General features: G+C 43.4%; 95 protein-coding genes, 1 pseudogene and 1 riboswitch (2 of these 97 cut by a window edge). Of the genes and pseudogenes, 59 read left to right on the forward strand and 37 right to left on the reverse strand.

The window, feature by feature from the left end; genetic code table 11:
- Both AC04NP_RS00210 and AC04NP_RS00215 read right to left on the reverse strand, forming a co-directional pair.
- On the reverse strand, positions 1 to 407 hold the 5' portion of the coding sequence (locus AC04NP_RS00210; protein ID WP_482857280.1) for a mechanosensitive ion channel domain-containing protein. 346 nt of this gene lie to the left of the window's left edge; 407 of the gene's 753 nt are visible here — the first part of the coding sequence; it begins with the start codon at positions 405 to 407; its stop codon lies beyond the left edge, outside the window.
- A 9-nt stretch (positions 408 to 416) separates the two neighbouring features.
- Positions 417 to 5,579, reverse strand: coding sequence for an APC family permease (locus tag AC04NP_RS00215; RefSeq protein ID WP_482857281.1), 5,163 nt, complete (start codon positions 5,577 to 5,579; stop codon positions 417 to 419).
- Positions 5,580 to 6,000: 421 nt separating this feature from the next.
- Between AC04NP_RS00215 and AC04NP_RS00220 the strand changes: the two genes are divergently transcribed.
- The 9 genes from AC04NP_RS00220 (at position 6,001) to AC04NP_RS00260 (ending at position 13,455) form a co-directional block, all read left to right on the forward strand.
- Entirely contained in the window at positions 6,001 to 7,014 is a 1,014-nt protein-coding gene (locus tag AC04NP_RS00220) for a zinc-binding alcohol dehydrogenase family protein (RefSeq protein WP_482857282.1), read from the forward strand.
- 32 nt (positions 7,015 to 7,046) lie between these two features.
- A complete protein-coding gene (locus tag AC04NP_RS00225; protein WP_482857283.1) occupies positions 7,047 to 7,877 on the forward strand; it encodes an amidohydrolase family protein in 831 nt (276 codons plus the stop codon).
- Positions 7,878 to 7,893: 16 nt separating this feature from the next.
- On the forward strand, positions 7,894 to 8,691 hold the full coding sequence (locus AC04NP_RS00230) for an SDR family oxidoreductase (protein WP_482857284.1): 798 nt from the start codon (positions 7,894 to 7,896) through the stop codon (positions 8,689 to 8,691).
- A gap of 40 nt (positions 8,692 to 8,731) precedes the next feature.
- Complete coding sequence (gene fucP, locus AC04NP_RS00235; protein ID WP_482857285.1) at positions 8,732 to 10,021, forward strand: L-fucose:H+ symporter permease; 1,290 nt, start codon at positions 8,732 to 8,734, stop codon at positions 10,019 to 10,021.
- Between the two features lie 14 nt (positions 10,022 to 10,035).
- Positions 10,036 to 10,377, forward strand: a complete 342-nt coding sequence (locus AC04NP_RS00240) for an L-rhamnose mutarotase (RefSeq protein WP_482857286.1) — start codon at positions 10,036 to 10,038, stop codon at positions 10,375 to 10,377.
- A 181-nt stretch (positions 10,378 to 10,558) separates the two neighbouring features.
- The gene (locus AC04NP_RS00245; protein WP_482857287.1) at positions 10,559 to 10,723 is read left to right on the forward strand and encodes a hypothetical protein; all 165 of its coding nucleotides are present in this window, start codon (positions 10,559 to 10,561) and stop codon (positions 10,721 to 10,723) included.
- A 79-nt stretch (positions 10,724 to 10,802) separates the two neighbouring features.
- Entirely contained in the window at positions 10,803 to 12,356 is a 1,554-nt protein-coding gene (locus AC04NP_RS00250; protein ID WP_482857288.1) for a sulfatase family protein, read from the forward strand.
- Positions 12,357 to 12,496: 140 nt separating this feature from the next.
- A complete protein-coding gene (locus tag AC04NP_RS00255; protein WP_482857289.1) occupies positions 12,497 to 13,072 on the forward strand; it encodes a cation:proton antiporter domain-containing protein in 576 nt (191 codons plus the stop codon).
- A gap of 128 nt (positions 13,073 to 13,200) precedes the next feature.
- The gene (locus AC04NP_RS00260; protein ID WP_482857290.1) at positions 13,201 to 13,455 is read left to right on the forward strand and encodes a glutaredoxin family protein; all 255 of its coding nucleotides are present in this window, start codon (positions 13,201 to 13,203) and stop codon (positions 13,453 to 13,455) included.
- A 331-nt stretch (positions 13,456 to 13,786) separates the two neighbouring features.
- Here the strand turns inward: AC04NP_RS00260 and AC04NP_RS00265 are convergent, their stop codons facing one another.
- A complete protein-coding gene (locus tag AC04NP_RS00265; RefSeq protein WP_482857291.1) occupies positions 13,787 to 15,019 on the reverse strand; it encodes a Gfo/Idh/MocA family protein in 1,233 nt (410 codons plus the stop codon).
- A 335-nt stretch (positions 15,020 to 15,354) separates the two neighbouring features.
- Positions 15,355 to 15,633 (reverse strand): hypothetical protein, encoded by a 279-nt coding sequence (locus tag AC04NP_RS00270; RefSeq protein WP_482857292.1) that lies wholly within the window; start codon positions 15,631 to 15,633, stop codon positions 15,355 to 15,357.
- A 427-nt stretch (positions 15,634 to 16,060) separates the two neighbouring features.
- Between AC04NP_RS00270 and AC04NP_RS00275 the strand changes: the two genes are divergently transcribed.
- Positions 16,061 to 16,441: a hypothetical protein gene (locus tag AC04NP_RS00275; protein WP_482857293.1), complete on the forward strand. Its 381-nt coding sequence runs from the start codon at positions 16,061 to 16,063 to the stop codon at positions 16,439 to 16,441.
- Between the two features lie 548 nt (positions 16,442 to 16,989).
- On the opposite strand, the gene AC04NP_RS00280 is transcribed toward AC04NP_RS00275, so the two are convergent.
- From AC04NP_RS00280 to AC04NP_RS00310, 7 genes are all read right to left on the reverse strand, one after another.
- On the reverse strand, positions 16,990 to 18,114 hold the full coding sequence (locus AC04NP_RS00280; RefSeq protein ID WP_482857294.1) for an AEC family transporter: 1,125 nt from the start codon (positions 18,112 to 18,114) through the stop codon (positions 16,990 to 16,992).
- A 49-nt stretch (positions 18,115 to 18,163) separates the two neighbouring features.
- On the reverse strand, positions 18,164 to 19,357 hold the full coding sequence (locus AC04NP_RS00285) for a pyridoxal phosphate-dependent aminotransferase (protein ID WP_482857295.1): 1,194 nt from the start codon (positions 19,355 to 19,357) through the stop codon (positions 18,164 to 18,166).
- A gap of 95 nt (positions 19,358 to 19,452) precedes the next feature.
- Positions 19,453 to 19,884 (reverse strand): hypothetical protein, encoded by a 432-nt coding sequence (locus tag AC04NP_RS00290; RefSeq protein WP_482857296.1) that lies wholly within the window; start codon positions 19,882 to 19,884, stop codon positions 19,453 to 19,455.
- A 29-nt stretch (positions 19,885 to 19,913) separates the two neighbouring features.
- Positions 19,914 to 21,404, reverse strand: coding sequence for a SusD/RagB family nutrient-binding outer membrane lipoprotein (locus tag AC04NP_RS00295; protein ID WP_482857297.1), 1,491 nt, complete (start codon positions 21,402 to 21,404; stop codon positions 19,914 to 19,916).
- An 18-nt stretch (positions 21,405 to 21,422) separates the two neighbouring features.
- Positions 21,423 to 24,641 carry a SusC/RagA family TonB-linked outer membrane protein gene (locus AC04NP_RS00300; RefSeq protein WP_482857298.1) on the reverse strand — a complete coding sequence of 1,073 codons (3,219 nt, stop codon included), beginning with the start codon at positions 24,639 to 24,641 and terminating at the stop codon, positions 21,423 to 21,425.
- A gap of 305 nt (positions 24,642 to 24,946) precedes the next feature.
- Positions 24,947 to 25,168, reverse strand: a complete 222-nt coding sequence (locus tag AC04NP_RS00305; RefSeq protein WP_482857299.1) for a hypothetical protein — start codon at positions 25,166 to 25,168, stop codon at positions 24,947 to 24,949.
- A 64-nt stretch (positions 25,169 to 25,232) separates the two neighbouring features.
- On the reverse strand, positions 25,233 to 25,391 hold the full coding sequence (locus tag AC04NP_RS00310) for a hypothetical protein (protein WP_482857300.1): 159 nt from the start codon (positions 25,389 to 25,391) through the stop codon (positions 25,233 to 25,235).
- 134 nt (positions 25,392 to 25,525) lie between these two features.
- Between AC04NP_RS00310 and AC04NP_RS00315 the strand changes: the two genes are divergently transcribed.
- The 4 genes from AC04NP_RS00315 to AC04NP_RS00330 all read left to right on the forward strand — a co-directional run bounded on the left by AC04NP_RS00315 (position 25,526) and on the right by AC04NP_RS00330 (position 32,734).
- Entirely contained in the window at positions 25,526 to 26,134 is a 609-nt protein-coding gene (locus AC04NP_RS00315) for an RNA polymerase sigma factor (RefSeq protein ID WP_482857301.1), read from the forward strand.
- A gap of 202 nt (positions 26,135 to 26,336) precedes the next feature.
- On the forward strand, positions 26,337 to 27,383 hold the full coding sequence (locus AC04NP_RS00320; protein ID WP_482857302.1) for a FecR family protein: 1,047 nt from the start codon (positions 26,337 to 26,339) through the stop codon (positions 27,381 to 27,383).
- Between the two features lie 204 nt (positions 27,384 to 27,587).
- Entirely contained in the window at positions 27,588 to 31,010 is a 3,423-nt protein-coding gene (locus AC04NP_RS00325; RefSeq protein ID WP_482857303.1) for a SusC/RagA family TonB-linked outer membrane protein, read from the forward strand.
- 47 nt (positions 31,011 to 31,057) lie between these two features.
- Positions 31,058 to 32,734 carry a RagB/SusD family nutrient uptake outer membrane protein gene (locus AC04NP_RS00330; RefSeq protein WP_482857304.1) on the forward strand — a complete coding sequence of 559 codons (1,677 nt, stop codon included), beginning with the start codon at positions 31,058 to 31,060 and terminating at the stop codon, positions 32,732 to 32,734.
- A 118-nt stretch (positions 32,735 to 32,852) separates the two neighbouring features.
- Here the strand turns inward: AC04NP_RS00330 and AC04NP_RS00335 are convergent, their stop codons facing one another.
- From AC04NP_RS00335 to AC04NP_RS00345, 3 genes are all read right to left on the reverse strand, one after another.
- Positions 32,853 to 33,242: a hypothetical protein gene (locus AC04NP_RS00335; protein ID WP_482857305.1), complete on the reverse strand. Its 390-nt coding sequence runs from the start codon at positions 33,240 to 33,242 to the stop codon at positions 32,853 to 32,855.
- Positions 33,239 to 33,547, reverse strand: a complete 309-nt coding sequence (locus tag AC04NP_RS00340) for a DUF3817 domain-containing protein (RefSeq protein WP_482857306.1) — start codon at positions 33,545 to 33,547, stop codon at positions 33,239 to 33,241. The genes AC04NP_RS00335 and AC04NP_RS00340 overlap by 4 nt, the downstream gene beginning before the upstream one ends.
- Before the next feature lie 89 nt (positions 33,548 to 33,636).
- On the reverse strand, positions 33,637 to 33,879 hold the full coding sequence (locus tag AC04NP_RS00345) for a hypothetical protein (protein ID WP_482857307.1): 243 nt from the start codon (positions 33,877 to 33,879) through the stop codon (positions 33,637 to 33,639).
- A 277-nt stretch (positions 33,880 to 34,156) separates the two neighbouring features.
- On the opposite strand from AC04NP_RS00345, the gene AC04NP_RS00350 reads away from it, so the two are divergent.
- From AC04NP_RS00350 to AC04NP_RS00375, 6 genes are all read left to right on the forward strand, one after another.
- Positions 34,157 to 36,895: a family 78 glycoside hydrolase catalytic domain gene (locus tag AC04NP_RS00350; protein ID WP_482857308.1), complete on the forward strand. Its 2,739-nt coding sequence runs from the start codon at positions 34,157 to 34,159 to the stop codon at positions 36,893 to 36,895.
- A 144-nt stretch (positions 36,896 to 37,039) separates the two neighbouring features.
- A complete protein-coding gene (locus AC04NP_RS00355; protein WP_482857309.1) occupies positions 37,040 to 37,738 on the forward strand; it encodes an SDR family NAD(P)-dependent oxidoreductase in 699 nt (232 codons plus the stop codon).
- Positions 37,739 to 37,773: 35 nt separating this feature from the next.
- Positions 37,774 to 37,947: a hypothetical protein gene (locus AC04NP_RS00360; RefSeq protein ID WP_482857310.1), complete on the forward strand. Its 174-nt coding sequence runs from the start codon at positions 37,774 to 37,776 to the stop codon at positions 37,945 to 37,947.
- Positions 37,948 to 37,951: 4 nt separating this feature from the next.
- Positions 37,952 to 38,596, forward strand: a complete 645-nt coding sequence (locus AC04NP_RS00365; protein ID WP_482857311.1) for a flavin reductase family protein — start codon at positions 37,952 to 37,954, stop codon at positions 38,594 to 38,596.
- A complete protein-coding gene (locus tag AC04NP_RS00370) occupies positions 38,597 to 38,725 on the forward strand; it encodes a DUF2256 domain-containing protein (protein ID WP_482857312.1) in 129 nt (42 codons plus the stop codon).
- 7 nt (positions 38,726 to 38,732) lie between these two features.
- Positions 38,733 to 40,250 carry a cryptochrome/photolyase family protein gene (locus AC04NP_RS00375; protein ID WP_482857313.1) on the forward strand — a complete coding sequence of 506 codons (1,518 nt, stop codon included), beginning with the start codon at positions 38,733 to 38,735 and terminating at the stop codon, positions 40,248 to 40,250.
- 147 nt (positions 40,251 to 40,397) lie between these two features.
- Here the strand turns inward: AC04NP_RS00375 and AC04NP_RS00380 are convergent, their stop codons facing one another.
- Positions 40,398 to 40,685: a hypothetical protein gene (locus AC04NP_RS00380; protein ID WP_482857314.1), complete on the reverse strand. Its 288-nt coding sequence runs from the start codon at positions 40,683 to 40,685 to the stop codon at positions 40,398 to 40,400.
- A 289-nt stretch (positions 40,686 to 40,974) separates the two neighbouring features.
- Here AC04NP_RS00380 and AC04NP_RS00385 point away from each other — a divergent pair, with 289 nt between their 5' ends.
- From AC04NP_RS00385 to AC04NP_RS00400, 4 genes are all read left to right on the forward strand, one after another.
- Positions 40,975 to 41,229 (forward strand): hypothetical protein, encoded by a 255-nt coding sequence (locus AC04NP_RS00385; protein WP_482857315.1) that lies wholly within the window; start codon positions 40,975 to 40,977, stop codon positions 41,227 to 41,229.
- Between the two features lie 10 nt (positions 41,230 to 41,239).
- Complete coding sequence (locus AC04NP_RS00390; protein WP_482857316.1) at positions 41,240 to 41,911, forward strand: NAD-dependent epimerase/dehydratase family protein; 672 nt, start codon at positions 41,240 to 41,242, stop codon at positions 41,909 to 41,911.
- 239 nt (positions 41,912 to 42,150) lie between these two features.
- Complete coding sequence (locus AC04NP_RS00395; RefSeq protein WP_482857317.1) at positions 42,151 to 42,528, forward strand: NHL domain-containing protein; 378 nt, start codon at positions 42,151 to 42,153, stop codon at positions 42,526 to 42,528.
- On the forward strand, positions 42,444 to 43,286 hold the full coding sequence (locus AC04NP_RS00400) for an Ig-like domain-containing protein (protein WP_482857318.1): 843 nt from the start codon (positions 42,444 to 42,446) through the stop codon (positions 43,284 to 43,286). Before AC04NP_RS00395 ends, AC04NP_RS00400 begins: the two co-directional genes overlap by 85 nt.
- Positions 43,287 to 43,347: 61 nt before the next feature.
- Here AC04NP_RS00400 and AC04NP_RS00405 read toward each other — a convergent pair whose 3' ends face one another.
- Complete coding sequence (locus AC04NP_RS00405) at positions 43,348 to 45,951, reverse strand: ABC transporter permease (RefSeq protein WP_482857319.1); 2,604 nt, start codon at positions 45,949 to 45,951, stop codon at positions 43,348 to 43,350.
- 2 nt (positions 45,952 to 45,953) lie between these two features.
- A complete protein-coding gene (locus tag AC04NP_RS00410) occupies positions 45,954 to 46,283 on the reverse strand; it encodes a PadR family transcriptional regulator (protein ID WP_482857320.1) in 330 nt (109 codons plus the stop codon).
- Positions 46,284 to 46,574: 291 nt separating this feature from the next.
- On the opposite strand from AC04NP_RS00410, the gene AC04NP_RS00415 reads away from it, so the two are divergent.
- From AC04NP_RS00415 to AC04NP_RS00430, 4 genes are all read left to right on the forward strand, one after another.
- On the forward strand, positions 46,575 to 47,237 hold the full coding sequence (locus tag AC04NP_RS00415) for a porin family protein (RefSeq protein ID WP_482857321.1): 663 nt from the start codon (positions 46,575 to 46,577) through the stop codon (positions 47,235 to 47,237).
- A gap of 647 nt (positions 47,238 to 47,884) precedes the next feature.
- Entirely contained in the window at positions 47,885 to 48,565 is a 681-nt protein-coding gene (locus AC04NP_RS00420) for a hypothetical protein (protein ID WP_482857322.1), read from the forward strand.
- Positions 48,566 to 48,677: 112 nt separating this feature from the next.
- Complete coding sequence (locus AC04NP_RS00425) at positions 48,678 to 50,024, forward strand: DNA recombination protein RmuC (RefSeq protein WP_482857323.1); 1,347 nt, start codon at positions 48,678 to 48,680, stop codon at positions 50,022 to 50,024.
- Positions 50,025 to 50,050: 26 nt separating this feature from the next.
- Entirely contained in the window at positions 50,051 to 50,278 is a 228-nt protein-coding gene (locus AC04NP_RS00430; protein WP_482857324.1) for a hypothetical protein, read from the forward strand.
- A gap of 26 nt (positions 50,279 to 50,304) precedes the next feature.
- Here AC04NP_RS00430 and nagA read toward each other — a convergent pair whose 3' ends face one another.
- Complete coding sequence (gene nagA, locus AC04NP_RS00435; protein WP_482857325.1) at positions 50,305 to 51,492, reverse strand: N-acetylglucosamine-6-phosphate deacetylase; 1,188 nt, start codon at positions 51,490 to 51,492, stop codon at positions 50,305 to 50,307.
- Between the two features lie 235 nt (positions 51,493 to 51,727).
- The gene (locus AC04NP_RS00440) at positions 51,728 to 52,480 is read right to left on the reverse strand and encodes a glucosamine-6-phosphate deaminase (RefSeq protein ID WP_482857326.1); all 753 of its coding nucleotides are present in this window, start codon (positions 52,478 to 52,480) and stop codon (positions 51,728 to 51,730) included.
- A 358-nt stretch (positions 52,481 to 52,838) separates the two neighbouring features.
- Between AC04NP_RS00440 and AC04NP_RS00445 the strand changes: the two genes are divergently transcribed.
- Both AC04NP_RS00445 and AC04NP_RS00450 read left to right on the forward strand, forming a co-directional pair.
- Positions 52,839 to 53,237, forward strand: a complete 399-nt coding sequence (locus AC04NP_RS00445) for a PIN domain-containing protein (RefSeq protein WP_482857327.1) — start codon at positions 52,839 to 52,841, stop codon at positions 53,235 to 53,237.
- A 193-nt stretch (positions 53,238 to 53,430) separates the two neighbouring features.
- Entirely contained in the window at positions 53,431 to 53,580 is a 150-nt protein-coding gene (locus AC04NP_RS00450) for a hypothetical protein (RefSeq protein ID WP_482857328.1), read from the forward strand.
- A gap of 7 nt (positions 53,581 to 53,587) precedes the next feature.
- Here AC04NP_RS00450 and AC04NP_RS00455 read toward each other — a convergent pair whose 3' ends face one another.
- The 3 genes from AC04NP_RS00455 to AC04NP_RS00465 are packed head-to-tail and all read right to left on the reverse strand — an operon-like array spanning position 53,588 to position 58,344.
- On the reverse strand, positions 53,588 to 54,937 hold the full coding sequence (locus tag AC04NP_RS00455; RefSeq protein ID WP_482857329.1) for an FGGY-family carbohydrate kinase: 1,350 nt from the start codon (positions 54,935 to 54,937) through the stop codon (positions 53,588 to 53,590).
- A gap of 3 nt (positions 54,938 to 54,940) precedes the next feature.
- Complete coding sequence (locus tag AC04NP_RS00460) at positions 54,941 to 56,224, reverse strand: sugar isomerase (protein ID WP_482857330.1); 1,284 nt, start codon at positions 56,222 to 56,224, stop codon at positions 54,941 to 54,943.
- Between the two features lie 11 nt (positions 56,225 to 56,235).
- A complete protein-coding gene (locus AC04NP_RS00465) occupies positions 56,236 to 58,344 on the reverse strand; it encodes a bifunctional aldolase/short-chain dehydrogenase (protein ID WP_482857331.1) in 2,109 nt (702 codons plus the stop codon).
- Between the two features lie 251 nt (positions 58,345 to 58,595).
- Here AC04NP_RS00465 and AC04NP_RS00470 point away from each other — a divergent pair, with 251 nt between their 5' ends.
- From AC04NP_RS00470 to AC04NP_RS00510, 9 genes and pseudogenes are all read left to right on the forward strand, one after another.
- Entirely contained in the window at positions 58,596 to 59,642 is a 1,047-nt protein-coding gene (locus AC04NP_RS00470) for a GntR family transcriptional regulator (protein WP_482857332.1), read from the forward strand.
- Complete coding sequence (locus AC04NP_RS00475) at positions 59,608 to 60,465, forward strand: sulfatase-like hydrolase/transferase (protein ID WP_482857333.1); 858 nt, start codon at positions 59,608 to 59,610, stop codon at positions 60,463 to 60,465. Before AC04NP_RS00470 ends, AC04NP_RS00475 begins: the two co-directional genes overlap by 35 nt.
- Before the next feature lie 27 nt (positions 60,466 to 60,492).
- A complete protein-coding gene (locus AC04NP_RS00480; protein WP_482857334.1) occupies positions 60,493 to 61,929 on the forward strand; it encodes a purine-cytosine permease family protein in 1,437 nt (478 codons plus the stop codon).
- Positions 61,926 to 62,120, forward strand: a complete 195-nt coding sequence (locus AC04NP_RS00485) for a hypothetical protein (RefSeq protein ID WP_482857335.1) — start codon at positions 61,926 to 61,928, stop codon at positions 62,118 to 62,120. Before AC04NP_RS00480 ends, AC04NP_RS00485 begins: the two co-directional genes overlap by 4 nt.
- A 476-nt stretch (positions 62,121 to 62,596) precedes the next feature.
- Positions 62,597 to 64,211: pseudogene (gene pckA / locus AC04NP_RS00490) on the forward strand (phosphoenolpyruvate carboxykinase (ATP)).
- Positions 64,212 to 64,710: 499 nt separating this feature from the next.
- Positions 64,711 to 65,019 carry a hypothetical protein gene (locus AC04NP_RS00495; protein WP_482857336.1) on the forward strand — a complete coding sequence of 103 codons (309 nt, stop codon included), beginning with the start codon at positions 64,711 to 64,713 and terminating at the stop codon, positions 65,017 to 65,019.
- Positions 65,020 to 65,031: 12 nt separating this feature from the next.
- On the forward strand, positions 65,032 to 65,823 hold the full coding sequence (locus AC04NP_RS00500) for a hypothetical protein (protein ID WP_482857337.1): 792 nt from the start codon (positions 65,032 to 65,034) through the stop codon (positions 65,821 to 65,823).
- Positions 65,824 to 66,152: 329 nt separating this feature from the next.
- Positions 66,153 to 66,425, forward strand: coding sequence for a hypothetical protein (locus tag AC04NP_RS00505; RefSeq protein ID WP_482857338.1), 273 nt, complete (start codon positions 66,153 to 66,155; stop codon positions 66,423 to 66,425).
- Positions 66,425 to 67,195 (forward strand): SDR family NAD(P)-dependent oxidoreductase, encoded by a 771-nt coding sequence (locus AC04NP_RS00510; RefSeq protein ID WP_482857339.1) that lies wholly within the window; start codon positions 66,425 to 66,427, stop codon positions 67,193 to 67,195. Before AC04NP_RS00505 ends, AC04NP_RS00510 begins: the two co-directional genes overlap by 1 nt.
- A 160-nt stretch (positions 67,196 to 67,355) precedes the next feature.
- Here AC04NP_RS00510 and feoB read toward each other — a convergent pair whose 3' ends face one another.
- The 3 genes from feoB to AC04NP_RS00525 form a co-directional block, all read right to left on the reverse strand.
- Positions 67,356 to 69,425, reverse strand: coding sequence for a ferrous iron transport protein B (gene feoB / locus AC04NP_RS00515; RefSeq protein ID WP_482857340.1), 2,070 nt, complete (start codon positions 69,423 to 69,425; stop codon positions 67,356 to 67,358).
- 18 nt (positions 69,426 to 69,443) lie between these two features.
- Positions 69,444 to 69,701, reverse strand: a complete 258-nt coding sequence (locus AC04NP_RS00520) for a FeoA family protein (protein WP_482857341.1) — start codon at positions 69,699 to 69,701, stop codon at positions 69,444 to 69,446.
- A 312-nt stretch (positions 69,702 to 70,013) separates the two neighbouring features.
- Positions 70,014 to 72,329, reverse strand: coding sequence for a GH92 family glycosyl hydrolase (locus AC04NP_RS00525; protein WP_482857342.1), 2,316 nt, complete (start codon positions 72,327 to 72,329; stop codon positions 70,014 to 70,016).
- Positions 72,330 to 72,429: 100 nt separating this feature from the next.
- Between AC04NP_RS00525 and AC04NP_RS00530 the strand changes: the two genes are divergently transcribed.
- The 3 genes from AC04NP_RS00530 (at position 72,430) to AC04NP_RS00540 (ending at position 73,578) form a co-directional block, all read left to right on the forward strand.
- Entirely contained in the window at positions 72,430 to 72,792 is a 363-nt protein-coding gene (locus tag AC04NP_RS00530; protein WP_482857343.1) for a hypothetical protein, read from the forward strand.
- Between the two features lie 158 nt (positions 72,793 to 72,950).
- Positions 72,951 to 73,439: a hypothetical protein gene (locus AC04NP_RS00535; RefSeq protein WP_482857344.1), complete on the forward strand. Its 489-nt coding sequence runs from the start codon at positions 72,951 to 72,953 to the stop codon at positions 73,437 to 73,439.
- Positions 73,414 to 73,578, forward strand: a complete 165-nt coding sequence (locus AC04NP_RS00540) for a hypothetical protein (protein ID WP_482857345.1) — start codon at positions 73,414 to 73,416, stop codon at positions 73,576 to 73,578. Before AC04NP_RS00535 ends, AC04NP_RS00540 begins: the two co-directional genes overlap by 26 nt.
- A 205-nt stretch (positions 73,579 to 73,783) precedes the next feature.
- On the opposite strand, the gene AC04NP_RS00545 is transcribed toward AC04NP_RS00540, so the two are convergent.
- Positions 73,784 to 74,068: a two-component regulator propeller domain-containing protein gene (locus AC04NP_RS00545; protein ID WP_482857346.1), complete on the reverse strand. Its 285-nt coding sequence runs from the start codon at positions 74,066 to 74,068 to the stop codon at positions 73,784 to 73,786.
- Positions 74,069 to 74,349: 281 nt separating this feature from the next.
- Between AC04NP_RS00545 and AC04NP_RS00550 the strand changes: the two genes are divergently transcribed.
- The 8 genes from AC04NP_RS00550 to AC04NP_RS00585 all read left to right on the forward strand — a co-directional run bounded on the left by AC04NP_RS00550 (position 74,350) and on the right by AC04NP_RS00585 (position 85,092).
- Positions 74,350 to 74,517: a hypothetical protein gene (locus AC04NP_RS00550; protein ID WP_482857347.1), complete on the forward strand. Its 168-nt coding sequence runs from the start codon at positions 74,350 to 74,352 to the stop codon at positions 74,515 to 74,517.
- A 706-nt stretch (positions 74,518 to 75,223) separates the two neighbouring features.
- On the forward strand, positions 75,224 to 75,493 hold the full coding sequence (locus AC04NP_RS00555) for a hypothetical protein (protein WP_482857348.1): 270 nt from the start codon (positions 75,224 to 75,226) through the stop codon (positions 75,491 to 75,493).
- Positions 75,490 to 76,467, forward strand: a complete 978-nt coding sequence (locus AC04NP_RS00560; RefSeq protein ID WP_482857349.1) for a hypothetical protein — start codon at positions 75,490 to 75,492, stop codon at positions 76,465 to 76,467. The genes AC04NP_RS00555 and AC04NP_RS00560 overlap by 4 nt, the downstream gene beginning before the upstream one ends.
- Complete coding sequence (locus AC04NP_RS00565; protein WP_482857350.1) at positions 76,455 to 77,141, forward strand: ABC transporter ATP-binding protein; 687 nt, start codon at positions 76,455 to 76,457, stop codon at positions 77,139 to 77,141. Before AC04NP_RS00560 ends, AC04NP_RS00565 begins: the two co-directional genes overlap by 13 nt.
- Before the next feature lie 285 nt (positions 77,142 to 77,426).
- A complete protein-coding gene (locus AC04NP_RS00570; protein ID WP_482857351.1) occupies positions 77,427 to 79,541 on the forward strand; it encodes a sialate O-acetylesterase in 2,115 nt (704 codons plus the stop codon).
- 45 nt (positions 79,542 to 79,586) lie between these two features.
- A complete protein-coding gene (locus tag AC04NP_RS00575; protein WP_482857352.1) occupies positions 79,587 to 81,002 on the forward strand; it encodes an alpha-L-fucosidase in 1,416 nt (471 codons plus the stop codon).
- Between the two features lie 120 nt (positions 81,003 to 81,122).
- A riboswitch (cobalamin riboswitch) is annotated at positions 81,123 to 81,335 on the forward strand.
- Positions 81,336 to 81,607: 272 nt separating this feature from the next.
- Positions 81,608 to 82,345, forward strand: coding sequence for a hypothetical protein (locus AC04NP_RS00580; protein ID WP_482857353.1), 738 nt, complete (start codon positions 81,608 to 81,610; stop codon positions 82,343 to 82,345).
- A 197-nt stretch (positions 82,346 to 82,542) separates the two neighbouring features.
- Entirely contained in the window at positions 82,543 to 85,092 is a 2,550-nt protein-coding gene (locus AC04NP_RS00585; RefSeq protein WP_482857354.1) for an Ig-like domain-containing protein, read from the forward strand.
- Here AC04NP_RS00585 and AC04NP_RS00590 read toward each other — a convergent pair.
- Positions 85,071 to 86,096: a DUF697 domain-containing protein gene (locus AC04NP_RS00590; RefSeq protein WP_482857355.1), complete on the reverse strand. Its 1,026-nt coding sequence runs from the start codon at positions 86,094 to 86,096 to the stop codon at positions 85,071 to 85,073. The two genes, AC04NP_RS00585 and AC04NP_RS00590, sit on opposite strands and share 22 nt — an antisense overlap.
- Before the next feature lie 157 nt (positions 86,097 to 86,253).
- On the reverse strand, positions 86,254 to 86,532 hold the full coding sequence (locus tag AC04NP_RS00595; protein WP_482857356.1) for a hypothetical protein: 279 nt from the start codon (positions 86,530 to 86,532) through the stop codon (positions 86,254 to 86,256).
- Between the two features lie 292 nt (positions 86,533 to 86,824).
- On the opposite strand from AC04NP_RS00595, the gene AC04NP_RS00600 reads away from it, so the two are divergent.
- Entirely contained in the window at positions 86,825 to 88,543 is a 1,719-nt protein-coding gene (locus AC04NP_RS00600) for an acyl-CoA dehydrogenase family protein (RefSeq protein ID WP_482857357.1), read from the forward strand.
- Positions 88,544 to 88,571: 28 nt separating this feature from the next.
- Here AC04NP_RS00600 and AC04NP_RS00605 read toward each other — a convergent pair whose 3' ends face one another.
- The gene (locus AC04NP_RS00605; protein ID WP_482857358.1) at positions 88,572 to 92,705 is read right to left on the reverse strand and encodes a tetratricopeptide repeat protein; all 4,134 of its coding nucleotides are present in this window, start codon (positions 92,703 to 92,705) and stop codon (positions 88,572 to 88,574) included.
- 203 nt (positions 92,706 to 92,908) lie between these two features.
- Between AC04NP_RS00605 and AC04NP_RS00610 the strand changes: the two genes are divergently transcribed.
- Positions 92,909 to 93,373 (forward strand): hypothetical protein, encoded by a 465-nt coding sequence (locus AC04NP_RS00610; RefSeq protein ID WP_482857359.1) that lies wholly within the window; start codon positions 92,909 to 92,911, stop codon positions 93,371 to 93,373.
- 50 nt (positions 93,374 to 93,423) lie between these two features.
- On the opposite strand, the gene lpdA is transcribed toward AC04NP_RS00610, so the two are convergent.
- Positions 93,424 to 94,818 carry a dihydrolipoyl dehydrogenase gene (gene lpdA, locus AC04NP_RS00615; protein WP_482857360.1) on the reverse strand — a complete coding sequence of 465 codons (1,395 nt, stop codon included), beginning with the start codon at positions 94,816 to 94,818 and terminating at the stop codon, positions 93,424 to 93,426.
- 678 nt (positions 94,819 to 95,496) lie between these two features.
- On the opposite strand from lpdA, the gene AC04NP_RS00620 reads away from it, so the two are divergent.
- Positions 95,497 to 96,867, forward strand: a complete 1,371-nt coding sequence (locus AC04NP_RS00620; protein ID WP_482857361.1) for a sigma-54-dependent transcriptional regulator — start codon at positions 95,497 to 95,499, stop codon at positions 96,865 to 96,867.
- Between the two features lie 109 nt (positions 96,868 to 96,976).
- On the opposite strand, the gene AC04NP_RS00625 is transcribed toward AC04NP_RS00620, so the two are convergent.
- A complete protein-coding gene (locus tag AC04NP_RS00625; protein ID WP_482857362.1) occupies positions 96,977 to 99,634 on the reverse strand; it encodes an ATP-binding protein in 2,658 nt (885 codons plus the stop codon).
- On the reverse strand, positions 99,631 to 100,803 hold the full coding sequence (locus AC04NP_RS00630) for a hypothetical protein (protein WP_482857363.1): 1,173 nt from the start codon (positions 100,801 to 100,803) through the stop codon (positions 99,631 to 99,633). Before AC04NP_RS00630 ends, AC04NP_RS00625 begins: the two co-directional genes overlap by 4 nt.
- A 101-nt stretch (positions 100,804 to 100,904) precedes the next feature.
- Here AC04NP_RS00630 and fabG point away from each other — a divergent pair, with 101 nt between their 5' ends.
- Positions 100,905 to 101,651 (forward strand): 3-oxoacyl-[acyl-carrier-protein] reductase, encoded by a 747-nt coding sequence (gene fabG, locus AC04NP_RS00635; RefSeq protein ID WP_482857364.1) that lies wholly within the window; start codon positions 100,905 to 100,907, stop codon positions 101,649 to 101,651.
- A gap of 76 nt (positions 101,652 to 101,727) precedes the next feature.
- Here the strand turns inward: fabG and AC04NP_RS00640 are convergent, their stop codons facing one another.
- From AC04NP_RS00640 to AC04NP_RS00650, 3 genes are all read right to left on the reverse strand, one after another.
- The gene (locus AC04NP_RS00640) at positions 101,728 to 102,801 is read right to left on the reverse strand and encodes a sensor histidine kinase (RefSeq protein WP_482857365.1); all 1,074 of its coding nucleotides are present in this window, start codon (positions 102,799 to 102,801) and stop codon (positions 101,728 to 101,730) included.
- 267 nt (positions 102,802 to 103,068) lie between these two features.
- On the reverse strand, positions 103,069 to 103,272 hold the full coding sequence (locus tag AC04NP_RS00645) for a LytTR family transcriptional regulator DNA-binding domain-containing protein (protein ID WP_482857366.1): 204 nt from the start codon (positions 103,270 to 103,272) through the stop codon (positions 103,069 to 103,071).
- Positions 103,273 to 103,311: 39 nt separating this feature from the next.
- Positions 103,312 to 104,439 (reverse strand): sensor histidine kinase, encoded by a 1,128-nt coding sequence (locus AC04NP_RS00650; protein ID WP_482857367.1) that lies wholly within the window; start codon positions 104,437 to 104,439, stop codon positions 103,312 to 103,314.
- A gap of 240 nt (positions 104,440 to 104,679) precedes the next feature.
- Here AC04NP_RS00650 and AC04NP_RS00655 point away from each other — a divergent pair, with 240 nt between their 5' ends.
- Both AC04NP_RS00655 and AC04NP_RS00660 read left to right on the forward strand, forming a co-directional pair.
- The gene (locus AC04NP_RS00655; protein WP_482857368.1) at positions 104,680 to 104,862 is read left to right on the forward strand and encodes a hypothetical protein; all 183 of its coding nucleotides are present in this window, start codon (positions 104,680 to 104,682) and stop codon (positions 104,860 to 104,862) included.
- 56 nt (positions 104,863 to 104,918) lie between these two features.
- A complete protein-coding gene (locus AC04NP_RS00660; RefSeq protein ID WP_482857369.1) occupies positions 104,919 to 105,311 on the forward strand; it encodes a MotA/TolQ/ExbB proton channel family protein in 393 nt (130 codons plus the stop codon).
- Between the two features lie 31 nt (positions 105,312 to 105,342).
- Here the strand turns inward: AC04NP_RS00660 and AC04NP_RS00665 are convergent, their stop codons facing one another.
- Entirely contained in the window at positions 105,343 to 105,981 is a 639-nt protein-coding gene (locus AC04NP_RS00665; RefSeq protein WP_482857370.1) for a MarC family protein, read from the reverse strand.
- A gap of 194 nt (positions 105,982 to 106,175) precedes the next feature.
- The gene (locus AC04NP_RS00670) at positions 106,176 to 111,449 is read right to left on the reverse strand and encodes a PKD domain-containing protein (protein ID WP_482857371.1); all 5,274 of its coding nucleotides are present in this window, start codon (positions 111,447 to 111,449) and stop codon (positions 106,176 to 106,178) included.
- Positions 111,450 to 111,649: 200 nt separating this feature from the next.
- Here AC04NP_RS00670 and AC04NP_RS00675 point away from each other — a divergent pair, with 200 nt between their 5' ends.
- The 3 genes from AC04NP_RS00675 to AC04NP_RS00685 all read left to right on the forward strand — a co-directional run.
- Positions 111,650 to 112,684 (forward strand): PorP/SprF family type IX secretion system membrane protein, encoded by a 1,035-nt coding sequence (locus AC04NP_RS00675; protein ID WP_482857372.1) that lies wholly within the window; start codon positions 111,650 to 111,652, stop codon positions 112,682 to 112,684.
- A gap of 179 nt (positions 112,685 to 112,863) precedes the next feature.
- Complete coding sequence (locus AC04NP_RS00680) at positions 112,864 to 114,114, forward strand: M48 family metallopeptidase (protein WP_482857373.1); 1,251 nt, start codon at positions 112,864 to 112,866, stop codon at positions 114,112 to 114,114.
- A gap of 131 nt (positions 114,115 to 114,245) precedes the next feature.
- A protein-coding gene (locus AC04NP_RS00685) for an OmpA family protein (protein ID WP_482857374.1) crosses the window boundary here: on the forward strand, positions 114,246 to 115,343 show its start. Its footprint extends 1,212 nt past the window's final position; 1,098 of the gene's 2,310 nt are visible here — the first part of the coding sequence; its start codon is at positions 114,246 to 114,248; its stop codon lies off the right edge, out of view.

A 115,343-nucleotide genomic window follows, 5' to 3' on the forward strand; every position in this document is an offset into this window, starting at 1 on the left:
TCCAGTTCGAACGTCCGGTATCCTAGTTTGACAATTTTGCCATCTATATCCCGGACTTTTATCCACTCATTCAGGTTAAAAGAATTATCGAGCCTTAAAATAATACCCGCAAAAATGTCCTTCATGGCCACCCATGAAATGATAATTAATAACGCCGCACACAACGTCAAAAGAAAGATAGCCCGCCAGGTAGGGTTGTTTAAAAAATAAATGACAACCCAGGAGGCGAAAATAAGCCACACCACGATTTCAATGATGGGCAGAAACTTTTCCAGTTTGGATTTCAGGAATCGTCTCCGCCAGAACCTTCTGTAAAACAGCTTTACTGTCGTAAAAAAAGTCAGTATAACCACTGCCGGTAAAACCAGATGTGTGAATATGTTAATCAGAAAATTAAACTCTTTCATACCGCGGGTTTATAGAATATGATCCTCTTTCAGCGCCTCCCTCAAATGTGGCAAGACGTAACGGTTAATGTTCAACAGTGCGTTTGACTCCTCCACAAGACCAGCCCGTTTTAATAAATTGATATCACTTTGCACTTTTTTCTCATCCATTTTGATAATTCCTTTAAGTCTTTCGGCAGAAAGGTATTTATGCAGTAAAATCTGGGCTAAAATGATGGTTTTGTCTTCATCCAACTCATTAAGGCAGTCCACTGAAGGGTTTTTGAGCAATTTCATCATGATTTCACCATCCTCGGCGATCCCGTCTATGCTGGTAATCCAAGTTTGCAGCGCCGCGCCGATATTCCCTTTCGATACATCAAATATCTGGCTGAACAGCCTGGCCATTTCCAGATTACCCAGCTTTTCTTCCGAAACATCAGACAAGCTGAACTTCAGGCGGCTCGAACGGTGTCTTTTTAAGACAATTTCCTTTATCTGTTCTGTATTGTAAGGCTCAATTTTAATGACTTTGATAAAAGTATCCCCAAATGCGTTCAGTTTGTGGATGAATTCAAAGCAATCGGTATTCATGTTAAATACGAACAGGCATTTGGTGCTGTAAATACTCACTATCTCCATGATCCTTTCGATTACTCCGTACCCGCGGTCACTGCGCTCCCACCATAACTCAATATCATTAAAAAGGATGATCGTATCTTTTTTGATCCTTTCAAAAATCGTGTTGAAGTCTCCGTAGTACTTCATGCTTTTTTTAATAGCCTGGTCAAAAGCCCTGGTGCTTATCGAACCTTCATAGGGAGGGTCCACGATGTATATATTTTCAGGTTCAAAGTATTCCTGGGCCATCATTCTCGATAGCAGGCTTTTTCCCGATCCAGGTGATCCTGTAATCAATATTCCTCCCGAGCGGACAGACCGGTAGAGATTGATGGCTTCACGCATCGCCTGTCTGTCACTTTTTCGGAGAAAGCACAACTCATTGTCAATCATTGCTCCGTGTAAAAAGAGCTGATTGTAGTACAATGGCAGTTTTTCCATCAATTCCTTTTTGGGAGACACCTGGTTGACCAGCTTTAAGAAGTCCTCCGTAGCAACCTTTTTATCCTTTTCATCCTGTATCTTCTTTGCAGCCAGTATGCCTTCCGATTTGCGATAATACAGATGGGTGGCTACATCCTGTAGTTTGTTTTTCAATGATTTGCGGAAGCTGGCAAATTTGCCGATGGCCTGTTGCTTTTTTTGCTCCCTCAAAATGTAGTTGAGGTCGAGGGCAGACTTAATCACCGCATAGCCGTCAAGTTTGCTGAGGATTAACTTTCTGGTTTCCTCGATGTCCTGTTTGTATTTTTCTATGGCCTTTCCGAGGTCTTGTTCCTGTACCTTTAATCTTTCCGCTTCTTCTGCGATGGTGTCGATAAACTCATTTTTTCTTTGGTCGTTTTGATCTGACCGTGCCTCATTTTTATAATTCTCAACAGTAAATTCCACCGCCCTTGAAACATCTGATGCTACATGAGTCGTCTTTTCCACCACCATTTGCAATCTGTCGGTTTTTACGGCCAACGGCTTAATCAGATTTTCCGATATGATGTATTCAACCGTTTTTACGGGTGAAATTGAAACAACGTCGACTTCTTCCATGCTGCCATTCATCAGGCCCTTGGGGTCAGCGATGGTATATTCGTCAGGCAGATCGTGGAGTCCTCCCTTTAAACTGTCCTGGAATTTGTCAAAGTTTTCCTTATAATAAAATGCGTTCCCTTCCTCCAGTTCCACCAGTTCCTTGGTTACTTTGGAGTTGGCTATATCGGTTTTAATTTTCTCAAACTGCCGCAGCTTAAGCTTGATATTTTGGGAAATGGAGTTAGCCACATCATTATCCCGGGGTTTGAAGTGGTCGATCCGGTGTAAAAGTTCATTCTGAAAAGACAGCAACTTCATATCCAGAATCGTGTTGGCCATAGCCATCTGCAGATTCTGAATAGCGGTGCCGATTGTGTCTTTCAGTGTCTCCGTCATTAACCTTAAAGACTTTTTAGATTTCAACTCGGATTTTAAAACATGGTTGATTCTCAGCCCCTGCAGTTCATAAATGGTTTTTTGTACCGCACTTGTATTACTGACAAAAAGAGCCACCTTGCTTTTGTGCACTTCGGCTTTTAACCGCTCCTCTATTTCCTTCAGTTTTTCATTCCAGGGGGCTCCCTGATGCTTTAGTTGATCCTCTGGGCCAGGTTCGGTGACTTTCTCGCCAACTTGTTTTACCAATTCGGAAAAGGCATTCCGCAAGTCATGGTTGAATTGAATACCCAGGCGGTTTAAAGTGATGAGATGATCAATAAGACTTTCTTTAACTTTTTGAAGGATCACCCATGAAGCGATCCGGTGGTTATTCAGTTTGAATTTGAGCGGTTTTTTGGAGATTTTAGATTTTAACCGCTGCGGCCATGGAAAAGCCTTCAGGTCTTTAAGTGCCTCTTCCCTGTCAAATAGTACAATGGTTTTTGGGGAAGCGGTTTTGAGAAAGTCATTGTATTTTTCATCAATTTTGTCAGCGCTGTTTACCAGTAAATGGACTTTTGATTCCAGGTTGTTATCAAGGTGTTTGTTAAGAATTTCATCCATCAGCGTAAAAAAACGGCTGTTTAAAGCCATTTTGGTTTTTACATTTCCTCCGGCTTTGGAGGGAGGGTGTTGCTGGTTTTTCTCATTGTCAAAATGCTCTCTGAACCTGCTTTTCATTTGAGCCAGTAGACGGAAGTATTTTGAAGTAAGCGGAGCGATTACATCCCGGTAGCATGTGCTGATTATTTCACTGCAAGTGCTGTTCAGATTTTCAAAAAAGGCTGCAGCCTCTTTTTGTTCCGGAAGTTCGATACGGCGTTGTGCCAACAAGGCATCTTCCATTCTTAATTGCCTGTCATCCAATGTTATATCTTGCCGGGAAGTTCTGGCCCTAAGATCAATATCGATTTCCTGGAAATGTGATGAAGCCTTGTAGAGAATGACAGTGCCTATCTCCTTACAAAGGACATCGGTTTCCTTGAAAAACTTCAGGCTATCCTCATCGTTCATAGGTGGAAGATCCAGGTAAATCAGGTCCGCCCTGGCAGATGATGATTGAATGATTTCATTCAACGGCCTCACATCCGTGCCAATGTCAACGAGATTAATTTCCGCGTTGACCTTGAGATCTTCCATGACCTGATCCATGCGAAATTGAATTTTGGCATGGTCGGCTAAATACAAATCAGCATAGATAAACAGGCGGATTCCGGCCTTGTACCAATCGTCGGTGGTTAGCAGGAAACGGTTAACTGTAAGTGGAAAAGCGATATTGTTGCCGGTGCCGTTCCACCATACATCTATCATAGCCCTTTCACCGAATCCGGCCTGCTTATCGTAGTCCATGATGAGCAGGTTGTAATCCAATTGGATGAATTTATCCAGCAGTGCCGCAAATTTTTCCGGTTTGGGAGAGTACCTGGCCCAGCCCATTAGAATAGTGTTGGGTTCTATTCCTGAGAATCCATAGGTCTCGGCAATGCTTTCGATCCCCAGATATAAATCCTGGCACTGATAGCGCCGGCTAAATAAGCCTTTGGTGCTTTCGGTTGGCTCCAAAATCTGTTCGGGTTTGGAAAATTGAAGCTTCAACCCGGGGTTTTCTATCAGGTCGAAATTCGAGAGCAGGCCCAGCCTTCCGACAATTTTCCTCCCGTATTCTATCAGTTGTGGTCTTTTTTCGGTTCCGCCGCTAAACAATAGAATATTGGGCCTCCAGCTTCTTTTATCGATGGCTTTTTGATTTACCCTGAACAGGGCCGTTCGAATTACCTCTGACCAAACCCCCTGCCAAACATCACCATATCCTAAGTTGATTTGCCTTCGGGTTAATAACAGAAAGATAAGTCCCATGGCAATGAAAGAAGCCACCATAGACACCAGGTCAAGTTTGAACATGATCGAAAAGGTGGCCACTGCCCCGATGATACTGATCAGTTTGGGGATTTTGAAGGTAGGCCTGAAATTGGAGCCAGACCAGCTTTCAAGGGTAGAAGAAAGGTTTATGAAGCCATAGGCTGTCAGGTAAAACATGGAAACAATCGGGGCTATCAGATCCAGTTGTCCGATTAATATACCTGCTTCTGCGATGAAAAATGTCAGTATCAGTGCATTTCTCGGTTCGTTGGATTTACCTGCACCGGTGGCAAAAGGTTTTGGTGTTACCTTGTCGATGGACATGGCTTGTAAAATACGTGGCCCGCCCAGTATGCCTCCCAGTGCCGAAGATAATGTAGCGCCCCAGATACCTGCCAGTACCAGTGGAGAACCATAGGCCGCAAAAAGAGAGATTTTTGAAAGTATATTGTAATCCTCTCGAAGCGCGGCAGAATCGACATTGAGCGATAAAAAAATGGCCAGTAAAATATAGACGACAAGTCCCACCCCTATAGACAGCATGGTACCGACAGGTATTGATTTTTTTGGATTTTTTAAGTCCCCGGACATGGCCACCCCAGCGGTGAATCCGGTAACAGCCGGGAAGAATATGGCAAAAATTGTCTCTAATGATGCCGAGCCTTTACTTGGGAAAAGTTTGGTGGTATTTGCAGCATAGCCATGATCGAGGAAAAAACCTCCTGCAAATATAGATACCAGGGACAGGCCGATAGCAGCCAAAATATAGAATTGTGTTTTTATGGCCAGCGATGTACTGATCAGGGCAATGGTTGTGATGACCAAGAGTGTGATCGATCCTGTAATCCGTAAATTCCGGATTTGTTCGGCTTGCGATGTATCGACCCCGGTCACCCCGATAAAGCTGTTGAAACTCTCACTGAAACCCACTACATACATGGCGATACTAAGCGCCGTGGCCACATACAGGGCCACGCCAATTGAACCTCCTATCGGTAACCCGAGGCTTCGGGATAGCATGTAATATACACCACCGGCTTTTACCTTTTGGTCGGTAGCCACCGATGAAACCGAAAGGCCGGTGCAAACCGATACCACATGCGCTAATAGAATGATCAGGATAGTACCCACCAGTCCGGCTTCGCCCACAACCCAGCCTAACCTCAAATACATGATTACACCCAGGATTGTCAGGATCGAAGGCACAAATACACCACCAAAAGTCCCGAATTTCTGTGCTTTGGCCATAGATGTGTCAAAAAGATCTTGTTACAAACTTAATAATATTCGTCAGGCAATAAACCATTTGTTGCAATAAATTACCTGTCTGTTTCAGTGCTTTTCGTATGAACGTACCAATTTAGCATTGTTTGCCACCATACCGGTGAGAATTGCGGCCATTTTAAAACATTTTCCCTCTCCCCACCCCAATCTTCGTGTCTTGGTGCCTTCGTGGTGAAAAATGGTTAACCACGAAGGCACCAAGACACGGAGAGGCACAAAGAGGTGGGAAGGTGTTAAGGGGGAAGCTTGAAATTCGGTGAAAATTTTATGGATCAATTTAGCCCTATGGCAAAAGAGATTTTGACACATGTTTTTTATGTTATAAATTGGAGACCGGTATAATAAAAGTATTAGTTGTTGTAAAGGAATTGAATAAAAGATGGCAATGAAATATATCGTATGTGAAAAACCCGGCAAGTTTGCATTACTGGAAAAGGATGAACCGGATACAAAAGCCGGTGAGGTGTTGGTTAAAATCAAAAAAGTAGGTATATGCGGCACCGACTTGCATGCTTATGCCGGCAACCAGGCTTTTTTTAGCTATCCCAGGATTTTAGGTCATGAACTCGCGGCTGAAGTGTTGGAGGTGGGTGATGACAACCATGGAATTGCCGTAGGCGATAAGGTGGTAATTATGCCTTACGTTAGTTGTGGTAAATGCGTGGCATGCCGCCAGGGAAAAACCAACTGTTGCTCATGTATCCAGGTGCTGGGTGTTCATACGGATGGAGGGATGCAGGAGATAGTTTCATTACCGGCTGATATTCTGATTCCGGCACCGGCTTTAACGTTGGAGCAAATGGCCATTGTGGAGCCTTTGTCCATCGGGGATCACGCCATCCGGCGGGCCCAACTGCGGCCTGGCGAAACCATCGTGGTGATAGGCTGTGGCCCCATAGGGCTGGGCATTATGAAGCTGGGGCAACTGGCAGGGGCCTGTGTAATTGCTGTCGATGTCAATGACCAGCGTTTGGAATATGCCAAAGCAAGGATTGGTGTGGATATAACAGTCAACGCCTCGGAAGACGCCGTGGCAACGGTAGAGGAGCTGACAAACGGCGACTTCGCCACTGCGGTTTTCGATGCCACGGGACATAAAGGGGCTTTGGAGTCCGGGATTGACTATATGGCACATGGAGGCAGATATGTGTTGGTGGGTTTATCGAAAGCCGACCTGGTATTCAATCACCCTACTATTCATGCTAAGGAAACCACCCTGATGTGCAGCCGCAATGCCACCATGCAAGATTTCAAACACGTCATCAGCGTCCTGGAAACCGGTGGATTTCCCGTCGATTCATTTGTGACCCACCGGGTTCAGTATACCGAAATGATAGACAGGTTCGATAGCTGGGTCGACCCGGGAACCGGTGTTATTAAGGCCATGGTGGATTTTTAGAACGTACTTTTCAAACTATAAAAACTAATCCAATGATTATAGACGCTCACCAACATTTTTGGCAATATGACCCTGAAAGACATGGGTGGATCGATGATAACATGTCGGTGCTTAAACGGGATTTCCTGCCCATTCATTTACAGGAAGTGTTTAAAGCCAATAATGTTGAAGGATGTGTTGCCGTGCAAGCCGATCAATCTGAAGCGGAAACAGAATTTTTACTTGATCTGTCCCGTGAAAACCCTTTTATCAAAGCGGTGGTTGGCTGGGTCGATTTAAGAAGTGAGCAGCTCGAAGACAAGCTGACCTACTTCAGGGAATTTTCAAAGCTGGCGGGATTCCGGCATGTGGTTCAAAGTGAACCGGACAACAATTTTATGTTGAGAGAAGATTTTAAAAGAGGTATAAGCCTGCTTTTAAAACACGGATTTACCTATGATATCTTGATTTTTCCAACCCAGATGGAGGCGGCAGAGCAAATAGTAGCCACTTTTCCGGATCAGAAATTTGTGATTGACCACCTGGCAAAACCCTACATAAAGAAAGGTCGACTGGAACCCTGGGAAAGCACCATGAAAGTCATCGCCCAAAATGACAATGTTTATTGCAAAATCTCTGGTATGGTCACTGAAGCCGATTGGCAAAACTGGCAATATGATGATTTTGTTCCCTATATGGATGTGGTGATGGAAGCCTTCGGACCGGATAGGATCATGTTTGGTTCAGACTGGCCCGTGTGCTTGCTTGCCGGAAGTTATGCCAGGGTAAAAGCTATTGTGGAAAGATATATCGGGGAGCTGTCGGAGGCTGAAAGGCAGAAAATCATAGGGGGTACGGCCATGAAATTTTATAATATAAAATAATTATCAACTCAAGATTATGAATTTAGCATTACAGGATAAAATAGTGGTAATATCAGGGGCGGCAGGAATAAAAGGAAGCATAGGTGAGACCATGCTGCAGGCACTTTCGGAAGAAGGCGCCATTCCGGCTGTAGTTGACCGGAATGACCGGGGCTATGGATACGTCGAGGAACTTCAATCCCGGGGCATAGATGCCTTATTTGTTAAAACCGACGTAAAAGATCCGGGTCAGATAAAGCATGCATCAGAAGAGATTGTTAAAAAATATGGCCGTATCGATGTATTAATCAATAATGTAGGAGTCAATGATGGCGTGGGGCTGGACGGCTCTTACGAGGACTTTATGGATTCACTAAAGCTTAATCTCGTAAGTTATTTTTTACTTGCCAAATATACCTTGCCCAAATTAATTGAGTCAAAAGGTAATATTTTAAATGTCGGTTCCAAGGTGGCCTGCACCGGACAGGGTGGCACCTCCGCATATGCAGCAGCCAAGGGTGGCGTATTAGCATTAACCCGGGAATGGGCCGTAGATTTAATCAATCATCCGGTGAGGGTAAACGCCATCATTATTGCCGAAAGCTGGACACCGGCCTATGAAAACTGGTTGAAAACGCTTGATAACCCTGATGAAAAACTAAGAAGCATCGTAGAAAAAATCCCGCTGGAAAAGAGAATGACCACACCGCGGGAAATTGCTGACATGACATTGTTTTTAATATCCGGCAGGGCCTCCCACATTACCGGTCAACAGCTATTTGTAGATGGTGGGTATGTGCATTTGGACCGTGCCCTGCTTCCCGGCGATGCCTGATGATGAATAATTTCCGCACTGTCAAACTTAATATTTTTATATGAAAAAGATACCCGTAGTTTCCTCCCAGGTTGTAGTACCGTTTGTGCTGATTACCATTTGTTTTGCCCTTTGGGGTTTTGCCAATGATATTACCAATCCAATGGTAAAGGCATTTTCAAAGATATTTTTGATGAGTAATTTTCAGGGTTCACTGGTACAATTTGCTTTTTATGGGGGGTATTTCGCCATGGCCATTCCAGCCGCCATATTTATTAAGAAGTACTCTTACAAATCGGGAATATTGGTCGGCCTGGCACTTTATGCTTTAGGTGGGTTGCTGTTCATCCCGGCCAGTATGGTAGGTGAGTTTACACCTTTTCTGTTTGCCTATTTCATTTTAACCTGTGGACTTTCTTTTTTAGAAACCGGTGCCAACCCTTACATATTGTCGATGGGCGACGAAGAAACATCAACGCAGCGTCTGAATCTGGCCCAGGCTTTTAACCCTATCGGTTCCTTAACCGGTATGCTGGTGGCTGGTCAATTCATTCTGGCCAGGCTTGATCCACAGGATTATGAAGCCAGACAGACCCTGTCACCCGAGCAATTCGAAGCCGTAAAAATGGCTGACCTGGCAGTGATAAGAGCACCCTATGTGGGTATAGGCGTGGTCATTGCGGTATTGTTTCTTATTATTTTCCTGGTCAAGATGCCTAAAAACCAGGATGCCAATACAAAACTGGATGTCGGCGGCACTTTTAAACGCCTGCTGTCTTCGCTGAAATACCGGGAAGGTGTAGTGGCCCAGGCATTTTATGTAGGTGCACAGATCATGTGCTGGACATTCATTATCCATTATGGTACTGAAGTTTTTACCGCCAGGGGTATGACTGAAAAAGCCGCCGAAGGATTGTCGCTGAATTACAATATCGCCGCAATGGTGATTTTTGTCACAAGCAGATTTATTTGTACTTTTTTGTTAAGATTCATCAGACCTGGGGTACTCCTGATGAATTTTGCCATTGCCGGTATCATGCTCCTGATGGGGGTAATTTTCGTAGGTGGTCTGCCTGGGATTTATTGCCTGGTAGGGGTGTCGGCATGTATGTCACTCATGTTTCCCACTATCTATGGCATCGCACTCAAGGGACTCGGTGATGATGCAAAACTGGGAGCAGCCGGTTTGATAATGGCTATATTAGGAGGCTCGCTGATGCCGCCGTTGCAAGGTTATCTGATAGATGTCTGGACCGTACCCGCATCATTTGTCTTGCCGGTAATCTGCTTTATTGTCATTGCAACGTATGGATACCGCGTTTATAAAATTCATCATGCCCGTGTAACCTGAAAAATATTGTTACAATGAATACAAAAAGACATTGTTTGGCACTTGATCTGAAAAATGATCCGGACCTTATTGAAGCCTACAAAAAGTACCACGCCCCCGGAAATGTCTGGCCGGAGATAACTAAAAGTATTAAAGACGCCGGTATTGTGGATATGGAGATTTACCTTACGGAAAACAGACTGTTCATGATGATGGAAGTGGATGAGACTTTCGACCCTGAAAAGAAGGCGCGCATGGATGCCGCTAACCCCAAGGTGCAGGAATGGGAGGATCTAATGATGACATTTCAGCAGGCATTGCCCTGGGCCCCGGAAGGCCGGAAGTGGGTGACTATGGAAAGGATTTTTAAGTTATAATACATTAAGTGAATTTAGCGCAGGTGAACGGAATAGCACCATAGGTGTCTACCGGTTCAGGTTAAGCCGCTATCCTCCTGAAAGCGGCCTGGCCACGGATGCCTCTGGCCTACGGGTTGAAGCGAATGAATTTAAGAATGGATTTTCTCCGGGAAAGGTACTGAAAATTAAAAATGCGACTATGGAGATGGGTGACAGGGTATTTACCGGATCTGTTGATAGGGCAAGACCATTCGCTGTAATCGATGCTGAATTAACCACCGGGTCAATAAATATGAAAACCTGGTTTGAACGGGAAGGTGGCAGTAGAATCCCGGCTTATTATAGTTTGCTTGAAAAAATGTAGTAAGCCATAGATATTGAGTCATATTTTTTCCTTAATTTGGTTTCAAACCGTAAAAAAAATACATTGCAAAGTGAGCCCATTGATTTCAATCTTAACACGGTATTATACATCCACAAGCATGTGGTTTTTGATGGCCGTTTTTGTGGGTTGCTCCGGTCCCGGGAGTAACCGCGAAAACCATACGAACGCGAGTCGGCCAAATATCCTGTTCATTTTTACCGATGACCAAACCTACACGGCGGTACATGCCCTGGGTAACTCAGAAATTCAAACCCCAAACCTGGACAGACTGGTACAAGGCGGCACCACCTTCACACACGCTTATAACATGGGGGCATGGAACGGAGCAGTTTGTGTTGCCTCCCGTGCGATGCTCATATCAGGCCGTTCGGTATGGCGTGCCAATGAATTCAAGAAGCACTGGATCAACGGTGATTCGCTTGACCGCACCTGGGGACAACTCATGGCGCAAAAAGAATACGATACCTATATGACTGGCAAATGGCATGTGGATGCAGCAGCGGGGGCCGTGTTTCAAAAGGTAAGAAACATCAGGCCCGGGATGCCCGGAGATGCCTGGAATCGCCGTAACAGGGTCAAAAAAATTGAAAACATCACCGGCGCTAAGACCCCAAATATTATGCCTGTTGGTTATAACAGGCCTGTAGATGAGAACGATAGCTCCTGGTCTCCTTCGAATCCGCGCTTTGGCGGCTTTTGGGAAGGTGGAAAACATTGGAGTGAGGTATTGAAAGATGATGCCATTGATTTCATCAATCAGGCCAAAACCAGTGAAAATCCGTTTTTTATGTATCTGGCGTTTAACGCACCCCATGACCCCCGCCAATCACCTGAAGCGTTTATTAAAAAGTATCCGCTGGATAAAATTTCACTACCTGAAAGCTGGATGCCCGAATATCCATGGCAGCAAAGTATGGGTAACGGCCCGACTTTACGCGATGAGGCACTGGCTCCCTTTCCCCGCACTCCCTATGCAACTAAAAAACATATACAGGAGTACTACGCCATTATCACTCACCTGGATCAGCAAATCGGCCTCATACTCGATGCCCTGGAAGCCAGCGGAAAGATGGACAATACCTACATCTTTTTTACCGCCGATCATGGATTGGCCATGGGGCGCCATGGACTTTTGGGTAAACAGAACCTTTACGATCACAGCATACGTGTCCCACTCGTGATGACAGGCCCGGATATTCCCAAAGGTAAAAAGCTGGACGCCGATGTTTATCTGCAGGATATAATGGCCACCAGCCTCGAGTTGGCTGGTGTGAAAAAGCCGGGGTATGTTGAATTTAACAGTTTCCTGGGCCTGGCTAAAGGTTTGTCTGACAAAAGCCATTATAAAGCCATCTATGGAGGATATATTGATCTCCAACGCATGATCCGGAAAGATGGGTATAAACTGGTACTTTACCCACGTGCCAAAAAGCAGTTGTTGTTTGATTTGAACAATGACCCGGATGAAATGCAGAATCTTGCAGATAATCCCGATTACCGAAGTAAAGTAGAGGAATTGTTTAATTCCCTGATTGAGCTGCAAAAACAAATGAACGATACCCTGGACTTAAAGTCATATTATGCCTCAATCGGCCAGGCCGGCGATTATTGATAATCACCAACCCTTGCTGCCATACCACCATGAACTGACACAAGCGGACCCGGCCCATTCACCACTTAAGTTAAGAATGTGCCTGTATTTTCATTTTATAGACGAAAACCTCTGTGTCTCTTTGTGTCTTAGTGCCTTTGATGCTGTTAACTCCCATTCTGGCCGGTGAAGGGGGCAATCCTGCTTATAACCTTCTTATCCTGGCAGGCAAGCTGGTACTGATGGGCGCTCTGTCTTATGTGTTGGCCCGTTTTATCATACTACGGTTTTTAAATCAGGTCAAAAAAATCCAAAGCCAGGAAGTATTTTTAATCGCTACCATATTCATTGTTGCCGGGGTGGCACTACTTACGTCAAGTCTGGGCCTTTCACTGGCCCTGGGGGCATTCATAGCCGGGCTTATTATTGCAGAAACCGATTACAACAGGCTGGCCATTTCATGTTTTCTCCCATTCAGGTATGTATTTATGAGCTTCTTCTTCATCTCTATGGGCATGTTGCTGGATTACAGGGTTTTTATCACGGATTTTCACTGGATTCTATTCTGGTTCTTTTTCACCATGCTAGTGAAGGCTTCGGCCGGGATCATTGCCGCCAGGACACTCAAGTTATCGTGGAAAACTTCCCTGGCAACCGGATTTTCAATAGCACAGATTGGGGAGTTTTCATTTGTTTTGGCACAAAGTGGTATGAAGTACCAGTTGATAAGCGATTAGAATTATCAAATCTTTTTGGCGGTTTCTATTCTTTTGATGAGCGTTACCCCTTTTATAGTCATCAATGCGGAAAAGATACAGCCACTTTTTATGAACCTGCGTTTAAAAAGAAAAAAGAAGATAGCCTGATGGATAAACCCGTAATCAAACTGTATGGCACCGGCTGGTGCCCAAAATCTGCAAATTTAAGGAATTACCTGCAATCCAAGTGGATTGATTTTGAAGATTACAATGTCGAAACCGGTGAAAAAGCCGCCGGGGAGGTAAAGAAGCTTTACGACGGACAACTTAAATTTCCAACCCTGATATTAGGCGCCGACCGCCTAAAGAACCCCTCGATCCCCGAATTAAATGCCTTGCTGAAGAAATATAATCTCCTTTGAGATAATACCTTACCCACCTTTTTATGCTGTCCTTTGGAACCTGTGTTATTATCTGGTCAATACCACCATTCGCGTTTTGTTTCTCCATGAACGATATGTGTTTTGATAGAACGGTTTGGCGCCGATTTTTTGTTTTTCTATGAACGATATGTGTTTTGATGGCATGATTTGCTACCCATGTTTTGCCCCTCTGGGGCATAGGGGGTTATACCAGGGCTGGTCTTCACCTTAAATTACTCCTTGCGCCCATTGTGTTCATGCAAATCGATAAGTTCCTGCAAGGGCACCTTCCCCAAGGATAACCGCTTACACTTCACACCCACACCCAATCTTACACTCCCCTGTCTTTCCAGTAGATTACCTGGCCGCTATCCATGGCTTCGATGCCCATGTGTACGGCTATGGCTGCGTTTTTGCCGGTTTCTTCGTTTGAAAAAGGTTTTTTATTTTCTTTTACGTATTTCTCAAAATCATTGAGGGCGTGGGCGGTAGGGGCCAGGCCTCCGTCGTCAAAATATATGGGAACCGGTTTTCCCTGTGTCCAGTTTTTGATTGTGGCCCCGGAAACCCCGTCGACAATGCCCTTTTCTGTTCCTTTATTATTTTTCATGGCCACGGCTTCGGCATAAAGCCAGGCCTCATCGCGACCAATCACTATGGTTCCCTGATCTCCCATGATAGTGATCTTATAGCCGTCAAAAGCGTTACTAAGTACTGAAGTAAAATTGGCCTTGATGCCATCGGGATATTCGTAAATCAGGTTAACATTATCATAAGTTTCCCTTCCATCCTGCCAGTAGTCGACCCCTCCGAATCCGGTAACTTTGACAGGTACACTATCTGTCATCCAGTTTACAATATCGATTTGATGCGAACATAGTTCTGCGGTCAGCCCTTTTGAAAACTCCCTGTACATTCTCCAGTTGATAGTTTTTTCATTTTTAGGATTGTCAACCGGTCTTCTCCAGTCATTGTTGCGGTGATATTGGCATCTGAAATATTTGACCTTGCCAAGACGACCATTGGTCAAAAGTTCTCTCACTTTATGATACATGGGCGTACTACGGTACTGGTGCCCGACCTGAAAAATGCCCTTGTAATCTTTTATCTTGTTCCTGATGGCTTTTGTTTGTTCATAATCGTAAGCCATGGTTTTTTCACAAAATATATGTTTTCCATTTTCGGCAGCAGCCATGACCATTTCATGGTGCAGTGACAAGGGACTCGAGATAATAACGGCGTCTACGGATTTATTGTTCAACAGTTTTTTGTAGTTACTGTAGCCCTTGGCATCTTTGTCTGCGAGGCTCAAACACTTTTCAAGCCTGTCCGGTAAAATGTCACAACAAGCGATTAACTTGTAACCCGGCATGTTTTGCAATACCGAAGCAAGTCCTGTACCGCGTTGACCGGTACCTATTATGCCGATATTGATGGTATCATTGGCACTTACTTTTTTTGCAAAAGCGAGACTAGCAAGAGAACCTGATGCACTTGCTGTCACAATCATTCCGCTTTGCTTTAAGAACTGTCTTCTTCCTGGTTTTTTGTTGAAATTTTTCATGTGTTACATATTAAGGCCTTCGGAGCATGCCGCAAAACTGTTCAATCACAGCAGACATTTACATCAGGATCTATCATATTGCAGTTGTGATACAATTCATTTCGTCCCGGGAAATAATCAATAACTTTTCCTTCTAAATTAGTCAATGAAATTCAATATTTCAAGATACAGGGCCAACTAACCAGGGTACCACCCTATTGCTAAATGACTGGACCTGTGTTGTTTTTGGGGATACTCCCATCACACCAACAGAAAAACATTTCAACCGGTTTTTAACTTTAACTTAGCCAAAGAAGATGTGAAAAGGTGGTTCGGAACGTATTGCTAAACACAAATCAGTTCCGGGAAATACGTTGCCGGAGAACCCTGACATATCTCCTGCGTTTAGGCGCAAGATATTTGTGTACAGCGCCTTTTAAAATAAACTTGCATTCGAAAGGGTAAATGTTTACTTTGACAGAAAAACCTTTCTCCACTTGCCGTATTTTGGTATATCTGATTCCGTTTGCCCTGGCAAATTTGCTGATATCAATGCCAAGCCTTGATATTTGACTTGCGGTCAAAGACAAATTCATTTCCTCTATCAACTGAAGTAGGGTGAAATTTGAATACATATTTTTTTGAGTTTAAAAGTTGTTTGTCATTGAAGGAAAAAATCAAAGCCTTCATTTTTTGCCATAAAAACAATTGAATCGCAACGGGGGATAGTTGCTTTGAATAGATGTAGGTAATTTTTTGCTTGACTTAAAGCCATTATTGCCAATGGATGAATTGCCCGGTTAAAGTGAACCTAAATCACTCGATAGTTATTCCACAGGTGATTAAATTCTTAAAAACCTAGCTAATTCCGGATTTTTCATAGTTCTTTGTTTTCCTCATTTAGTTATTAATTTAGACATAAACCCGGTGACCTGATTTAATTCAGTTAAGTTTTGTTAAGCAAATATTGCTTAAAAATTTCTCATATACTAGTAAATATTACAAAATATTTACAATTATAACAGTAAAATTTTGCAAAAATATGTGTTTTATTTTGCAAGTATGAGTTCAAAAACTGAAATTGTCAGGCAAAGAATAGAAGAAAGCAAGATTCCCTATGTAAGGGTTGCAGAAAAAATCGGTGTACCGGTTCGTACGCTTTACTGGAAGTTTGACCACGATAAACTGAATTGGGATATTATCCTTAAGATTGGCAAAGCGATTTTTCACGACTTCAGAAAGGATTTTCCGGAACTAAAGAAGCTGATGCAGGAACCTGTTGGCCCATACAACAGCCAAAAAACCAAAGAAGAATATGCGATGGAAATGGATGAACTAAAAGACGAGTTGCTGAAAGCCTACCGGATGATCAACGACTTAAGGGCCGAAAACAAAAGACTGTCCGACCGGCTTTTGCCCGGATCTACCAACAATGGAGAGTAAGCTTTCTCCGGAGTGCTTCAAAATGGTAAAACTTAAATCATGGGTAAGACAATAAAAGTGGCCTTGCCATAGCTCAAAACCTTGATCATCTTGCCTTTGTGCCTCTCATCATATCATTAAAGTGCTGTTATTTTCCGGGGATGGGAGCAACGCTGTTGGGAAACTACTATATAATTAATTCATAAATTATTGAATATCGAATATTTATGAATTAATTATTTTTATTAGATGTTTGGTCAATTGTCTGATCTTGGTGAACTTTGTGGTTCACCATTGTTCACCACGGAGGCGCAAAGACACCAAGAGACACGAAGGGTTTTGTCGAAAATGTTGTGCAACAGCCTTAGACACTTGCGTTATCAGGGCTTGTTTTTTAAGATGTTTTGGGCGTCATAGTAATTGGAAAAGCAGATTACTTACATAGCTGATATTGCTGTTGTCGTAGTCAGAGAGTAGTCATAGTATGACTCAAAGTCATACTATGACTGGTAACAATTTATATTCAAACATAGTACCCGGGTTTCAGTACCCGGAAAATTGTATGTTATTTAAGCAGAGACTTTTTCCTGGTCTGAAATTGAACCCACTCTTTGTTTTGAAAATTGCCTGATCAATAAAGGGGCGGCGGCAAGCAGGAAAAAACCGGAGCCTGTTAACACTAAATTCGATGGCGTGGCGAAGAAACCTCCCATGGAAAATATCATGAGAATCAGAATAGATGAAAAGGGAAGGGAACAGGCCAACACAGCCAAAGAAAGCTCAAGGTCAAATGTCTTTTTACTATCCTGGGTGGCATTTCTCTCTTCCAGGTTGTTGACCGCCGACATATGAGCGAATGGCCAGAAACTCGTGGCACTTTGTGGAAACACAACAATCAAAAGAATCATTGCCGGTGATTTAACCGCCAGCAATGACAACAAGATAGCACTTAGAAAAAAAGCTGCTCCTGCCCGCCAGGCCAGGAGTGAGCATATAAGCCGGAAGTCCTGCCATTTGATTTTCACCGCCAGGCCAATAAAAATCAATACCAGGGGCGTCATGATAGCGCTTACTTTCAGGATAGAATCCTGGAAAAAACCAGGTAGGGATTGCATATTCATATTAAAACTCAGCAGCAGCAGTGCTGTGATGATGACCATGTTCACCGGCTCTTTTACCAGGGAAAGTAACAGGCCCCTTATCTTACTGCCCCGGTTTACTCCCGGCTGGCTGCTCTGGCGTCGATAGTACCACCTCATCGCCCAAAGATATAACACGATTAACACAAATACCTTGTTACCCACATCAGCCAGTGCAGCCCATGCCAGGGGCTCATCTCCCAGGTAGGTGATGATGAAAGGAAAACAAGAGAGACCCGGAGCCAGGGAAGGAAGTAACATCATGAGCGTTCTCAAACCGGGAGAGTCTCTTTTAACACCGAAAACCGGCAGAATATAACGCGAGGCCGCGAGCATTATGAGGTTGAATCCTAACGCCAGCACAGGTAAAAACAGTAAGGCGGGCTCAACATCTATTTTAAGTAAAGCAACAAAGATCATAGCAGGCAGTGCTACACTCAGGATCAGTGTTTTGATTCCATCAATTTTTTCCCGGGCATTGATTTTCCGCCTCAATGTGAAACCTAATAAAATTAATAATAACAACGCCAGTGTCTTTTGTAAAGCTAATCCCATAGAAAAAGGATATTTAAATTATGTTTTTAATGCTTAATGATTGAAACTGTTACCCTACGATAGCTTCAAAAGCCCGGGCAAATATTTTCATTTCTTTCATGGTACCCATACTGACCCGGCACCAAGTTTTATCCCAGAACTGAAAGACCCTCACAGCCACTTTTTTTTCATATATTTTTTCCAGGAATTTGTCGCCTTCCATAGGGATGGGAAAGATAATGAAATTGGTTTCTGCCGGCATGTAATCGTACCCTTTGCTTTCCAGCAGCTCGAAAGTATACGATCTGGCCTCCCTGATCATGGCTTTACATTTATCCTGAAATTCAACATCATCCAGACTAGCCGAAGCTGCATGAATGGAAGGCCCCGTAATACCCATGCCACCTCTCGTAATAGCCTTAATCTTCTCCAGTATCTCTTCTTTGGCCACAATGTATCCGATTCTTAAACCAGCCATGCCATGGATTTTGGAGAAAGTCCTTGAGACAATAACATTTTTACCCTTTGCTACCAGCGGTGCCATGCTGCTTTTTAGTCCTCCTTCGGCTAACTCCATGTAGGCCTCATCAATGAAAACAGGCACCTTTTCGGATACGCGTGAACAGAAATCATACAAGGCTTTACGGTCTGTAATGGTGCCGGTGGGGTTATTGGGATTGGTGATGTACACCAGTTTGGTATTAGTATCTATAGCGGCTTCCATTTTCAGGAGATCGTGCTGGTAGTTGTCAGTAAGCCTGACTGCCTTCCAGTCAGCCCCGATGGATTTGGATACATTGACGAGTGACATATAGGAAGGGTCACCGGAAACTATGTTGCCGCCTTTCATATACAGCACCATCGCCGTTTTTTCCAGCAAGTCTGAAGAACCCGGTCCCATCATGATATTTTCCGGCTTAACTCCTTCTTTATCAGAGATTTTATCTATCAGCTCATACAAATGATTCCAGGAATAATGATTGCCTTTAAAAGTCGCTTTTTGAAAAGCCTCGATCGCTTTGGGGGATGGGCCATAGGGGTTTTCATTCCAGCACAGCCGTGCTTTCAACGTATCGGGGTCGGGGAACTTCGGGGGCTGGTACTCACCAAGAAAGGGGCTCAGTTCTAGTAATTTACCTTCACTGGCGGTACCCCGGGCAGCCCGGGAGGTTGCTTCGGCAGGCAATGCGGCACCGACAGCCAGGGCTCCGGTACTTAAAACACTGGTTTTCAACCAGCTTCTTCTGTTTATTTTAGATAACATGGCAACTAAGATTTTAAGTGGTCGTTTTGTTTTTCATTTTTTTAAAAGGTGGAAAAATGACTAACACTTTTCCGTTTTCACAATCAGCCGGGCCATCATTCCAGCCCGACATTATGGAAAATTCGAAATGATGTTTCGCTGTATTCGCCTACCCATTCGAGCCTGACAACGGAACCTGCCCCACCGATATCATCCCACGATTTTTCAAATTGGATTTGCCCTTCCGCATCGGTTACAAAATCCCCGATTTTCGTCGAGCCATTAATAAACACACGAATGTCGAGCCCTGAAATCGCCATTGAGTCAATGCCGATATTATGGTCGAGTATGCCGCTTTTATCCAGTTCATAAAATGTAGCGGTAACAGCTACAGATTCGGTGGCTTTAAAGTTTTGTCCTTCAAATGTGGCCAGTACAGGTGAAGCTAAAATATCGAATTCGGTATCTTCGGTTTCTTCACAGGCCGGGAGATAAGTAAGGAGCAGCAGCCATAAGCATGTTTTAGCCAGGGTCAATATGTATTTCATGATTTTTTCAGTTTAAAATGGTTTTACAATTACTCTGCCCACCATAGTTCGGTAGTTTTATTATCAGCCCCACCGTTAATGGACACGCCCGCCAGTACGTTGGTACCGTTCAGCGAATATTCCGAATTCGGGTATTCAAGCCTTGCAGGCACCTGACCACCATTTTCAAAAATGGTGTTTGGACCCGGAGGGGTTAGTACCGGAAACCCGGTTCTTCTGAACTCTGTCCATGCTTCCACTCCCTGGGCAAAAAGGGCTTTCCATTTTTCAAGCATGATCGTAGGCTTGTCAGCATTTAAAGCGTCGATGTAGCCATCCGGGCTGGTGAGACCGTATTGGTCAAATGAAGCCGTGACAGCCAGATCCAAATATTCCTTCGCAGAAAGCCCACCGGTGTAATCACCGTCCAGCACGGCTTCAGCCAGGATAAACAACAACTCACTGTAGCTCATAATAACAACAGGCGCGGTTTCTTGTAGAAAAAAGTTACCCGGCCGGGAAGCACCGTTGATGAAGACACTTGCATCAGCTTCAGGCAATCCATTAATGGCTCCGGTATACAACCCTGCCATTTCACCTCCGGTGGCGGGGTTGGCGTATACGGTAATACGCGGATCAATAGGGTGGCCGGCACCGTCTGTCATAGCAAAGATCAATGTTTGGCTAATGGACCAGTCCTCCCTGCCGCTAAAGACCATAATTTCATGCCATGGATTATTGCTGGGCCTTGCCTCATGAACCAGGGCTGCATGTTCATCATTGCTCTCAAAAATGGGATAGGCGGTGGTATTACCTAAAATCTCTGAAAAAATCGCCGCCGACTCAGCCGGTTTTTTAGCTGCCTGGCGATTTGCCAGCCTCAACCTGAGGGAATTGGCAAGTTTTTTCCATTTTAAGATATCCCCCTGGTAAAGAACATCGCCGCTTATGTCTGGTCCATTGGGATCCAGCAAATCAGATGCGGTCTTCAAAGAAGCCAGCAAACCGGTATAAATTAATTCCTGGCTGTCATAGACCGGCGTAATAATCTTAGTATCCAGGGCTTCAGTATAGGGTACTGCCCCCCAGGTATCGGTAACAACAGAAAATATCCATGCCTTGATGATCATGCCGATGGCCACGTAGTTTTGGTTTTCATTCAAGCCGCCTTCTTCACCAGCTATGTCAATGATTTGCTGGGCGTTGATCAGGGACTCGTTGAAAAAACCCTTCCAATTCGCATTCATCAGATCGGCCACGGTAAAGTAGGTATCGCCTTCGTTCGTGTATTGGTTTCTGGCAAAATATTGCACCCATAACATACCTCCGTCTAATCCCAGCCTCTGCAAGCGGGTGGTATGTCCGTGCACCCGTTTTACACTTTCGCGCAAAACATTAGGCAGCAATACGGAAGGGTTGACAACTTCGGGGTCATTCGGGTTGGTATTTATCGCTTCAAAATCATCGGTACATCCGCTAAAGCAGCATGTAATGATTACCAACACACACGCAATTACATATTTATAATTCAGAAATTTCATGGTCTTTTCAGTTAACGGTCAAAAGGTTAGGTTTACATTAAAGCCAAGGCTCCGGGTGCTTGGAATGCCGCGATAAAGCAAACCGCCCTGCAAGTTTCCGCCCCTTACGTTTACCTCGGGATCCATTTGCGGATGGTTTTTCCATAACATGGCAACATTAATACCTACAAATGATACATGGGCAGATTTGATAAATCCATTAGCAAAATTTGAGAGCAGTGAAGCAGGCAGGGCGTATGAGACCCTGAGCTCACGCAGTTTGATGTAGCTGGCATCATAGATGGCACTTTCATTGACTGACCTTACACTGAGGTAACGTGTTACTGATTTTGTAGGAAGCACCACGTCGTTGGGCACGTAATTAGGGCTTTCTTCAGTACCGATATTTTTTACGCCCTGGCCAATCACCCCTTCCTCGCGTCCGATAGCTGTAATAGGGTAGATACCGGTCTGCATGCCTGTACTGGTACTTTCATCGGCAATATCGCCACCCATTTTCATGTCCACCAACGCACTTAAAGTGATGCCTTTGAAGGAAAATGAATTTTGTATGCCGCCAATCCAGTCCGGGGCCACATTGCCAATAATCTGCAGTTCATCAGCCAATTCGGGAACACCATCTTTGAAAATAAGCTGACCATCGGGGGCACGTTTGTAGGCAGTTCCGAAAAAGGTGCCGTAAGGCTGCCCCCTTCTCGCTTCAAGGCTCAGCCCCCGGCGGCTTTGCAATACGATGGTCTCCAGGCCGTCAACCAATTCAACGACCTCGTTGCGGTTTCTGGCGAAGTTAACCGTGACATCCCAGGTAAAACTGTTTGATAATTCCACCGGCCGGGCGGTGAGCAGCATCTCGATACCTTTGTTGACAATCTTGCCGGCATTGATGATTTTTTCATTGAAGCCGGTTGCCTTCGATATTTCAACAGGGATAATCTGGTCGGTAGTGGTTTGGTCATAATAGGTCACATCTAAACCGATTTTACCACCGAGCAACCTGATATCTGCCCCTAACTCAATGCCTGTTGTGGTTTCATTTCTGAGATTTGCATTGGCAATAATGTCGTCAATGCCGAAAGCAGGGACATCACCGTTCCATGGATCCTGAGCCTTAAATACCTGTGCCAACTGAAAAGGTGTTGCCGCATTGCCAACCTGGGCCCAGCTTGCACGTAATTTCATAAAACTCAATACGGGACTCCGGATATCCAGTGCATCGGTCAGCACGGTGCTGAGTGAAAATGAAGGATAAAAGTAAGAGTTGTTATCTGAAGGTAACGTGCTGGCCCAATCATTCCTGCCGGTCACATCGAGAAAGACAAAATCTTTGTATCCAATCCTCACTGAGCCAAAAAGGCTGTTAAACTCACTTTCTTCAAGGTAACTGCGGTCGGTATTAGGAATGGCATTGTTAGATGTGTTGTAAATGCCGTTGATGGTTACTTCATTAACCTGGGTAAAGTTTTGTTTGAAGTAATTGGTCCGGTGTACGCCTCCCAGTTGGGCAGACAGGTCAAAGTTACCGAATGAATTCCCGAGGGTCAGGATAAAATCCGTATTGGTTTCCTGTTTCCTTAGCACTTCTTCAGAAAAGGCTTCATTTCTGGATACAAAATTTTTGGTGCGTGCATCCTGGAAAATGTCCAGGCGGGTGTCTGTCCACAGATCAGTGCCCGTTCTGATCATCAGACTGATATGGCTGTTGAATTCATAGGTGAGGGCGATGTTACCCAAAAACCGGTCTTTGTCCTGCGAGTTGGTAAGAAAATCCTGTTCGTGAAACCTGTTTCTTGCGAAAGTATGCTGCCAGTTGGCGTAACCAAACTGGTCGCCGTCCCTGGTGATGTGTACATCTGCATAATCCTTCCAGTTTTTCAGTAATCCCCAGTCATCGTGCCTGTGATGCCAGGTATATACATCCCACAAAATGGGTGACTGGCGGTTGTCCGATCCGGATTTGATGTAGGAGCTACTCGCTTTTACATTGAGTTTATCCGTAAAGTTATAGTTCAGGTTTAAGTTGAAATTATCGCGTCTAAAATCGTTGTTATAATAGATTCCTTGCTGATCCAGCCTGCCGATCGATACCCTGAAACTTCCTTTTTCATTAGAAGAAGAGATAGCAATATTATTGGTCATTGACTGGCCGGTTTCCCAGTAATTACTCCACATATCCTCAACGGGTACAAGAGGAACGGTTTGGTTTCCTGACCACCAGGTTCTGACTAATCTTCCGTCCATGGGCGCACCCCAGCTTTCGTCTACGCCTGCCGTTCCCTGGGGCTTGCCCTGGAAATTGGGGTATGCGGTATAAAAATCATCCAGCCCGTCAGGCTGCACGTTACTATTCCTGCCGTCGGCGTACCAGGTCACGTAACCGTTACCTCCTCCGTAAATATTTTGAAATTCAGGTTTTATAAATGGCTTTTCAAAAGTATAGTTACTGTTGACTTCCACCCTGATACCCTCTGAACCGGATCCGTCCTTTGTTGTAATTAAGATCACGCCGTTGGCCGCACGTGAACCATATAAGGCGGCTGCACTAGGCCCTTTGAGGACGGTTATAGATTTGATATTATCAGGGCTGATTTCAGAAATTCCGCCCCCGTATGTGTTATTATCACCCGCGTTAAAATCACTGCCATCAAAATCTATTGAACTGAAAGGGTCCAGTGAATTTTCCATAGGAACACCATCTATCACGTAGAGCGGTTGGTTGGAATTTGAAATGGAAGTCATGCCACGGATCGTTACATTCGAGCCTCCACCCACACCGGCCCCGGGAGAGATTTGAATGCCGGCAATTTTTCCGGACAAGCTGTTGACCACGTTGGCCTGGCGTGCCTCGGCTAATTCCTTGTTGTCCAAATCCTGCACGGAATAGCCTAATGCCTTTTTTGACCTTTTAATACCGAATGCTGTGACCACAATCTCTGACAATTGTCTTGTATCGGGAAGCATCCCCAGGTTAATCACCGCTTGTTCGCCCACCACTATTTCCTGCATCGCAAAGCCGATAGAGGTGTAAATCAATGTCGCGCCTTCGGGAACCACAATGGAGTATCGACCATTGATATCTGTGACTGTTCCCGAAGATGTACCTTTGATCAGGATATTTACCCCGGGCAATTCCACACCATCCTCCTCTGAAATTACCTTACCGGTCACTGTTCGCTCCTGCGCCAAACCGTCGGTAATAACCCAAATAAGCATGGTCAAAGTGAGTAATCGTTTTATCATAGCTTCTTGTTTTAGGGTTTTGAAATCGTTTCAATGTTAAAAAATTTTTATTTTGAAAACAAAATATAATTTTGAGAAAATATATTAAAAATGATTAAAATTTGGATTTTAATTAAAAAATAAAAACTATATTCTAATAAATTAGGAAAATGAAAAATTCAAGAAAATTTTTTCAAAATAATTGTAAAATTTTGAATGCAATTTTTTCCGGTTTTACCCCGTAGTTAGTGGGGTATTGCCTGTGCCCGTAGTCCGGTAGATGCCACACCCAGCCCTTCCCTCTTACCCTGCACCAAATTCACCGGTTACACAAAAAGCATGATGACGGTTGATAGCAGCCCGTATAAAATAGCAAAAACGAAACACTGATCGACCGATTCATCATTGAACCGGTAATGTCGTGCAGCTTTTACGCGACTGGTAAGGTATTGGAAAAACATGAAATTTTGACTGCCGCCAAAACTGCCGATTTCGAAAAGCTTTGTCCGGAGGACGTGGTAGAGGTATTTTTGTGATCCGACACTCATGATGATCTTTATTTGGCGTATGAAATCTCTCCATTGAATTATGAGTTGCCTATGATCATCCCTACTATCGATGGAAAATTTCCGGGTTGGCGGCCCTGGCAGGAAACCAACTAGTTGCTTCAAAAATCCAAAGACACCAGGAGACACCGAGAATTTTGTCCAAAACGTTCTGCAACAGCCATGTCTTACCGGTGCTTATACCTTTGTGGGTTATTACTTGCATTGCTTACATGTTTTAGCTACCTTTTGTTATTTATTGCGGCATGCGGAATTCAGATTTAACATACTCTTAATCCTTTTCCTCTTTTATAGTCATGTATATTCCCTAAATTTCACCGGTCATTAGTCTATTCCAAAATGCAGAAAAGTCAGGTTGAAAATGAGGAGAAATTAAAGGATCTTATCACCAAAGGTTGTCATAAATCCTTTGAGTCATTGTTTCATCAATACAAGGATTTTCTGTTTCATTACGCTTTCAGGGTTTTAAGAAGTAAGGAAGTAGCCGATGACATGGTGCAAAAAACATTTATTAAGCTTTGGCAGGGAAAATCCCACATTTCAACTATCGATTCCCTGAAAGGGTATTTGTTTACCATTGTTAGAAATCTGATTCTTGATCATTTGAAAAAGGTCTCGCGTGAACAGATTTTGAAGGATGATTTGAAGTTAAGGATACAGATTAGCCATATGAAACCCGAAGCAGATTTGATTTATTCGGATTTAGAAGCCATTGCGCACCGGGCCATTGAGTCGCTTCCTACCCAGCGAAAATTAATTTTTAAATTGAACAGGGAAAACGGGTTTAGTTATCACGAAATAGCTTCGCAACTGGATATTTCAGAAAACACTGTCAAAGTCAGTATTTATAAATCCTTAAATCACATCAGACATTACCTCTCTACCCATACTGACCTGTCTTTTGGTATAATCCTGTGGATGGAGGTCTTTTTTCTATTTGGAAAGTAAGCGGATTTTTCAACAATTTAATTGTCTTATTTTGAGCATCTGCACCGCCGGAAAGCGTTATTCCCGATGGAATTTCCAAACCAACAGGCACTTTTTTCCACTGCCGGTTTTGACACTGCAAAAAAAAAAATCCGGGCTGACAAAAAAAAATGATGAAAGGAGTAATACTATTTCGGCTTAGAAAAGTCTTACAAATAGAATCATGGAAAACGAGTTTAACGATAAGACCTATTATGAGCTACTCTTAACCAAGTATCTGAATGATCAGTGTACTGAATCAGAACTCAAAATCATATCAGAACTTTTGACAGGGGCTGAAAACCGGGCAATTCTTCCCGAACTGCTTCATCGTGCTTCCCTCAAGTTTCATTCCGGGTTCAAGATGAAAAAAGATCATGGTGATGAGCTTTGGAAGCACGTATCGCATGAAATCCGCGTGTGGGACCGCCGGAGCACCAGGAATAATCTGTTGTTTTCAATCATCCGGATTGCTGCTTCGCTGGTGCTGATTCTGGGTGTAGCTTACCTTGTGCACATGTATTTTTTTACTGGTCCGGAGGTTATATATGTAAACAAAACCACTGTCAGGGGACAACGTTTGACCTTTCAGCTCAGTGATGGCTCCAAAGTAAAACTAAATGCTCAAAGCACGATTATTTTCCCTGAAAAGTTCGATGAAAACACCAGGAAAATTCAGTTGTCGGGCGAGGCCTTTTTTGAGGTTAAAAGGGATCCCAACCGCCCATTTATTGTTAGTAGCGGCCATGTAAACACCGAAGTACTGGGTACGGCTTTTAACATAAATGCTTTTCCGGGAGAAGACATTGTAGTCACGGTTGCCACAGGTAAGGTACATGTTTCTACCGGAATGAGTTCTCCACCGATTGGTAATAGTTCTGATCGTCAGAATCTTAAAGAAGTAATTCTTACCACGGGGCAGCAGGTTATTTATCATATTTCTAATAAACATTTGGCCCGGAGAGAAGTAGAGCCGGATAACTATATGGGCTGGAAAGACGGAAAATTAAGATTTGAGGAAACGCCATTGGGTGAGGTTGCGGAAATACTTCAGCGATGGTACGATGTCGATATTCAATTTGATAATGAGCAGTTGGTATCCTGTACGGTGACCAGTACTTTTAAAAGCGAAAGTATTGAAGATGTGCTGGAAGAATTGAAATTCATTTTTAAACTGAACTATACTACGGACGACCGGAACATAGTGATTTCCGGAAAGGGTTGTGAATAGAACTGTGCTAAATCAAATATGCTAAAACCAGAAACATGATTAAAACAAAGATCTTATCATCACCGTAGCCTGCCGGTTACTTTATTTCTTACAAGGTAGGAAATAAAAGGTCCGGACCCTGTTGGAGCAGGCACCGGACCAAGCAAATACTTAACCCGGAAGGCGATCCGGGATCAGATTTTAATTAAAAATCATTTCAAAATTATGAAATTATTATTACTAAAACTATTGATGTTCGCATCAAAGCAAGCATTGTATGCCTTTATCATCCAGGTGCTGGCTATTCAGTTCCTGATGGCAGATGTTTCCCATAGTCAAAAGCTCAAAGAGATTCCGGTTCAAATAGAACTTGACAACGTTACGCTGAAAGAGGCTTTTGAAATGATTGAATCCAAAACCGGATTCACATTCAGTTACAATTCACAAATTACCAAATCCAATCAAAAGTTTACACTTGAAGGGCATGCTGACAACATGTATGAGCTACTTGAAAAAATAGCCCTGAAAGCCAGGTTAAGATTCCGGAGGATCAATCAAAAAATATTGGTCTCAAAAGATCGAAGACAGAAGAAGCCAGGTCAAAAAGTGAAAGTGGTGGAGGAGATCACAGTAACTGGTAAAGTTACGGACAGCTCGACTGGTGAGCCCCTGCCGGGAGCAACTATCCAGGTCAAAGGCACCAATGTCGGTACAATTACCGATTCCGAAGGCGTTTACAGTATTTCATTCCCTGAGGGCTTTCAGACCTTGATTTTTTCTTTTGTTGGATACGAAAGTCAGGAAGTGGAAATAGGCGATCAAAGGGTTATTGACATTCAACTGTCTACTGATTTAACTGCCTTGAGTGAGATTGTGGTGGTTGGCTACTCTAGTCAGAAAGTAGCCGATTTAACCGGTTCGGTAGCGGTGGTGGATGTTGATCAGGTCAGAGGCCTTCCTGTCAACGGGGTTGAACAGGCCATTCAGGGCCGCGTACCCGGCGTGCAGGTTACCAATGATGGCGCGCCGGGCGGTGGCGTCTCTATCAGGGTCCGGGGTTATGGAACGATAGGCAATAATGATCCGCTGTACATCATTGATGGGGTTCCCTCCAAGTCCGGAATCAATCAGATTAACCTCAATGATGTGGAGTCGATTCAGGTGCTGAAAGATGCCGCTGCCACCGCTATTTACGGGGCCAGGGCAGCCAACGGAGTCATCGTTGTAACTACGAGGAAAGGCCGGAGCGGCGTAAACAGCATAACATTCGATGCTTATGTCGGCACTCAGGTGGCATCTGATCTTCCGGAATTGTTGGATGCACAGCAGTATGGGGATGTTCTGTGGGAAGCACAAAGAAATGCGGGTATCACCCCCACTAATCTGGTATATGGCAGTGGGCCCAACCCTGTTATTCCTGAATTTATTGACTCAGACCAAATCATCCCTTCTGGTAACACGGATTGGTTCGATGAGTTATTTGAACCCGGAACCATACAGTTTTACAACCTGGGCATTCAAAACGGAGGTAATGACCGTCAAAGCTTTATATCAGCATCTTACCTGAATCAGGAAGGTGTCATACGATATACCGGGTTCGAAAGATTTAACATTCGGATTAACAATGAGTTCAAGATAAATGAAAGAATAACTGTGGGCGAAAATCTCTCAGTATCTATTTCCGAACAGGTGAGTGTAGGCAATAACCGGGCTATTGGCGGTACAGTGATGGAAGCCTATCTGCAACCGGCCATTGTACCCGTCAGAGATATCAATGGAGACTTTGCAGGGCCTGTGAACGGTTTGGGTGATTCCGGAAATCCGGTTATGGATGCTTTTAACAACCGCGACAATGACCGGAGGACTACCAAGATTTTTGGAAACATTTATGCCGAAGTAAACCTTTTACAGAATCTGTCCCTTAGAACAAATTTTGGTATTGATTACAATACCTTCAATTTAAAAAACTTCAATCCCGCATTTGAAACCGGAATTTTGATCAACCCATTAAGCAGCCTCAGGCAAACCAATACCACAGATATCAACTGGGTTTGGAACAACGTGCTTAAATATCAGCGGGATTTAGGTAATCATAACCTGACCGCCCTGGTTGGTACGGAGGCCATTCGCAATACTTTTGAGGAGTTTCAGGCATTCAGGGATGATTTTTTGATCGACGACCCGGATTTCCGGTATTTGAACAGTGGGCAGGGTCAACAAACCAACAATGGTTTCGGCACGCGATGGTCACTTTTTTCGGTTTTTGCCAGGGTGGATTACGCTTTCCAGGATAAATACTTATTTTCAGCTTCGGTTCGGAGAGATGGTTCTTCCAGGTTCAGCAGTAATAACCGGTACGGCACCTTTCCGGCTTTTTCCGTGGGTTACCGCATCAGTGAGGAATCGTTTTTTACGAAAAATCCCGTGCTGAACGATTTGAAATTACGGTTTTCCTGGGGCCAGTCAGGTAATCAGGAAATTGGTGATTTCGCTTCTTTTACCACCTTCGCGACAAGAACTAACAATACCAATTATGATATCGATGGCACTAACAACAGTGTGGTTCCCGGCTTTTCACTCGATCAGATCGGTAATCCGGATGTAAAATGGGAAACAACTACCCAAACCAACATCGGTTTTGATGCCGGCCTGTTTGATAACAGCTTACGGCTTACCTTTGACTACTTCATCAAAAATACAGCCGATATTCTGGTGCAAAAACCAACTTTAGGTGTGGAAGGACAGGCTGAAGCTCCTTTTATCAATGCAGGTGAAATGGAAAATAAGGGAGTGGAAATTGCCCTGAACTATTACAGCAGGGAATACGGGGATTTTTCCTTCGAGGTAGCCGGTAACATTACCATTACAGATAATGAGGTAATCTCTCTTTCGGATGAGGTAGAATTTTTGACCGGTAGCGTATCAAACAATTCCACCCGTGGTTTAACTATTTCGAGAACTACTGCCGGTCTGCCGATTGCACAATTGTATGGTCACGTGGTTGAAGGAGTTTTTCAAAACCAACAGGAAGTCGATGCCCATCCTGACCAGGTTGGCGCTGCGCCGGGAAGGCTTAAATACCAGGATATCAACAACGACGGCGTGATTAATGATGAAGACAGGCAGGTGATAGGCAATCCCCATCCGGATTTTATCTATGGGCTGAACCTTCTTGCCAAATATAAGCAGTTCGACATCTCCCTGTTTTTTCAGGGCATTCAGGGTGCAGACCTGTACAACTTTGCCAGGTATCACACAGATTTCTTTTTTGACCCTTTCAACAAACATTCGAGGATTTTAAATGCATGGTCACCTGAGAATACGGATTCCAGTATCCCACAGGTTTCTACGGTGAACTCCAACGATGAGCTCCGCCCTTCCACCTACTTTGTGGAAGATGGCTCTTATTTGCGACTTAAAAACCTCCAGATCGGTTATAATGTTCCCCTGAAAACTTCATTTATGGAAAGTTTGAGGGTCTATGTGCAGGCACAAAACCTGTTGACCATTACCAGCTATGAAGGAATTGATCCCGAGGTCAGCCTGGAAAGCTTTTCAAGCCCGAACAGAAATCTGGACCTTGGCGTTGACCGGGGGATCTATCCAAATTCAAGAACATTCCTGGTGGGTGTCAATGTTCGGTTTTGAACGAAAAATGATAATGTAAAATACCAACAAAGAAAAAAAAATCAGATATGAAAACCATATATAAGCTAATAGCTTTCATAGTGATCATAACCTTTGGTGCCTGTGATGAGTTTTTGGAAGAATTACCACAGGGGTCCTTGTCAGAAGAACAACTGGTGAATAGTGAAGAAGGTGTCGAAGCCCTGGTTATTGCCGCCTACAGCACGCTGAACGGACAGATTGACAATGCTTCGAATGCTTTTAATTCTCCTGCTACAAACTGGAGTTTTGGTGATGTGGTAGCGGACGATGCCTACAAAGGCGGTGGCGGCGTCGGTGACCAGAACAACATCCATTTAATGGAAATATTTTCAACTAATGCCGGCATTATTGACCTGGAAAGAAAGTGGTTGGCCAGTTATGAAGGCGTATCCAGAACAAACGCCGCTATACGTGCGATAAGGGATTTCGAAGGTTGGGAGCAAAGCCAGAAAGATTTAAGAGTGGCTGAAATGAGATTATTAAGGGGACATTTTTACTTTGACCTTAAAAAAATATATAACCTCATACCTTTCATCGATGAAAGCCTTATTACCTCAGAAGAAATAAGGTCAGTGTCAAACAGAGAACTGACCTCAGATGAGCTTTGGGCCAAGATTGAGGAAGATTTTATTTTTGCCAGAAATACACTGCCCGATGTCCAGGAACAAGTAGGCAGGGCTACCAAAGGTTCGGCCAATGCTTACCTGGCGAAAACCTATATTTTTCAGGAAAAATGGGAGGCAGCCATAGATGCTGCCGATCTCGTAATTAACAGTCCGGCCGGCTACGGGTTGTTGACTAATTTCCTGAATGTTTTTGAGCCGGAGTTTAACAACAGTGAAGAGTCGGTTTTTGCCGTTCAATACTCAATTAATGACGGCGCCAGGAACAATGGATACAACGGGTCTATCGGCGACCGGTTGATTAATCCGGGAGGCCCGTTTTTCGCCATCAGAGGTTTTCTGCGCCCGACGCAAAACCTGATCAATGCTTACAAAACCGATGCTAACGGGTTGCCGTTGTTCGATACCTTTAATAACGCGGATCTTACCGACACTGACCCGGTGGATCCCAGGTTGGACCACACGGTCGGCAGGCCCGGCATACCCTATCTGGAGTTACCGGAGGTTTATGATGCCTCATGGGCCCGGGATCCGGACGTATATGGCCCCTACAGCCCTAAAAAGCGCGTGGTGCCTTTTACCAAGCCCGAATTTACCTTAACCATATGGCCTTTCAGCCATGCGATGAATTACATGGTCATCAGGTTTGCAGATGTATTGCTATGGAAAGCTGAAGCCTTGATTGAAACAGAGGGCTTAGAAGAAGCCAGAGCCATCATCAATCAGGTTCGACGCAGGGCCCGTGATGGTGAAATGGTGATGAAGCTGGATGGATCGGGCCCGGCTGCCAATTATTTTATGGATGAATACACAACGATGTGGACGGACGTGGACCTTGCCAGAACTGCCCTCCGTTTTGAAAGAAGATTGGAATTTGCTCACGAAGGCCATAGATTTTTTGATCTGGTCAGGTGGGATGTTGCCGAAGAGGTTATGAATGCCTACATAGCGGTTGAGAAATCCAAACGAACCTATTTATCAGAGGCACAATTTCAGTCCGGGAAACATGAATATTTCCCAATCCCCAGAAATCAAATTGATTTAAGTGGCGGGTTGCTGGAGCAAAATCCCGGGTATTGAGTGTCACCCGTAATGAAAATAGGTATTTGTAAGTGATATTACCCTTTTCCCCAAAGTCATAGTATGACTGCCAGTCATACTATGACTTGACTTGGCATGGCACCTTTTAGCTTTAATCTTAAAAATCTATCTTACAATCCAACAATTCATATTGCTTGTCAAAAAGTAAGAGAACGTATTTCTGATAGGTCCTGCACGCTAACAATAGTTCAAATGCATTTTCCTTTTCCAGGCTTAAAGAAAGCCAGGTCAATTCCCTCTTTTCCCAGCATAGGTTTTCTCTATGCATGATCAGATGGGCAGAAAGTTTTCGGACGCAAAGCGAATCGACTAAAGTTCGGTTTTTCGCCACCCAGGACACTATGCGTGAAAACCTTTGAGGCAATAATGGCAGGTCCAAGCCAAGATAACGGGGAGCAAACAGGTTTACCCATTCCCGGTCGACAAGCACCTGGGTTTCGTACCATTCATAATCCTGGTTGTAACAAAAATCCCGTTTACATATCATCCTTTTTCATTAGGTAAAAAGAGTTTTTTATCGGCCCAGAAGGTGCCGAACGGAATGATTGAAGCCAGCAGTGCCAGCGTCGTTTTTTTTAGATTCCAGCCTTCATCTATTTTGATTTGGATAACAGCATAAACATACATGATGAAGAAGAGACCATGGATTAAGCCTATGATCTTATTTGGCTGTGGGTAATCAAAGGTATATTTTAAAGGCATAGTAACAAAAAGCAGCAACAGGAAAGATGTACCTTCCACATAAGCCATTAAACGTAGTCTGCCCAATTGTGTTTTTAACAAGCTTAACATCAGATTTTAACAATTTAAAAGTTTCTTAAAACCGGCCTGAACCAGGGAATTGCCAGTAGCATCAAAATTAATGCTAACGTAAAATATATTTATATATTTTTGAACTTTCCCGGATCGCTTTTTGCCCTTTTGGAAATTGAGCTTCCAATGGTCATAACAAGTATGGCGATGGACATCATTACAAGATGATAAATTCCAAAAAACCAAATCTGATGATTACCTCCGGAGCCATGGGTCATAAAATGCCGGGTTACCGGGCTCAGTACAAAGTATAACGTCAAACCAATCAAAAGCTGCGTATGGCTAATGGCACCGGCAACCATTCTGATCATGCCTTTCGACGCCGGAGAAGCACAACCGGGCCCCTTGCCCTATCCGATAACCTTAAAGGTGAGAGGAGGCGATGATTCCATAATCCCGGATCCAAGGATGGTACCATAAAATAATTGTCAATTTTCAATTGTCAACTATCATGGCCAATTCCGCTTATTTGTTTGCTTTAGCCTTAAAATACAGATACAGGATAGTACAGGATATAGTATTTTGAAAATTTTGCTTTTTTTATCGTGGTTACCGATTCGTTAATTTTTTTAGTTTATAATTGAAAGCATGATGGTCAGAATTATCCAAATCACTTTGCTGTTTACACTTTGGGCCTTTATTGACGCAAAATGTCAGATTACCATTAAAAAGTTGTTGACAGAAAATAGGGAAAACCCTGTAGGACTGGATATCGGTGAACCACGGTTTACGTGGATTATGTCATCCGATAAAAGAAATGTTAGTCAGTCCGCCTATCAGATCAGGGTGGGCCTTTCAGAGGCCCGGCTTAAAAAGGGAAGTGATTTGTTTTGGGACTCAGGGGTTATAAAATCAGATCAGTCTGTTCATGTGCCATTCAAAGGTGATGAGTTGCGGTCCGGGACACGCTATTACTGGCAGGTGAAGGTTTGGGATCATCGAGGAAAGCCTTCAAAGTGGAGTTCTACAGGTTTCTGGCAAATGGGACTTTTGGCGCCGGCCAGTGAATTCAGCGCCAAATGGATTTCTCCGGGCTTTGAGGAAGATACCATTAACAGGCCTAGCCCGATGTTCAGAAAGGAATTTACCCTGGACCCCGGGCAGATCGAGCATGCCACCGTTTATGTGACTGCCCACGGTTTATATGAAGCTGAACTAAATGGAAAACGGATAGGAGATGAATACCTCACCCCTGGCTGGACCAGTTATAATAAGCGATTACAATATCAGGTTTATGATGTAACCGATATGCTCGACAACGGAACAAATGCGGTGGGTGTAACCCTGGGTAGCGGATGGTACAGGGGGTTTTTGGTTTGGGGGGATAAAAAAAACCATTATGGTGATGATATTGCCCTTTTGTTTCAGATTAACATTCAATACACCGATGGAACCGAAAAAACCATTATATCCGATAACACATGGAAAACATCCACAGGACCAATCCTTTCGTCTGAAATCTATCACGGGGAGACCTATGACTCGCGCAAGGAAATGACAGGCTGGTCATCTCCGGGTTTTAACGACAGCGGATGGAAGCCAGCCAAAGAGCAGAATTTTTCGAAAACAGTACTCCTGTCTACCTACAACGAATCCATCAAAAAACAGGAAGTATTACAACCTCAGAAAATTTTCACCACACCAGAAGGAGACCTTGTGGTGGATTTCGGGCAAAACCTCGTGGGATGGGTTCAGCTAAAGGTAAGTGGCCAATCAGGCGATAAGATTGAACTGTATCATGCCGAGGTACTGGACAAGGAAGGCAACTTTTACACTGAAAACCTTCGTCAGGCCAAACAAAAAAATACCTTTATTTTAAATGGAAAACCTGATCAGGTGTTAGAACCCCATTTCACTTTTCAGGGGTTCAGATATGTGAAGGTAAATGGTTTTCCCGGTGAATTAAAACCGGAACATTTAAAGGCGATCGTGCTGCATTCCGATATGAAACTTACCGGTGAGTTTGTCACTTCCAATACCCTGCTGAATCAGTTACAGCATAATATCCTGTGGGGACAGAAAGGCAACTTTCTGGATGTACCTACTGATTGTCCCCAGCGTGATGAAAGGTTGGGTTGGACCGGTGATGCACAGGCATTTTTCAGGACCGCCGCCTTTAACAAGAATGTGAACAACTTTTTTGCCAAATGGATGAAAGATGTGGCCGCTGATCAATTTCAAAACGGGTCCGTACCCTTTGTCGTTCCCAACGTTCTGGGACCGACGGCAGGAGGTAGTGCCGGATGGGCAGATGCCGCGACCATCATTCCCTGGGAGCTTTATCTGCTGTATGGTGACAAAAGAATTCTTGCAGAACAATACCCCAGCATGAAAGCCTGGTTGGAATATATCAAAAGCCAGAGTCAGGACAACCTCTGGAAATCAGGTTTTCATTTTGGTGACTGGCTTTTTTACCGCCCTGACGACGATAATGACGGAAGAGCCGCTATCACCGATAAATATTTTATTACCCAGTGTTTTTACGCTTATTCAACACAGCTATTAATTAATGCTGCCACGGTTTTAGGGAAGGAAGACGAAGTTAAATCTTATACGACATTACTCGGAAAAATCAAAGATGCCTTTAACCGGGAATTTGTAACCGGTTCAGGCAGATTGGTCTCAGGCACACAAACAGCCTATGTTTTAGCTTTGCACTTTGACCTTTTACCGGAAAACCTGCGCAGTCAGGCAGTTGAAAGACTGGTTGAAAATATTAAGCGCTATAAGAATCATTTGACCACGGGTTTTTTAGGAACACCTTACCTTTGCCATGTGTTAAGCAGGTTTGGGAAAAATGATGTTGCCTATGATTTGCTCATGCAGGAGACCTATCCTTCCTGGCTGTATCCGGTAAAAATGGGGGCGACTACGGTGTGGGAAAGATGGAATGGCATCAAACCGGACAGCACTTTTGAAACACCATCTATGAACTCATTTAACCATTATGCTTATGGGGCTATCGGCGATTGGATGTACCGGAATATTGCAGGAATAAACACCGCATCGGATGGCCCGGGATATAAAAGGATTGTCATAAAATCCATTCCGGGAGGAGGACTCACCAGCGCAGGAGGAAAACTCAAAACCTATTATGGAACAATTAGCTCAGATTGGAAAATAGATGAAGGAAAGTATATTCAGGAAATTTCCATCCCCGTCAATACTATCGCCGACATCTATTTGCCTGCCGATTCACCGGAAAGGGTGAAAGAGGGTAAAAAGCCTCTTAAGTCAATAAAAGACATTGAGAGGGTGGGTGTAGAGGATGATTATATACATATACGGGTAGGGTCTGGAAAGTATATTTTTTTGGTGAACAAGTAAAAAACAAGCAGGGCATGCCCGGATGTTTGTACTGAGCGGCAGGGGGCTGGTGTGGCGGCAAAAGACCAGAGGGATATCGTTTAAATCCTTTCCTGTAAAAACCACAAAAGCTAAACAATTTTATCCCGGCTATGTTAAATCATCATGAAGAATTATTTTGTGATTGGCGCCTCATCCGGAATAGGCAGGGAACTGGTGGAAATACTTGCTGATTCCGGCCATAAAATTTATGCTACCTACTGCCATCACCCCACTCAAAGTGATAACCGGTACTTACAGTACCACTACCTGAATGTGGAGGATGAAAAATTCGATCCCGACTACTTGCCAGACGAGCTCGATGGCCTGGTTTATTGTCCGGGCAGCATAAATCTGAAACCATTTGCCAGAATTAAACCCGAAGAATTCACAGAAGATTTTAACCTGCAAGTGAGGGGTGCTATTAGAGTCGTTCAGGCGGTTTTACCCCGGTTAAAGGCCAGCGAAGCTGCTTCGGTGGTATTTTTCTCTACAGTAGCAGTGCAGTCCGGTTTTAACTTCCACACACAGGTATCGGCTTCAAAAGGAGCCTTGGAAGGCCTCACAAGGGCTTTGGCTGCTGAAATGGCGCCCACCATCAGGTTCAACTGTATTGCTCCTTCTCTAACTGATACGCCATTGGCATCAAAACTGCTGGGCAATGAAGAGAAGAAGAAAGCCAATGCAGCGCGTCATCCCCTGAAAAAAATTGGCAACCCTGCTGACATCGCTGAAATGGCTGCATTTCTCTTGTCTGAAAAATCCGGATGGATCACAGGGCAAATATTTCATGTGGATGGTGGAATTTCCAGCTTAAGGATATAGTCCGGGTTAAAAAGTTAAGGTTTGAAATGACTGCCATGGAACAGGCATTTTACGGGATCGGCATTGGCAAGGATTATCCTGCCCCGCTGGTAAACCTGGTGGAAAGTGGAAAAAGGGCCAGGCAAAAAATCCGGGGACACCGGGGACATGATTTGGTGAAAAAAGAGAAAGCGAGAATACTAACTACACATACAAGGAGAAAAAGTTAAGATTATGCATTTGACAGACGCAGACATTCAAAAACTCGACCGCATTCAGCGCCTGAACATCATTAATTCGGTGACAGGCATTAAGCCGGCCAACCTTATTGGCACCATTTCCAATGCAGACGAGCCCAACCTGGCTATTTTCAGTTCGGTAGTACACCTGGGCAGTAATCCTCCACTGATTGGCTTTATGTTGCGGCCTCAGCAGGAAGTACGCAGGCATACTTTTGAAAACATTATGGAAAACGGTTTTTACACCATTAACCATGTACACAGCTCCTTTATTCAAAAAGCGCATTATACCTCCGCGAAATTTGAGAAAAATGTGTCGGAATTTGAAGTCTGTCAGCTCCATGAAGAATATTTCCAGGATTTTAAAGCGCCTTTTGTCAAAGAAAGCAGGCTAAAACTAGGCATGGAGCTCGTTCAACATATGCCCATTCCCTTAAATGGCACATCATTGATCATCGGCAAAATTAAACATGCCATTTTCCCTGATCACACCATGGATACAGACGGGCATATTGACTTAATGAAAATGGATGATGTAGGAATCTCAGGGCTGAACAGTTATTACGCCTTAAACAAAATAGCGCAATTTCCCTATGCCCGGCCCGGTGATCTGCCAGAATTTCCCCAAAATAGTGATTAAGTGAAAAAGTCAAATTTGCCTTCCAAAATCTGTCCGGTTTGCCACCGTCCTTTTTCCTGGAGAAAAAAATGGGAAAACGCATGGCCCCATGTGAAATATTGCAGCGAAAAGTGCCGTAGGAATAAATAAAAAATTTATGCTGGCCGTTAATCTTATTTTTCCTCATCAGCTATTTGCCGAAAGCCCCATGATTGAAAATGGGTATCCTGTTTATCTGGTAGAAGAGTTTTTGTTTTTCAGGCAATATGCTTTTCATCGACAAAAGATAGCCTTTCACCGGGCATCCATGAAAGGCTACGAGCGCTATTTGCTGTCAAAAAGCATAAAAGTTCATTATATCGAGGCCATGGATCAACGCGCCGATGTGCGTCGTCTCATCAATGCATTAGGCAAAGAAAACATTAAAACCATCCATTACATCGATCCCACCGATGACTGGCTTGGCAAAAGAATACGAACCAGTGCCGGCAAAGTGCAGATTGAAATCGTCAGGTATGAATCACCCATGTTCTTAAACGCTCAGGAAGCGTTGCAGCATTTTTTCAAACCGGAGAAAAAGAAATTCTTTCAGACCGAGTTCTACATTATGCAGCGCAAAAAAAGAAACCTATTGATTGATGAAAACGAAGCGCCTTTAGGTGGAAAATGGAGTTTCGATGCTGAAAACCGTAAAAAATATCCCAAAAACAAAATCCCGCCTGCTGTCGAATATCCGGCTGTCGATCCTTTTTACAGCGAAGCCAAAAAGTATGTAGACCGTTACTTTTCCCAAAACCCCGGTGAGTTAACCGGCAACCCGCTTTACCCCACCAATCATGCAGCCGCAGATCAGTGGTTTGAGTCCTTCCTGCATACCCGTTTTGCAGAATTTGGCCCCTACGAAGATGCCCTGGTGGCTGACCAAAGCATACTGCATCACAGCGTGCTTACCCCCATGCTCAATACAGGGTTGATTACACCTAAACAAATCTTGGATGCCACGCTGGGGTTTATTACGGAACATGAAATTCCTTTGAATTCTGCCGAGGGGTTTATAAGACAGATCGTTGGCTGGCGGGAGTTTATACGTGGTATATATGAGTGTAAAGGGGCCGAAGAACGGACAAAAAACTTCTGGAGATTTAGAAGGAAAATACCTGACACTTTTTATGACGGTACCACAGGGATTGATCCTGTCGATATAACCATTAAAAAAGTGCTGTCCACAGGCTATTGCCATCACATCGAGCGGCTGATGGTGCTGGGTAATTTTATGTTGTTGTGCGAATTTAATCCCGATGAGGTTTACCGGTGGTTCATGGAGTTATTTATCGATGCTTATGACTGGGTGATGGTGCCCAATGTCTATGGTATGAGCCAGTTTGCAGACGGAGGTTTAATGGCCACCAAACCCTATATCAGCGGAAGTAACTACCTGATGAAGATGAGCAATTACAAAAAGGGAGCATGGCAGAATATCTGGGATGCTTTATTCTGGAGGTTCATGCACGTTCATCGAGATTTTTTCACAAAAAACCCAAGGCTCGGTATGCTGGTAAGAACCTTTGACAAGATGCCGGAAGATAAGCAAAAACGGATGATTGATACGGCGAATGATTATTTGAGAAGTTTGGGGGGGGTATTAAATTTGGATAAAAACTTCTTGAAGAATTAGAAGTCTTGGAACCTATTGTGATAAAAAAAGTTTTCAAGACGTATTAAAATGACTTCGGAAAAAATCTAAATCTGCCCTATCTTTAAAGGAAATAACCAAGGAAATAGGGAAAGCAAGGAGGGCACAATAGACAACCCTCCACTAGCCTCAAAGCTCTTTTAAAATCTTTTCAAAATTTTCTAATAAGATTTTTAAATCAAAAAGAGCAGATTTCTCCACTTCATCAATAGGTATATCCGAATGATAAAGTGCTAAATCATGGATTAATTTCAAAGACTTTGATAGCTCTGTGATCCCATGAAACATGATGAAGTCTAGAAATTCCGCCTGGGCGGGCCATAGTGACTTGTTTATTTTCGATACTTTTCGCGTATCATTCGTTGCGCTTGCCGGAAAAATATCCAGGCAGGGATTTTGACCATGCGGAGTTTGCATAATTGAAATGATTAAGTGAATAAAAATAGGAGAGGTCACTGCAAACTCCACCAAAGCAGTGCTTTGAATAGGTCTCGGGACTTTCACCCGTATGCCCCTCCAATATTTTGCTTTTAAACCAATTAAATGTTAATTGCACCATGATAGTTTTAGTAGAGTTTGCACCATAAATGTAAGACTTTAAATCTAAGGAAGGAAAAGCTGTCAGAGATTTTTTTGGAACTGGATTGAGTGATAACAAGTGCGTTGTGTTTCTTAATGTTTTAAGAAAGCCGTGAATAAAGGTAAGATGAACAAAACAGACAGACTTTTGAACCAAGAAGGCAAGCTGGTACTTGCTCTGAGACCCAAAGCAAGCATGGAAAAGTACCCGTTTGTAAAGTACGGGTTTGATATGTTCACCAAAAATGACCTCACCGGTTTGTTGTCGGAAAATCGATTCAGCGTAATGAATTATTGGGAGAAAGAAGAACCGGAACAGGACATTGCCGGAAAGAAAATGAAGGTAAAGACACTCATTGTATCCGCTAAAAAGCAACCGTAACATCTGGAAAATGCGTATAAAAGCAATAATTACCGGATCAACAGGCATGATTGGCAAAGGCCTGCTGCTGGAATGCCTGGAAAGCCCTGACGTCGAATCAGTGCTGGTGATCAACCGGCAGCCAGTGGGACTTCGGCATGAAAAACTAACCGAGGTCATCCACCAGGATTTTTTTGACCTCGCAACTTTGAAAGAACAATTGACCGGATTTAATACCTGCTACTTTTGCCTTGGCATTTCGGCCGCCGGACTTTCGGAAGATAAATACCACAGGATAACTTATCGATTAACAGTGAATTTCGCAGAGACCGTTTTGGCGCTAAATCCCGACATTATTTTTTGCTATGTATCAGGGGCAGGTACTGACAGTTCGGAAAAGGGAAGAATAATGTGGGCGCGGGTAAAAGGCAAAACCGAAAATGCGCTTTTGGCCCTGCCTTTTAAAAAAGCCTATATGTTCCGGCCGGGCTTTATTCAGCCCATGAAAGGCGTCCGTTCGAGAACCAGATTATATAACAACCTCTATGCGGTTTTAAAATATCTTTATCCTGTATTAAAAGGATTGCCCGGCTATGTGACCAGTAGCGACCGGCTCGGTCAGGCCATGTTGAAGGCAGTGCTGAAAGGTTATGATCAACCCATTTTGGAGAGCAGGGATATTAATATTTTGGCGTCGGGATAAATGATTTTATAATTCCATTTTTTCATAAAAATTTTATATATTTAAAAGTTCAACCTGAGTGAAATGAGCTTTACTTTGATATTTTTAAGATTTTGGAGGTTGGATTTTTTTAGGAAGCGGATTTTATACACCAAGGGGTCTAAGGCAGTAATTTTCCATTGATTAAGTTAGGCTATGGATAAAATCATGTGAATCATTGAATATCAGTCGGTGTATTTTCAGGATTATATATAGAAAATATGAAACACATTTACCTTCTCTATGTTTTGTGCCTGTTGACAATAACTTTGATTTCTACCGCGCAGGCCCAATATATTTATTCCATGGCCGGGTCGGAGGATTTTGGTGATGGAGGCCCGGCCATAGAAGCTACTTTAGATGGACCAAACGATATTTATGTAGATAAGGCTGGACACATATATATTTCAGATAGATGGAATGGGCGTATTCGCAGGATAGATGCCGAAACCGGAATTATTGAGACTGTTGCAGGAAATGGTACTTATGTCTTAACGACGATGGAGCTCCTGCTTTGGAAGCAAGCTTATGGACCCCATCGTGTGTGGTGGTCGATGATGCGGGAAATATTTTTATCGTCGATCCCATCAAGGATTTGATTCGAAGGGTAGATGCCCAAACCGGCATTATTGAAACCATCGCCGGGAATGGGAATCAAAACCTTTCAGGAGATGGAGGGTTGGCCACTGAAGCGGGTCTTGCGCCCAGTAGTTTATCTTTGACATCCTCATGTACAACCATGTACATTGCCGACCAGGAAAATAATCGTATTCGCATGGTGACCATGAGCGATACCTTCCATGCAGCCATCACGAGTGAAGAGTCTCTGACAACCAACCATCCGACATTCGACATTACGTTAAGCTTTAACCGCATAGCCCCTGGTTTTGATGTGGATGACCTCACTTTGCTCAACGCCGTCGCCGGCGAAATATCCACTTTAGATAATGAAAATTTTGTTGTCGCTATAACACCTAGAGAACCCGGACTGGTTGAAGTAATGCTGGCGGCTGACAAGGTGCAGGATTTGGCAGGTAATTCAAATGTGGTTTCCAATACCTTTAGCATACAATATGCATCCGGGGTAACAGGTATTACCAACCAAAGGCTTTCTGAAAGTCTTAAAATCTTTTCTGTACCAGCCCGAAATAACATCACAGTCGAACTGCATTCATCTGATTTTTCCTCCGGGTCCCAGAATAAGGTCTTTAATTTATTGGTAAAAGCCGTTTCAACTGCTACTATGAAAAACGCTGTGACCAGTATACCATTAAAAAATGTTAAGCCAGGTGTTTATTTGGTAAAGGTAGTGTTTGATGAGTATTCGGTTGCTAAATTGATTACCGTGGATAATTGATGGCGAAGCCTGAATGGCAGTACCATCGGAAGAAGCGGAGCAGAAGTTTGGGTGGGGTTTTTTAGTCATTTTTTAAAGAATCGACAGGATTTGTCCGGGCTGTTTTCAAGGAAAGTTTGCTCACGGTAAGGAACGCTACGAAAAACACCAAAACACCCGGAAGCGCATAAACCCACCAGTCGAGTTGCACTTTGTAAGCAAAGGAATTAAGCCAGCTTTTGGTCCAATAATAGGCTATGGGAATTCCGATCAGCAATCCGATTGAAATCAATCGGAGATATTCATTGAGAAGAAGGTTGACGATGTTGACAACCTTTGCTCCCATGACTTTGCGGATGGCCATTTCTTTGGTGCGCCTTTCAGCAGAATAGGAGGCCAGTCCCAAGAGGCCCAGGCAAGAGATAATAATAGCCAGGATTGAAAAATAGCCGGCCAGCTTTTGTGCGGCCATTTCTTTTTTATATCCCTGCTCCAGTGTTTTGTCTAAAAAGTGATACGCGAAGGGCACATCACTGTGTTTATCATGTATCTTTTCCAGATAGCTGAGGACTTCCCTTGTTTTGGCAGGCCGGGTTTTGACATACAGCAGGGCGCTGGAAGAGGGTTTGCAGCGTAGAATGATGGGCATAATAGGTTCATGCAGGGAAGCAAAATGAAAGTTTTTGGCAACGCCTACTATTTTTCCTTTCACACGCGAGAACTCCAGGTCCTCACCTATGGGGTGCTCCAGACCCATCGTTTTTGCCGCTTCTTCGTTCATGATAAAGTTGGAAGTATCCGCAGGAAAATCGGGCGAAAACGATCTGCCCTGGCTCATTTTAATATCGAGCAATTCCAGCAGGCCAAAGTCTATATCCATGATGGCAAATCGATTCAGATGTTTTTCGGAGATATCTTTGTCTTTCCACTTTGGATCGGATGAAATTCCTAACTCGGTCATAAAATCACCGTCAGAGGCACTCACTGCTTGTATACCGGAATGTCTGGATATTTCGGTTTTGATGGATTGGTAATGGGGTTGGGATTTAAAATCCATTGGTACGTAAATGATGTTTTCCCTGTCCAGGCCTAAATCCTTGTTTTGGATATAAGTCAATTGCAGAAATACGGCCAATGTGCCGGCAATTAGCAGTACAGCCAGTCCAAACTGAAAAGTCACCAGGCCTCTGCGTAGCATTGCCTCGGTGGTATTTTTTTTGAGTTTTCCTTTTAATGCACGGATTGCTTGAAAAGAAGCCAGAAATATCGCCGGATAAATGCCGGATAATAAAAGTGTGACAATAACTATGGCCGACAGCAGCTTGTAAAAGTTAATGTTCAAAAAATCGATGGTCATGTTCTTTCCGGTAACCTCATTAAATACTGGCATGGATAGTTGTGCAAGCAGGACCGCCATCGTGATGGAAAACCCAACCAGCAGGGCTGATTCCACCAGAAACTGGAAGATTAAAGCCCCTTTTCCAGCGCCAGTTACCTTCCTGATCCCGATTTCTTTTGAACGCCTGGCTGATCTGGCAGTGGTGAGATTGACAAAATTAAAACAGGCAATCAACAGCGTAAAAATTGCAATCATCGCGAACATGATTACGTAATTGATTCTACCCCCAATGACTTGTCCGTTTTCAATTTTAGCATAAAGATACTGGTCAGCGTAGGGTTGCAGCATCAAGGTAAACCACTCGGCACCCACTTTTCTTTCAGGCAGTTCCTTTAACTGATCATTCACCTCCTTTATATTGGCTTTTCGATCCAATACGATATAGGTGAATAACCAGGAATTTCCCCAATGTTCAGGGTAGGACATAAATGGCAGGTAGTTGTCAACGGGCAGGACAACATCGAATTGCATCGAAGAATTTTCCGGTATTTTGCGAAAGATCCCAGTAACTTTAAAATCCATGGAATAAGGTCCCTCATAGATAGAAATAGTCTTTCCTATGGCCGATTCAGCATTGAAATGGTTGTTGGCCAGTTGCTCAGAGATAACGATTGAACTTAAATCACGGAGACAGCTTTTGGGATCGCCTTCGATCAAGGGAAAAGAAAACACCTCGAAGAAATTGGGGTCTGCAGCTATAACAATTTGTTTGACAAAGCGGTCTTGCATGGACAGAACCAGGGGCTCTGGCTCGGCGCATCTCACCCTGTCTACTACTCCGGGGATTTCTTCCACCACAACATCTGCGATCGGGTAGGCTGTCCATGGGAGGGTTTTGATCTCATTGTTGTCCAAAAAATCGTTTTTCAACAAGCGGTAAAGCTGGTCTTCTTTAGCATGAAAGCGGTCAAAACTATACTCATGCTGCACCCACAAGGCAATTAAAATGCTGCACCAGATACCAGCAGTGAGGCCAATAACATTGATCGCGGTAAAGGATTTTTCAAATTTAAAAATCCTGAATGCTGTTTTTAAGTTGTTGCGGAACATACCGTAGTTAATTAATTGAGATTTTTCTTTCATGGGCCTGATAATCCCGGGTCTGAAAAGCAGGAGTACATCGCGGAAAAACCGCCAGTTAGCGCCTCTGATGCCTTTCTCCCTGGTGTTTCTTTCATACCTTTCCCACAGGTCACCCTCAATATCCTCCAGGTAATCCGGATGACAATACCAGCGGAAAAAACGGAGGAGGTGATGGGGGGGAGTATGATAATTTTTTTTAATCATGATTATTCGTTAAAAACAAACTTGGGAATGGCATTCCACAGACCCAATCTTTGCTCTTTTACCTCGGCCAGTACCTTTTTGCCAAAGGGGGTGAGTGTAAAATAGCGCTTTCGTTTGCCCCCTCTCATTTTGGTAGCTTCGCCAAACCTGGATGAGAGGTACCCTTTTTTTTCCAACCTTCTCAAAACCGTTTGCAAAGCACCAATGCTTACTTTACGGCCCAGGCGCTCTTCCATTTCATCGATAATTGCAATTCCGTATGCCTCTTCATACAAAATAGCAACCGTTAGCATGACAATTTCTTCAAATTCTCCAAGGTGATGTTTGCTCATAACTATATTTTTATCTTAAATGTAGTTAATATATTTTTTTGTTACAAGCTGTAATTATTTTTTTTACCTTAAATGTAGTTTTTATTTGGAAAACTAAACCTGGCCCTATGGCCCCGGCTACAAATCTTAGAAAAGGGTTTTATCCGGGTTCTGGCAAAGAAAAGTCAATATAGAAATTACCTGCTGTGAATTTTCATCGAAAAATCTTAATTTTAGCACTGGCGAAGAGGCCATTTTCAAATCACTGTGTTTGGGCTTTTTTACTTTTTAACCGGTGAAACATACTTATCTATGAAAACCTTATTTTTAGCTTTGCTGGTCATTGTAACTTTAGAGGCTTCAGGGCAAAACCACCTGGTAGGCCTTACCGGTAGTATCAACCGGACCAACATCAGAGCCAGTAATTTTCAAAGATTCGCTGACCCCAGGCTGGGCATATCAGGAGGTATCACTTATGAATATTTTTTGAAAAAACGTTTTTCAGTCGGCACGGATGTGGTTTATATTCGACAAGGATTCAGGGATAATTTTGAAACGCCTGTCGGTCAAGAAGGTACTTACAAGTTTCATTACGACTATTTATCCGTTCCGCTGAAGGCCAGCCACACCAAATTCGGTATGAGAAACAATTTGTCAGGCTTCGCAAAGGCCGGATTGGTTCCTTCCTTTCTTATAAGTGCAGAAACCATCATGCCTGTGTTTAATGACAATATTGAAATAACGGGTACAGAAACAACAGATATTACCAGCAGGGTATCGTCATTTGACCTGGCCGGATTAGTTGAAATCGGTGGGGGGTATAAGGTGATTGACCGGCTTTGGTTGACTGCCTCTTTTATGTATCAACACAGCTTTACTTCAATTACCACTACTGAGTATTTCTCCAATGCGGAAATGAGACATCACGGCCTGACTTTTAACCTGGGACTGAAATGGGCGATGAAACAGGAGTAGAGGTTTAAATCTTCTCCTCAAATTCACCCAACTACATTATATACCAGACATCCCCAAGTCCGGAAAGCTTTCCGGAATTAATGAAATATGGTGCACTTGTTCAATACAAGGAGATGGAGTTTACTTCTGAGCTTATTGAAAATCAAAATGTCACGGAAGAATAGCATTTCCCTAACACCAATTAGCAGGTATTTAGCTCAATTACTTGTCTTTTATTTTTGATAGTGAATATTCATAACGCTGAATAACAAGACAGGGTTGAGCCTCATAATCCCACTCAAAATCTTAAGTCGCTTATGCCAACTTATCCAACCCCTTCCAAAAAACACACAACTTTCAGTTTGCCGAGCGCAGATTTTTCAATCGTATTAAAGAAAAATTGACAATTGACAATTTTGTATGTCATTGTCAACTATCAATTGTCAATTCACCCTCCGGGTTACTATTTTGATGATAATTCATAAAGTAACGTAGTCCACACATCACCGGACTCCATTGAAATAAATTTACTCCCGACCATTTTTCAGAGAAGTTGCCGGAAAACAGTTTTCCACCCACACCAGAGAAGTAAAGGCATTGATCCTTGGACAGTAACTCAAAGGCACTAGTAAAGTTTTAATTTCAACAACAACTTAAACTTCATTGTCATGCACAAATTATATGGCCTGATATTCTTGCGCCTATGGATGCTTTTTTTAAGCTTCAGTAGTTATGCCAATTCCAATGACCCCAGGTGGGCCAAAGGGGAGGTTGTACTGGCCGATAGTTCACGGCTGCTTGGAACGTTATCGGTCAATTATCCGCTGGATTTGCTATTACTAAAACAAGAAGGAGGGAGTATTCATGTTTATCCTGCCCATAAAATAAAGTCATTCGTGATTTTCGATGAACAAACTCAAAGTCACAGGCAATTTATATCCCGCACTTTTCAATCTGCCAGGGGACTGAAAGGCGAGGCCTTTTTTGAGATAGTGACATTCGGCTCCTTAACCGTGTTACGAAGGGAAAAAAGATACCACAGGCTGGGGCCTCACCGATCTATTTGCCCGGAGTACAGTGACCATACTTTTACAAAAAGCAAAACAAAAAACTATGTTTACTTTGTTTTAAATGGATCGGTTCTAACGAATTTTATCACTTTTCAAAAACATTTAAGTGACGAAGTATTTGCAGAGTACAGCGATGAGATTAACCTGTACATGAAAAACAAATCAAAAAGACGCTGGAAACATGGTGATTTTACCTACGCGATCCGTTATTACAACGCCCTGAAGCTTAGAAACGAGTCAGAGAATCACAGACTGCTCTTTGCCCATCCGAGGTTTTAGTACCTTAAGCCGGAAGAATTCGGCTTCAAAAGATGCAATTATGGTTGAGTGAACGTTAATTTGTATATTGTCCGGTAAGGGCAAATGGTGACTAATCCTAAAACAAAGAAAAATGAATGAAGCGTTTCTAATTATAATTGTTGTTCTTACAGTAATCAATATCTTGGTCCATTTTTGGAAAAGGTCCGGGGCGTCTGAAAGCAACAGGTTGCAGGAAATCGAATATGCTATTTTGAAGTTTGATGCGGTATTGGAGAAAAATGAAAAATCGATCAGGGATGAATTTCAGAGAAACAGGCACGAAACCAACCAGATCGCCAAAGAAAACAGGGAAGAGTTATCGAGATCACTAAAATCATTTGAAGATAAGTTTTCGGGCAACACAAAGGATTTGAATGAATTAATCCGGCAAAAATTCGGAGATTTTGGCAGGCAACAGTACGACCTGAACAAACAGTCTGCCGAAAGTATCAAAGACATCAAAGATACCATAGAAAAACAGCTCAAGGCTATCAGGGAGGACAACTCCCAACAGCTCAATGAAATGAGGAAGACGGTAGATGAAAAACTTCAGACGACGCTTGAAAAAAGACTGGGGGAATCATTCAAGCAGGTAAGTGAACGGCTTGAGCAAGTGCATAAAGGGCTGGGAGAAATGCAGCATATTGCCTCGGGGGTGGGCGATTTGAAAAAAGTGCTGGCCAATGTAAAAACAAGAGGTGTATTAGGAGAATACCAGCTTGGGAACATCTTGGAACAACTCCTTACCCCGGATCAATATTCGAAGAACGTTGCCACCAAAAAAGGCAGCCAGGCGCATGTTGAGTTTGCCATCAGGCTCCCTGGCAAAGATGCTGACGAGGAAGTCTGGATGCCTGTCGACTCAAAGTTCCCGATTGAAAACTATCAATTACTCACTGACGCTTACCACGAGGGGGACAAGGAAAAAATAGAACAAGCACAAAAGGCCCTTTTAAAAGCTGTAGAAGCCTTTGCAAAAGAAATTAATATAAAATACATTGACCCTCCGCATACCACTGATTTTGCCATTATGTTCCTGCCGGTCGAAGGCCTGTATGCCGAAGTGCTGAGGCACCCGGGGCTTTTTGAAGTTATTCAAAGAAAATACAGGGTAACTGTGACCGGTCCAACCACCCTTTCCGCGTTGCTGAACAGTTTACAAATGGGCTTCAGGACACTTGCCGTACAAAAAAGAAGCAGCGAAGTGTGGAAAATACTCGAGGCAGTCAAAACGGAATTTGGAAAATTCAATGAGCAACTGGAAAAAGTAGATAAACAACTGACAACAGCCTCCCGGTCGTTGTATGATTTGAGACATACGAGAACCAACGTAATGAGCCGAAAACTTAAAGATGTAGGAACCATCGAGTCTCCAGAAGCAGAAGAAGTGCTGGAGTTACCGGTGAATAACAAAAATGAGGAGATGACGGGGCGATAAATGCCAGCAGATTCTAAAACAAAATCATGAAAAGCCAAAATATGCCTGGTAAACCTGCTATCTATGCAACATTAGAAAGAAAAGGTCTGGAAATCGGATTTAACATGCCTGCTAATTTTGAGGTTGGAGCGTTGATGAAAACAGTTATTGTATATTACAAATACCATTACCGGAGCTGTACCTCAGCCTTACGTCGATCCGGCCTTCAAGTATTGATTATTGCAGGTATAGATACCTTAATTTTAAAAGGTTAAGAATCCTTTCGGAATCCCGGATTTTTCTAGTATGAATTAAAAACCACCTTCCCTTGTACCATCGTTTTCCTTACCAGAAGTTCACCATTTTTCATTTCAAACCAAACCAGATCTGCCCTTTTACCCGGACTCAATTCACCCCGGTCATGCAAGCCAAGCAACCGGGCGGGATTGCGGGTGGCCATATGAATTGCATCAGGCAGGGAGCATTGGGTAAAAGATATGATATTTTCTATCCCTTTGGTAATCAGAAATGAGGCGGCTGCCAGTACATCCTGGGAGGGCATAGAAATTTTACCCTCAGGTGTCATCACCACTTCGCGTCCGTAACTTTCATAAACACCGGGCGGCATGCCTGCCAGGCTGCTAACATCTGAGACCAGAATGGTGCGTTCCGGGCCTTTGACTTTGTAAAATACCCGAACCTCCTCAGGCCGAAGGTGGAAACCATCGACGATAAGGCTGGCTGTTAACCGGTCATCTGCCAATTGCGGCCATAAAGGGTTATCGTGGCGATGTATGAGGTTGGCGCATCCGTTGCCCAAATGGGTTGAAACTGACGCCCCGGCATCTGTCGCCTGTCTGATCATTGCAGCAGAGCCGTTGTGATGACCCAGCGCTACCACGATGTTTCGTTCCCGGCATTTTTTAATGAAGTCTATAGCTCCTTCCAATTCAGGCGCTAGGGTGACCTCCCGGATTTTATTACCAGATGCCCGATACCAATTCAAAAACTCTTTCCAATCCGGATTCCGGATCCATTTTTCTTCATGAGCACCACGATAACCGGCTACCGGTGAAATGTAAGGCCCCTCGAGGTGAAATCCGGGAACAGACATTTTGATTTCCTTAACCTGCATGGCTTCTCTCAGAATAGTGAAATTTTTCTGCAGTAATTCATAACTGTGGCTGGTCAGGGTAGGAAGATAGGTGGTGATCCCGTGCTCCCAAAAAACACGGGTGATCTTCTGTACCTGCTGTATGCTGAGATGTTCGCCTGTAAATGAATGAGAGAGATAGCCGTTCACCTGATGGTCAATAAAGCCAGGAGCCACATAAGTACTGGACCATAATGGATCATTTAATTGATCTTTTCTAGTGATGCGTGAAATTTCTCCGTCCCTGATCGCTATTGCTACAGGTGAACCATCAAGATAATGGATGCCTTCCACTACTTTCAGGGCATCTTCGGAGATAAGCTGCGTAAAGGTCATGCAGGATAAAAGCGTAAGTTACAATATGATAATACAAATTTTTGCGGTAAATCTCCTGTGGTATGCTTAAAATACCACCCGGATAGCAGAGGTTTTAGTTAATCGTCTAAACAAATGCATCCGGATAAACGCTGAAATAACCCTCTGCCGGTTGAATATGAGACCATTGGAGGTTTTTAAAAAATGAAAAATCCCTGGGGTCTTTTTCTGAAATGGCGGTGTATTTCAGGGATGCCTATTCGTCAGCTATACGATAGCTATGGGTTAGCAGGGCCGAGGATTGCTGGTCTAAAAAAATGGTGGTGCGCTCATGTTGCTGAAGTATGGAAGCAGGGACTTCAGGGGTAACGGGTCCTTCTATCACGGCCTGTACTGCCGTTGCTTTCCGGGAGTCCGGCACACTGCAAATGATATTTTTAGCCTTCAGAATTTGTTTTATCGACATACTGATGGCTCGCCGGGGTACTTCTTCCGGTTTTTCAAACCATCCTTCTCCCAACTGTTGCCGGCGGCAGGCTTCATCCAGTGCAACATTAAGAAAAGCCTGTTCAGTGTTAAAATCTGCCGGAGGATCATTAAATGCAAGGTGTGCGTTTTCACCGATACCAACAAAAGCCACGTCGACAGGATGTTGGGCAACCAGCCTGCCCAGGCGCATACATTCCGACGTTGGATCTGCCTCCCCATCGATATAATGAAATGCCCTTGGCGTTACTTTATCGGTAAATCTTTCTTTCAAATACTTGCGAAAAGATGCCGGATGTGTTGCAGACAGACCGATATACTCATCCAAATGAAAACAAGTAACCATTGACCAGTCGATATCCTTCTTGATTAGCGCTGCCAGCATTTCAAATTGCGAACTACCTGTCGCCAGAATGATGTTGGCGTTTCCTCTTCCCGAGATAGCTTCACGAATCAAGCCGGCCCCCATGGCAGCAGCATGTCTTCCTAATATTTCTTTGGTTTTTAACACTATTATATTCATGCAGCCAGAAGCATTAATCTGATAATTAGTAAGTAAGCTTTGTGTCTTGGTGCCTTTGTGGTTGACCATTTTTCACCACGGAGGCACCAAGACACAAAGAGACACAGAGGCTTTCGCCTGTAAAATAAAAATACGAGCACATGCTTAAGTTGTGCAACAGCCACAGATACTGGCGCCAGGTTAAGAATGAAGTTATTCAGGCACAAACATACAATGAAACAAAGGTGTAAGCTTGAATACCTCCCCAATTTAACCTGTTATATTGTAAGTTAATAGTTATTTTTATAACCTTATGAAATTGTGCATGGTTCTGTGCTCAAATGACGACCATAGTGCTGCAAATTGAAACAAATGACAAATGCCTATAATCAGTTTTCCAACTCCGCCCATCCAATCAGTAACTTTCAAAATCACTGGGTGCGTAGTCCTGATTTTGCTCTTTTTTACATGCGCAACTCCTGTCATTTGCAGTAATGTTTATTATCTTTTAAGGCAAACGGCCAGGCAAGAAAAGGTGATAGAAAAGTTAAAACAACTATTATTAATCACGGACGTCTTACCAATGGATAGGGAGGTTGTAAAGAATGCTCTGCATTCGGCATTCAAAGATTTTGAAGATGCCCTCCAAAACTATACAGCCATACAATATGGCGGAATTGATGTAATACTAACCAGGAATTTGAAAGCCTATCAAAAAAGCGAAATAGGCGTATTGACCCCTGAAACATATTTAAAAACTATGGTGGCCGATTGCTAAAAGACGCGCATGTCAGTTTTGAAAAATCCAATATCCCATTTTGAAAATAACATCTTAATCATTTCATAGCGAATTCACCGGATTGCGCCCGGTTTACTTTATCCAACTGATAAAAGCAAAATAAACCAAAAGGCCAGGTGAGATTTGGGTTGACAGTGGGATCATTAATGACACAGGATTTTATAATTTAAAAGTGGACATCCTCACCTTTTTTGAAAATTGGTTGGACAGAGAAATTGCCATTAAAGAAGGCAAAAGCAAAAGACTGGTCAATGCCTGGTATTCGTTTCTTGCATTTGGAAATAGCAACAGATACAAGATTGTAAAAGCAGAAAAACACTAACACCCCATCACCCCACTATGCCATCTCCCACCCCCTCATTAACCACCATCGCCGCCCCAAGCGCCGACCCCAAAGGTTGTGAGCTCACCGATAATTTGTATCCTGGCAACTCGTGTTGCAGCATCTGTACAAACAACGCATTATTAACAAACCCGCCATCAATAATAATGTGCTTCACCGGTGTTTTGCCAATCACCAGTTCGAGTGAAGCCTTTTGCAGGACGACCAGTCCCCACATCAGATGATGATAGGCTTCTTCATACGTGCCGAAAATGCCGGGATCCCATTGTTCGGTAGACAACACCTCTTCGACTAAGGGGTTTTTAATGGTTTCCGGATAAAAAAGATAATCTATGTTTCCATGTTCCACCTGTTTTAAAAAATCGGGATTCAGCGGTACATTTTTATAGTAACCGGAGTTTTTATGAAAAATCCCATCCAGCTTCCTGATTTGATGCACCATTTCATGGCCCAAAAATAGCCGTGCGGCCTTTACAGGTTTGCCATGGACACCCAAAAACTTCAGGCAATCTTTTCTTAGTTGCTCCAGGGTGAGTGGCTCCTCGCTAAAAGGGTTTACGGTAATGCTCCAGGTGCCGGTAGAAATCAGGATAAAGGGCTCTTTTAGTTCTTTCAAATAGGGAACCAGGGCCGAGGAACTGTCATGTATGCCTACTCCCACACGCACAGGCCGGCTGTTGAAAGCAACTTCAAAGCTTGTGGTAGCAGGGACTGTTTCGGGAAATAATTTGTCAATTCCTTCCTTTGCCGTCCAGGAATGATATTGATTGCGCTCAAAATCCCACAACTTGGTGTGGCATCCGATGGAGGTGGGTTCACTCACCATTTTGCCCGAAAAAACATATGAGAGGTATTGCGGAAAATGCAGGCTGGTTTTTATTTTTTGAAACAAATGTGGTCTCTGCTTTTTTAGCCAATATAGCTGGAGTCCTGAGTTGAGCATGCCCAGTGAGGGAGAGGCGGTTTCAAGGTTGTTCTGTTCCTTTCCACCATATTGATCGTAATAGGCATCCAGGATTTCCTGCGGAAAGGGTTTAATATAGTTATACAATGGTGTTGCCGGTTTTCCTTCCTCATCCACGTTGACAATGCTGGCTCCGTAGCCTGAAAAATTCAGTGCCTGCACTTGATATTCATTGGATTTGACAACGTTTTCGAAGGTCTGTCTCATCCAGTCTGTGACGGATTGCAGGTCCTCACAGGGATATCCGTCTTCATCCTCGATCAAATCGAATTGTCTGTATTGCCGGTGAACTTCCTCAAAGGCATCATCAAACAGAAAAAACTTTTTGTTGGTCTTTCCAATATCAAATATGGCGGTTACCGGAGTTTTCATATTTTATAATCCGGTGGAAACAGTTTTGAGGCCTCTTTCCTTCCGGAGGTGTTGTCTGATATTCAGTTTCCGGAACAAAGCCACAGGATCGACGGCGGCACCCGCCCTGAGGCGGGCTTCTGCCAACAGTGGCCTTACATCTGTGCGGAAGGCGTTTTGTAAAATCTCCTGGGCTTTTACCACATCGTTCTCTTCCTGAGCTACTTCCAATGCGTCACGTTTAACCAGCAAAGCCTGTGCATACGCGATTTTGATGGCTTCCACTGATTGTAAAAGGTCTTCGAGCGGGTCTTTTACATTGTGACTGGCGTCGATCATCCATGCCGGGGTGGGATTGGCACATGCAGGATCTTCCATGCCGGCTACCAGTTCATTGAAAATTAAAAACAACTGGTAAGGTTTTATACTGCCTGCAGTTAAATCATCGTCGCCGTATTTGGAGTCATTAAAGTGAAAACCTCCCAGTTTTTCTTCCATCATAAGTAAGGCAACGATTTGCTCAATGTTGGTATTAGGCAAATGGTGCCCCAAATCTACCAGACAGCGGGCCTTTTTTCCCAGCTTGGAGGCCAACAGGTGTGAGCTGCCCCAATCCTGGATGACCGTAGCATAGAAGTTGGGTTCATAAGGTTTATACTCCACAAACATCTTCCAATCTTCCGGAAGTTGTTCATAAATCGCCTGCAGAGAGGTTAATGTGCGTTGAAAGGCTTTTTTAAAATGCTGTTGTCCGGGGAAGCATGCACCATCGGCCAGCCAAACTGTAAGTGCGCCGGAGCCAAGCTCTTGCCCGGTTTTTATCACCTCAATGTTATGGTCGATGGCCTGTTGTCTCACGGCATGATCCGTGTGCGACAGTGAACCGAATTTATAAGAATGCCCCTGGCCGGGCTGGTCCTGGAAAGTGTTGGAATTAACCGCGTCAAAAACCAGGCTGTATTCTTCCGCCAACGCTTTGATGGCAGTGGTATTTTCGGGCACATCCCAGGGAATGTGCAGGGAAATAGCATCGCTGGATTTGTTTAAAGCATGAAGCAGCCCCACATCAGCAATTTTTTCTTCAAGGCTCCGGGGCTCACCGCCCATAGAAAACCTGCCAAAGCGGGTGCCACCAGCGCCTAATGCCCAACTGGGTATTGCGATTTGAAAACTGGTAATCTTGTGCAGTAAACTATCGACGTCAAATCCTTCATGCTGCAGCCGTTCGGCTAAAAATGTAAAACCGGCCTGCTGGCTTTCCCTGAAGCTTTCATTGTGCTCTCTGATCAGGATATCATCAATTTTCATAAAGCCTCCCGTTATCTTACAAAGGCTGCGGCCACACCGCCATCCACATTTAAAATATTACCGGTGCTTTTGGATAATAAGCCACTTACGAAAGCAAATACCCCGTTGGCTATATCTTCCGTAGAGATAACTTCATTTAACAAGGTTCTTTTAGCGTAAAAAGCTGGTAACTCTTCCAGGGTAATGCCGTAAGCTTTGGCGCGACCTTCCGCCCATTTTCCCTCCCAGATCTTGCTGCCTTCAATAACCGCATCAGGATTTACCACATTTACCCGTATTTTGTCCTTGCCCAACTCTGCGGCCAGCAACCGACTCATATGCGTTTGGGCAGCTTTGGCTGTTCCGTAACCCACATTATTCGGGCCTGAAACAAGCGCATTTTTGCTGGCTATATTAACAATATCTCCTCCCAAACCCTGTGCCCTGAGAATTTCTATTCCTTGTCTGGACACTTCGAATTGTCCTTTCACAATAACATCCTGCAACAGATTCCAGTCCTCTCCGGTGGTTTGTTCCACAGGCTTGGAAATAGCGAGCCCTGCGCAATTGATGATGATATCCACCCCTCCGAAGGTTAAACATGCTTTTTCAAAAGCCTTACCGATAGCTTTGTCGTCTGTAACATCCAGCTTGCAGTAAGCGGCCACATCCCCGGACTTGTCCTCTATGGATAGTTTTAGTCTGTCTTCTTCAACATCCGTATAAAAAACGCAGGCCCCCTCCTCAGCCAGTTTGTCACCGATTGCCTTGCCAATGCCTCCGCCACCTCCTGTGATCAGCGCGATTTTTCTGGAAAGCGGCTGCTCCTTGGGCATTCTTTGTAGTTTAGCTTCTTCCAGCAACCAGTACTCTATGTCAAATGCCTCCTGCAGGGGCAATGAAACATACTCCGAGACTGCTTCGGCCCCTTTCATCACGTTGATGGCGTTGATATAGAATTCACTGGCGACACGGGCAGTTTGCTTGTTTTTGGCGAATGAGAACATACCCACCCCTGGCCATAGAATGATGACCGGATTGGGATCGCGAATGGCCGGGCTGTTATCTCTTTTGTGGTCTTCGTAGTATTTTTTATAATATGATCGGTAGTCCTCAAATGCTTTTTCGAGATACTGGCTTATTTTGCCAATGTCCGAAAGGTCCTCGTCGGGAGTAATGTCCAGTACCAGCGGACGGATTTTGGTTCTGAGAAAATGATCGGGGCAACTGGTTCCCATGGAAGCCAGCTTTTCCAGATCCTGGCTGCCGATAAATTCCAAAACCCGCTCATCATCAGTGAAGTGCCCTACCATACGCGCATAACCGGATGCCAACCCACGGAGTACCGGCGCCAGTTGGGCTGCCTGGGTGGCCCTTTTGTCTGCTGCCAATGACTCAACCTTCAGACCGCCAAAAACCGGCCGGTTTTTACCATAATGTTCACTCAGATATTTAGAAGCGGTATCAATAACTTCCAGACTATTCAAATAACAGGCATAGGAGGTGTCACCCCAGGTAAACAATCCGTGACCACCCAGTATGATGCCCCTGATACCGGGATTTTCATTCAGGCATTTTTCAAGCTGCAAGCCCAGGTCAAAACCCGGCCGCTGCCAGGGTATCCAGGCAATCTTCCCCTTGAATAGCTCCTTGGTGATGTGCTCACCATCTTTGGAGGCAGCAATGGCAATCGCCGCGTCAGGATGAAGGTGGTCGATATGTTTGAAAGGAAGAAAGGCATGCAGCGGTGTGTCAATAGAAGGTGCTCTGGAATTCAGATCAAATATACAATGATTAAAAAGGGCAACCATCTCATCTTCATACTCGAGCCCGCGGTAGATGTTTCCCAGCGACCGCAACTTGTCCACGTACAAGCCTGCCAACCCATTTCTTTTAAGCGTACCGATATCACCTCCCGAACCCTTTATCCACATTACCTCCACCTCCTGACCGGTAAGCGGATCTTTTTCCATGGTTTTGCAACTGGTGTTTCCTCCACCGTAATTGGTGATCCTCAGGTCAGCGCCCAAAACATTCGATCTGTACAACAGCAAGGCTACTTCATCGCCTTTTAAGGATTCCTCTTTCTGCTTATCCCATCGATAATCTAAATGTTGAAATGTCTTTTCTACTATTTCCATAATTTTTCTGATGAATGGTTGTATAAGACAAAATTATTCTTTTCTGCTATGCCCTCTATCCTGTGGTGTGCTGTTTTTATTTTGGTGCTACCGATGTTTCACCTCTACAGGACTTTTTTTATGTTTCTTTTTGTTTCCAATGTTTTGCCCCGGCAAGACATTTGATTTTCTACTGATAGGAAAATTAAATTATTGTTCCTTATTTGGCATTTTTAATTTTAAATTTAGGAAAATCAAGGTACATTTTTTCGATGGGATCACCAATTTCAATCGACATTAATACTGAGTCAAGAATACCTAAATACCAACAGGTGGTTGATTCGATTATCCATGATATTGAAAAGGGATATCTGAAAGTAGGACAGAAGATCCCCTCTATCAATGAGATTAGTGAGGAATACTATCTGTCTAGAGATACGGTAGAGAAGGCGTATAATCAGTTGAAGGGTAGGAAGATTATTACCTCTACCAAAGGCAAAGGGTATTACGTAGCCCGTACCGATCTTATTTCCAAGCTTAACGTACTTTTTTTACTCAATAAACTAAGCTCCTACAAAATGCGGATCTATAATTCATTTGTCAATAGCATGGGTGCCAACGCCCATGTCGATCTGCAGATTTACCATTGTGATCCCAAAATATTTTTAAATGTGCTGGAAGAAAATCTAAGTAAGTATGACGCTTATGTGGTGATGGCACATTTTAAGGATAAGCAGCAGCACCATATCAGTATTACCGATGATATCCTCAAGGCCCTGAATAATATTCCTCAGGATAAGCTTATACTCATGGATAATAATCTTCCTGAATTACAAGGTAAATTTTCCGCTATCTATCAGGATTTCAAAATGGATATTTATGAAGCGCTGAGAGATGGATTAGACACCTTAAAAAAATACAATAAACTCATATTGGTTTATCCCAGCCAATCACTTTACCCTTACCCGAAGGAAATTTTGTTGGGTTTTAGAAAGTTTTGCGTTGAGTTCGATCTTGATTTTGAAATTCTGGATGAAATCTATGATGATATGGAGCTACATCAAAAAGATGCCTATATCATAATTGAAGAAATGGATCTTGTTAGTTTGATCAAGCAGATCCGCGATAAAAAGTTTAAGCTTGGCCATGATATTGGTGTTATTTCTTACAATGACACCCCGTTGAAGGATTTGCTGGGCATCACTGTTATTTCCACAGACTTTAAGTTAATGGGAGAAACCGCGGCTTATATGCTGATAAAGGGCAAGAGGGAAAAAGCTAAAAATGCTTTTCGGTTTATTAACCGGAATTCGATCTGAGGGATTTGGTAGTGGAGAGGAGGGGTCTCCTCATATTATTTTCATTTTGGCAGATGATTTGGGCTGGGCCGATCTGCCGGTTTATGGCAATAAATTCAATGATGCTCCGAATATTACAAGACTAGCCAGCCAGGGTAAACTATTCACTAACGCGTATGCCGCTGCCCCGGTATGTTCTCCCACACGGGCAAGTATACAATCAGGACAGTATCCGGCACGGGTAGGGATCATTGATTTCATTCCCGGGCATTGGCGGCCGTATGAAAAGTTGCGGGTGGCATCGAACAGAACGCAATACCTTCCGGAGGATATTTATACTTTGGGCGAACTGATGAAAGATGCCGGTTATGCTACCGGCTATTTCAGTAAATGGCATTTGGGTGGCAGTCCGGAACACTTACCTGAAAGTCAGGGCTATGATGAAAGTGTGGTTTACCGTGTAGGGGGCTATTTTGGTTTTGGGGAGAGGTTACATCCGCCCCGGGATTTTTCCCGGGACAAGGTGCTGTCAGAAGCCCTTACGGATCTAAGCATTCGGTTCATAGAAAATAACAAAGAGCAACCATTTTTTCTTTTTCCGGGCCATTATGATGTACATGTTCAACTGGATGCCGATACAACTTTGATTCATAAATATCTGAAAAAAGAAAAGGTTGATAACTATCCCGGTAACGCCATTTATGCCGCCTTGATCCAAAACCTAAGGGGTCTTAATGCCCAAAACACCTTACAACAAAATCTGCCACAGACATGTCTTGATTTGTGCCACATCAAACAGCATAGTACAGGATGCCGTAAGGGCCGGATTTCTTTATCTTTATAGAATATATAAACCCGGATTTTAGCCCCAATGTTATTCAGTAAGAAAAATCTGGTTGGCAGGCTTGACGCTGTCAACGAATTTGAAAGAGAGCCGGTACCGACTGCCAGGCTTAAAGGATGGAAAAGTTTTATAGGGATGTACGCTGGTGAGCATACGGCAGGAACAGAATTTGTGATCGGGCCATTGTTTGTGGCACACGGAGTTGCTGCGTTTGACCTGGTGGCAGGCCTTTTGGTGGGCAATGCGCTGGCAGTGTTAAGTTGGGCCTTTCTTTGTGCCCCCATTGCCGTTAAAAAGAGAATCACCTTGTATTTTCAACTGGAAAAAATTTGTGGGGCCCGTTTAACCATGGTTTACAACCTGGTGAATGCCCTGATGTTTTGTTTTTTGGCCGGTTCGATGATCGCAGTTTCTGCTACTGCAGTGGGCATTCCTTTTGATTTAACCATGCCTTCCTTAAATGATATCTATCCTAACAGCATCGGTTGGGTGGTGACTGTGCTAATTGTGGGCGTTGTTACCACACTGATCGCCATGTTTGGCTATAATCAGGTTTCACGCTTTGCCAATGTGGCGGCCCCCTGGATGATCATGGTTTTCATGGCCGCTGCCATCGCGGTTTTGCCGGAAATGGGTGTGAATTCGCTATCCGATTTCTGGACGGTTGCCAAAACAAAAATGTGGACAGGCATACCCCTGGAAGGGCAGAGCAGGTTTTCTATCTGGCATGTGATCTTTTTTTCGTGGTTTTGCAACATGGCTATGCATATGGGTATGGCTGATATGTCGATCTTAAGATACGCAAAAAAATGGCAATATGGCTTTTCATCCGCTGCAGGCATGTACGTAGGTCACTTTATAGCCTGGATAGCTTCCGGCATACTATATTCTTTATTTCTTATCGAGTCCAATAACAGTCTTGATTTTGCCCCCGGACCTGTGGCCTACAGGGCGGCAGGTGTGGCAGGTGCCCTATGTGTGGTGATCGCAGGATGGACAACAGCAAATCCCACCATCTACCGTGCAGGTTTGGCCATACAATCGATTATGCCCCGGTCAAAAACCTGGAAGGTGACACTGATTGTAGGGGCAATCACTACATTAGCAGCCTGTTTTCCGGGGTTGGTGATGAAGCTACTGGATTTTGTGGCCTTATACGGACTTATTCTGATGCCAATGGGGGCAATCATTTTTATAGATGTCCGGCTATTTCCAAAGCTTGGCCTGGCTTCGGATTTTGCCTTTCGTCATGGCATTAATTATAACTGGGCAGCCGCCATTACATGGATCCTGACCCTGGCTTTGTGTCTGGCGTTAAATCGCTGGAATGGTGTGGAAGTTTTCTTTTTAGGATTGCCGGGTTGGTTTGTGGCTGTTGTTATTTACATTATTGGCAGTAAAATTATGCAAAGGAAATACGCATCAGCACCTGCTCAACCGGATAAACCTTTAGTGACACCATGAAAAATCCACAGGTAAAAATATCATACATCAAAATAATTTCGTTCACCGGCCTGATCCTTACCCTGATTCCATCTATACTGGTTTACCAGGGTGACATTGATTTGGAAATGAACAAAATGCTGATGTTGATAGGCACCTTTTGCTGGTTCCTTACGGCACCCTATTGGATGAACAAGAACCAAAACCGCTAAATCACAAAACCAGTGATGAAAAAAGATCACAGCCAATGGCAACACGCCTTTCTTTTGCCTGGTATTGCCATACTATTTTTTACGTTTTGCTGCCTCTCTTGTAAACTACAAAAGGAACAAAAATCAGCGTTTGAAGATGGCAATTACCTGCATCACTATGACCTCATCTGATTTCCTTTCCCCCATAACATGACCAAAGTCAATTTCATTTATGACAGTCATCATATTTAAGTTTTTAATTCTGGGTGAAATTGAGTATCCAAAGGCCGGAATTCAAGCTACGTGTTCACAAAGCTGACAGTTCGACAGTTTGCTTAGCATACGGTATACGTTCACTTATTAGTAATGTAGTGTTGATCTTGAATTTAATGATAAGTTCATAACAAAAAGGGCTCTGCGTTATGTACTTGTCAAGAAATAATAGATATCTTATAATAAAACCTATATCAAACAGAAAAACTTAGCATAAAGAAACGATGAGAAGAACTAACTTAAAATCCCTCATGGAAGACCTGATTAAATTGGGTCTGAGTAATATTAAAGGAGTATTATGGAATTTAACGTCAGCGGAATTGGTTACGGAGGCAGTGAAAAACGGCGAAGGACAATTGACCGATACCGGGGCGATTATGTGTGATACCGGTAAGTTCACAGGGCGTTCACCCAAAGACAGATTTATTGTAAAAGATGATCTTACCAAGGATAAAGTCTGGTGGAGCGATATCAACGTGGCCTTTGATTCTGAAAAATTTGACCGGCTATATGATAAAATGATTGCTACACTTCCCCTGAAAAAACTATACATCCGCGATGCCTTTATCGGTGCCGATCCTGCCCATAGAATGAAAATAAGAATTATTGACACCCAGGCCTGGCATAATCTTTTTTGTTACAACATGTTCATCAGGCCCCGCCCGGATGAATTGGAGGATTTTCACCCGGACTTTACTGTTTTAGCCGTACCTGAATTCAAAGCAGATCCTGAAGTGGATGGCACCCGTCAAAGCAATTTTGCCATTATCAATTTCACCAAACGGATTATTATCGTCGGTGGCACAGGATATACCGGGGAGACTAAAAAAGGAATATTCAGCGTTTTGAATTTTCTCCTGCCGGAAAAAGAAAACATCCTCTCTATGCATTGCAGTGCCAACATGGGTAAAGACGGAGATACTGCGATTTTCTTTGGGCTGTCCGGGACCGGAAAAACAACTTTATCCGCAGATCCCAACCGTCATTTGATCGGTGACGACGAACACGGCTGGACCGATGACGGTATATTTAATTTTGAAGGGGGGTGTTATGCCAAGGTAATCGATTTGTCCCCTGAAAAAGAACCGGAAATATATAAAGCCATAAAATTCGGGGCTATCTTGGAAAATACCCGCTTTTTTCCGGGAACTACCACAGTGGATTACAGTAACATGGAAGTAACAGAGAATACCAGGGTTTCGTACCCACTGTATCATATCGAGAATGCGGTAACATCTTCCCGGGGTGGAATACCAAAAAACATTTTTTTTCTGACCGCCGATGCGTACGGCGTGTTGCCTCCGATTGCGAAGCTAACCCCCGGACAAGCCATGTACCATTTTATTTCAGGTTATACAGCCAAGGTAGCCGGTACCGAGGCAGGTATTGACGAGCCACAAACTGTATTTTCCGCATGTTTTGGCGCCCCTTTTATGCCACTGCACCCCACAAAATATGCTGAGTTGCTGGGAGAAAAGATGGTTAAACATGATGTTAACATCTGGTTGGTGAACACCGGTTGGTCCGGTGGCGAATACGGGGTTGGAGAACGTATCAACCTGAAGCATACAAGGGCGATGATAACAGCAGCCCTGGAAGGCAAGCTGATAGGCGTATCTTATGAAAAACATCCCATATTTGGTTTAAACATGCCAAAAGAAGTACCTGGCGTGCCTTCTGAGATACTCAACCCAAGAGATACCTGGCGTTGATAAGGATGCCTATGACAACAAGGCCAATGATTTGGCACAGGCTTTCATAGAAAACTTTAAGAACTATTCTGAATACGCCAGTGAAGAAATCATGCAGGGTGCCCCACAGGCAGGCGTGCCTTCATAAAAAGTACTTAAAGAGTCACCTTATGGTGCAGGCGTCCCATGGGTGTTGCACAACGTTTTTTTCGAAAATAATGAAAGCTTGGCAGATTACACTCAAACGCGTGCTCATCGCTGAGAGGGCACGCGTTACCTGCGCTAAACGCGCGCCAGCTTCTTTCGTTTTTTTTGTTATACGATGCGCAACAGCCACGTCTCGCTTGTGCCTTTCAACGACGGCACAAGCTTCCCGCTTGCCCTGTTTGTTTGAAAATCTACGTAATCCCTGCTAAATTTAATAATGTCGAAATACTGTTAATCCAATAACTGTTTTAATCATCAAAGCCTACGGGTTACCTCAGTTCACATTTGTGATACATGGTTCGACCTGCTTCTTGCCGGATTCCGTTACATTTGATATTATACAAAAGGTAACTCAAATGTATTGGAATAAGAGTTTTTTGTTTTTTCGCTGTAAAGTAAGGTTTTGTTCAGGGATCTTGTGCCTCGTCATACTATGCATCATGAGCTGTGGTACTGAAAAGTATGTGCAGTTTGTATATGCAGATCTCAGGGCCTTTGGGGAACAGAAGTCTGCCTCCGAGTTACAATTTGAAGCTTTTGAAGCTGGTGGTGGTGGTTTGAAAAGGGAACAGTCCATTGTATGGCATGAGGTTACCTGTTCATGGACTACCTCCGGAAATGATGCCTGCCTTGAAGTTAACGTACCAGACTCCTCCGGATACCTGGAAGGTTCGGTCAAAGCGTTAAACTTGCCTGAAAACCGGAAGGGTTTTGATGAGATATCTTTGCAGGCAGAAAACCCGAACTAGCATCCGGTTACCTTGACACTGACTGTTTTCGGGCCCAGGAATGTCCTGACCGATACTTTCAGGCTCCGGGCTAATCAGGAACAAACCCTGATAGTTTCCTTATCGGACTTGCCACTGGCAGCCGGAAATCAAAGACTATACATCCCCAATAAAATCAGAATAAGTGCCGTGGCTGCCGAACCCGCTTTCAATTTTATTTTAACCGGTTTACGTTTAAGACCCGGGCCACCACCTCATGAAATTGCTTGTGTAGATGCATTTGGACAAAGAATAAGGGGTAGCTGGGATAAAAAGATACCCAATGAATCAGGGTTGATAACATCTAAAACTGAAGAAGAAAAATATTTATCAGAAATTCCTGATAACGAACAAGGGGGCAGGTATTTTGGGCTTGAATCAGAGCAAAAATTTAACGCCACCGGATTCTTCCGGTTAGAAAAAGTTTTGGACGATAAAGGGGAAAAGTGGTGGTTTATCACCCCGGATGGGCAACCTTTTTGGTCGTTGGGAGTTACCTGCATACGTCCCCGACACAACCGGACAGCCGTTACAAATATTAAAAACCGGGAATTTTTATTTGAGCAACTTCCTTCCCGTAATGGCAGGTATGGTTCAGTTTATGCAAGTGATACTACGATCAGCATCTATAGCCTGAATCTGTTGAAAAAATATGGAACCATTGATGCCTGGAGAGACAGGGCCCTGGAGAGAGTCAAGAAATGGGGACTCAACACAATTGGTAACTGGACAGAAGACAGTGTCATCTTTAAGAGAAAGGTACCCTCCAGCCACACCGGGAGTTAGTAGAAGCCATCGGGGTGTGCAGTAAAAACATTTATCAGTGGCATCATAATGCAAGACTTGATTGAAAACTATATAAACCAATGATTTGAGTAGACAGAATTTGCAGGTCATGGATGAGCTGATTGCCGCTTATGAGGCATGGGCTCTGCGTGTGGGAGTAATTCCGGGGGATCGACTGGTAAAAAAATAAGTTATGAAAAGTACAGGTATAGCCCTGCCGGTTCTGATCCTCCTATCCTCCTGTGGAAAACAGAAGTTGGGGCGCAAATGCCTGAGGTGAGATAGTGGATAGAGGGTAATTTGACAGGCTTCGGGTTGAGTGGGTATCGATGGCCCATTTTCCCCCTTCAGAGCCAGGGCAAGTCAAGGTACTGATCAATCAGGCCCACCACTATCTGGACAAAATTGAAAATGCCATTTTACAAACTCTTAAACACCGGGGCCGGGTAAACCTTCAAACACTCTGGCCATCCGTTTGTGATACATTGGAAAAAACCCGGGAGTTCCGTGCGTTGTCAACAGTGTACGCCCATATTGAGGATTTGAGGCTGAAAAATGTTATTATTGAGCATACAGATGCAACTTTTAGTTTAAAAGAATAATGAAAAAATTTGAAAACAAAACAGCGGTAGTGGCGGGTGGTGGATCAGGCATAGGAAAGGCTACCGCTATTGCTTTTTCCGCCGAAGGCGCTTCCGTGGCGGTCATTGATATTCATGCAACCAATGCCAGGAATACGGCTGATGAGATAATCGCCAAAGGAGGTAGCGCGTTAGCTCTGCCCGCAGATGTTACCAAAATGGCTGAAGCAGAACAGGCTGTTAACAAAGCGGTGAGTACTTTTGGTGGCATCCATTATCTCTGCAACTCTGCTGGCCTGCAAAGCTATGGCACTGTTGTTTCAACTGATGAGGAAACATGGGACCGGACCCTTGAGGTAAACCTGAAAAGTATTTTTGTTGTTTCCAGGTTTTGTATTCCTGAAATGATGAAGCAAGGTGGAGGTGCTGTGGTTAACATATCTTCAGTGCAGGGGCTGCGTTGTCAAACCAATGTATCGGCCTACGCTGCTTCCAAAGGTGCCGCTATAGCACTTACCCGTTCGATGGCACTGGATTATGCCCCGGAAAATATACGTATCAACTGCATTTGCCCGGGCTCTATTGATACCCCAATGTTACGTTACGGCGCCGGTAAGCATGGGGAGGTGGAAGAGGTCCTGAAGTCCTGGGGAAGTCATCACCCCATTGGCAGAATTGGTACAGCCGCCGAAATCGCCCAAACGGTAATCTTTCTTTGCAGCGAAGATGCCGGATTTATAATCGGCCAACCCGTGGTCGTGGATGGTGGCTTGATGAGTCAAATCTTTTAGAAATTAAAATAAAAATTAAACTCATTTTTATTTTAATTTTTATCCCCCATAGGACAATGGGAGCATTTGTCGTTTTTTTTGAATACGGAGTTGTAGGCTATCCTTCCAAGATAGGAGCAGGATGCCATAAACAAGATAATTACCAATGCGGTTTGTATCATTATTTTAACAGGTAATAAGTAAGCCAAGCGGCAAGATAAGCCAGCAGGGTCATATATGCTGTTTGTATTAACGGCCATTTCCAGTTTTTAGTTTCGCGCAGGACGATGGCCAGGGTACTCATGCACTGCATAGCAAACGCGTAAAACACCATCAAAGATACGCCTGTCCCAAGAGAATAAACCAGTTGTCCCGTAGCGGGGTTAATTTCGGTTCGCATACGGTCGATGAGGGAGTCATTTTCTTCAAAGTCCTCACCAATACTGTAAATCGTGGCCATGGAACCTACAAAAACCTCTCTGGCGGCAAAGGAGGTGATGAGTGCAATCCCTATTTTCCAGTCATAGCCCAGTGGCGCAATAACCGGTTCTATGGTTTTGCCCAAAATGCCAATCCATGAATTCTCAAGTTTAACCGTATTCAATTGCTGTTGATAGTCCTCCCAGGCCAGACCTTCTTCGACCGGTGGTTTGGGAATACTGTTAACCGCATTTTCAATTCTCTTCGCAGGGCCGTATGAAGCGAGTACCCAAAGGACAATGGATATAGCTAAGATAACTTTGCCGGCCTCCCATACAAACACCTTTGTTTTTTCTAAAATTGTCAACAATATATTTCGCCAGCGGGGCATTTTATACATGGGTAGCTCCATGATCAGAAAACTTTTCTGTTTTGCTTTAATGATCCATTTCAATAAAATGGCCACACCAAGCGCTGCTATTAAGCCCAGCAGGTAAAGACCCAGCAGTACCAGACCCTTGAGATTAAAAATACCACCGATCGCGATATCCGGAATGACAAGGGCGATTAAAAGGGTATATACTGGCAAACGGGCCGAACAGCTCATCAGCGGCGTTACCAGAATAGTGATTAACCGGTCTTTCCATTGATCGATGCTTCTGGTGGCCATAATAGCGGGAATGGCGCAGGCGACTCCTGAAATAAGCGGTACCACACTTTTACCGTTAAGCCCAAATGGACGCATCAGCTTGTCCATAATAAAAACCACCCTGGACATGTAACCGGTCTCTTCCAAAATAGCTATAAAAGCAAACAACAAGGCAATTTGCGGAATAAATATGACAACTCCACCCACACCTGGAATGATCCCTTCTGCCAACAGGTCCGTGAAAATACCGGCAGGAAGCCAGTTTTTTACTGTATAACTGAAGCTGAAAAACACATCATCGATCAGGTTCATGGGCCATTCCGCAAAGGAATAGATAGCCTGGAATATCAGGGTTAAAATACCCGCGAAAATAACATAACCCCAGACCGGATGGGTGACAAGCGCATCAATTTTGCGGGTTAAATGTGAATAGGTGGATTTTTTTTGCTTTTTACTGATAACAAATCCCAGAAGACGCCGGATTTTTTTATACCTGATCTCCGTTTCAATTCCCTGTGTAACCGGATCATCGAAGAAAAGCGGAACAAAAGCGTTATCTGTGCTTTGGCCGTTGCTCTTCCCATTAGGCCTGTAACTACCGGCAAGTAACCGGGTTTTGTCTGCCGTTTGTTTAAAATCATCTATAGCTATAAACGGTTGCGAATGATGAGAATTACCATAAGTAAGCATGGCTTTTTTTAATGCCTCGATACCTTCCCCGGTTCGTGCATTCACCGGGCATATGGTTACACACCCTAATACCTCTGCCAGCTTCTTAAAATCAATGTCTATCCCTTCATTGTCTGCCACATCTATCATTGTCGGCACCAAAATAATGGGTAAACCCAGATCATACACCTGGGTGTAGATCAACAAGCTGCGTTCCAGATTACTGGCATCCACGATCACCAAAGTCAAATCCGGATACTCTTTCAGCCCCGGACTTGTTAATATGCTCTGTACAATTCTTTCATCTTCCGAACGAGGGTATATGCTGTAACAGCCAGGCAAATCAATCAGCGAAATCCGTTTTCCCTTTTCAAGGAGGCAAAACCCTTCCTTTTTATCTACGGTAACACCGGGATAATTACCAACATGTTGATTTAATCCCGTTAAATGGTTGAATAACGAACTTTTACCGGAATTAGGGTTTCCCACCAAAGATACTCTCTCAACAGCCATACGGCCAAATTTAGGTATTTAAACAGACTTTAAAAATACGGAAGAAGCTTCTTTTAGCCTTAGCGATAAAGTATAACCCTCCACGTCAACACCTACGGGATCTCCCAGGGGTGCTTTCATAAGCATTTTAACCCGCTTTCCCGGAAAGAGCCCCATATCGATCAATTTGGCCGTGTATTCGTTGTCGTCCAGATGCACAATTTCTCCTTCCTGCCCCAGCTCAAATTGATCCAGGGTGGTAGTGACTACGTCAGATGCCTTCCTAGATAAATTCACGGCAAAAATAAATGCTTAGTTTAAAATATGTATCCACTCTCAGAAAAAATAGTATTTGTTATATAACTTGACTTCACAGCCTGATACAGGCTTAAATAATACAAAGTTAGGCAGACACGGGCTGTCATCCAATCGCTGGTAGTAGGTATTCTCGATACCTACTGGTAGCCATGTTAGCGATTGCTTTTTTTGTGGGTGGTATTTTGGATGGATTGCGTTGGGGATGATAAGGTGTCGGGTATCAGGGGTGAGGAGTCAGGAGTCAGGGGACTGTGTGTGGTAGTTGGTAGTTGCTGTAGGTTGTCATGATGGCTAAGAGCCTTTTTTGGTGGTTGGTGGACGTGCTTCAGGGGAGCTGGCCCAGGATTTATTGGGCTTCGGACCCATGGTAAACTCGAGCAACCCTCCTTTGGTAATTTCTTCATGTGTCAGGTAAATTCGTTCGAAGGGTTGGCCGTTGAGCAAAGCTGACTGGATGTATTTGTTTTCTTCACTATTATTCAAAGTTCTGATAGTGAAAGAGTTATTACTTCCAATCGGCGTGACAGTAACCTCGTCGAATATAGGGCTGCCGATGATGTAATAGGGAGTGCCTGGTGTAACGGGGTAAAAGCCCGTCATGGTCATCACGGCCCAGGCCGACATCTGGCCAACGTCATCGTTACCACTTAATCCTCCCGGACCCACATTGTACTCTTCCCTGAGCACCTGACGGGCGCGATCCTGGGTTTTCCAGGCGGCACCAGCCCATGCGTACAAATAGATGGTTTGATGGCCTGGCTCATTTCCGTGCCAGTATTCCCCGATTTCAAACATGGAGTCAAGGCGATGAACAAAGCGTTCTTCACCACCCATCGAGGATATGAGTCCGGGCACATCCTGAGGTACATACCAGGTATATTGATAAGGTGAGCCCTCGGTGATATACGAGGCCCTTTTGGCCGGTTCAAAGGGTTCAATCCAACGGCCATCGGCAAAACGCCCCCTTACAAAACCTGTGGAGGTATCAAATACATTTCTGTAATTGCCTGCGCGTTTGATCAATTGTCGGTAATCCTCTGTTTTTCCAAGTTTTTTGGCTACCTGGGCCAGTACAAAATCATCATACGCATATTCCAATGTCCTGGATACCTGCTCATTCTGGTGAAAGGCCTCTTTCACAGTATCTTCCAGCGGAATATAACCGTATTGCAGGTAGGAGTCCAGTGCCCTCCTGCCTTTACCATTTTTGTACACTTCAAAATCAGTGGGCGACTCAAACGCATTTTTCCGCATATAGTAGTAGGCGGTATCAATGTCGAAATTATCCAGACCTTTTATATACGCATCCCCAATGACAGCAATTACATGGTCACCGATCATTCCGGCAGTATACTGGTTCCAGCAGGGGAAAATTGGCAACCACCCACCTTGCTCAGCCTTTCTGATAAGCGACTGCACCATCTCGGTCTGTTTGGCAGGGTTCAGGATGGTGAGCATAGGATGGAGCGTGCGATAGGAATCCCAGGTGGCATAATCAGTGTAATAAATATGATCGGTAGCTACCTGGATTTCATCATTGTCTGCAAAACCGGGGTAGCTTCCGTCAATGTCACTGAATACCCGGGGCAGCATACTGGCATGATAAAGGGCCGTGTAAAATATTGTCAAATCATTCTTCGATTTTCCTTCTGCGCGCAAAACACCCAGGTTTTCTTCCCAATTGGCCCTGGTTTCATTTCGTACCTGATCAAAATCCCAGTCCCTGATTTCCGCATCGAGGTTTTCAAATGCGTTTTCTATACTTGTCAAAGAGGTTCCGATCTTTACCAGAACCTGTTCGGTGGCTTTCGTGTCGAATTTTACATAGGCACCTGTGTTGGTAAGCGGGTTTTCAATATCTTCTTTACCCCAGATACCGTGTTCCTTAAATGGCTGGTCAAAAACCGCTACAAAAAATCCGCTGAAACCTGCGGGTTCTCCCCATCCCTGATAAATCCGGTGGGCAGGATTGTAACCAATAATTGTATTTTTTTCGGGAATGATTTCAATGTGCCCTTCCATTTCATCGCTGTTGGGCTCAATTACCACATAACCTTCGTTGTCTTCGAGAAAGGTAAACCGGAAAAAACCCGCCCGGGTTGTTCCTGTCATTTCGGCATTGATCTGGTAATCCTGTAACAGCACCCGGTAATAGGCAGGTGAGGCAAACTCGTGATCGTGACTAAAGGCGGAGGCACGCTTTTCCGCGTGTAGTTTTAGTTCTCCGGTGAGCGGCATAATGGTAAAGCTTCCGTAGTCCTGGGTACACGAACCACTCATGAAACGGGACCCTCTGAAGCCTTGTATTAACGAGTCAGCATAATAATAGGGCGCCAGGCATTTTTTTTCAGTAGCCCTGGTCTGTGGTGTCCAGTTGGTCATGGCATTGGGATTGCCCACTGCCGGAAAAGTATTCGCCAGATTTTCTGTGCTGCCTTTTATGCTATGCTTGAGCGCAGAGATCGTCTGTGCTTTACCTGTACCAATCATAGGATCGACAAACTGCAGCAGGTTTTCATGCTCATTCTTTTGATCTGGCATTGAACAGGCAGAGATGAGTATTAAAAGTAAGGTTTGGTGACCTAAGTTTCGAAAAATGTTTGTCATAGGACAAATGTTATTAATAAATCATCAAAAAGCAACCAAGTGCGACATTTGCCCTCCAATATTACTATTTTTTGACTTCCCGTTACCAGTTTCCCCCTCAATGAAGCAGTTTACCGATCTCTTCAATACCACTACTGCCAAATGCTATTGGGACGGGTGCTGGCACCATCCCATTGAGCGCGAAGAAGGCGTGCGCGTCACACGTTTTTTTGAACAGGAAGTACGATGGGGGCTGGTAAATGGGATCAGGGTGAAAGGACATCCTTTGGTCCGGACAATCCGAAAGGGTATTCCGACATGGATGGATAAATATCCTATGGGTGAGCAAATGAAGCGGCTGGAAAATCATGTCCGTTCGATGATCAAGGAGGACCATTGGACCATCGATGGGAATTACACAACCGATGAGGGGGGGATTGCTTTTCCCAAGGGCTTTTCATGGTACTTATTATTTACAATATGAAGACCATCGGGGCAATCCGATGCTACACAGGTTTGAAGTTTCACCGGCAACCATTAACCAGGTAACCATTTTAACCCGGACCGAAACCTAAGCCACCCTGCCAAGGCTTGCACATTCATTAATTTTGTATGGTGTTGGAAAATTAAAAATTATTTTACATGGTACATGACAGAACGATAGTCGGTATATTCACTTTATGGTGTTTTTTCTTGGGCAATCTCAATTGTGCCGGTCAGATTAAAGATGAATTTCTCACCGATTTGTATGATAAACTGCACGATTCAGAGCGCCAGCAGCATTTTAAATTTATCCGGCCCATGCCGGCAGGGGTAGTTTATATTCAGCATCCGGGAGAAGGGGAAAAGGAAATGAGGGAGCACTTCAGGCTGATGAAAGAACTGGGATTCAACAGCCTGAAGCAAATCATGACTGTGCCAGGCTGGGAGCCGGAGGATGTGCAGCTCATTGCGCTGGATGAAGGAATCATCCCCTGGTGGTACGGGGAAGGGGGCTGGGAACCGATTACCGATGACCTTCTTAAACAACTTGGGATTTCCAAAAAGCTTTCCCCCGGGGAAATTCGGGAACATCCTAAAAATGCAGCGATTTCAAACCAAAGTATTGAAAGACAGGATACTCGGTTTTAAGGCTCAAAGGAAAGAAAAAGGAGAAATTATCCGTACCAGCAGCAGGGCATTTGACCCTACGGTAGGAAGGAGGGGTATAGAATTGCGTGATAAAGGGAAAGCGCTTTTTACTGTCTGGGCCCGGGAATATCCAGGCTGAGCAAATGCTGGTAACCTATACTTTAGGAGAGCAATTAAAGAGCCCCTATGCTTGTGAGGGGGCACTGGTATACCGACTCAGTGCACCGGATGCTGATCACTATTTTTTCATTAATGATGGGCCGGCCAAAATAGTGGTTTTCAGAAGCGACTTCTCCTATAAGCAGACCTTGGATGCGCTTACCGGAGAGGAAGTGAATTTGAAATCACTGCGGTGGGAGGCAGATGATGCCTTCGGAACTGGGGATCCACAAATTATGTTTTTTGTCTTCTGTAATAGCTATGACAGATGCCTGTTTTTCTATTGTGTTTCTTCCGGCGCTGATAAATGTATGTGTTTCATAGTCAAATACATTTAACCCTCGAGCGGTACCTATCCAAAGATTACCGCTATTGTCTTTGTAAAGGCATTTTACATGATCGCTGCTTAAACTATATCGAACAAAGCCAGCCAGAAACAACTGTTTGCGGGCGGCTCCGCATATAGCCATTTTCTCCGGATTTCCGGTAATTTAATTGTTTTTAAGTGCCATCCGATTAGAAAATTAATTAAATAATTGTTGAATCTGAAATTATGTGAAGATCGGATGTATCCCTGCACAGCGATGGTATGACCTCATCAATGAAACAATGCTCCCCGTTAATGAACGGAAATTACCTGTTCGCTTTATACCCGGCAGTATTATTTTATATTGATTTTCTTTAAATTGAGACAAAATAATTTGGATAATTTTCAAAAAAATCCGAAAAATCTAACCCTAAACTATTGAAAATGAAAGAGAGGACTACTAACACCAGGAGCGCTTTTCTTAAAAATGCAGCCATAAGCACAGCCGGGGTAGGCCTGGCTACTTCTTTCACGGCCAAGAGCTATGCCAGTATTCCGGGTGCCAACGACCTTATAAATGTAGCATTTTCATTGCTAAATCTAAATCTTTGAGTTTCCAAACCTTCTCCAAGATTAACAATGGAGCATCCAGGGAAATTTTGAATGAAATTTCTTATTTCTTTATCAAATGTTAAAGACCTGACTGCATGAGATGGCTCACCCTTACCGAAATCACCTTCGTAGTCATATTTAATGGAATGATATATTTCTATAGCCCTTTCATCTTTTATTATTCCGTCTTTTCACATGGCTTCGGTTGCTCTGTTATGTAGCGTCCAAAGCATAGTCTGAGGAACGTTTTTGAGTTTAACTTCTTGCATTTTATTCATTTTTAATGAGATACAGCAATAGCGTGTTTTATCATCTTATTGCTTAAAACACTACTGCTTGAAATTAATGAATATAGTCTAAACAGGTAGTAAAAACAAGTGGATGAAGGGAAAGGGGAAAACAGGTGATAAAACTACGTGGGACGACAGGCTCCCACGCTACACGCTATGGGTATTAGTAGTCTGTGGTTGAGTATTTTACAGTCCTTGTGTTGTATTCAATATTAATTTTCCCTTGTTGATTTAAGTTTTTCTTTTTTTATGATGATTGACTTTTTAGTTTATAATGATAAGGTAATCAATTATATTCACTACCTATCGCATGGAATGTTGTATGCTGTGGAAAAAAAGATATATTGCTAAAGAACAGGGCTTGCTTATATTGTAATAGTAAAAATTTTTCTCACACATTTAAAATTTTAAAGATCATGAGTATTACAAAACAAATTCCCCCGGGACAGTTAGTGAATTTCATCGATGAAATTACCACTAACGAGAAGTTCCGCAACGAACTTGAGACGAACACAAAAGAAGTTCTGGCAGCGTACGGGTTTGACATTACGGCAGACCTTATTCCGGAAAAAGTAGCATTGCCTTCAATGGAGTATCTAATAGAGAGCGTAAGTGAATATTTGAAAAAGGAACATTTTGCATTTCCTGCAGAAAAATCTGTTAGGGCCGGAATTTTATCCTTATGAACCCCCAGGATAAAAGTAGTTTTGACTGGAATTTTATCAGGGGTATTTTATTCTTTAGAGTTCTTCAGGCAAAAAGAATGGCTAATAATTGGGGATGGTACTATGCAATCCCGCTGCTTTTCATCACAACGCTGGCATTAATCTGGCTGGTAGAAGTGACGGTTCAGTTTCATCCTGTATATATTGGCTTAGCTCTTTGCTTGCTGATTGCATGGCTACACAATAAGCGAAAAGACCTGTTATTTTTACAAAAGTTTGGAAAGAGCAGATTTGCGCTGTTGTTTTCCGAGTATATACTTCTTTTGCTACCGCTTTATATTTTGTATGGTATCAAAGATAAATTCATAGCTATACTTATGGCATTTATAGGTAGTAGTATCATTGTCTTTTGGCGGGGCGTGGCATTTAAATATACCTTTAATATTATTGACATTTTTGGAGAAAGATTCATACATCATCGTTTTTTTGAATGGAGGACAGGTTTAAGGAAGCATGGGGTGCTCTTTTTTATAAGCTATATAGTAGCTTTGGCAATTTTGTTTTTCATGCCTTATGCTATCATATTCTGGGCTTTTTATTTCTTATCTTTTGTGGCAGATTTTTACAATCCGATAGAGCCGCTATCTTTATTGCAATCCCGATTTCAGGCGACTAAACCCCATGTGTTTACAAGAAAAACACTAACGCATTCAACATTGTCACATATCGCCTTACTGCCTCATTATGTGATAACGATAGTGATTAAGCCTGAGATATGGTATATAGTAGTTGCTTGCATTGTCATCATACAAATGACGACGCTTTATTCCATTTATTATAAATACAGTGTATATAGTTACAAAAAACAATTGGCAGCCAATCAAATTCCGGTTGCACTATTTTCACTGTACAGTATGCTACTTCCCTTTTCTATACTGATTGTGAACAAACAGCGGCAAAAGGCTATTAAACAAATTAATCAATGCTTGAGATAAAACATATATCGTTTTCATACAACGCTAAAGAGGTGCTAAAGGACGTAACACTGTCTGTCAAGGCCGGTGAAGTTCACGGAATAGTAGGGAAGAATGGTGCGGGAAAAACTACTTTTTTTCACGTTGTGGTCAAATTGCTAAATTTTGATAAAGGCAGCATCACCTATAACGGAGAAGACTACCTTTCTACTGATATTGCTTTTTTAGAAACTGAAAATTTCTTCTATCCTTATATAAAGGGTAAAGAGTATATACAGCTTCTTGCCTCGGATGCACATTTTCCCATTCAAGATTGGAATTACTTTTTTCAACTACCCCTGGACGACATGGTAGACAATTATTCTACAGGGATGAAAAAAAAACTGGCTTTGATAGGCGTCATTGCAATGAACCGCCCTGTTCTTATCATGGATGAGCCATATAACGGCCTGGACTTAACAACCTGTGAGCTGGTATACCGGATTATAAGGCGTTTAAAGGAACAAGGCAGACTAGTTCTTATCTCATCGCATATAGTCTCTACATTAACTGCCGTTTGTGATAGCATTAGCATACTTAAAGATGGGGCGATCCACTCGACATATAAAAAAAGTAATTTTGACCGCCTGACTATTGAGATAGCCGATGAGTTCGATCAGGATATCAATAATAAACTTGACACTTTGCTCAATTGAAAACAGCACAGCATACAATCGAGTAGACGGCTGTTAGCCATAGGCCCACGGTACGCCTCGCATTGGAAATCCTGGACCTATATCATCATACCCTCCATAACAGAGAAAAAGCAGGTTGAAATAATTCGTGTAATGGATTGCTAAAATGTGGAAATTGTCCTATCTTTTTGGGTAATTAACGGAAACAATAATTCAACTGTATTTACTGCAACGGGGTATTGCGGGCAACCATTCTTAGAGGAGATCCCAATAAATTGAGAGGAGAATTTATTTAAACGATGGTCGATGAAATACTTACAAAAGGTTTGTAAGGGTATTGGGAGGAGTCTCCCGGAAACGATGCATATATCCGGTCAAAAAGAGTCAATAAAAAAGTTCCGACCCAAACAAATGAAAAACGATCTGATCAACGTCATTGCGATTACTTTAATTTCCTTCATCTCGCTTTCAGCCCATGCAGAGATCAGGTTGCCCAGGTTTTTTGGTGATAATATGGTTTTACAGCGAGACCGGCCAATTTCTATTTGGGGATTAGCAAGTCCGGAAGAGCGAATCAAAGTCAGGTTTAATGAAAAACAATACCGTACCAAGGCAGATGCCTATGGAAAATGGTCTATCCTGATAAAAGCCCAGCCTGCCGGAGGGCCCTATGATTTGGAATTGTCCGGCGAAAATACCATCACTTTGAAAAATGTCATGGTGGGTGATGTCTGGATTTGCAGTGGTCAGTCCAATATGGAGTGGGTCATTGAGAGATTTCCCTATGCGGAAAAAGAGGCAGAAAATGCGGACTTCCCTGATATCAGGCTTTTTACTGTTCCCAGGGACCAATCGTTTTTGCCTAAGACCGACATTAGCGGAGGCGTGTGGAAAGCAGCCATCGGTGACCAGATAAAGGATTTTTCGGCGGTCGCCTATTTTTTTGGTCGTCATTTAGACAGGCACCTCAATGTACCGATTGGCTTGATCAGTACCAGTTGGGGTGGCACTTTGATAGAAGCTTGGACTAGTGAGGAGGGACTTAAACAATATGATCGTTTTAAAGGAATTCTGGAATTGAATAAGAATGGCAGATTGATAGAAACCAGCAGGGAATTATCGGCCCAAAGAAAGGAATGGATCGATCAGTATTATGAACAGGGGCCTGGAATGGAAGACCAGTGGTATAAGGCCGAAGCCAACCATTCGGCATGGGGAAAGATCGAAATGCCTGGCTTTTGGGAAAACCAGCATTTACCGGGTTTTGATGGAGCGGTTTGGTATCGTAAGGCATTCTATTTGTCGGATAAGCTGGCCACTAAGGATCATACGCTGAAACTGGAAAGGATTTATGATCACGATATGGTCTGGATCAATGGTGAAAAGGTAGGCGCATCTTTTGACAACAGCAACCTGCGAACATACGAAGTTCCTGCCGGCGTTCTTAAACCTGAAAAAAACGTGTTGACTGTCAGGGTATTCGATGTCGGTGGCCCGGGGGGCTTCGGAGGTGTGTCAAAGTGGTTCGGCATTCAGCCCGCAGACAGCAGCAGCGATCCCATCATATTGGCCGGAACCTGGAAGTTTCAGAAGGGATTGGATCTTTCAAATTCGCAAATTCCTGCCTTCCCAAAGTCTGGGATATGGCCCAATGATTACCCTACCTTGCTTTACAATGCCATGATCAGTCCTCTTACACCCATGGCGATAAAGGGGGTAATATGGTACCAGGGTGAAAGCAATGCGGGCAGGGCGGAGGCTTACAGGGAATTGTTTTCAGGTATGATCCAAGACTGGCGGTCAAAATGGGGACAGGGTGATTTTCCATTCATTTTTGTGCAGTTGGCAGGCTTTGATACAAAACGGGAAAACGATGACTGGCCATCTCTGCGGGAAGCACAGGCGATGGCGTTGAACTTACCCAATACAGGTATGGCAGTAGCGATAGACATAGGTGAAAAAGATGATATCCATCCTAAAAATAAACAGGAGGTTGGACGCAGATTAGGTTTGGCAGCTTTAAAAGTTGCCTATGGGCAGGAAGTGGCACATTCCGGCCCGGTTTTTAAGTCCATGAAAATAGATGGTCAAAAAGCTTTCCTCGAATTTGATCATGCGGAAGGTGGATTGCAGGTGAAGGACCGGTATGGTTATATCAAGGGTTTCGCCATTGCCGGGGCAGATCAAAAATTTCATTGGGCGAAGGTTTATCCGGAAAATGGGAAGTTGGTGGTTTACAGTGAAAATGTGGATCAGCCCGTAGCTGTCAGGTATGCATGGGAAAACTATCCTGGCGATGCCAATTTATTTAATCGGGAGGGCTTGCCTATGGCCCCTTTTCGTACGGATAGCTGGCCGGGAAAAACCAAAGGTATCCGGTTTAAGCCGGCCGGTTTTTTAACCGTGGATAAAGCCAATTAACGATCACATAGTAAAAACACAAAAAGCATATTAATAAGAATGTATATGAAAAAATATCATTTTAAAAATCTCATGTTGCCCATAGCAATATTAATTTTTTTTGGTTGTCAGCAGCAAACAAAACAAAAAGAGGAAACGCCTTCAAAAGATTACCTGAATGAGACCAAGGCAGAAAAAGATAACCGTATGAGGTGGTGGCGCGAGGCAAAGTTTGGCATGTTTATTCATTGGGGACCTTATGCCATTCCCGCGGGAACCTACGAAGGTAAACAAATTCGTGGCATTGGTGAATGGATTATGAACAATGCCCCCGTCCCTGTAGAAGCTTATGAAGACTTTTCCCGGCAGTTTAATCCGGTAGCGTTCGATGCCGATGAATGGGCAAGGATAGCCAGTGATGCGGGGATGAAATATATGGTCATCACATCGAAACATCACGACGGCTTTTGTCTTTGGGATTCGAAGATAACCAATTACGATATTATGGATTTCACTACGTTTCGGCGGGACATTCTCCGTGAGCTGAAGGAAGCCTGTGACAAATATGGCGTAAAGCTTTGTTTTTATCATTCTATCATGGATTGGCATCATCCGGATGCACAGGCTGCATTTTTTCCAAATTATAATGATAAGGAAAAGTCCAATCCTAACTTTCAGCGATATGTCACCGACTACCTGAAACCACAGGTCGAAGAGTTGGTGGTAAATTACGACCCGGCAGTCATCTGGTTCGATGGGGAATGGATTAAGGATTGGACCCATGAAAACGGACAGGAAATGTATCGGTTCCTGAGAAATCTTAATCCTGACCTGATCATAAACAACCGGGTGGATAAGGGCCGGCAAGGCATGCAGGGGATGAATAAAGATGATGAAAAAAAATATGCCGGGGATTTTGGCACGCCCGAGCAGGAAATCCTGGAGGGCACCTCCGATTTTGACTGGGAGGCATGCATGACCATGAATGATACCTGGGGATACAAATCCTATGATGATAACTGGAAATCTTCGGATACGCTCATTCATTACCTGATTGATATTGTTGCCAAAGGTGGAAATTTCCTGTTGAATGTCGGCCCTACTGCAGAAGGGCTGATTCCCCAACCCAGTGTTGACCGCCTGGCCGAGATGGGGGACTGGCTGGCTATCAATGCCGAAGCTGTTTATGCCGCCGGATCCCATAAAGTTTATAAGGAAGGGCAACACATCCGCTACACAGTTAGTAACGATGGAAAATATGTTTATGCCATTATGCTGAAATGGCCGGACAATAACAGTTTGATGCTGGAAAATGTCATCCCCAAAGCCGAAAGCGAAATCCGGCTCCTGGGCTATGACCGACCCCTGTCCTGGGAAGTCGACCCGGAAGAAAGCGAATTGGTTATCAATCTTCCCAAAGAACTCTGCGACGAAGCTAAGAGACCCGGTAAGTATGCGTGGAGTTTGAAGATACCGATTTGAGCTCAGAGGGGATAGGAGCGAGGGGTGAGGTAGGTGTTCCGGATTCCGGATTGGCAAAAAAAATGATTAAAATCAGGAATTTTTTATTCCCAGGTCCATTGCATACTTTAAATCAATGACTAGCTTTGTTTTGTATCAGGTTCTCAATTGCCCGTGCAATTGTGATTAAAAGGGAATCAGGTGTAAGTCCTGAACAGTTCCCGCTGCTGTAATCCTGTCCGGTGAAAAGCCGGAAACAGCTTTTAACAAAAAACCACTGCCTCATTAGCGTTGAGGTGGGAAGGAGTTAAAAGTCAGGAAAGTCAGAAGACCTGCCTTATACGGAAATATTTGTAACCTACGGTGAATGGGTTTATAGATAAGTCGGCTGGCGCTTCCCGTTGCTGTCCTATTTCGTACGTTACGAGTATTTTTTTACTTAGCCAGATAACGTGCGATGAAACCAACCTTTTTATCTTCTTACAGGTACCACTTCACGGAAGGCATCGTAGCCATTAACCTGGCTGTTTACCATCGTCTTTTCCCGATGCGTTTTGCAAAAAACCTGCCACTAATCCAATTTAAATCCATATGAAAAAGTTTGACCGGAAGATCATTTTGATACTATGTATGTTTGTGCTGAAGCCCGCGGCATCTCCACAACCTTTGGTAGCAGGCCACAGCCTGCCAATCAGCAAAGCAACCAGATATTGAACGGGCAGGAAGGCCCGCATTTTGCCGGCTTATCCACATCCCCTGAAAGCATGGCACGTACCGCAAACAACCGGCCTGTTGCGGAAACCGGGGGCAACCCCGATCCAAGCCCCTATGCCACACGGGTATTTGAGTACAAGCCGGCACCTGGGCAGTTTATTAATAAAGCACCCTTTGGGCTCCCCGGAAATGCAGACAATGTATTAGGTGCCCCGGATGGCTCGGTAATTTCACTTGGTGGCTTTGGAGGGTCCATCACCGTAGGCTTTGACCAGCCGATCAGGAACGACCCTCAAAACCCCTATGGAGTAGATTTCACCGTGGGCGGTAATGCATTTCCGAATTGGACAGAGCCGGGGGCGGTTATGGTAATGAAAGACGAAAACGGCAACGGCCTGCCCGATGACACCTGGTATGAGTTGGCAGGAAGTGACTATCATTTTAGCAGTTCCAAAAAAGTTGACATAACCTATTTCAATCCCGGTTACACCGTTGCCCATGATGTGCTTTGGGAAACCGGCGAGGGTGAAGCAGGGGTCATATTCAAAAACAATTTTCACGGCAGCCTTATTATCCGCAACCCGTCATTTTTAATAATGTTAACAACCTCGAGGAAAAGTATACAGGAACAGCGGTTAAAATCCGGGTAAACCGGAGCAATCCCGGTTTTGTAACTTCAGGAAGCCTCTCCTTCGGTTATGCAGACAATAAATCCGGTAACAGTACGCCTACTATACCCGGAAACCCTTATTTTGATGATGAAAACGGGCGTTCGGCAGACGGCTTCGACCTTTCCTGGGCCGTAAATGAGCAAGGCAATCCTGTGGTGCTCGATGAGGTACATTTTGTGAAGGTATATAACGCGGCACAGGAAAATGCCGGTTGGCTGGGGGAAGCTTCCACCGAGATCGAAGGATTTGCCATCACAACCCCCGACCCTGACTGGGTGCGGCGCGACTATTTGTTCCAGTTGATAGGCTCCGCCCCCTTCCAGTTGCTGAAAGGAGAAACGCATTCATTTGAAGGAATACTGTTTAAGAACGGTATACCGCAGGATGCCCTGGCATTCTGGAGTGTGTCGGATGAAAGTCTTGGAAACATTGACCGGAACGGTAATTTTAGCGCCCTGGAAAAAGGACAGGTCACCATCAGTTTTTCCGCCAACGCCGACCTGGAACCGGCAACTTTTACACTGGAAATCGTTGAATTGACGGATATGGTGCTCAGCACCAATAAAACGGAATTATATATTAACGAACGGATGTATCTTAATACCGAGAGTATAGACAGTCGCCCCTCACCATCTAACCGTTTTGTTTATGATCGCTACTCCTTTTCTGTCGATAATGAGGAACTTGCCGAGGTAAGCCCTTCCGGTATCGTAACCGCTAGATCAGCAGGCGTCGTGACCGTGACAGCGACTTCACAAACAGATGCCACCATTAGCAAATCAATACAACTGACAGTATCCGAAGCCCCCGCAATAGTACTTACCGGAAATGATCATCTTCACTATGCCCAAGGCGCTGCCACAGCCATGATTAACCTGGACACGGTTTTCAGTGTAGAAGAGCCCGGTCAGATAATTAATAAAGTTGTAAAGAACAGCAATGATTTTTTAGTACAGCCTGAGATCGATAACGCAGGTGTGCTGCACCTGACTTTTACTGAGGCCGCCGCCGGCATGTCAGCAGTTACCATTGCCTCCACTGCCTATGGGTCTACCCGGGAATTTGACCTAACCGTACAGGTCGATCCGCTCCGGACTACCATAAAACCCAAACAGGTTGTATTTGTAAACGGTGGACAATTTGGTTTCCAAAAAGGAAATGTACAGGTATATGACCCCGCTCAGGGTGTTACCGTAAAATTAGCCGATTTTGCCCGTGCAGAATCCGTGCAGGATATGGCAACAGACGGCAGGTATGCTTATGTTTCAGCAGAATATGATATTATCAAGTACGATCTGGTAACTGCTTCAGAAGCAGCTATCAGAAGAACACAAGATATTAGCGATAAAACTGCTGATGGCCAGGGCAGTGACGGTGCAGGTGTTAATCACTCGATGGCGTTATACGAGGATTGGTTGCTGGCAACCCGGCAAAACAGCAGCGCTCCTCCGGAGGATGGCTACAATGTAAGGATATACAATAAAGCTGACCTTTCATTAGTGACAAAAATACCTGTATCCACACAGGCTTCAGATGTAATCGTTGTCGGGGATTCAGCCTTTGTGGCCTTGAACGGAGGTTTTGCCGGAACTTCGGGACAGCTTGCCATTATCGACCTGGTCAGCCTGGAATTGAAGGAAGAATATGACTTTGGAAGCGACGGCACCGGCATTATGCAAATGTTCCATCAAAACGGCGTGTTATACATACTGGCCCAGGAAAAGCTTCTGACATACAACATCGCCGGACGAACCCACCAATTGCACAATATCGCCATAGGCCACGCCGACTTCAGTTCTTCACCGCTGGCTACTGCCATTGTTAACAACACGCTGTACGGAAAAGTCAATTGGGGCACTTCCTTCCCCGTTAACAAGGGGTTCGGTACGGTAGATCTCGGAAGTCTCACCATATCGGCCAATGATATTATTGGCATGAATACAGATCCGGAGATCCGGGACAATGGTTATACCCTTATGGCATCAGCCTATGATCATGAAGATGCGCTTTTTTACTTTACCTTCGGCTCCTGGTCGGGCCCTGGCATAGGAAGGATTTACAACAAAAACGGTACGCTTGCCGGTAGCTTCACCGGTGTGGAAGCCTCTCCTGAACGAATGGCCGTCAGCTATGCTGTGGTGAATCAATCTCCTTTTCTGCAAAAATCCCTGGATGCTATTACACTTTATGAGCACGAAACGGTCGATCTGTCATTCGATGACTATTTTCAGGATATAGACGATGAGCCCCTAAATTACACCCTTACCATGGAGGAAGGGGAAGCGCTTCCGGAATGGATTTCCTTCACCGGAGGCAGGTTCACCGCTACGGCTGAATCTCATCTCCGGGCCATGACCCTTTCATTACAGGTAAAAGCTGAAGATGCCTACCTTGAATCCGTGAGTAAACAATTTCAACTGAAAATTATTCCGGTAGATGATGCACCGGTTGTGGCCAATCCTTTGGCTGATAAAGTGGTCAATGAAAACGCAGAAGAACTCCGGATCAGTCTGGAAAACGTATTTGACGATGAAGATAGTGAAAACGCAGATATGCAATTTTCTATCACTGAAAATTCAAATGCTGCGCTTGTGCAAACAACCATTGAAACCAAAGCGCTTATTCTTTCTTTCACTCCTGATCTGTATGGCGAGACAATAATCGGTGTAACCTGCACATCTGATGGTAAAACTCTTTTGACTACTCAGGAATTCTCCTTCTCCTGAGCCGTTTCCATTTCCTTTTGGCTGATGCCCATTTTTTTGGCCAGATCACCCAAACTACTTCTGATATTTTGTGCGGCATTTTCCAGGGCGCTTACGCCCGATTTTACTGTGTTGACACCTGTGCGTTTAGTGGCCCTGATCAGGCTATTTACCACTTTGCCCGAGGATTTTACAACCAGGGTTTTTAACAGACCCGAGGCTTCCAGAAATGCATTGTTTCTTGCTTTTTTCCTGTCAAACACTTCAAGGGAGCCACAGTATCTTTTTGTAATAATCCCTACTCTGAGTGTTAAAAAGGCATTGACCGATCCCTCGAGAATGGAATCCATAATGATGTGGGCGGCATGCCCTACAATGGGTAAAGATTTTCCCGGACTTTTGAACATAGCATTTAAAACCGGTTCTATTTGCCTGCTGATGTCCAAATCCTCCACCTCTGAGGCCAAAAACGCTGTACCTCCTACATTGGCATACAACCTGAGGATATCCCGGATTGCCGGCCTTTGCCAGTAAATATGGGAAATTTCCCAAACCATTTTGGTTTGGGTGATCAGTACAGTCAATGCGTCGAGCTTGCCATTCTGTGATACTGCGGTGGTTAAGAATACACTGGTAGCTGTTTTTTGAATAGCATCGTTGGCCTTCACCTGCAATATATCTAAGGCTTTATCCAGATCTTCTTTTTTGCTTAAATCAAGATTTAATCCCTGTAAATACTTGTTTTTATCCAGTCTTCCGGCCAATTGTCGGTAGTATTTTTCTTTTTCCTGCTCGTTTTCCGGCAGATCGAGGGGTTTGGGCAGTTTGAAATATATCACTAAGGGTGTCATCAGCACTACCGCAAAAATTGACACCAGCATACCTAACACCACATGGCCCAACAAAGGGTTAAGCGCTGATAAGTTGACATAAACCGCGGCTACCTGGTTGACTACGAATAAGGTGAAGGCCAGTATCACCGCTATGCTCACAAAAATGGCGAATGTTTTAAATTGTCTTTTCATATCCTCCGGATTTAAGTGGGTAAGGTGTCAACATGTATGTTTGATCGACAGGGACTTTTTGATGAACATTGGGGCCTCTAAGGCATGTAAAGCCGGATAGCGCGGGCTTTATTTCCGGTATTTGAAATATAGCCCGCGCTAATATTGTTGTTGGTGATTAAAATTCCAATAATAATATAGCCTTGTAAATTTTTTCCCCCAAATCTACGGAAATTAAACCATTATCTTTCTCACAGTCGCCTGACTCACCACATATGACTTCAGCCCTGACAAAATCTCCCGGCATCAGATCATTGATTTTGTTAAGGCTTCCTGCAAAAGTTTCATGAGTTACTTTCGGACTGTTTACTTTTTCTGCCAGGCGATCTTTCATTTGGTCGAAAACGCAAAAACTCAGCGCAAGCACAACCACAGTTATGATTTTATCAAGTTTCATAGCCAATCCCATTCTTTAAGATGACAATTCAATATACGTAATTTTGTTACTCAGGGGTATTAATTAAATGTTAATTGAAGATAAATCATGTTGGCCGGAATATAGAAAGGTTGAATGGCTAACATTATCGGTGTATTTTATTCCCATGAAAGGAAAATGATAACCGCTTCAAATATCGACAGTTTCGAAACGGTTTCGTCATAATGTGGTAATTAGCGGTCTTCGTGGGCTGGTTTTGGCTGTTAAATACCTTATATTTATTGGCAGAAAACACATTAAATCAGATTTCAATATGCCCAATTATTTTACTGAAAACGAAGATTTGTTATTTCATTTTGAGCGCTTAAACCTGCGGGAGACAGTACAAATTCTTGAGCACAACTATGATTATGCGACGCAGTATCCCGGGGCTCCGAAAGACTTCGATGAGGCGATTCGGAATTACCGGAGTTCGCTGGAACTGGCCGGTGACCTGGCGGCCAATTTTATAGCTCCCAGGGCTGACAAGGTCGATCTGGATGGTGCAAAACTTAAAAACGGCAAGGTTAACTATGCACAGGAGACGCTTGAGTCGTATGGGCAACTGGCCCGGGCCGGGCTCACAGGTGTAATTTTGCCGCACAAATATGGTGGTATCAATTTTCCCGCTACCATTTATATGATGTTAATTGAGCTGGTCTCCAGGGCAGATGCATCATTAATGACGCTGTTTGGCTATCAGGATGTAGGCGAGGCCATCAGTAAATTCGGAAGCCCTGAAGTCAGGGAACGGTTTCTGCCGCCGTACACCAGTGGTGAGCACATTGGGTCTATGGTGATGACTGAGCCGGGTGCAGGATCGGATTTACAAGCTATTCAATTAAAAGCCTATCAGGACGAAGATGGGCAATGGCGGTTAAATGGGGTTAAACAGTTTATATCGAATGGATGTGGTGATATGCTGTTGGTTTTGGCCAGATCCGAAGCCGGTTCTAAAAATATGTTTGGGCTCAGCCTGTTTGTCTGCCCAGGGGGTGATAAGGTGCAGATTACTCATGTAGAAGAAAAAACGGGCCTGCATGGTTCGCCCACCTGTCAATTGTATTTCGATGATGCCCCTTGTTATCTGGTCGGAAAAAGGAGGCAGGGGCTGCTGCATGTTTTATATGTACTAAATCATGCGAGATTCAGCGTGGCGGCCCAGGCTTTGGGCATGGCGGAAGCTGCCTATCGGGAAGCGCTGTCATATACCAAAATACGCCGGCAATTTGGAAAACTCATTTACGACATGCCTCCCGTCGCCAACATGCTGATCGATATACGGGTGGCTATAGAAAGCTGCAGGTCATTACTCTATGCCGGTGTTCAATGGCTCGACCTGCGTAATAATCTGGAAGAGCAGGCAGAGATATTAAAGAAGGAGGGACAAAACACAGAAGCCATCAAGGCCCGGTTCCGGGAGGCGGCGAAAATAACGGATTTGCTTTCACCTTTGACCAAATATGTGGTTAGTGAAATGGCGGTTAAGGTATGTTATGATGCCCAGCAACTGCATGGTGGTATGGGTTATATGAGGGAAATGGCAATTGAACGCCTGGCGCGCGATGTGCGCATTACCACCATCTATGAGGGTACTTCGCAAATCCATATCGGTGCCTGCTATAAAAGTGTTGCCGGTGATGTATTGAAGGATTTTTTTGAAGAAAATGAAAGTAAATCCTATCCGGGTGAATTAAAAGTTCTGGCAGATAAAATGCAAGAAATGCGCCATTTGTTTTTAGCGTTAAGTGCATTGACCCGGGCCCATGAAGACAGTAAGTTCAAAGAGGCGGCCGCCAAGGAATCGGTGGATGTTTATAGTTATCTCTACCGGGGGTATCTGTTATTGTCAGAGGCCTCTCAAAACCAGCGAAAACGGCATATTGCCAGGCGGTTTATCATGCAATCCCTGGCTGCTGCTCACCAAAGTTTACAGGCTGTGAAAAATGAACAGTTTAATGATATTGGCTTTGCCGGTATTATCTGCAGGTAATACAGGTAGAGTGGCTTCAAATACCCAACTACTTGCAGTATTGTTTGATGAAAAATGCGGATTTTGTATCACCTAAATTGGCAGCCTGCTGCCAATCCTCACACGCAGAAGCATCGTTCAATCGGTATTTTACATTGGCGCGTCCCTTAAAATATGAGGCATTACTTTTTTCCAGTTCAATGGCCTTATTGAAATCGGACAAGGCGGCACCATAGTTTTCCATATTTGATTTCAGGTTGCCCCGGTGGTAATAGGCAACGGCATATCCAGGGTCGATTTCTATGGATTTATCATAGTCTTTCAATGCTTCGGCCAACTGCTCTTTTCCTTCATACAAAACACCCCTGTTGAAGTAAGCATCGGCATTGTCAGGGCTTAAGTCGATAGCCTGCCCCAAATCTTCAATGGCGGCAAGATCCTGGGTAAGATACATATGTGCCTCGGCTTTGTATAAAAAAATCTGAGGGTTGTCATTCACATATTTTAAGGTATTTTCAAAATCCTTCACGGCGTTGCCGTATGATTTAATGGCCATATAGCACTGTCCGCGGTGGAAGTACAATTCTTTATTTTGAAATTGGCTGTTTTCAGCTTCCTGGTAATAGGTGATGGCCTGAGCATGGTTTTTCAAATGAAAATGACTTTCTGCCATGAAAAACAATACCCTTTTGTTAACATCTCCCAGACTTTCCAGCATCTCAAAATCTTTAATGACCGCCTCATAATTTTTAAGATGAAAATGGGTGGCGCCCCTGTTTTCATAAGCCCTTCCATAGGCTGCATCGATTTCAATGGCCCGGTCATAATCCTTCAAAGCCTCTTCAAAGTTTTCCAGTAACTGTTTGGCTTTTCCCCGGTTGTTATACACCATTGCTTTTTTATCTCCGAGCGTTATGGCCTGGGTATAGTCCTCTATGGCTTTAGGATGATCTTTGAGTTTAAACTGGCAGTTTCCCCTAAGGCTGAATGTTTCCCCATCTTTTGGGTTAAAACTGATCGCTTTATCGAAGTCCTCCAAAGCGCCGTGATAGTTTTTACCTTCATACCTGGTGTGGCCGCGATGCTTGTAGACAATATGATCTTCTATACCGAGCCGGATGGCTTTATCGAGATGAGGGAGTGCTTCCTTATAGGCTTTTTTTTCGTACAAGGCATTCCCGAGGCAGTAATAATCTTCTTTTTCAGCCTTTTCATTTTTTACCACTTTTGAAAGATCGGCAATAGCCTCATCGATGTCCTGATTAAAATAGTAAGACCGTCCCCTGGCTGTGAGCAGTTTATGATCCTTTACACCTGCCGCCCGGGCCTTGTTGAGGTGGGCAATGGCCGCTTCGTATTTTTTCTGGTGGTAAAGTGCGTAGCCAAGATAAAAGTCGATCGACTTGTCTTTCTCTCCTAATTCCCGGGCCCGAAGCATATCCTCATACACACCCTGAAAATCATTCAGCACATATTTAGCTGTACCCCGGTTGAGATAAGCCTTGCCATAATTGGCATCCATAGCCAGGGCAGTGTTATAATCTTTCACGGCTTCTTCATATTTCTCCAGTTCAGCTTTGGCCTTACCACGGTTATTCAACAAAACCGGATTTTTTAAACCCAGGGTAATGGCCCGGTCATACGCTTTGATTGCTTTTTCAAATGCTTCCATCCTAAAATGCGCATTACCCAGGTCGAAGGCTACCTGCCCCTCCTCATTTCCCGAATCAATGGCTTGCTGGTAATCTGTTATGGCTTTTTGGTAATCTTTCAGCAGGTAATGACTATGACCTCTCCGGGCAAATATTTCCTGATTTTTGGTTCCTTGCCGAATGGATTCGGTGAAATAAGTGACAGCGGCCTTGTAGTTTTTTAAAATATAATGTCCAATGCCGATTTTCTCATTAATTTCCCCGTTATCCAAACCTTTGCTTTTAGCTTTTGAAAGATCCTCTATGGCCGGTTTATAGTTTTCTTTGACAAAATGTAAGTTGCCCCGGTAGTGATAGGCCTTGCCTTCGGTCTGACCAAGTTCAATGGCTTTATTCAGATATTGCATTGCTCCATCTTGGTCTTGTATTTCATAGTTTGCATACCCCAACATCGTATTTAACTGCCGTTTGTCATCAGAGGCATGGATGGCGCGTTCTAAATCCGCGATGGCGCCCTCATAGTCTTTTGACAGGTACCTGGCCTGTCCCCGGTTGGCAAAGGCTTTCAGGTAACCGGGTTGAATTCTGATGGCCTGGTCAAAATCGGCGATGGCACCGGCATAGTCTTCGGTATTTAACTTCGCCTTGCCCCGGTTATTAAAAATGATTTCATCTTCCATGCCCATACCTATGGCCCGGTTGTAATGGGTGATGGCTTCTTTATATTGTTCTTTTCTGAACAGAATGTTGGCGAGTTTATAATACAGGTCTGTCTCATTGGCGCCTGCACTGATGGCTTTGCGAAAATCACCTTCGGCTTCATCATATTGTTTGAGGGCATACCTCGCATGTCCGCTGACCGTCCATAGGTCTTTTTGATCGACACCTTTTGCGGCGGCCTTTACCGCCGATTCGATACACCCCTTAAAATCTTTAATCTGATATCTGGAAAGTGCCGATAAAAGGTAAATCGCTCCGGCAACTTCTCCTTTTTCCAGGGCTTTGCCAAATTCCCTGTCTGCTGATTGATAGTCTTTGAGATGATAGCTTGACTGCCCCTTTTTGAGCCAGACCTCCTGTGTAGCTAAATCCGTAGTAATGATTTGCTTGAAGTATTGATTGGATTTTTCAAAGTTTTTTAACGCAAAATGGGCCTGGCCTAATTCGGATAGGAGCCTGGGATCTTTATTCCCCAGGGTGATGGCCTTTTCCCCGTCTTCAACCACCCCTTTCCAGTCTTTTAACCGCAGCCTGGCACGGGCCCTGTTGGCATGGGCCTTTTCATACGTGCTGTTAAGGGCTATGGCTTTGTTATAATATTCGATAGCGGCCTGATGCTTTTCCAGGTAAAAACGGGCTTTGCCTGCATTGTTGAAAAACACTTCATCCTTGAGTCCTTGCTGTTCCGCCTTGTTGAAGGCGGCTATGGCTGCTTCGTATTTTTTTAACCTGAATTGGGCATTTCCCAGATAAAAGTAGTTTTCAGGAGAGGCATCCCCTATTTCGATGGCCCTTTGCAAATCTTCTCTGGCACCGGTAATATCTTTCAATTCATATTTTGTCCTGCCACGAACGGCGAAGGTGGCAGCATCCTGAAACCTGAGTTTGATGGCTTCATTTAAATCCGAAAGGGCTTTTTTGTAGGCTTTTTGATCAAAATGGATTTGCCCTCGCAAAGAAAGTGCAAAGGTGTTTTTATTATCCAGTGCAATCACCTTGTCCAAAGCTGCCAGCGTGGCTGTTGTTTTATTTTGTTGTTGGCTTATAAAGGCAGCCAGTAACCATACATCCTGGTTATTTGTAAAGATGGCTTTGGCTTTATTGATCGATGCATTGGCCTCAACCATGTTTTTTTGTTGAAAAGCTATCAAACCTTTCATGAAGCTCCGGTCCGGTTTATAACCCTTTGCCCAATCTTTCAGCTTAAGGTTTTTGGATTTTATATCGGACATAAAAGCCTGATCGACCAGGGCAAGTGATCCGGAATTACCCTGAAGATTTCCAATATTCAGTGCTACCACTGCACCTTGGCCATTAATAGCCGGCCCCCCTTCCTTAACGACACTTTCACTGTTTACCAGCGCCCATCCGCCAAACATTTTGGATTTTCCCAGATCGGTCACCGTTACGGTTGTTTTATCAAGCCGATCGAATTCATTTCTTACAAAGAGGCTGAGTTTTTCATTTTTCTTATAGGGATGATTTATAAGGTTTACGGGGCTACCCTTTCCGGTAAAATCCTGTAAATCAAACTTTACCAGTCCAATTTTTTCATTTTCACCAATAATTTTGCCTACCTTAAAAACAGTGCTGTCTTCTAAAATGACCTGGGCATGATCGGCATCCTTAAAAGTTTTGCTCAGGGCAATACCTTTTCCGGCTTTGTCAATAAAAAAACCGGTACCTGAGTTAATAGCCACACCGTTGGCATTGAAAGTTTTGATGTAAAAAATGGATTTGTTTTGTGCTGATACCAAATTGACAAACAGCAAGAGCCCTGCACCGACTGTAAGTTTTATCGTTCTATTCATAAGCTTTCTACTTACTTATTTCATCCATGAAACCACACTGAACAAATTTACTTTTTAGCCCTGTGGCTATTTTTTTTAAAAGGTCATGAAACTTACATAGCTTTATTATTGACCATTTATATAAATTTTCATAATTAAACCGTTACATTTGTTAGTTATAAATAAGGTATCGGGTCAAATTATTCAAAATAACAACAATCAGTATGGCATTTTCATTTAACCCATTTAAGAAGAAGAAAAAACCAGGCGCTCAGTGCAACATATGTAAATCGGGTATGGAGTACGAGGAAGGAAATATTTTGACCTCTTCTCAAATAGTCACTTCTAATTCGTTTTGGGATAAGCTGATGGTTGAACCTGAAACGATTTCCTATACCAAAGCGCACTTTGAGTCGAGTGACGCTATGGCTACAAAGATGAGACATATGATTTTTAATAAATACAGTGAGAAAGATCAGGCGTGGATTGTGTGTGATTACTGTGTTGAAATGTTTGATGTTGAGAAAGCACAGGTAAAGGAACACGCCAGAAAGTGGTGGGAGACTGACAAAACCTTCCGGCCGCCGGCTTGTGGCAAAGCAAGTGAGCAGATGAATGAGCAGGAATACAAGGCTGTCAAAACCTATGCAGTCATGCAGGCCGGAGCGCGGTTTTTAAACAGGGAATAAAAAAAGCGAATGGTTTGATTCGCTTTTATTTAATATGGTCTGCTTTATAGTTAAAGGTGAATCACCTCGTCATAAGCGGCGGCAGTTGCTTCCATAATGGCTTCCGACATGGTAGGATGAGGATGCACGGATTTGATAATTTCATGTCCTGTGGTTTCCAGTTTGCGGGCGGCCACCACTTCAGCGATCATTTCCGTAACATTGGCACCGATCATATGTGCGCCAAGCCATTCTCCGTACTTGGCATCGTAGATTACTTTTATGAAGCCCTCCGTAGCGCCTGCGGCCTTGGCCTTACCAGATGCTGAAAACGGAAACTTACCTACCTTGATGTCGTAGCCGGCCTCTTTAGCCGCTTTTTCAGTATATCCTACAGAAGCAACTTCCGGATTACAGTAGGTGCAGCCCGGAATATTGTTGTAGTCCAGGGGTTCCGGCGATTGGCCGGCAATTTTTTCCACACAGATGATCCCCTCTGCGGAAGCTACGTGAGCCAGTGCAGGACCATGTACAATATCACCTATTGCGTAGATGCCGGGAATATTGGTTCTGTAAAAATCATCAACCACAATTTTACCCTTGTCGGTGGCCACCCCGACATCTTCAAGTCCGATGCCCTCGAGGTTGGTGGCAATACCTACTGCGGAAAGTACAATATCGCATTCCAGGGTAGTTTCACCTTTTGGTGTCTTTACGGTTACCTTACATTTGGTCCCTTTCGTGTCAACAGCGGTTACCTCCGAGCTTTTCATAATCTCGATGCCGGATTTTTTGAAGCTCCTTTCCAATTGTTTGGAAACCTCTTCATCCTCTATCGGAACTATTTCCGGCATGAACTCAACGATAGTTACTTTGGTGCCTATAGCGTTGTAAAAGTAGGCAAACTCCACACCAATCGCCCCTGAGCCAACTACTACCATAGTCTTAGGCTGCTTGTCAAGTGACATGGCTTTTCGGTATTCTATGATTTTTTTTCCGTCTATTGGAATCGCCGGAAGTTCCCTTGACCTGCCTCCGGTCGCAACGATAATGTGGTCCGCCTGATAATCCGTGATCTTTCCTTTTTCGTCTTTTACCGCTACGGTTTTATTGGCTTTCAATTTCCCAAACCCGTCAATATGGTCGATTTTGTTTTTTCTGAACAAAAAGCTGATTCCTTTGCTCATAGAACCGGCCACATCCCTGCTTCGTTTTATCATTCCTTCGAAATTGACCGTTGCCCCTTTTATATCAACCCCATAATCCCCGGCATGGGATATATAGTCAAATACCTGTGCACTTTTCAATAATGCCTTGGTGGGGATACAACCCCAGTTCAAACAAATTCCACCTAACTCGGCCTTCTCTACCACACCAACTTTCATACCCAGTTGAGAGGCTCGAATGGCAGCCACATAACCTCCTGGGCCACTTCCTATTACAATAAGATCATATTTTACGGACATATATTGTGTGTTTAACGTTACCTGATTTACATTGCCACAAATTTATGTTTTTTGGTGATAGAAAAAAATCATGGAATTATTCAAAAAACCCCCGGCAGGGATTTTTAATCCTGTTATTCCACAATCAGGATAAAATCAGTAACTATCAGCCTGTATCAATCATTCATAAACTTGTTGTGTGTGGATTTTTTCTACACAGTGTTGAGATAATACACCAGATTTTTTTACCATTTAATAATGATGAATTCTTCATATAATCCTAAATGGTTATAAATCAGCATATTTTCGTATCATAATGGTTTTGGCACAGTTTTTCTATATTATTGGTCAGAAGTAAAAACGCTAACTTTCGGAGTTGAGAATAATAATTTTATTATGCTTAATCTGAGGAAGATAGTAGTAGTGATTTAATTTGGGACTTTGCTCAAAAGACTCTTTCAGCAAGAAATTTCTGAAAGGGTCTTTTTTCAACAAAGATTAAAAACAGGTGTCCTGAATATTAAAATTAGAGACCAACATAATTACAGACCAATAATTTATATCCATAATCAACCAAAACGTCTGAAAACCCTCCGGCAAGGAGGGTTTCTTTTTTTTGCCATGTTAGCGTTAGTTTAAACTTTTCTGGTTAAATTTAAGTGCAATAAACTTAATTAAATCTATCTACAATCGTACTCTATGTCAAAAGTACTTATTATTGACGATGACCCAACCTTTTGCTTGATGTTGAAATCATTTTTGAACAAAAAAGGATTTAATGCGCATGAGGTTCACAATGCCAGACAAAGTATTAAAGCCATTCAACAAGAAGACTTCGATATTATTCTTACAGATTTCAGATTACCGGATATAAACGGTCTTGATTTGCTAAAAAATATTAAAAAAATTGTACCGCACACTCCTGTAATTTTGATGACCAGCTACGCCAATATCCGTACGGCGGTGAATGCAATCAAAATGGGCGCCTATGAATATGTAACCAAACCGATCAATCCCGACGAAGTGTTGTCGACCATTAACCATGCGCTCGAGTCGGTTGAAGAAAAAAAATCATTGGCACAACCGGGGGCCAGGAGCCCTTCGACTCCGGGAAATTTTCAGTTCATCAGCGGAAAAAGCCCTGTCTTTCAAAAAATTCATGAGCACATTGAATTGGTGGCGCCTACCAACATGTCTATTTTGATACAGGGAGAAAGTGGAACGGGCAAGGAGTATGTATCCAGACTAATTCATCAAAAAAGCAAGCGAAGTCATAAACCTTTCGTAGCCATTGACTGCGGCGCCTTGTCAGATGAGCTGGCAGCCAGCGAGCTTTTTGGCCATGTAAAAGGGTCTTTTACCGGAGCGACCAATGAAAAGAAAGGGCAGTTTGAAGTGGCTAACGGCGGAACGCTTTTTCTGGATGAAATAGGGAATCTTTCATACGATGTGCAAGTCAAGCTTTTAAGGGCCACGCAGGAGAGAAAGATCAGAAAGGTGGGAGGCAACGTGGATATAGAAGTAGATGTGAGGTTGATTGCGGCCACCAATGAAGATTTGATGAAAGCTGTGAGCAGGGGAGAGTTCAGGGAGGATCTTTATCACAGGATCAATGAGTTTCAGCTAAAAATCCCGCCGTTAAGAAAAAGAGGAAACGATATCAAAGAGTTTGCCTATCATTTTTTAAAAATCTCCAACCAGGAACTCGATAAAGAGGTGGAGGAGATCGGTGCTGATGTTATCGAAAAGTTTTTGAATTATTTATGGCCAGGCAATATCAGGGAGCTGAAAAATGTCCTGAAACGGGCTGTGCTGCTGGAAAAAAACAAAGCGTTAGGCGTGGCCAACCTGCCCGATGAGATCAGATATCCAAGTGAAGCCAATACACCCCATACACCGGAAGATGATGAGGGAATTGCCTTGAGAACAGTTACGGAGAAAAAGGAAAAGGAAATGATCCTGCGCACCCTGGAACAGGTCAAGTACAACAAATCGAAAGCCGCACGCATTCTTAATATTGACCGAAAAACACTGTATAACAAAATCAAACAATTTAACATCGAAGTGTAGAAGCCGGGAAAGTACTTTCACAAAAGGCTATTCATTTGTTTGGATAGCAACGACTTTTGAGCGGATGCCCCTGTGTGAGATAGGAGACCAACCGAACCTGCGCTGTGATCTAGGGAAGTTGCTTAGTGCTTAACTCCTGCTTGAGCAGAATAATTTCCTTTTTCAAGGCTTTGATTACCGTTTTAGCGATTGTCTCGACTTTTTGGACCAGCGGAGTGATTTCAGAAGCGCTGGCATTACCGCGATCCAATCCTTCCAGTTTTTTTAATAGAGGAATAGCAGCCGTGACTTTCAAATGTTGAAATGAAGGCAGCATTTTATGTCCCATCATACTTACTTTGTCCCAATCCCTGTTTTTTAGCCCGCTGTCCATCATTAATAATGAGTTTTTGGTATTGTTAACAAAAGATTCCAACACCTCCAGCAAGGATTCGTTTCTTTCCCCGGTAAACTGTAATATTTCGCTTAAGTCGTACAATGGCTGTTTAGAGGTATCTTGGGATTTGTCTTTTTGGCCTTTGTGCTGCCCGTTGGTTTCAGCCACGTTTTCAATTTCAATTTTCAGCGCGCCGGCGATTTTGTTAAAAAGGTGGGCCTCCTTAAATGGTTTTAACAAATAGTCATTGATGCCTGAATCCAGGTATTTCCGAATGTCATCTTTCATGACGTTGGCGGTGAATGCCAGGATGGTGGTTTTGGACTTCCGGGGATCCTGCAGTGCGCGTACATGTTTGGCGAGATCAATGCCACTGAATTTCGGCATTTGAATATCGGTGATGATAAGGTGGTAGGTATGTTCTTCTATTTTTTTGATAGCTTCCTTACCATCTATCACAAAATCAGCATTTAACCCCCACCTGGTAAATATTATTTCGGTAAGGTGCAAATTTAACTTGTCGTCATCAATGACGATCACTTTATACTCGCTGAACAATTGACTGCCATTGAACGGAAGCGTGCTTTCCCGGGGCAGCGGTTTAAAGTCCTTTCCTTTTTTGAAAGTTAGCGTAACGATGAAGGAGGATCCTTTGTTTACCTCACTGTTTACTTCCATGGTGCCTCCTTGTAGTTCTACCAGTTTCTTGCTGATGGTGAGCCCAAGTCCGGTTCCACCGTATTTTCTGGTCGTACTTGAGTCAGATTGACTGAAGCCTTCAAATATTTTGTGTATATTCTCCTTTGCAATGCCGATGCCACTGTCATTCACCTCGATCCGGGCAATTACCTTGGTCTTAAACTCCTTTTCCAAAACCGCTTTGATCTCTACATAGCCTTCATGGGTAAATTTAATACCATTGTTGACCAGGTTCAAAAGGATTTGTTTCAACCGGAACGGATCCCCGGCCAACACCTGGTTTAAATTTTCATCGAAACTATATCTTAGCTCGATGTTTTTTTGCTCTGCCTTTAGTTTCAGCGTTGCATAAACATCTTTGATGACATTGATCAGCTTAAAAGGAATTTCCTCGATCGAGAGCTTATTGGCCTGAATTTTGGAAAAATCAAGTACATCGTTCACAGTGGCCAGCAAATGTGAGGAGGAACTGCGGATGGCTTTGAGGTATTCATCCTGCGTTTTTTCCAGGCTGGTATTGGAAAGTTGTTCCGAAAAGCCCAAAATGGCATTAAGCGGTGTCCTGATTTCATGGCTCATATTGGCCAGGAAGTCTTCTTTTGCCTTGGCTTCATTAATCGCTTTTTCCCGTGCCTTTATCAGCAAACGGCGGTAATAGTTTCTTTTGGTGATGTCATTAAAAAGAATGTATATGAACATAATGCCGCTGAAAGTGCCTAATATGCCCGTGCCTATGATGGTCATGATGGCATCGTTGGCAGTTTCCTGCGCTTTTATGGTATTTTGACGGTGTTCATACGCTTCATGGGATTCCATTTCATTGATTAAAAACTTCACCTGGTTTAATATCAGCGAATTGTTTTCAATGATTTCCAATTCCTTTTGCGTAATAGCATATTCGCTCCTTTGTTCCTCACGTTTTATATTGGTAATGATTTTGGTTACCGTGTCTGTGACTACCGCAGATTGGGCAGGTGTAATTAGTTCGTCTTTTTCCTTGGACTTGTTGATTTCATCCAATAATACCATTTCAATTTGCGCCCTTGTTTTTGCCTTTTCCTCCGCCAGTTTTATAGAATCTTCTCTTTTTTTCTTCCGCGACCTGAGAAATCCTTTTTTCTTTTTGTCTATTCCTCGATTGGTAATCGAGTCCAAAACCTGTATCGCCGAGTCTATGTTGATGGGCTGTTCATCACGCAACAGGCCGGTGTCTATTTCAGGGCTGGCAATTTCTTTGGCGGTTATTTCATTGATGGCCTTTTTATAGTAATCGGTTTTTTTCTTGCGGGAATATAATTTAACATATCCGTCTGCCCCCTGCAATTTTTCATTGATTAATATGGTAATGCTGTCGAGCATTACCAGTGTCTCAGCCTCATTTTCAAAGAGCACCCTGAGCGAATCCAACCGGCTGTTAACGCTGTCTGTGTACACAAAAAATGGCTCCAGACTGGCATTACCGGAACGCAGGGTGGACTCCCTGAGAATGACTTCGGCTTCTGCAATATCCCTGACAATCCTGTTGAGCAGGGTAAGCTTAATATCCGGTTGGGAAATTTGGTCGATAGAATTGACCAGCAGGTTAAAACTTTTGTAAGCAATGAATCCCACAAACAGCACACCACATATTACCAGACTAAAACCTACCATGATTTTAGTTTTGATGGATGCACTTTTCGGTTCTCCGGTCATTTTTTATCTACACGTTGAATTTTTTCTTCTATTAATAACGGAATTTTGTTTCTATTATGCCACATTTTGGCGTTTTTAAGTGTCCTTATCACAGGATAAGTCAACCAAAGGGCCATGATTACCGGAAGTACCAGCCTTAAAATCTTTTGTCGTGTATTCAGGACAAACCGCTCCATTGCAAATATAAGTAAAAAGAAAACGCCAGGATAAATCGGAGCTAAAAATCGATCGGCTTCATCGAAGTGCGGACGATCATAAAAATGCCTGATCACCAGATAAGTGAGTATGATAAAAACAATACCGGTGATATAAGATCTTTTTTCTTCTTGTATTTCCGGCCATGTTTTCCACAACAGATAACCCATGAAAATTACCAAAAGGGTAAATATGCCTACCCTTAACCGGTAATTGAGCGGCAGTGGGAATAGCCAGGCACTTAAAGCATCCGAATAATTTTGCAGGTTTACTGAAAAGCTGCTTAACAATGGAAATTCGCCTATAAAATTCGGGGTTCCCAATCCACCGTACAGGATAAAAATCAACAGGGCCAGGGCGGTGAATATAGCTAAAATTTGCTTTTTGGAAGAAACAAAATGTGTGGTTAATGCCAGCAATAAACCGAGGCTGAAAAGCATACCAGCCTTTCTTTGCCAACAATAAAGCAGGGAAATGAATAGTATGGCAACCAGCCTGTTGAAAGTTTTGCGTTGAAAAAAAAGCCACAACAAATACCATTGCAGACTGACCAAAAATATAAACAGCGGCTCGGTCCAAATGAAGCTGTGAACCATTAAAAGCGGCGTACTGAATATCAATGTGGCCGCATAAATTACAAGCATTTTTTTACTGCTGAACATTTCTTTTGCAACCATTAAATGAATAAAAACAGTGCCGCCTAAAAAAAATGCGTGCAGGTACTTCAGCGTCATCTGAGCGTTGGTACCCATGATTGACAGCATGACGATTTCAAGGCTTTGAAAGGGGAAAAATGTGGTGAAGCCAATTTCTTTGAAGGAGTGATTCCTGGCGAAAATGACTGACTTTTCCCAGTACTGATAGGAATCATGTGTCAGCCCTAATCCTTTAAGATTTGCATAAAAATAAATAACAACGGTCGATAACACCGATAATGCGAGGATAAAGCGATTGTCAACTATTTTTACAATCATTTTAATATATTAAAATGAAGCTATAATTTAGGGCGAATTTTGCGGGCAGTGACCTATAGATTGACATTATTATCTTAATATTATACAGAAACTTCATATCTATGAAATTATTAGCAGGAAAAATAGCATTGATCACCGGAGCATCCAAAGGAATCGGTTACGGTATAGCCAAAAAATTTGCCGAACATGGCGCCGATGTAGCTTTTACCTATTTGTCCAGTATTGAAAAAGGGGAGGCATTGCAGAATGAACTCAATGCCATGGGGATTAAGGCTAAGGGTTACCGGTCGGATGCTTCGGATTTTGCGGCTGCGGAAACTTTGATCAATGATGTTGTGAAAGATTTTGAAAGGTTAGACATTCTCATCAACAATGCCGGTATCACCAAAGATAATTTATTAATGCGTATGAGTGAGGAAATGTGGGATAGTGTCATCGACGTAAACCTGAAATCAGTTTTTAACACTGTCAAAGCTTCAACGAGGACGTTTATGAAACAACGTGGCGGTTCAATCATTAATCTGACCTCGGTAGTAGGCCTGAAAGGAAATGCAGGACAAGCTAATTATGCTGCCTCTAAGGCCGGAATTGTCGGTTTTACCAAATCAGTAGCCCTGGAGTTAGGTTCCAGAAATATCCGTTGCAATGCCATTGCCCCCGGGTTTATTGAAACCGAAATGACCGCTGTACTCGATGAAAAAACCGTACAAAGCTGGCGTGATGCCATTCCTTTAAAGCGTGGCGGTTCTCCGGATGATGTGGCTGACTGTGCGGTTTTTCTTGCCTCTGATATGTCTTCGTATATCACAGGGCAGGTTTTCCAGGTAGATGGGGGTATGTTGACTTAGGGGGAGGTTTGGTGTGTTGGAATGGTGGGTTGGGTATTGTTGTTTTTACACAGGCTGGATTACAGGTTGTTTCAAATCACTGAAGGCTGGGTAATTCGATGGTAAACTTGGAGCCTTTTCCTAATTGGGATTCCACTTCGATTTTGCCGTTCAGCTTGTTGACTATTTCCTTCACTACGTAGAGTCCCAACCCTGCCCCCCGGGCACTTTGGGAAGCGCGATAGAACATGTCGAAAATTTTGGGCAATGACTCCTGGTGCATACCTTCGCCATTATCTGTTACGGTTATCTTAGCAAGCTTTTTCCGCACTTTGATTTCAATGCTTACATGGGACTGCTCCTTTTCAAGGTCATTAAATTTCAATGAATTGGAGAATAAATTGGATATGATGACTTTGATGCGTTTAGCATCTGAATAAAAATCCGAAACGTCTTCGATGTCGCGGACAATGTTAAAGGCATTCAATTTTTTGCCGGAACCGTAATTGTCAATGATTTCGTCACAGATTTTTCCAAAAGAGATTTTTTCCACCTTAAGTTCCACACGCGCATTTCTGGAATAGTCGTTTATTTCATGTACGGTGTGATCGAGGCTTTCTATACTGTCCTGCATGTGAGCCAGGTATTCGTGAATTTTGTCCGGAGTGTCGATTTTGGCGATGTTGATCAATCCAAGCAGGGATGTTAATGGGGCCCGGATTTGATGCGATACGCTATATACGAAGTTATCCAATTCCAGGTTTATTTTTTTGAATTTGGCATTTTGCCTTTCCAGTTTTTTTTCGAAATCTTTTCTTTCAGTGATGTCATTGGCGATAATTGAGATCTGTTTGCTTTCCCCCTGAGCCTTTATCAGAAAGGTTTTTATTTCAAAAAAAGCCTGCTTGCCATTTATCTTGACCGGATAGGTAAATTTATATTTTCCATGCGCTAAAGTCTCGCAAACCGCTGATTTCCAGGCGTCCGTTTCATTTTTTTTGTGAAATATCTCTATGAAATTCCCACCTTGTACCTGATTTTCCGATGAAATCTGTCCAAAAACCTTCGCAAACGATTCATTATAGGCAAGCAGCTCATAATGCTCATTGATCAACCAGATAGGAGAGTCAATGTAGTCTATAATTAAATTATGGAGGATCTTTTCATCCATACCGTTCACTAAATTGTTACTGGAATTGCCTAAATAAAATAGATTTTTATTCAGTAATAGAAAAAAAAATCTAATACTTATATGAATATACTAAAGTATAACCATTCAATTGAATGCCAAGGCATTAACTGGTTGTTTTTTTATCATAAAGGCATGCTTGTAATAAATTTCGTTATAGTCATAGGATGGCTCAGGGGTTTGGCTTTAGTCATAGTATGACTTGGAGTCATGCTATGACTACTTATTATGACGCTCGTGCTTGAGTTGTCAGGAATGAAGTCTGTTAATTACCAGGTGTTTATAACTCCGTCCAATAGGTAGTTCTTTACCGGCCAGGTAGATGGTCTCATGGGAAAAAGCTTCAATTTTGTTCATCGCCACAATAAATGACCGGTGAATGCGCATAAACTGATGCGGTGGGAGGTTGGCTTCCAGGTGACTGATTTGTTCTTTGGTAATGATTACATTCAAGGGCGATGGGTTCATCATCTATAATCAGGCAACGGGTTTTCATAATGATACACTTTTACCTGACGTGATTTTCAAGGACTTGCCGGAGATAGCCAGATAATCTCTCCGTTTGTTTAACGCTATGTATAAAGAGCACTTATAAGTTGTATCCAGGTCTTCTATTACCAACCTATGATGTTTTCCGTAAATCAGTTCCAAACGCTTTTTCACGTTTTGTAAGCCAATTCCCTGAGAAGAACAATCATCGAGGCTCCTATTGGACGCGATTTTTGAATTTTTAATCGTAAAGTAAAGTTCATTGCCTGTAACCCTCAGTTTTATGTCAATAAATCCATCCTTCACAGCATGGATAACGCCATGTTTAAAACTGTTCTCAACAAAAGGAAGCAATAACATAGGCGCTATTTTTTGGTCAGTGACCTTGCCATGGGCCGCAAATTTGACCTGAATATGGGCGCCATACCGAATTTTTTCCAATTCCAGATAGTTGGAGATGTGGTCAATCTCATTTTTCAGATTTACCTGGGGGGTATTGCATTGATACAGTAAATAATCCAACAGGTTGGAAACGAGTAACACCACCCTGGGGGCAATGTCTGATTTGACCAGGGTGAGGCCGTAAAGATTGTTTAACGTGTTAAACAAAAAATGCGGATGAATTTGTCCTTTTAACACTTTTAACTCGGCCTCTGTTAATTTGAGCTCAGCCTCGAGCATTTCTTTGGCTAATTGTTGATTGTTCTTTTGTATTTCATACCAATTTTTCAACATCTTAACAGCAACAGCAAAGAAAACCACAAAATATAACCCCACCATCAGAAAAAATATGTCTTTGGTCAGGGGGTTCATTTTGCTGACATTTAAGTCAGCAAATATGACATAGGCCAGGAAGACAATAATCAGCTCGAAATAAGCAGAAAAAATCAACGAATAAATGGCATAAAGGACAAAAAATTTATAATTCTTTTTTAACAGGTATCTGGGTATAAGATAGTAGTTGACGAAATAGGTTGTGGCAATCGTGATGGGCAATAGCAGGCAGACAAACAGAAAGGTGGTATAGTAATCATTATAGGTATGGCCGTAAAAATAGGTGTAAAAGAGTAAGACCGTACCCCAAAAAAGGAGATGTGTTAATATTCTTATGTATTTTTTATAAGGAGACACTTGATCAGCCGACTATAGTTTCACTGCACCTTTTCTTAAAGTTAAAAAATATAAAAGAATAAATGATTATTTGTTATAAATAGACTAACAACACATTTACGGCAGGTTTTAACCGGTTTTTTGCCTCAATCTCCAAAACATCGATGCCAGTGATTTTTGTCCACTCCCTTCGGTGGTTAATCTACTTTTCAGGTTTAGTTATTGGGCGGTAGATATATTGGGGCAAAAATTTTACTACCCATGCGTTTTTTCGAAGTTGTAATCATGCTTGGCCTGTTTATTTACCACCTCGGATTTGTATTTAAAGCAAATGATCCAAAATGGGTGCTTTTACCTGGAGTAGTAATGCTCATGATGCTCTTGGGGCTTTTCATGCAAATTTTTGTTATGTCGCATGCCGGCCGGGGTTGGGGACAAAGGTGAAAATAAGGTTTAGGTGATAAAGCAGAAAAACCAATGTTTTATTTAAATTAACTAATATGAACTTTTTAAAATTCTTTAAAATGGGCGGGTGGGAATTTATGAGTGTATTAACGATTCTTGCCCTGTTAATTATTGCATTTTGTATAAAAAAAGCAGTTGATCTTTTTTCGGGAAAAGAAATGCCTCAACCTAAACTGGAATGGGGGTTAGGCTATATCAGGTTTTTTGGCCTGTTGGCGTTGGTAACAGGCGTATTTGGACAAGTAATCGGATTGTTCCAGGCTTTTCAGGCGATTGAGGAAATTAAAGAGGTTTCGCCAGCCTTATTAGCCGGTGGCCTGAAGGTTTCCAGTATTACTACTATCTACGGATTTATCATATATATCCTCTCGTATTTATGCTGGTTTATATTAAATCTTAGGTATGAACGCATCGTCTTTGACAAATAGACGGAAGACTGGCAAAGGCTGTCCGCCACTTCTAAACCTGCAGGTTTTTAACAATTTCGGTGATACCCATAATCAGTATTTGCACACCCATAATGGCAACAATCAAACCCATTAATCTTGAAATCACGTTGATGGCGTCTTCACCGATTTTATCCTGGATTTTTTGGGCTGAGATGAAGACTACATAACAAAAGATACAGTTGAGTGCTGATCCGACCAATATCATCAGGATGTGTAATTCGTCCTGGTTTATGGCCGAAAAATTAATGGCTAACAAAATGGTACCAGGCCCCGATAACATGGGTATGGCAATGGGGCTCAGGGCTATGCGGTTGTCGGATTGGTTTTTTCGCTTGATGCTTAGCGGGGCATGGAAGCTGGCTATTTTACCGTTTAGCAGTTGAAAGCCGGCCATAGTGATTAAAATTCCCCCGACAATCCTGAAAGCATGTACAGGTAAGAAAAGAAACTGGAAAATGTAGTTGCCAAACAGGGTGGCCAGGGTAATGATGATAAACGAGAACATTACCGCTTTCAGGGCAATTTGTTTGATGTTGTAGGGTTGACGGGCTTCTACCAGTTTCACAAAAACCCTGAGATTACCGGCTGGATTCATCATAGCAAAAAATCCTACCAGAGTAGTAATCAGAAAAAATTCAGGATTGATCATACCTCGGTAGAAAAACAGACTGACATTATCTTATGCATTTATTTAAAAACCGGCCGGCAATTTTTCATCAATTAAGATAATAAAAGTAAAAAATAAAAATATTCGATGATTTTTTAAAACAGCAAAGTAAAAAGCCTGGCACGGCTGTAGTTTCAGCGTCCGCTTGCCAGGCTTTTAATATCGTTTTGGCACGACTACCTTAATAACGTCACCCCGCCTCGTTGTTCGAGCGTGCGGTTAGTCCGGTCATATTCGCTTTTAAATCGTATCACATAAGCGTAGGTGCCAATAGGGGCCGGTTTGCCTCCAAAGCTACCGTCCCATTGAAAGTCTTTGTCAGTGCTGTGAAAAACCAATTCCCCCCATCTGTTATAGATGAATATCTCAAATTCGGTTACAAAGTTGGTAAATACCGAAAAAGTCTCATTTTGATCATTGCCATTGGGGCTGAACGCATTGGGTGCCGACAACCGGGGAACACAGTCTTCCAAAATATCGACCCGTCGTCTGTCCGTACAATTAAAACTGTTTGTAAGACTGACTTCAATAATACCTTCCTGAGTGGCCAGGAAAGTAGGGGTTGTCGTGGTACTGCCGTTGAATACCCATTCATAACTCATAAATCCACTGCCGGGATCAAGTAAAACGGAATTTACATCCGGGTTTGGGTCGGCCGGGCATATGATGGCTTCTGAAGGCAAGTCACCCTGGGTAAATGGCGCCCGTATAAGGTCTACCGACTCTTCCGAGCTACAATCAGCATTGCTTACAGTTACGGTATAACGCCCCTCATCTACAGCTTCGATTTCAGGGGTGGTAAAGCCCAGGGCCCCTCCATTAAAAGCCCAGGTATAGGTCACATTCGTCTGCACTACCTCGGCAGTAATTGTTACAGGTTGGCCATCGTCGCAAGCCTGTTCAGGGGTTAAAATGATTTCTATGGGCTCATTTACCTTGAAGGTCGTGTCTGCGGAGGCTATACAGGTTCTCAGGTTGCTGCCTACCCTTACCAGATGCATAACCGGGTCCACTGAGGGCCCGACATTAATCGTTTGAACATCGGGGAAAGAGGTATTTGACCAATCATAGCTGAAAACCTCACCCGGCAGAGCGTTTTGCACATTGGCACTTAATTGTACCTGACCGTCACAAATATCTCCATTGGTACTGAAAGTGATGACCGGTGGATTCTGGATGGTCACATCGATAGAATCCGTGGTATCGCAGGCGCCACCTACCAGATCCCTGACCGTTACATAATAGCGGTGGGTACCGATTTGGTTGATGCCGACTGTCGCTCCGATCTGTGATTGCCCGCCGCTGGTGAAACTTCCTGTATTGGTGCTCCATTCCACTTCAAAATTAGGGTTCACAAAAGGATTGCCATTAATATCCTGCACCTGCCACAGGGTAGGATCCCCTAAACACCCATCCAATGGTCCGGCTATATTGAAAACTATTTGAGCGGTGTTAAAGGTCTCGTCGATTGTCTGAAGACAACCGGCTCCGGTGATTTCAAAGGTATAGGTACCGTCTCCTAATCCTGTAATGGTAAAGCCGTTTGCCCCATTATTGGGGGTAGGTCCTCCCGAAGGGCCTCCGGCTCCGGTAAGATTGGCAGTGATATTAACACCATTCTCATCAAATACTTGCCATGTTACAGGAAAAACATCGGTATCTAAAGTGATTTCAGCGCTACCATTGTCATCACAGAAATCGGCCGGGTTGCCTGGAACTACACCTGTAATCTGAAAAGTAGATGGGACATCGACGATGGTAATGTTGTTTTGCGTTACAGTACAACCTGACAAATTGTTGGTAACCGTAAGGTTGTAGGTACCTGCGCCAAGTCCGGGGATGGGGTTTACCCCATTTACCAGCGGTCCGTTCGAAGGGTTCGGGCCGGTCAGGTTATAGCTAAAATCGCCTGTATCATTGAGTGTCAGGTCAATTGAACCATCATTGTTACCACAGGTAGCGTTATTTTCCACTACGGCAATGTCAGGCTGAGGATTGACCGTTATATTGACCGTATCCCGTCTGATGCAGTTGGTCAAAGCGTCTTCTACAAATACGACGTATTGAAACACACCGTCTACAGATGTGTCGACAGCTTGTAATCTCGTCGGATTATTCTGATCCACCCCATTTATGAACCAGGTAATGGTTGCGTTGGGATTTTGTGCATCCAGATCATTGACCGTTTCATTCTGACAAACCGTCCGGTCCGGCCCGAGGTTGGTCGCCGGCCGGCCGTCGACGACATTGATGGTGTCACTTTCAGAACAGCCATTGGCGTTGGTAATGGTTACGATATATTCTCCGGGATCCTGGATGGTGATGAGGCGGTCGGTGAAAACCTGGCCATTGCTGGAGGCCCAGTCAAAAGTCAGTCCGGGTGAGGTGTCATTGGTGGCGACGAGTTGCAGGTCGTTATCGCAGATGGCCTCAGCCCTGGAACCAAGTCCCTGTGGTGGTGCAAATACCTCGACCGTTGCGTTGAGCGTAGAATCAAAACCGCAACGGTTGGTGATCCTTAACGCCACGTTATAGGTGCCTGCTGCCTGATAGGTATGTACCGGATTTTGCTCATTGGATTGATTACCATCCCCAAAAGACCAGAAGAACTCGTCGATATCAGAGGTGCCTGTTCCTGTAAATGAAGTCTCCTGCCCCACACATGCCTCGGTAAAATCCAGGCTTGGATCCTGGGTAGGCGGTATTTGTGACTGCATGAAATTAGGAAGGCCCAGTGTACTGGTGGTGCCCGGTGCCAGGTTGAATCCGGCGGGATCAAAGGTCGAAATCTGAGCGCTATCTTCATTAACAGAAATCCGGCCCAACGTAGTAGAGCCGTCAATGGCTACATAGATCTGATTATCGGGAGCAAACTGGATAGCACCCAGTGACTCGTTAACATTTTCCTCGTTAATTAAGGCCGCCTCTGTTCTGAGTGAATCAAAAGCATATTCTTTCAGCACCGAATTGCCGTTGCCCAAATTCACACTCACATAAAGCTTGTTTCCTCCGGGAGACCACTCCAGCCCATACACAAAACCACTGTTTTCCATTAAATCGATCTGGTATGGGTTGGAAACCTCTCCTGAATTCGTATCAAAATCAAATATTTCCACAATATTGGGATTACCCGGTATGGTTACGGCGAGATTGTTATTGTCCTGGGTGAGTTTCATGTAACCCCTGCCGTTGTTTTCTATGCTGTTGTTATGTACCGACCCCACCGCCGAAAGTACGGGTTGTGGGATACCCAATGTATCGATAGGATAGGCCCGGAACGTATTATTACCAAATTCATGGCCCAATACCCATGTTATGTCCCCTCCCATAGTAGCTGTAAGTTTTTCGGTACTTCTTACGAACAGGGGTTTTCCTTTGACGGTCACCTTTCCAAAAGGGGCATCTTCTTTCAGATCTACCACAGAATAGCGCATATTGTAGGTGCCATCCCCAAATACTGCGTCGGTGGTAAATATATAATACATAGTTTCATCGCCGGGGAATTGAATGATGATAGCGGATTGTGTCGACCCATTGGTACCACCCCTGTTGATATCGGTTCCTCCGGGCATGACATCGTGATCGCGGTTATAAACTGTTTCTCCGTCTGTATAAAACAGCAGGTCACCGTTCGCATCCGAAACAGTGGCTGTGCCCTCCGGTGCATTTTGTGCGCCGTCGTTAAGCGCTACCGGGGGATTTTCGTTAAAGTCAATCCCTGCATTATTACCAAAATACCAGAAGTTACCTGTTTGCTCCTCATTGCCATAAACAGTGATGGTAATAGCATCGTACGTGTCGCAGCCTGTGGCCTGATCGGTAACAACTACCCAGTAGGTACCGGCAGAATCCACGGTGATGGTGGGGGTCGTTTCTTCGGTAGACCACCCATAGGTCAGGGTGCCTTGCTGACCCTGTGGTTGAGGATCGAGTGTCAGGCTTTCACCAGGGCAAATGGTGGTATCATTGCCGAGGTTGATCATCAGGTCGTTCTGAAAGACTTCCACCACATCATTGAACACTTCGGTATCACCTCCGGCCGAAATGGTCAGGGAAACATTGTAGGTACCCGGTTGCTCATAAGTGACAATCGGCGCAATGTAATTTTCCTGGCCTGCGCCACCACCGCCAAAGTCCCAGACGAAATTGTCGGGTTGCGGCTCATCATCGAATTCCGGAAAAAACTTGGTCGTTGAATTGAGACAGGAGTCCAGATATTCAAATGAAACAGCATTTAACATCAGCTCTTCCGGAGGGGCAAACTCCGGAAATTGCCGGGAAGTAAAACCTGTACCATTGAGTACGTTTATTTCGTAATCGATACTATCGACTATTTGATTAGGTACGTTGATTCTGCCCAACCTGATCGGATCGAACTGACCCGTTTGATAAAGATGATAAATTCGGTCATCCGGTCCCATTTTTAAGCCATAACTTCGGTAAATCGGGCCATTCGCCAGGGAAACAAATGTGTTACCCGGATTGTTAAAATCAAATTGGTACAAATCGCCCGTCGATCCCGGTGCAGGTAAATTACCATGCCTGGAGATGTATAATTTGGTGCCGTCTGGCGACCATTCCGTATCATATATGGCCTGCCCGATGAGGTCATCGACCCCCGAATTGTTGATCGTCTGGTCAAATGTAAATGTGCCGGTGTTATTGTCGAAGTTGAGAATAACCACATTTTTGTTGGCATCCTGGGGCGAAACAGCAATTTTTCCGGCAGCAGGGCTGTATGACAAATTCGCTGCCAGCGGCGCTGAGGCGACATTAAATGTTCGCGCCGGAATTGTTACAATATTGCCACCCGGCTGAATATCATAGGCGGAAATATCAAAGGTAATCTGGTTGTACACAATTAACCAGTATTGGCCTGCCGCTCCCTGTTCTACCACAATCATACCTTCTGCGGACTGGTTAATAAATGCCACATTTTTACTGGCAACGATAACCTCCCCCAAATTTGGCTGGCCGGGATTGCCGGCATTGCCCGGTAAATTCATGTCCACAATGGTGTAGTTTACACTACTCATCCCACCATTGTTGAAATTTGCTGTGTTAGAAAACACATAGTACCTGCCAGGTTCACCGGGAATAGGGCTGATGGCAACGGGTTGGTTACCGAGGGCATTGCCTAGTATACCCCCTCCGTTAAGCATAATATTATGTGAAGCATCGTATATATTATCTCCATCCGCATAAAACAGTAACTGTCCTGTATTGTCATCTGTCGCTACTGCACTACCCCCCACACCAAAAGGGACCGCTTGATCGCTCACTACCAGGGGTTCATTGTTGAACTTGTTGAAAATCACCCCTTCTATCGAATTTCCAAAATACCAGTTATAATCAAAATACCCCTGGGCAAATGACTGATTGTGGTAACCGATAAAGGAAATTAGAAAGCTTAAAATGAGAAGATTCCTCACGTAGAACTTTATCACCATTACACTTGATTTAAAAAACTGAATTATCTTTCTTCAACTAATACGTAAAAAGAAGAGTTAATTGTATCTTTTTTTGCGAAAATAATATATTAAACCTTGATTTCTTCGTTTATAATCTGACAATTTTAATGAATATATTACGCTTTAGAAAGAAAATTTAATTTTCTATATATCTTAGATTTTTGATTAACACGGGTTAGATGATAAAATATTATATTCCATTCTTAATTGTGGTGGTGGTGATTTCAGGTGAAAAAGCAAGTGCCCAAGACCCACAGTTTTCTCAGTTTTATGCCGCTCCTTTATATCTGAATCCAGCTTTTGCCGGAGCCACGGGGCAAGCCAGAGCGGGATTGAATTACAGAAACCAGTGGCCCTCCATACCAGCTTCTTTTGTGACATCAGCAGCTTACTTCGATTACTTTTTTGAAGAATACAACAGTGGGGCAGGCATACTCATCAGTACCGACAGGGAGGGGCTTGCCGGGCTAAGATCTACCAGTGTCAGCTTAAATTATGCCTATCAGCTACGAATTAACGACTATTTAACGGTGAGACCTGGTTTATCGGCCGGTTATGTAATCCGGAATATAGACTTTGCCAGGCTAACCTTCGGCGACCAGTTCGACCCCGTAAGTGGCGAGGTGGTTTTGCCGGTAACGTCAGAACCCATCAACCTCGATAATGTTTCTTACCTTGATCTAGGGGCCGGTGCTGTGGTTTTTACAGAAAATTTTTGGTTAGGCTTTGCGGCACACCACCTTAATACACCCGATCAGGCTTTTACTGAAACGGCTGAAAGTCAACTGTCCGTAAGATATTCTGTTCATGGTGGATACAAAATCAAATTACCGAAGGCTTCTTACTCTAAAGGACAAATTCCCACCCGCCGTGAAAGAAGTATTACACCCACATTTCAATACAAAACCCAGGGTGAATTTGATCAATTGGACATAGGCACCTATGTGACATTGGAACCTGTGGTTTTTGGTTTGACCTATAGGGGATTACCTGTGAAAACCTTGAATGGCTTCCCCAACAATGAATCCATCATTTTTCTGGTGGGTATGACTTATAACGGTTTAAATGTAGGGTACAGCTTTGATTATACCATTTCCGATTTGGGAATTTCAAGTGGTGGGGCCCACGAGGTCTCCATCTCTTACGTATTTAACCCGGGTGATAAAAGAAAACCTCCCAGAAATGTCAGGCAAATCCCATGCCCCAAGTTCTGATTAGCTGCCCTTGAATCATTACCGGGCTTTTTCTCGCAGTAACCTATCGATTCCACGTTTATTTTGTTTATCTATTAAAAATAGATGGATATTGCCTCTTCTTTATAGCCGGGGATTATTTAAATTTGTATCCACCAAGGTGAAAATTATTGAGCCAACCCCTTTAATTTGAATTAGTTATGAATGCGCAGGCGTTGTTAATATTGATTTTAAGTGTTATCACTTTTGACTTTATCCTAGAGCAAATACTGGATTTTCTGAATCTAAAACACCAGAAAAAAGAGCTTCCGGCAGCGTTGAAAGGAATCTATGACGAAAAAAAATATCAGCAATCTCTGGCCTATCAAAAAGACAACACAAAACTCTCCTTTATCACCTCGACTTTCAGTTTCCTGCTGGCATTTGCCTTGTTGATAACAGGAGGGTTTGGCTACATCGATACCTTGCTAAGGGCTGAAATAGAACAAACAGATTTGCTTCCACTGGTTTACTTTGCCGTATTGTTTCTGGGATCAGATCTTTTGAACACGCCTTTCCAGTGGTATCATACTTTTGTTATTGAAGAAAAATACGGTTTCAATAAAACTACTCCCAGGATATTCATTGCGGACAAGTTGAAAGGTTATCTGATAACTTTTATTATCGGGGGCCTTCTGTTATGGGTGTTGATTGTGCTGATTGATCAGCTTGGCGAGTCATTCTGGCTATACTTTCTGGCGATCACAGCGGCTTTCATGTTGTTTATGAATATGTTTTACACCACTTTGATTTTACCTTTATTCAATAAACTGAAGCCGCTGGAAGAAGGGGAGTTAAAGCAGGCCATTAATAATTACAGTACAAAAATCAATTTTCCCATTCATAACATCTTTGTGATTGACGGTTCCAGGCGGTCGAATAAGGCCAATGCGTTTTTTTCAGGTCTGGGCAAAAAGAAAAAAATTGTCTTATATGATACCCTGATCCAAAATCATAGTACAGAAGAGCTGGTAGCTGTGCTGGCCCATGAGGTAGGACATTATAAAAAGAAACATATTGTATCAGGCATATTTCTCTCCATAGTACAAGTGACCATTATGTTATTCATTTTGTCTAAAATGATTTTCAATGAGCATTTATCCCTGGCCCTTGGTGCCGGGCAGTGGGGAATTCATCTGAATTTGATGGCCTTTGCCATACTTTACTCGCCTATTTCAAGGCTTACGGGATTGCTGATGAATATTTTTTCCCGGAAAAATGAGTTCGAAGCCGACGCTTTTGCTACCAACACCTACAGTGGAGAGGCTTTGAAAGTTGCCCTTAAAAAATTATCGGTCGACAATTTAAGCAATTTGCTCCCCCATAGCCTGTATGTGTTTTTCCATTATTCACATCCACCTTTGCTTCAAAGGCTTAAGGCCATAGAGTTGAAGCAAAAACAACTCTCTTAGAATTCTTACCTTGTAAGTTTCAAAATCAAAATGCCCTACAAAAGTGATTAAATTACCATAGGTTTATCAAAATTAAGCGTAAACTAAATTTTTATTAAGTGATGAGGATTATTTACTTCTCAATCCTGTCTATGGGATTAGTTGTTGGTTGTAATCATGCCGTTTTCGCCCAAAAACAGGGCGATATAAACAAAAAATTAGACAAAGCAGATAAGTATTTCAGAGTAAGAAATTACGAAAATGCATTACCGATTTATCTGGAGGTGGCAAAATCCAAAGAAATTGATGTACCGTTGAGCTATAAAATCGGGATTTGCTACTATGAAGCTGAACAACTGTCCGATCAGGTAAAAAGTATTCCGTATTTACAAAAAGTTGTAGCAAAAGACAAGAAAAATTATCCCAAAGATTTGTCTCATAAGCTGGCCCGTATGTACCACAAAAACAATCAATTGCCCAAAGCTATTGCGACGCTGGAAAGCTACATTAAAAGTGTGGATACCTACAACAAAAAACTTCATAAGGAACTTAAAAATGAACTGAAGATTTACAACAATGCTTTTATGGCGCTTACTTCCCAAAAAGAGGTAAAAATCAGTACAATGGATAGTGGGATCAATTCTGAATACACGGAATACAATCCTGTTGTTTCCACGGACCAGACCGTTATGGCTTATACGGTTTTGAAACCAAATAACGATAAATTGACTTCCAGCCAGAAGTATGTTGAGGAAATCTATGTTTCATACCGTAACATAGGAGGAAAGTGGTCGGCACCTCAGATGATTCCAATCAATTCAAAGTTTAATGTAGGTACGGCAGGTATATCGCCTGACGGGGAAAACATGCTTATTTTTGTTGGATCGGCTAATAATACCGGTAGCATCTACAGAATTAAAAGGGAAAGTACCAATGAGTGGTCTCAGCCCTCGCCATTGAACCGAGGTATCAATTCAGACTACCTTGAAAGTACCGCCAGCATTTCACCCGATGGTAAAACCATGTATTTTGCCAGCAACAGGCCGGGAGGTTATGGTGGAATGGATGTGTACAAGGCTAAAAAAAATAGAGATGGTAAGTGGGATAAACCACAAAATCTTGGTCCTGTGATTAACTCCAAATATGATGAAGATGCCCCTTACATTCACCCTGATGGCAAAACGTTATTTTTTACCTCAAACGGGCTGAATTCAATCGGTGGAAATGACATATTTAAAACCGTTTATGTA

The sequence above is a fragment of the Agaribacillus sp. DX54 genome (assembly GCF_056858335.1).

Coding starts and splice junctions, on each gene's coding strand:
- AC04NP_RS00215 (WP_482857281.1), bottom strand. CDS start 5,579: ATGGCCAAAGCACAGAAATTCGGGACTTTTGGTGGTGTATTTGTGCCT.
- AC04NP_RS00220 (WP_482857282.1), top strand. CDS start 6,001: ATGAAATATATCGTATGTGAAAAACCCGGCAAGTTTGCATTACTGGAA.
- AC04NP_RS00225 (WP_482857283.1), top strand. CDS start 7,047: ATGATTATAGACGCTCACCAACATTTTTGGCAATATGACCCTGAAAGA.
- AC04NP_RS00230 (WP_482857284.1), top strand. CDS start 7,894: ATGAATTTAGCATTACAGGATAAAATAGTGGTAATATCAGGGGCGGCA.
- fucP (WP_482857285.1), top strand. CDS start 8,732: ATGAAAAAGATACCCGTAGTTTCCTCCCAGGTTGTAGTACCGTTTGTG.
- AC04NP_RS00240 (WP_482857286.1), top strand. CDS start 10,036: ATGAATACAAAAAGACATTGTTTGGCACTTGATCTGAAAAATGATCCG.
- AC04NP_RS00245 (WP_482857287.1), top strand. CDS start 10,559: ATGGAGATGGGTGACAGGGTATTTACCGGATCTGTTGATAGGGCAAGA.
- AC04NP_RS00255 (WP_482857289.1), top strand. CDS start 12,497: ATGCTGTTAACTCCCATTCTGGCCGGTGAAGGGGGCAATCCTGCTTAT.
- AC04NP_RS00260 (WP_482857290.1), top strand. CDS start 13,201: ATGGATAAACCCGTAATCAAACTGTATGGCACCGGCTGGTGCCCAAAA.
- AC04NP_RS00265 (WP_482857291.1), bottom strand. CDS start 15,019: ATGAAAAATTTCAACAAAAAACCAGGAAGAAGACAGTTCTTAAAGCAA.
- AC04NP_RS00270 (WP_482857292.1), bottom strand. CDS start 15,633: ATGTATTCAAATTTCACCCTACTTCAGTTGATAGAGGAAATGAATTTG.
- AC04NP_RS00275 (WP_482857293.1), top strand. CDS start 16,061: ATGAGTTCAAAAACTGAAATTGTCAGGCAAAGAATAGAAGAAAGCAAG.
- AC04NP_RS00280 (WP_482857294.1), bottom strand. CDS start 18,114: ATGGGATTAGCTTTACAAAAGACACTGGCGTTGTTATTATTAATTTTA.
- AC04NP_RS00285 (WP_482857295.1), bottom strand. CDS start 19,357: ATGTTATCTAAAATAAACAGAAGAAGCTGGTTGAAAACCAGTGTTTTA.
- AC04NP_RS00290 (WP_482857296.1), bottom strand. CDS start 19,884: ATGAAATACATATTGACCCTGGCTAAAACATGCTTATGGCTGCTGCTC.
- AC04NP_RS00295 (WP_482857297.1), bottom strand. CDS start 21,404: ATGAAATTTCTGAATTATAAATATGTAATTGCGTGTGTGTTGGTAATC.
- AC04NP_RS00300 (WP_482857298.1), bottom strand. CDS start 24,641: ATGATAAAACGATTACTCACTTTGACCATGCTTATTTGGGTTATTACC.
- AC04NP_RS00305 (WP_482857299.1), bottom strand. CDS start 25,168: ATGAGTGTCGGATCACAAAAATACCTCTACCACGTCCTCCGGACAAAG.
- AC04NP_RS00310 (WP_482857300.1), bottom strand. CDS start 25,391: ATGCAAGTAATAACCCACAAAGGTATAAGCACCGGTAAGACATGGCTG.
- AC04NP_RS00315 (WP_482857301.1), top strand. CDS start 25,526: ATGCAGAAAAGTCAGGTTGAAAATGAGGAGAAATTAAAGGATCTTATC.
- AC04NP_RS00320 (WP_482857302.1), top strand. CDS start 26,337: ATGGAAAACGAGTTTAACGATAAGACCTATTATGAGCTACTCTTAACC.
- AC04NP_RS00325 (WP_482857303.1), top strand. CDS start 27,588: ATGAAATTATTATTACTAAAACTATTGATGTTCGCATCAAAGCAAGCA.
- AC04NP_RS00330 (WP_482857304.1), top strand. CDS start 31,058: ATGAAAACCATATATAAGCTAATAGCTTTCATAGTGATCATAACCTTT.
- AC04NP_RS00335 (WP_482857305.1), bottom strand. CDS start 33,242: ATGATATGTAAACGGGATTTTTGTTACAACCAGGATTATGAATGGTAC.
- AC04NP_RS00340 (WP_482857306.1), bottom strand. CDS start 33,547: ATGTTAAGCTTGTTAAAAACACAATTGGGCAGACTACGTTTAATGGCT.
- AC04NP_RS00345 (WP_482857307.1), bottom strand. CDS start 33,879: ATGATCAGAATGGTTGCCGGTGCCATTAGCCATACGCAGCTTTTGATT.
- AC04NP_RS00350 (WP_482857308.1), top strand. CDS start 34,157: ATGATGGTCAGAATTATCCAAATCACTTTGCTGTTTACACTTTGGGCC.
- AC04NP_RS00355 (WP_482857309.1), top strand. CDS start 37,040: ATGAAGAATTATTTTGTGATTGGCGCCTCATCCGGAATAGGCAGGGAA.
- AC04NP_RS00360 (WP_482857310.1), top strand. CDS start 37,774: ATGGAACAGGCATTTTACGGGATCGGCATTGGCAAGGATTATCCTGCC.
- AC04NP_RS00365 (WP_482857311.1), top strand. CDS start 37,952: ATGCATTTGACAGACGCAGACATTCAAAAACTCGACCGCATTCAGCGC.
- AC04NP_RS00375 (WP_482857313.1), top strand. CDS start 38,733: ATGCTGGCCGTTAATCTTATTTTTCCTCATCAGCTATTTGCCGAAAGC.
- AC04NP_RS00380 (WP_482857314.1), bottom strand. CDS start 40,685: ATGCAAACTCCGCATGGTCAAAATCCCTGCCTGGATATTTTTCCGGCA.
- AC04NP_RS00385 (WP_482857315.1), top strand. CDS start 40,975: ATGAACAAAACAGACAGACTTTTGAACCAAGAAGGCAAGCTGGTACTT.
- AC04NP_RS00390 (WP_482857316.1), top strand. CDS start 41,240: ATGCGTATAAAAGCAATAATTACCGGATCAACAGGCATGATTGGCAAA.
- AC04NP_RS00395 (WP_482857317.1), top strand. CDS start 42,151: ATGAAACACATTTACCTTCTCTATGTTTTGTGCCTGTTGACAATAACT.
- AC04NP_RS00405 (WP_482857319.1), bottom strand. CDS start 45,951: ATGATTAAAAAAAATTATCATACTCCCCCCCATCACCTCCTCCGTTTT.
- AC04NP_RS00410 (WP_482857320.1), bottom strand. CDS start 46,283: ATGAGCAAACATCACCTTGGAGAATTTGAAGAAATTGTCATGCTAACG.
- AC04NP_RS00415 (WP_482857321.1), top strand. CDS start 46,575: ATGAAAACCTTATTTTTAGCTTTGCTGGTCATTGTAACTTTAGAGGCT.
- AC04NP_RS00420 (WP_482857322.1), top strand. CDS start 47,885: ATGCACAAATTATATGGCCTGATATTCTTGCGCCTATGGATGCTTTTT.
- AC04NP_RS00425 (WP_482857323.1), top strand. CDS start 48,678: ATGAATGAAGCGTTTCTAATTATAATTGTTGTTCTTACAGTAATCAAT.
- AC04NP_RS00430 (WP_482857324.1), top strand. CDS start 50,051: ATGAAAAGCCAAAATATGCCTGGTAAACCTGCTATCTATGCAACATTA.
- nagA (WP_482857325.1), bottom strand. CDS start 51,492: ATGACCTTTACGCAGCTTATCTCCGAAGATGCCCTGAAAGTAGTGGAA.
- AC04NP_RS00440 (WP_482857326.1), bottom strand. CDS start 52,480: ATGAATATAATAGTGTTAAAAACCAAAGAAATATTAGGAAGACATGCT.
- AC04NP_RS00445 (WP_482857327.1), top strand. CDS start 52,839: ATGCCTATAATCAGTTTTCCAACTCCGCCCATCCAATCAGTAACTTTC.
- AC04NP_RS00455 (WP_482857329.1), bottom strand. CDS start 54,937: ATGAAAACTCCGGTAACCGCCATATTTGATATTGGAAAGACCAACAAA.
- AC04NP_RS00460 (WP_482857330.1), bottom strand. CDS start 56,224: ATGAAAATTGATGATATCCTGATCAGAGAGCACAATGAAAGCTTCAGG.
- AC04NP_RS00465 (WP_482857331.1), bottom strand. CDS start 58,344: ATGGAAATAGTAGAAAAGACATTTCAACATTTAGATTATCGATGGGAT.
- AC04NP_RS00470 (WP_482857332.1), top strand. CDS start 58,596: ATGGGATCACCAATTTCAATCGACATTAATACTGAGTCAAGAATACCT.
- AC04NP_RS00475 (WP_482857333.1), top strand. CDS start 59,608: ATGCTTTTCGGTTTATTAACCGGAATTCGATCTGAGGGATTTGGTAGT.
- AC04NP_RS00480 (WP_482857334.1), top strand. CDS start 60,493: ATGTTATTCAGTAAGAAAAATCTGGTTGGCAGGCTTGACGCTGTCAAC.
- AC04NP_RS00485 (WP_482857335.1), top strand. CDS start 61,926: ATGAAAAATCCACAGGTAAAAATATCATACATCAAAATAATTTCGTTC.
- AC04NP_RS00495 (WP_482857336.1), top strand. CDS start 64,711: ATGAGCTGTGGTACTGAAAAGTATGTGCAGTTTGTATATGCAGATCTC.
- AC04NP_RS00505 (WP_482857338.1), top strand. CDS start 66,153: ATGGCCCATTTTCCCCCTTCAGAGCCAGGGCAAGTCAAGGTACTGATC.
- AC04NP_RS00510 (WP_482857339.1), top strand. CDS start 66,425: ATGAAAAAATTTGAAAACAAAACAGCGGTAGTGGCGGGTGGTGGATCA.
- feoB (WP_482857340.1), bottom strand. CDS start 69,425: ATGGCTGTTGAGAGAGTATCTTTGGTGGGAAACCCTAATTCCGGTAAA.
- AC04NP_RS00525 (WP_482857342.1), bottom strand. CDS start 72,329: ATGACAAACATTTTTCGAAACTTAGGTCACCAAACCTTACTTTTAATA.
- AC04NP_RS00530 (WP_482857343.1), top strand. CDS start 72,430: ATGAAGCAGTTTACCGATCTCTTCAATACCACTACTGCCAAATGCTAT.
- AC04NP_RS00535 (WP_482857344.1), top strand. CDS start 72,951: ATGGTACATGACAGAACGATAGTCGGTATATTCACTTTATGGTGTTTT.
- AC04NP_RS00545 (WP_482857346.1), bottom strand. CDS start 74,068: ATGGCTATATGCGGAGCCGCCCGCAAACAGTTGTTTCTGGCTGGCTTT.
- AC04NP_RS00550 (WP_482857347.1), top strand. CDS start 74,350: ATGAAAGAGAGGACTACTAACACCAGGAGCGCTTTTCTTAAAAATGCA.
- AC04NP_RS00555 (WP_482857348.1), top strand. CDS start 75,224: ATGAGTATTACAAAACAAATTCCCCCGGGACAGTTAGTGAATTTCATC.
- AC04NP_RS00560 (WP_482857349.1), top strand. CDS start 75,490: ATGAACCCCCAGGATAAAAGTAGTTTTGACTGGAATTTTATCAGGGGT.
- AC04NP_RS00565 (WP_482857350.1), top strand. CDS start 76,455: ATGCTTGAGATAAAACATATATCGTTTTCATACAACGCTAAAGAGGTG.
- AC04NP_RS00570 (WP_482857351.1), top strand. CDS start 77,427: ATGAAATACTTACAAAAGGTTTGTAAGGGTATTGGGAGGAGTCTCCCG.
- AC04NP_RS00575 (WP_482857352.1), top strand. CDS start 79,587: ATGAAAAAATATCATTTTAAAAATCTCATGTTGCCCATAGCAATATTA.
- AC04NP_RS00580 (WP_482857353.1), top strand. CDS start 81,608: ATGTATGTTTGTGCTGAAGCCCGCGGCATCTCCACAACCTTTGGTAGC.
- AC04NP_RS00590 (WP_482857355.1), bottom strand. CDS start 86,096: ATGAAAAGACAATTTAAAACATTCGCCATTTTTGTGAGCATAGCGGTG.
- AC04NP_RS00595 (WP_482857356.1), bottom strand. CDS start 86,532: ATGAAACTTGATAAAATCATAACTGTGGTTGTGCTTGCGCTGAGTTTT.
- AC04NP_RS00600 (WP_482857357.1), top strand. CDS start 86,825: ATGCCCAATTATTTTACTGAAAACGAAGATTTGTTATTTCATTTTGAG.
- AC04NP_RS00605 (WP_482857358.1), bottom strand. CDS start 92,705: ATGAATAGAACGATAAAACTTACAGTCGGTGCAGGGCTCTTGCTGTTT.
- AC04NP_RS00610 (WP_482857359.1), top strand. CDS start 92,909: ATGGCATTTTCATTTAACCCATTTAAGAAGAAGAAAAAACCAGGCGCT.
- lpdA (WP_482857360.1), bottom strand. CDS start 94,818: ATGTCCGTAAAATATGATCTTATTGTAATAGGAAGTGGCCCAGGAGGT.
- AC04NP_RS00620 (WP_482857361.1), top strand. CDS start 95,497: ATGTCAAAAGTACTTATTATTGACGATGACCCAACCTTTTGCTTGATG.
- AC04NP_RS00625 (WP_482857362.1), bottom strand. CDS start 99,634: ATGACCGGAGAACCGAAAAGTGCATCCATCAAAACTAAAATCATGGTA.
- AC04NP_RS00630 (WP_482857363.1), bottom strand. CDS start 100,803: ATGATTGTAAAAATAGTTGACAATCGCTTTATCCTCGCATTATCGGTG.
- fabG (WP_482857364.1), top strand. CDS start 100,905: ATGAAATTATTAGCAGGAAAAATAGCATTGATCACCGGAGCATCCAAA.
- AC04NP_RS00640 (WP_482857365.1), bottom strand. CDS start 102,801: ATGGATGAAAAGATCCTCCATAATTTAATTATAGACTACATTGACTCT.
- AC04NP_RS00655 (WP_482857368.1), top strand. CDS start 104,680: ATGCGTTTTTTCGAAGTTGTAATCATGCTTGGCCTGTTTATTTACCAC.
- AC04NP_RS00660 (WP_482857369.1), top strand. CDS start 104,919: ATGAACTTTTTAAAATTCTTTAAAATGGGCGGGTGGGAATTTATGAGT.
- AC04NP_RS00665 (WP_482857370.1), bottom strand. CDS start 105,981: ATGATCAATCCTGAATTTTTTCTGATTACTACTCTGGTAGGATTTTTT.
- AC04NP_RS00670 (WP_482857371.1), bottom strand. CDS start 111,449: ATGGTGATAAAGTTCTACGTGAGGAATCTTCTCATTTTAAGCTTTCTA.
- AC04NP_RS00675 (WP_482857372.1), top strand. CDS start 111,650: ATGATAAAATATTATATTCCATTCTTAATTGTGGTGGTGGTGATTTCA.
- AC04NP_RS00680 (WP_482857373.1), top strand. CDS start 112,864: ATGAATGCGCAGGCGTTGTTAATATTGATTTTAAGTGTTATCACTTTT.